Here is a 111,600-nt window from a genome sequence, read left to right on the forward strand (position 1 = left end):
GTCGCCCGTTCTGCTGGCTGCTGCATGTGGCGGCTTTTTTGTCTCACTCGTTAGACGTCAAATACTTGATACGGATCCGCATCACGCGCTAGCTTCGGGATACGGCGCCACGGAGTGACTCCGCTGCTGCCAACTCCCTCTGCCTCTGCGTGGGTTGAGGGTTCTGTGGGCCCTCCCTGCTCGTCGCTCGTCACGCCGGTTGCGAGCAGGGAGGTCTCCTGGGTGAGTGTCAGGAGGCGACGTGTTGAGCGATTCCGAACCCGCGGCCCCCGCCGCACACGCGTTCTGGTGCGAGCGGGTCACGTTTCGGACGATAGAGGCGGACGAGATCGCGGAGGTCCGTCGCACGTCCACCCTGAGGCCGTCGGACGCGATCCGGCAGATCCGGGTGGACGTTCGCTCGCTGGCGCCGGAGCTGCCGCCCCTGGAGCGGCACCGGGCTCTGAGCTGGGTCGACGGCGGGGGCTGTATCGGCGCCCTCGGGGCCCTGCACCGGGGTGAGCCCTGCGGATTCTCGCTCAGCCATCGCGGCACGTGGATCGAGTGGACCGTGCGTCCCCAGGCGGCTCTCCATACCGACGACAGGACTCGGCGCCCCGGGTGATCAGGGCTGCGCGACCCAGGGCCCTGCGGCGCTTACGACGCGGACGTGCGCGACCCGAAAGCGGGGCCGAACACCACGAGCAGCGCCAGGTCTTCGGTCACGTCGATGAACCGGTGCTCCTCACCGGCCGGTACGAAGACCACCGCCCCGGGGCCGACGTCGGCCGTCCGGTCAGGCGTCCTGATCTTGGCGCGGCCGGACGTGACGACGTAGATCTCGTCCTCCGTGTGAGGGCTCTGGGTGTCGAGCCCTCCGGCCGGGATGCAGTACGTGCCCACGGACAGGTCCGACGTCCGCAGCTGCTCGGCCCAGTCGTTGCCCGCCTCGCCGGGATGCTTCCACGTCCCGGCGCCCTCGATGATCTCCACGGTGCGAGCCTAGTGTTGCGATCGAGACCCCAACACCCTTAGTTCTGCAACGAGTTCATGACTCGTACACCGAGATCTCGTTGGCCCGAAACGGATGCCCTCGGGGGACGGGCGACCGCCACAATGCCTCCATGGACGCAGACAGGAACCCACTGCCCGGCCTGCCCGAATGGGACCGTTGCGGAGTCATGGGCATCGTGAACGTCACCCCGGACTCGTTCTCGGACGGCGGGCTCTGGCTGGACCCCGATCGAGCCTTGGCGCACGGTTTGGAGCTGATCGCCCAAGGCGCGGACGTGGTCGACGTCGGCGGCGAGTCGACACGTCCGGGTGCTGCGCGGATTACCCGCGAGGAGGAACTGCGTCGGGTGGTGCCGGTCGTCCGGGGCATTGCTGGAGGCGGTGCGCTGATCAGCGTGGACACCATGCGTGCTGACGTGGCAGAGGCTGCGGTGGATGCGGGGGCGCGCATTATCAACGACGTCAGCGGGGGGCGCGCAGACTCTCGTATGGTCAGCGTGGCCGCGGGAACGGGTGTCCCCTTTGTGGTGGTGCACTGGCGGGGGCAGTCCGCCCACATGGATGAACTGGCCGGCTACGGGGATGTCGTGGGCGAGGTCATCGAGGAAGTCGAGCGGCAGATGGACGCCGTGGTGGCCGGCGGGGTGGACCCCGGGCAGGTGATCGTCGACCCCGGACTGGGTTTCGCCAAGACCCGTGAAGACGACTGGGCCCTGCTGGCCAGGATCGATGCCTGGGCCCGGCTCGGACGTCCGGTACTGGTCGGCGCCTCCCGCAAGCGTTTCCTGGGCACGCTGCTGGCAGACCCGGTCACCGGCGAACCCCGGCCGCCGCGTGCACGCGATGCTGCCACGACAGCCGTATCGGCTCTGGCGGCCGCTCGGGGCGCCTGGGCCGTCCGGGTCCACGAGGTCTCCGCCACAGCCGACGCGGTTCGAGTCGAGGCCGCCCTGCGCAGGACGCGTGACCGGCTGACGAGCGCTGACGCCGCATCCCCGGCAGGGTAGGCCGGAGTTGATTGGGTTGTCCGGGCGCTGGAGGACATCCCGGCTGCTCAGCGCGCGTTGGCCCGGTTGCTCAGCCATCTCGTGTGTTGCTCGCCGGTGATGGCCCACAGAGTGTGGAGGCCGCTGGTTCCAAGATCGTCCAGCGGCACGCCGAACACCTCAGCGAGTGTCCGGGCGAACTCCTCGACGCTGGTCAGCGTGTACGTCTGCGTGGCGCCCGCGCGAGTGACGCGTCGCACGGTGCGGGCGCGCAGTGCGTGCTTGTAGCCGTCCTTGTGCAAGTGCACCATCAGCTGCCCACGCTCGCTGTTGGCTCGTGCGACGTACTGCGAGAACTCGCGGGCTGCGGTGCGGAAGTCGACGGAGGACAGCAGTGCGGCGGGATGATGATGCGCGCGCCACACTTCCTCATCCAGCCGTTCCAGCGCGTACTCGAACTCACCGAGACGATAGCGGCCCTCGCGTAGGGGAAGCGGTTCGAGGAACGGGTCGGCCAGTCCGACGTCCACCAGCCAGGTTTCGTCCTGGCTCCGGACGAGCAGCGCGTTGTGCCCGCCCCATCGCTCGTCGCCGTGAGTCTCGCGGTCCGCCGCTCCGTCGACGAGTGTCGCCTCGTATCCGATGCCGCGCAGCAGCAGGGCGAAGGCGGCGTTGGCCTCGAAGCACTGGCCGCCGCGGCGCCGGTGTCCGAACTTTCCGATCAGGTCGCCGGCTTCCAGGATGATCGGGCGACCCAGTTGGGTGTCGATGTTCTCGTAGGGAACCTGGCGCCGCCATGCCCGGTACAGCCCGCGCAGGGCGGGAGCGTCGGGCCGGGGTGGCCGGGGGCAGCCGATGCGCTTCAGGAGCGAGTCGATGTCCGGTGTCGTCATGAACTGCATGAATACCCAGCCGTATCGGTGGATATTACGTAGAGTGTGCCCGCCCTTGACATCTTCCTCGCAAGCGCAGAAATCCGGCCATCTGCCTTCCGTCCTCTCCTGGCTCCTTTTCGGCACCCGCGTGGCCGGCGGACACACCGGTCCTTCTTGATGGAGACTCCCGTGCGAGACGAATCCGTCGGCGGATGGCTTGACGATCTGGCTTCCGCGTCGTTCCCGCCGGGGGCCGGGGCAGCCGCGGCGATGAATATTGCGGTTGGCGCCGCCCTGATCTCCATGGTCTGCAACCACAGCCTGAGCCACCCGAAGTGCGCAGCCCACACAACCGACCTGACCGCTGTTCAGGAGACCGCTGAGAACCTACGAAGCACCGCTCTCGGCCTGGCCGCGGACGACGCCGTCGCCTTCAGCGCGGTACTCGACGCCCACCGGCTGCCCAGAGCCACCGCCACAGACACACGAGCACGTGCCACAGCCGTCCAGGAGGCGCTGACAGCCGCGACCGAAGTGCCGCTGCGCATGGCGAGAACCGCAGCCGAAGTGGTGCGTCTCGCCCGCAGGCTCATTGCCGTCGCCAAAGCGGATATGGTCCCGGACCTCGCCGTGGCCGCATCCTCCGCCCGTGCGGCCCTGGACACGGCGGCAGTGATCGCGGAGGCCAATCTGTCCGTGATCGCCGACACCGAACACCGCTCGGCCGCCCGGCTCCAGCTTGTCCACTCCCTCAGCGCCGTCACCGAGTCCGAAGCGATCACCGCCGAGATCCGCGCGAGGTACACCCGGCGGGAACCACCGGTGACTCCCGTATAGCGCGGTGACCAACAGGCCACCGCAGTAAACGAGCTGACGGATCAGTGCCGCTTCCTCGTCCGGTGGTTCGGCAATCAACACGTAAGGACCAGCACCTTGGCCGATACCTATGCCAACTACGCTGACCTCGCCGCGCACAACACCCTCGGTCAGGACTACCTCCTGTCGTCGAGGATCGTGGCAGGAGCCCGGGGCGCGAACATCGCCATCCACGGCGGCGCGATCGAGTACCCCACCACTCAGCTGGCCGATTACTGCGCCACCGCGCTCAACAGCTCCTTCTACTCGCTCCAGGGCGTGATAAGCAGCAGCAACTCGGCGCTGCACATCTCCAGCAACTGCTTCGACGAGCCGGGTGTCTCTCAGGTTCTGCGCACCGCCGAGTGGACTGTGTCCTGGCACGGCACCAGTGACAGAGCGATGACCACCTACCTTGGAGGCCTGGACACGGAACTCGGTACCGCGATCAAGGAGCGCCTGGCTGGCGCGGGCTTCGACGTCTCGCCTCCGCCACCGGAGATCGACGGCAAGAACCCGCTCAACATCGCCAACCGCAATCTCCGCGGCCTGGGCGTGCAACTGGAACTGAGCCGTGGCCTGCGTGAGAGCTTCTGCCTCGACACCGATTCGGCGCAGCCGTCGATCGCCGGCGCCTTCCGGTGCACCGACGTGTTCCACACCTATGCGTCAGCGGTGGTGGCAGCGATCGCCGAGACGTGGCCACGGAGCCGAACCGCCGGCGGGCGGAGCTCCGAGCCGGAGCGGGCGGGGCCGGGCATGACCGGACGCGTCTTATGACGACGGAACTGGCGAGATCGAGCTCCTCGGCAACGACGCCGAGTCCTTCGGCAAGCAGCGGTGGAGCATCGAACTCAACGGGTTGGAGCGTGCTCGATCCGGCCTCCAGAGCCCCTAGGTGTATCGAAAATGGATCTTGAGCTGTGGATGATCGCGGTTCATGGGGCGGGGAGATCTCACGGACGAGCAGTGGGCGGCGCGGGAGCCGTTGTTGCCGAAACGCACGAGAGCGGGGCCTCCGCCCGTCTGGCCCCGGCGGCAGTTGATCGACGGCATACGGTTCCGGGTCCGTACCGGTGTTCCGTGGCGGGACGTGCCTGTCGAGTACGGGCCATGGAGCCGGGTCTGCGACTTGTTCCGCCGATGGCAGCGGGAGGGGACCTGGCACCAGGTCCTTGCCCGGCTCCAGTCTTTGGCCGACGCGAAGGGTGCGGTCGTGTGGGACATGAGCGTTGACTCCACGATGTGCCGCGCTCATCAGCTTGCGGCCGGACCCGCAAGCAGGGTGACCTGAAAGGAGACACCGGGCGGTGTCTTCACCGAGACCGGAGATCACGGGCTGGGGCGCTCGCGCGGCGGGTTCACCAGCTAGTTGCACCTGGCTGTCGAGCGCTGACGCGAGCGACGACGAGTCCGGCGGATGTGTGCTGCCGCCGCCGACGGCCGGACACTGGCCGCCCCCGTGTGGGGTGGTGACGGTGCGGCCGGCCCGTTCGTGTTCGGGCGGGCCGGCCGCACCGGTGCGCCCCGGGCGGAGTCAGTCGACGGGGTGGAGGGGGACGTCGAGGTAGGACTCGGTGCCCTTGGGCGAGGTGATGTCGTAGGTGAACACCGGGGTGGTGGTGTTGGGCGTGGTGAAGAGGGGGTCGTGGGTGTCGATGACCAGCTGGAGCTGGTGGCCCTTGGTCACGACGTAGTCGGCGGGCTGGAGGGGGAAGGTCACGGTGGTGGCCTTGCCCGACTGCCCGGAGCTGAAGGTGTAGGGGGCGTGGGTGACGATGTGCGCCCTGCCGGTGGCCGGGTTGTGGTCGAGCAGGTAGGCGACGATCATGGCGTCCGCCTGCTGCGGATTCACCGTCACCCGCAGTTCCAGGTCACCTCGTACGCGCGCAGCCTGTTCCAGGGGAGCGGTGGCGAAGACCGTCGCGAGGCCGGGGTCGATGTCGGCCGTCTTGTAGACGTGGGGCTGGCCCAGGCGTTCGGCCAGGCCGGTCTGGACGAGCTTCGGGGCGACGACGATGTCGGTGCCCGCGCCGCTGGCCTTCACCGAACGGGTCCAGCCCGCCGCCGCGGCGCCCTCGACCAACTGTCCGTCGCTCTGCCCGGAGGCCGCGTCGGCGAGGTGGAACCGCTTCTTCGGCAGGGCGTAGTCGGCCCAGGAGGAGTGGCGGAGGTCGGAGAGGGGGTTGAACATGTACTCCGAGCGGACGTCGAACCGTGGAGCCGCCCCGTCGCCGGCGCTGCCGCCGAGGTGGTGGTCCATCCACCGGTAGGCCATGTCCGTGGGCTTGGCGGGAAGGCCGACCAGGCCAGGGAGCTCGGCGTTGCCGTGGTCGCCGACCTGGACGAGGAGCGTCTTGGGGCCGGTCAGACGGCTGTGGAATTCGATGACGGCGGGCACCGAGAAGATGGTCTCGTGCCAGGCGGTGGTCAGAAGGATGGGCGTAGCGGCGTCATTGAACGCCTTGAGGCAGTTCTTGGGCGACCGTGCCTCGGCGAACTTCCTGACCTCGTCGTCGATGGTGTTGGCGCGGATCTTCTGGATGACCTCGCGGAACTCCTTCGAGCACCGCTCCTCACCGAAGAGCTCCACGAGCGCCTCGAACGCCTTGAGGTGACGGGTACCGTTCTCGTACAGGGAGGCGAACAGGTCGGCCCAGGCGCTGGTGCCCGCGACGGCCTTGATCCGCCGGTCCTGCGCGGCCGCGAGCAGACTCGTACCGGCACCGTAGGAGGAGCCGAAGAAGCCGATCCGCTCTTCATCGACCCCGTCTTGCTGGACCAGCCAGTCGATCACCTCGGTGGCGTCGGCGACGTCCTGCGGACCGGCGACGTGGATCTCGCCCGTGGAGTCGGCCAGACCGCGCTGACTGTAGGCCAGGACGACATAGCCGCCCAGCGCCCAGCGGGCGATCATGCCGAGATAGGCCCGGTGCCCAATGCTGACCAGCGGGGCAGGCAGGACGACCGCGGGACAGGTCTGCCCGGGGGCGAGGTTTTTCGGGACGCTCAGCGACGCGTCCAGGACCGTCCCATCCGCCATCGTGAGGGAGACCTCCGAGTACTGGCCGATCTCCGCGTACACCTCGTACTCGTCGGCCAGACCCCACTGGTCCAGACGGCCGATCCGACGAGGCGACGGATCCAGCAGAGCCTCACGGACCGCATCCAGCTTCGCGAGATCGTCCGCGCCGAGCTCGAACGGCGTCTCCGGAGTTCCGTCAACAGACATGGCTGTACCCGCCTTTTGTGAAAGGGATGGCGACGAAGTGTCGGACACATGCTGACATCGCCAAGATCACTCCGTGGCATGCGTTTCACGCCGGCCACTCGAACGGATGAAGGGCACCGCGCAATCCGCCAGGCCAGAGCTTGACCGAGAACGGCCGCGCACAGCCGCCCGGCCCCTGCGGCCAGCCGCACTGAAACGTACCTACCGAGCTCGTGCACCCGCTCCAGCCCACAGGCGAAGGCATGCCTGGTCGTACGCGTCGGTAGTGACATAGCGACACCCGATGCGCACGATTCCCTTTTGACACACGGCTTAGGACCTCTTCGCCCGAACCGGTGCCATTGAGGCCGAATTCCTGTGGTGCGGTTGGAAGGCGGCACCGTCTGCCGACCCGGGTTCGGTAGTCGCCGAGTCCTTGAGTCATACCGGGTGGAGTGGCCACAAGCCGTACCGGCGGCTGCGGACGTCGTTCGCGAGGGTTGCCCGGACGGGGTGGCAGGCCGACCGGCCCGCCACCCCGTTTCGCGGTACTTGCTGATCAGACCTGGGTACCCGTCCGGCGGCGGCGGGCGGTGAACATCGCCGCTGCGCCGAGTGCCACGGCCGCGCCGCTCGCGAGGGCGAGCTGCGGGGTGGTGGAGGAAGAGCCCGTCGAGGCGAGGCTGCCGCCGGTGGTCACCGGGTTGCTCGACGCCGTGCCCTGGGCCGACGGGTTGGAGCCGCCCGAGGTGCCGGTGCCGGTCGTGCCCGTGCCGGTGGTGCCGGTCGTGCCCGTGGTGCCGGAGTCGGTCTTGCCGGGCTTCGGCTTCGCGGCCTTGAGGACCCCGAAGTCGTACATGTCGATGTCCGGGTTGCCCCCGCAGGAGCCGTTCTCGTTGGTGTAGTCGGCCGACACGAAGGCGGCGCCGTTGCCCGCCGGGGCCGACGCGTCGATGGTGAGGCGCAGCTTGATGTCGGCGTGGGCGCCGGCCTTCAGCGGGCCGATGCCGTTGATCAGGTGGTCGCCGCCGATGCTGTGCCACTTCGGGGAGGACGCCGTGGACCACTGCAGGTGCAGGAGCTTGTCGGTTTCCTTGAGTCCGCTCGTGTCGGTGGCGTGCGTGAAGGCGTGGGCGGAGACGTCGTCCATCGCCTTGTCCGTGCGGTTGCTCACCCGGAGCGAGAGGGCGGTGGTCGTACCGGCGGTGATCGAGTCCGGGACGCCGGTCAGGACGGCGGTGAGACCGGGCTCGGCCACGCAGTCCTGGTTCTCGTTCTCCTCCTCGCGGGCCTTGGCCAGCGCGTCGTCGGCGGCGGTCTTCGCGTCGAGGGCGTCCGCCAGGGCCTTCTGCACCAGGGAGTAGGCGCGGACAGCGGCGACCCGTGCGTCGTCGGAGGCGGTGTCGGCCTCCTTGGCCTTCGCGTCGGCGGCCGTCTTGTCGGCGGCGGCGGTCGCGGCGGTGGCCTCGGCCCCGGTGACGGCGGTCTCGGCCGCGGTGCGCTCCTCCTCCGTGGCCGTCTCGGGCAGCGCGTCGAGGGCGGCCTTCGCGTCGGTGACGGCCTGGTCGGCGGCGGTCTTCGCGGCGCCGGCCTCGTCCGCGGCGGTCTTGGCGGCCTTGGCTGCCAGGGCGAGCGGCGCCGTGTCGGAGAGTGCCTCCTCCAGCACTCCGTAGGCGGCGGTCTTCGCGGCGAGGGCCTTGTCGTAGGCCTCCTGCGCCTCGGCTGCGGCCTTTTCGAGCTCTTCCAGTGTCGGCTTGGCCTGCGTCTGCGCCGTCGGTGCGGAGTCCGCGAACGCGGGGGTGACGGAGAGCAGTACGGCGGGTGTGGTCACGGCGACGGCCACGGCAGTGGCGAGAATGCGGCGAATCTTCACATGAGCCCTTGGGTCCGGATCCGAAAAGGAAAGAAATAGGGGTGAACGGCTGCCACGGCGGCTGGATCACGCGGGCGGCTGTGAAGATGCTATGGCTGTCGCTGGAGGCGGTGACGTGTATTTTCCGGCGCTACGGACCGGGCCGGGGCCCCGGTCGCGGACAGACGTCACGAAAGGGCGCAGTTGCTCTCAGCTGGGTTCCTTTCGTTGTGACGAAAGGCACACGGTGTCGCCCCGGACCCTTGCTGAGCTGGGCGTTGCCTGCCCCGGCGGTGACTCCGCCCGCTCACCCCAGCGGCGTCTCCGGCGGCGGCTGCGGGGCTCCCGGCAGTCGGATCGTGGCCACCGTGCCGTTGCCGTCGTCCGCCGGGCGCAGGCCGATCTCGCCGCCCGACTGCTGGACCGTACGGGCGACGATCGACAGGCCGAGGCCCGAGCCGGGGAGCTGGCGGGCGGACGGGGAGCGCCAGAAGCGCTCGAAGACGTGCGGGAGTTCGTCGGCGGGGATGCCGGGGCCCCGGTCGCGGACCGTCAGTTCGCCCCGGTGCAGGACCACGTCGATCGTGCCGCGCGGCGGGCTGAACTTCACCGCGTTGTCCAGGACGTTGACGACCGCCCGCTCCAGGGCCGCCGGTTCAGCCCGTACGTACCAGGGGGCCAGCTCCGCCGTGACGGTCAGCTCGGGGCCGCGCAGCCGGGCGCGTTCCAGGGCGGTGCGGGTGATGTCGTGCAGGGCCACCACCTGGAGCGGGCCGGGCTGGGCGGCGTCCGGGCGGGCCAGTTCCTGGAGGTCTCCGATGAGCGAGGCCAGCTCGGTCATCTGGGCCTTCACCGAGGACATCAGCGCCTTGCGGTCGTCCGGCGGGATCGCCCGGCCCGTCTCGTCGCTGCGGGCGAGCAGCTCCACGTTGGTGCGAAGGGAGGTGAGGGGGGTGCGCAGCTCGTGTCCGGCGTCCGCGATCAGCTGGGCCTGCCGGTCCCGGGAGGTGGCGAGTGAAGCCGTCATCGAGTTGAAGGACCGGGAGAGCCGGGCGATCTCGTCCTCGCCCTCGACCGGGATGCGGACGGTGAGGTCCTCGGTGCGGGCGACGTGCTCGACGGCCTCGGTCAGCTCGTCGACCGGCCGCAGTCCGGAGCGGGCGATCCAGAGGCCTGCGGCGCCCGCGCCGATGACGCCGATGCCGGAGACGAGGAGGAGGACCCAGGCGAGGGTGGAGAGGGGCTTGTCGATCTCGCTCATGGGGCGGGCGACGGAGACGCCGAGGGTGAGGTCGGCGCCCGGCAGACCGGGCCCGCGCGACACCGTCACCGTCACCGCGTAGGTGAAGACGCGCATCTTCACCCCGCCGGCATCGGTCTCCGTGTGAAGCGCTCCGCTCCGCTCGCCGTTGACCACCGCGAGGTCGGCCCGGGTCACCGGGAGCTTCGACGAGTCGGGGGCGATGCAGACCGTGCCCTGGGCGTCGATGAGCTGGACGGTGAAGCCCGTGTAGGGCGGGGGCGGCAGCTTGGTGGCGCTGGTGCAGTACTTGTACAAATCGCCCAGATAGTCCTTGTCGACCTTGGCGGCGCGCAGCGTCGCGTCCGCCTGGTGCTCCAGCTGCGCCCGCGTCACGAACCAGCACGCCGCAGCCACAGCCGCCACCGCCACCGCGACCGCCACGGCGACCAGCAGCGCGAGCCGGGAGCGGAGCGGCAGGGCGCGGAAGCGGTGCAGGGGCCCCGTCACCCCTCGCCCCCGCCCGCCCGCAGCGCGTATCCGACACCCCGGACCGTGTGGACCAGGCGGGGCTCGCCGCCCGCCTCGGTCTTGCGGCGCAGGTACATCACGTACACGTCCAGGGAGTTGGAGCTCGGTTCGAAGTCGAATCCCCAGACCGCCTTGAGGATCTGTTCGCGGGTCAGCACCTGGCGCGGGTGCGCGAGGAACATCTCCAGCAGGGTGAACTCGGTGCGGGTCAGCTCCACGCGGCGGGTGCCACGGCTGACCTCGCGGGTGGCGAGGTCCATGCGGAGGTCCGCGAAGGCCAGCACGTTGTTGTCGGGGAGGTCGGCGCCGGAGGTGGCCGCGTACGAGCTGCGGCGGAGCAGGGCCCGGATGCGGGCGAACAGCTCGTCCAGCTCGAAGGGCTTGACCAGGTAGTCGTCGGCGCCCGCGTCGAGTCCGGTGACCCGGTCCCCGACGGTGTCGCGGGCGGTGAGCATCAGGATGGGCGTGGTGGTCCCGGTGGCCCGGATACGGCGGGCGGCGGTCAGCCCGTCCATCCGGGGCATCTGGACGTCGAGGACGATGAGGTCGGGGGCGTACGACTCGGCCTTGGTGAGGGCGTCGAGACCGTCGACGGCGACCTCGGTGCCGTACCCCTCGAACGCGAGGCTGCGCTGCAGGGCCTCGCGCACGGCGGGCTCGTCGTCGACGATCAGGATGCGCTGCGGATCGTCTTCGGCGGGGCTCATCGCTGCTTCGTCCTCTTCTCGTTCCGTACGGGGCGGGGCGCTGCCCTCCAGTTTCTCAGCCTCGCACGGCCCGGCTGCGGCGGCGCGGATCAGGAGCTGTCGCCGGCCCGCAGGGTGTGCAGATCGGCCTTGAGGGTGTTCACCGGGATGGCGAAGCCGAGGCCGACGCTGCCCGCGCTGGAACTGCCCGAGCCCTCGGCCGAACTCGCCGAGTACATCGCGGAGTTGAGGCCGATGATCTCACCGTTCATGTTGATCAGCGCGCCGCCGGAGTTGCCCGGGTTGAGCGAGGCGTCGGTCTGGAGCGCCTTGTACGTGGTGGTGGAGTCGCCGGTGTCGCCGTTGAACTGCTGACCGCCGAACTCGAACGGCCACTGCTGTCCGCCGCCCTGGCCTCCCTGCCCCTGCCCCTGGTCTTGTCCCTGTCCCTGGCTCTGCCCCTGGCCGCTGTCGCCCTCCTTGGCGACCGTGACGTCCCGGTCGAGCGCGGAGACGATGCCGCTGGTGACGGTGCCGGTCAGGCCCTCGGGCGAGCCGATCGCGACGACCTGGTCGCCGACGGCCACCTTGGACGAGTCACCGAGCGTCGCCGTCTTCAGCCCGCTCGCGCCCTGGAGCTTGATCAGGGCGAGGTCCTTGTCGGGGTCGGTCCCGACGACGTCTGCGGTGTACTTCTTGCCGGTGCTGAGCGTCACCTTGACCGACGAGGAACCCGCGACGACGTGGTTGTTGGTGACGATCTCGCCGTCGGACGTGATGATCACGCCGGAGCCGGTGGACTGGCCCGCGTTCGAGGTCGCGCTGATCTCGACGATCGTCGGTGACAGGGCGGCGGCCACGCCGGAGACGGTGCCCTTGCTGCTCTGCGAGACCGTGGTGCCCGGGATGACGCCGCCGCCGGTGCTGTTGGTGCCGTGGTCGGTGAGCTGCCCGATCAGGGTGGCGGTGCCGCCGCCGATGATCGCCGCCGCGAGGGCGACCGCCGCGAGGAGCGCGACCGGGCGGCGGGCCCTGCGCCGGGACGCGGACGGCTCGGGCGCCGGCTCCGGCTGCCCGGGGGCGGGCCACACGGGGTCACCGCTGCCCGGGCCCACCGGCTGCGCGGGCTGGTATGACGGCGGCGGCGGGTAGGCCGCGTCGCCGTTGCCGTACGAGGGGTACATCGGGTACTCGCCGCTCGGGCGCTGGCTCTCTGTCATGTCTAGAAGAGTGTCCAGCGAAGATGAGAGGAGCGTGAGTACGCCCTGAGAAGCCCGGCAGAACCTCGTATGCCCGATATAAAGGCCGGTTCGCCGACTACTGGACAGGGGCCTGGCTCGTCGGCTACTTGCCGGAGAGCCTGGTTCGTCGGCTACTTGCCGGAGCCGACGTGGTAGCCGATCGGGTCGACGAAGACGTCGGGGGACGTACCGCCGGAGGCGGGGACGGTGATCGTCAGGCCGTCGAGATTCGCGATCGCCGAGATCTTCTCGTTGGGCGGGGTGACGGAGAGCCTGGTGAAGGTCTTGCCGGATCCGTCGGTGGTCGGGATGTAGCGCAGCAGGAAGCGGGTCTCCTCGCCGGGCCCGATGGTGACGGTGGATGCCTTGGAGTCGGTGCGGGCGGCGTCCGGACCGGTGTCGCCGAGGCCGTCGGGACCCACGAGCTGGACGCCCGGGAAGCCATGCATGCTGCACTTGGCGGAACCGGTGTTCTTCAGGTTGACGACCACCTGGTTCTTGACCCCCGCCGAGCCGGCGCTGAATGCCAGGTCGTCGGTCCTGCACATGGAGCCCGAGGCCGACGTGCCGCCCTTGGCGGTGAGGTCGCTGCCCTTGCCGGAGCCGGTGGAGGAGGAGCCGGTGGAGGAAGAGCCGGTGGAGGAGGAGGCGGACTCGGCGGAACCCGGGGCCGCGCTCCGGCTGTCGCCGTCGGCCTCGGTGGAGCCGCTCGTGTCGGTGGAGCCGGTGTCCTGGCCGCCGGCGGAGCTGCTCGCCGAGCTGGACGCGCCTGTGTCGGCGGCGGCGCTCGATCCGTCGCTGCCGCCGCACGCGGTCAGCGAGAGGCCGGCGGCGGCGACGACGAGGGCGAGGGCGGACATCTTCTTGACGCGCATGGGGACTCCTCTGAAGCGGTGTGGGGGGTACGCCCGTTCTGGCTGAGCAGGCGTGTCGCTTCATAGGACATCTATCGTCGGGCGAGCCGTTGCGACGAGAGTTGGATCAAGACGCCGCTGTGACACACGGGTCGAAGCCCCGTTACGGAAAAGCGGAGGTAGGCGGACAGAGCGCGCCTGTCACCTGGCCTTCTTCAGCTGTGCCGGGCCGCCGGGGGCTCGCCGCAGCCGCAGGAACGCCGGACCACCAGCGCGGAGGGGAACTGCTTCAGCCGCTCCCGCCGCGAGCCCGAGACCCGCAGCGAGTCGTCGAGCACCAGGTCCACGGCCGCCCGTGCCATCGCCGGGCGGTCCGAGAAGACCGTGGTGAGCGGCGGATCGGTGAGCCCGGCCTCCTTCACGTCGTCGAAGCCCGCCACCGCCAGCTCGCCCGGCACGTCGATCCGCAGCTCGCGGGCGGCCCGCAGCACGCCGATGGCCTGGTCGTCCGTCGCGCAGAAGATCGCCGGGGGGCGGTCCGGGCCCGCGAGGAGCTCCAGCGCCACCAGGTAGGCGTCGTAACGGTTGTACGGGGCCTGGAAGAGCCGGCCCTCCGTCGTGCGGCCCGACTCGTGCATCGCCCGGCGCCAGCCCTCGACGTGGTCGGCCACCGGGTCACCGACCGCCGGGGTCGACTCGACGCCGCCGAGGCAGGCGACGTACTCGTTGCCGTGCTCCAGCAGGTGACGGGTGGCGAGCTGGGCGCCACCGACGTCGTCCGTGACGACGGCGACGTCGTCGATGGCCTCCGGCCGCTCGTGCAGCAGCACGACCCGGGCGTCCCACGCCTCTATCTCCGCCGCCGCGCGCTCGCTGGGCCCCTGGCTGACCAGGATCAGCCCGGAGACCCGCATGCCGAGGAAGGCCCGCAGGTAGTGGACCTCGCGCTCGTCGCGGTAGTCGGAGTTGCCGACGAGCACCATTTTCCCGCGCTCGGCGGCGGCCTGTTCGACCGCGTGCGCCATCTCCGCGAAGAACGGCTGCCGCGCGTCCGGCACGATCATCCCTATGAGATCGGTCCGCCGCGAGGCCATCGCCTGGGCGACCCGGTCGGGCCGGTAGCCCAGCTCCTTGATCGCGGCGAGTACCCGCTCGCGCGTGGCCGGGGCGACCGGCCTGGGTCCGTTGTTGATGACGTAGCTGACGACCGCGGTCGACGTCCCCGCCAGTCTCGCCACATCGTCCCGCGTCACCTTGGCCACGCGCGGCAGTCTACGCGGATATACCTACCTCTTGGCGGGCCGGACCGGGGCTTCTTCCCTCACCTCGACGACCTCCGGCTGCTCCGAACGGGTGAGGCTCTCGGAGGCCGCCTTCGCGGCCGCCGACTTGGCCTCCTCCGCGGCCCGTTCCACCTTCTCGGGTGCGACGAACCGGTAGCCCACGTTGCGGACGGTGCCGATCAGCGACTCGTGCTCGGGACCGAGCTTGGCGCGCAGCCGCCGGACGTGTACGTCGACCGTCCGGGTGCCGCCGAAGTAGTCGTAGCCCCAGACCTCCTGGAGCAGCTGGGCGCGGGTGAAGACCCGTCCCGGGTGCTGCGCCAGGTACTTGATCAGTTCGAACTCCTTGAAGGTCAGGTCCAGGACCCGGCCCTTGAGCTTGGCGCTGTACGTCGCCTCGTCGATCGACAGATCGCCGTTGCGGATCTCCATCGGGGAGTCGTCGGAGGTGATCTGCTGCCGGCCGGTGGCCAGCCGCAGTCGCGCCTCGACCTCGGCGGGTCCCGCCGTGTCCAGCAGCACGTCATCGATTCCCCAGTCCGCGGTGACGGCCGCGAGGCCGCCCTCCGTGACGACGAGGATCAGCGGACAGCCGGGTCCGGTGGACCGCAGCAGCTGACAGAGGGAGCGGACCTGAGGCAGGTCGCGCCGTCCGTCGATGAGGATGACGTCGGCACCTGGGGTGTCGACGAGAGCGGGGCCTTCGGCGGGCGCCACCCGCACGCTGTGGAGCAGGAGACCGAGGGCGGGAAGCACCTCCGTCGACGGTTGGAGGGCATTCGTCAGGAGCAGCAGTGAACTCATCGCCGCCCACCTGCCTGGGTCGTCGGTCGATGATCGTGCACGGTTGGCTCGCCCATTACGTCGGTCCTCCTCGTTCCCTGCGAGAGGGGCACTCCCGGGCCGGGCCCGGGGGAGTATGCGGCACTGCTTCGTACGCTTATTCGTGTTGTCCCGTACGACGTTTCGTCATACGGGTTTTACCGGTACGGCCCCGCGCCCAGGGCCGCTGAGCTTGTTGAAACGTCTCCGTAACAACGCGCGGAAAGCACAAAAGGACCCGGGGGCTGCTTTGCCCGGATCCTCTTCCCAGCAGAATAGCCCACATGAGTTCTGTGTCCGAGGGGCGATTTCGGAGTTCCTCTGTTCCCTTGATCACGCGCCGGCCGTCGCGGACCACGTTGCGCGCCGATGACGGCGTCCCGATCGAGGCGGTGTACGACCCGTGTACGGCGGATGACGGCGCACTCGCGGGCGCGGAGGACACCGGTACGGCGATCGTCGTCGCGCACGGTTTCACCGGTTCGGCGGACCGCCTTGCGGTGCGGCGCGCCGTGGAGGTGTTCTCCCAGCGTGCGGCCGTGATCACGTTCTCGTTCCGGGGGCACGGCGGATCCGGCGGGCGGTCCACGGTGGGCGACCGCGAGGTGCTGGATCTGGCCGCCGCGGTGGCCTGGGCGCGGTCGCTCGGGCACCGGCGCGTCGTTACGGTCGGGTTCTCCATGGGCGGCTCCGTGGTGCTCCGGCACGGGGCGCTGTATACGGCTCCCGCGGCCGAGCGAGAGGGCGTCCGGTCCGTTCCGGTGCGCAGGGGGCGCACGGAAGCGCGTTTGGGGGCGTACGCCGATGCGGTGGTGTCCGTGAGCGCCCCGGCGCGCTGGTACTACCGGGGTACGGCCCCGATGCGTCGCCTGCACTGGGTGGTGACCCGCCCCACGGGCCGGCTCGTCGGGCGGTACGGCTTCCGGACCCGGATCGCCCGCGACGACTGGGACCCGGTCCCGCTCTCCCCGGTCGCGGCGGTCCCGCTGATCGCCCCGGCCCCGTTGCTGATCGTGCACGGCGACCGGGACCCGTACTTCCCGCTCGACCACCCCCGGATGCTGGCGGACGCGGCGGACGGGGCCGCTGAGCTGTGGCTGGAGCGGGGGATGGGGCACGCGGAGAACGCGGCGGACGCGGCTCTCCTCGGCCGCATCGCCGACTGGGCTGCGGCCCAGTAACGGATCGTCCCGCGGTGCACGATGATGGACAGCCGAGTGTGACCCGACGCGAGACGAGAGGAGCCGCCGCCATGCCCGCGGGAACGATCCGTTACTGGGCAGCCGCCAAGGCCGCTGCCGGAACGGCGGAGGAGCCGTACACCGCCGCGACGCTCAAGGAGGCGCTCGACGCGGCACGCGGCCGGCACCCCGGTGAGCTGACCCGGGTGCTCCGGAGGTGCTCGTTCCTCATCGACGGGGACCCCGTCGGGACCCGGAGCCATGAGACCGTACGCCTTGCCGAGGGCGGCACGGTCGAGGTGCTCCCGCCGTTCGCAGGAGGGTGAACCGCAGAACATGAGCAGCAGCGATCAGCAGCATCCGTACCCGGACCAGCCGTACGGCCAGGAGCCGCAGCCTTACGGGAACCAGCCCTACGGCCAGGAACCGCAGCCGTACGGTCAGGAGCCGCAGGCGTACGGGAATCAGCCGTACGCGGACCAGTCGTACGCGGGCCAGGGCTACCAGGACCCCGCTTACGGGCAGCAGCAGCCCTACGGTGAACCGTCCTACGGGCAGCAGGCCCCCTACCCGGGCGAAGCGGCCCCGTACGCACCGCAGGCACCGCAGGCGCCGCAGGGCACGTACGAGCCGCCGCAGGCCGCACCACAGCCGCACCGGGCCGCACACCCGACCCACCAGTCCGTGCAGCAGCCGTACGAGCCGCAGCAGCCGCAGCAGCCCTACCGGGATGCGCAGGCCGGGGAGCCGGCGGTCGCGCAGACCTGGGAGGGCCAGACCTGGGACACCCAGTACCAGCCCACCCTCCGGCCGGCGCAGCAGCCCGTGCAGCCCGTGCAGCAGGCGCAGCCCGCACAGGGCGCCTCCGGCGCCTACCCGCTGCCGCCGGAGGTCCAGTCGGCGCCTGCGGCTCCCGAGCCGGTGGCCGCCTCCGTGGACGCCGCGCAGGACGACGGGTACAGCGCGCCCACCACGCTGGGCAACAGCCGCATCACGGACGCCCAGCGCGCCCGCGCCGAGGGTCGCTCCCCGATCATCGCGCCCGGGATGCAGCCGGCCGCGATCACCGCGGGGCTCGGGCTGCTGCTCGCGCTCGGTGCGGCCATCGGCTCGTACGCCCTGCTCGTCCCGCTGGTGCTGCTCCAGGCGGTGACCGCGGCCGGGTGGTTCCGGCTCAACGGCATGTGGCCGGCCCGGCAGGGCATCGCGCTCGCGTTCGCCGGCGGCCTCGTCGCCGATGTGGTGCTGCTGGCCGCGGGCCGGGAGAACGGTCCGGCCGCGATCCTCGGCACGCTCGGCGTCTGGGTGCTGCTCACGGTCGTCCTCCAGCTGCGCAGCCGGGCGGGCGCCGACGAGCGGATGCAGGGGCTGATGGCCACCGTCGCCTCTGCCGCGCTCGCGGTCCTGGCCGCCGGGCACCTCGCGGCGGTCCCGGACGCGGTGACGGTCGGCGGGGTCGCGGTGGCCCTCACGGTGCTCGCTCGGGCGCTTCCGCTGCCGGGACCGGCCTCCGTGGTGGCGGCGCTGGTCGTCGCGGCGGCGGCGGGCGGGGCGGCGGGAGCCGTCACGGACCTGGGGGCGAAGGGTGCGCTGCTCGGCCTCGCCGCCGGTGGCTGCGCGCTGATCGGGCTGCGGGTGGCCAGCTACGACTACCCGTCGCGCTTCGTGCACATGACCGCCGGAGTGGCGCTGCCGCTCACCGCGGCGGCGCCCGCCGTGTATCTGATCGGCCGTGCGATCGGGTAGACGGTCGCCCGCGACCCGTCACTCGTGACCGTCGCGCCTCATGCGTCACAGAGGTGCCGAAGCCCTCCACGGGGAACCGATGGGGGGCTTCCGCTCGTCGATCACCCGGAGCGTGACGTGCGGCCGAAGTAGGCTCACGGTCGCCGAGCGGTCCGAACGGACGCGGGCGGGGGAGGACAAGGCATGCGTGCACTGCGAATACTGCTGGTCATAGTGGTGGTTCTGGCCGGCGTGTTCATCGCCATCGACCGCGCGGCGGTGTATTTCGCCGAATCGCAGGTCGCGGAGCGGGTGCGGGTGCCCGGCGCGGAGATCGGCTCGACGGACGTCTCGATCAAGGGCTTTCCGTTCCTGACGCAGCTCGCCGGCTCCGAGCTCGACGAGGTCGACGTGAAGATCACCGGCCTGGAGACCAGCGCGAACGGCCACACGCTCCGGATCAGCGAGATGAACGCCGACCTGCACCAGGTGCGGCTGACCGACGGTTTCTCCGGTGCGGTCGCCGCACGGGCCACCGGGACGGCCGTGGTGTCGTACGCGGACCTCACCAAGGCGGCCAGCGCGGACGTCGCGGTCGCGTACGGCGGCAACGGCAAGGTGAAGGTGACCGGCACGGTCCAGGTCCCCGGTCTCGGCCAGGAGATCTCGCGCAGCGTCCTGTCCAGCGTCACCCTGGTCGACGGCCACACCGTGCGGGTGCACGCCGACAAGGTGCCGGGCGAGGGCATCCCCGGGCTTGAGGGCCTGGTGCGCAAGAAGACCGACTTCGACCGCGAGGTCGGCGGGCTGCCCAAGGGCCTGAAGCTGGAGAAGATCGAGCCGACCGCCGAGGGCCTGGAGATCTCGGTGACCGGCACAGAGGTCACGCTCGCCGGCTGACTCCTGCGGCGAGTCGCGGTGCCGTACGGGGCCTGCGCCACATACTGAGACGGCCGCGTCCGTTCCGCAGATGCCCGACGGGCGCGGCGCTCGCGGGAGCGGCCGCCGGGCAGCCGTGAACTTCCTCTCGTCTCACTCTGCGGACGATCGTGTCTCAATGGGTGACACGACGGTGACATGTCCGCCCGTACGTCCCTACGATCGGTCCCATGCAGTGCTCTATTAGCGGTCTCCCGCAGCGGGGACGGGCGGATCTCACGAAGCGGCGGGCAGTGGACCTGTGCCGCGTCGCCGCCATGCTCTGTCGCACTGTCTGAGCGGGAGCGTCGAATTCCCGCATTCCCGGCCTCCCGACGATGCGTCGGGGCCATCCTGATGCCTCTGTGCACGTGCCGAATTCCGCGCCCCCGTACATCCGCATCACGCACCAACTCGCATCATCTCGCCGCAGACTGCCCCGGAGGAGAACACAATGAGCCGCAGTGACGTCCTGGTAGACGCCGACTGGGTCGAGGCCCACATCGACGACCCGAAGGTTGCCATCGTCGAGGTCGACGAGGACACCGCCGCGTACGAGAAGAACCACATCAAGAACGCGATCCGGATCGACTGGACCAAGGACCTCCAGGACCCGGTCCGCCGTGACTTCATCGACCAGGCGGGCTTCGAGGAGCTGCTGTCCGGCAAGGGCATCGGCAACGACACCACGGTCGTCCTGTACGGCGGCAACAACAACTGGTTCGCGTCCTACGCGTTCTGGTACTTCAAGCTCTACGGCCACAGCGACGTCCGCCTGCTCGACGGCGGCCGCAAGAAGTGGGAGCTCGACTCCCGCGACCTGGTGGACGGCGACCAGATCCCGTCCCGCCCGGCCACCCAGTACAAGGCCAAGCCGCAGGACGAGTCGATCCGCGCCTACCGCGACGACGTCGTGAAGGCGATCGGCACCCAGAACCTGGTCGACGTGCGTTCGCCCGACGAGTTCAGCGGCAAGCTGCTCGCCCCGGCCCACCTCCCGCAGGAGCAGTCGCAGCGCCCCGGCCACGTGCCGAGCGCCCGCAACATCCCGTGGTCGAAGAACGCCAACGACGACGGCACCTTCAAGTCGGACGACGAGCTGAAGGCCCTCTACGAGGCCGAGCAGGTCGACCTGTCGAAGGACACCATCGCGTACTGCCGCATCGGTGAGCGCTCCGCGCTCACCTGGTTCGTGCTGCACCAGCTCCTCGGCCAGGAGAACGTCAAGAACTACGACGGCTCGTGGACCGAGTACGGCTCCCTGGTGGGCGTGCCGATCGAGCTCGGCGCCAACAAGTAACTCCGCACCATCCGGACGAGCACGACCCCCGACCAGAAGGACAGAACACCATGTGTGGAGCAAAGGCCGGCGGCCCCGACGCTTCGACGATCAAGCCCGGTGAGACCACCATCCAGGGCAGCGTGACCCGCGACGGCGAGCCCGTCACCGGCTACGTCCGCCTGCTGGACTCGACCGGCGAGTTCACCGCGGAGGTCCCGACCTCCGCGACCGGACAGTTCCGCTTCTACGCGGCCGAGGGCACCTGGACGCTGCGCGCGCTCGTCCCGGGCGGCAGCGCCGACCGCACGGTCGTGGCACAGACGGGCGGCCTCTCCGAGGTGGCCATCGCCGTCTAGCACCAGGCACGGAGACCGGCCGAAGGGCCGTACCCCAGGGGGTTGGACGCCCTACTGAACCGGGGTACGGCCCTTCGTGCCGTCCGGGTGACGGTGCCTGCTCCCCAGGACCGGCTGGGTGGGCGAATCAGGCCTACGCTGGACTTATGTACGCCCGACGCCGTCGCGCATATTTCCTGATGATGGGCGGATGTCTCGTCCTCTTCGTCTCGTCCTGGGCCTTCGTGCGGCTCTGGTCGATTCCCGCCGCCATCAGCATGTGCGTGATCGCCATGGTCATCCCGCCCGTCGCGGCGATCGTGGCCAACCGGAAGGGCCCGGAGGACCGCTGGTGGGACGACCCGCCCGAGGCCCCGGACCCCCGGCAGCGCACGGACAAGCAGCGGCCGGGCAAGGAGAACCCCGCCAACCCCGCCAACCCCGCCAACCCCGCCAACCCCGCCAGAACCGCCAAACCCGCCAACCCCACCGGCGATCCGGAGTCCGACGAGTGGTGGGACGAGCTGGACGGCAAGAAGCGCCGCCGGTGAGCGGTTCTACCGGCGACCGGCTCCGTCGGTAACCGGTTCCGTCAGTAGACGAGGGCCTGCACGCCGTCGGCCATGATCTCGCTGACGAAGACCTGGGCCCCGGCGATCCGTACCCCGTCCAGGACGTCCTGCTCGGTGATGTCGCGGCGGGCCGCGCACTGGGTGCAGAGCGTGATCAGGCCGCCCGACTGGATCGACTCGATCAGATCCGGCAGCGGTGCCGCGTGCGGCAGTTCGAACTCGGCGGCCCGCCCCGGCAGGGCGAACCAGGCGGATTCCCCGGTCAGCCAGAGCGAGACCTCCACGCCGCTGGCGACGGCGACCGCCGCCACCGTGAACGCCTGCGAGCAGCGCTCGGCGGAGTCGGCACCTGCGGTCACCTTGATCACGAGCTTCTTCGGCATATGCGGAACTGTAATCCTCGGGCGTACAACCTCGGCGGTGAGTGGCTGGTCAGTTGGTTGCGCGGATGACGGAATCCGCGCTTCAGGTCTCGTGGGGGGACCCCATTTTGAATCAGAACGACACCATTCCACGCCTTGAGGAAGGGCCCGTCGAGGGGGAGTCCGCACCGGATTCCGGTGCGGTGCGACGACGCCCGCGCGGGCGTACGGCCTTGATCGTCGCCGTCGCAGCGGTACTCGGGATCGCCGGCGGCACCGCGGTCGGCTACGGCGTACAGGCGGAGCGGGCGCCGACCCCGCTGGGCGCACTGTCGCAGCCGGCCCTGGCGTACCCGGCGAAGGCCCTGAAGGCGGACCGGCTGCCGGACCCGCTCCCGGCCGGGCAGGACCGCAGGGTCCGGACGGACGGGGATCTGCGCAAGCTGATCGTCCCGAGGCCGGCGGGCTGGAGCGAGGACAAGGACGTGACGTCCGTACAGGACGGCTGGGTGGAGGTGGAGGACTACGCGCTCGGCTTCGAGCGCGAGGACGTCATGTTCGGCCGCCTCCTGGAGTCCGGCGTCCGCCGGATCGCCGCCGCCGCTTGGAAGAAGGGCGAGTACGGCACGGCGGACATCGCTCTCGTGCAGTTCGCGTCCGGTACGGAGACGCCGGCCGCGGACCACGCGGAGGACCAGCGCCTGTACATGCCCGACAAGGATCACGGCGCGGGCAACAACGGCGACGCGATCAAGGGCAGCCTCAACGGCCGCTACTACGTGTACAAGGCCGACCTGAAGCCGGGCTACCTGCCGATCTACCAGGCCAGGGCGATCTTCGACCGGGGCGAGGTCATGGTCGACATCCACCTGTCCGACACCCGGCCGATCAGCAAGAAGGACATCCGGACGCTGGCCGAGCGACAGCTGGAGCGCCTGTGAGCGACGACGACACCACCACACCCGCCACCACACCCGCGACCACACCCGCACCGCTGCCCGAGCCCGAGCCCGCCTCCGCTCCCGCCTCCGGTCCCGCGCCCGCCCGGAAGCGCGGGAAGCGCCGCGCGATCCTGGCCACGGGCCTGGCCGTGCTGGTGCTCGGGGCCGTCTCCGGCGCGGCCGTGTACACGAAGACCACCGTCGACGACGCCGACCGCACGGTCACGACCGAGCTGTGGGCCGGGTCCTCGCACGGCACCTCCGGCAAGGATCCGGCGGGCGACGTCTCCCGGGGCCGGGCGTCCACCGAACTCAGCAAGCTGCTGATGCCGGTCCCCGACGGGTACCGGCTCGGCCCGGACGACGGGGTGCACGGCAACGACAGCGAGGTCAGCGGCCCTGAGGCCGCCGCCGAGATGAAGGCCGCCAACCGTGGCCTCGCCGGGAAGCAGCGGCGGGAGCTGGAGAAGCGGATCGACAAGCTCCACGTCCAGGGCGTCGCCGTCCGGACCTACACGTCGGACGGGAACGACCTGGTCCTCAGGACCGAGCTGGTGCGGATGAAGGACAAGAAGGCCGTCCGCGACCTCTACGACTTCCAGACGGGGCTCTTCGACGCCATCGGCGTCTTCCGGGACGGGCCCTCGGTCAACGGCCACAAGAAGAACGCCAAGTGCTTCCTGCAGCCCAAGGACAGCGAGCACAAGATCGAGAGCATGTACTGCATGGCGTACGACGGCGAGATGGTCCTCAGCTTCTCGGCCTCGGGTCCCAGGCCCGTCCGCAAGTCGTTCGTCGCCGGTCTGGTGAGGGACCAGCTGGACCACATCAAGTCCCCGGGGGAGTACGTATGACCGAGCAGACCGCCGCCGAAGCCGAAGCCGACACTGCTGCCGCCGAAGCCGAAGCTCCTGACGGCGGAGCTTCCGACGCCGCAGCAGCGGCTCCGCCCATGCCTCCCATGCCGCCACTGCCGCCCGTGCCGCCGCTGCCCCCGACGTTCCGGCCGCCGCGCCGGGTGCTGCGGGCCGTGGCCCGGTGGACCGTCGCCGCGCTGGTGCTCGGCGGACTGGGCGCGGGCTCGGCGTACGCCATCACCGCGAAGGAGCGCACCGACGTACCGGGGCTGGCCACCGAGAGCGACGGGCGCTGGGGGTTCCCCCGGCTGAGCCTGCCCGCGCTCCCGCCCGGCGCGCCCCGCCCGTTCACCGAGGGCAACACCGCGGAGGTCCACCACGCGGACCTGCGCAGGCTGCTGCTGCCCGCCCCGGCCGGAGCAACGGCGGACAAGAAGCTGACGGGCGGCTGGATCAGCACGGAACGGTTCGTCTCCGAGTACGAGAAGAGCTCCCGCGCCGATATCGTCGCCGAGCTGAAGGAGTCCCCTCTCCGGCACATCGCGGCGCGCGGCTGGACCATGCCGGACGGCACGTCGAGCCGGATCTATCTGCTCCAGTTCAACTCGGCGGGCTATGCCGAGGCGTTCCACGACGACCGCTACGGCGGCACCGCGACGGCGGGGGACCCGCCGGCCGGTGCGGCCCGGATGGAGCTGGACGAGAGCTGGTCGGGCGGCGGGAAGGTGGAGCACACCGCGTCCTACGTGGCCGTGGAGCCGAAGCCCTTCGGCGCCGCGCAGGTCAGGCAGGCGTATCTGGTCGCCGGTGACACCGTCGCGCTGGTCGTCCAGTCCCGCCGGGGCGCCGGGGGGACGTCGCGCGTTCCCTTCCACCAGACGGTGATCCTGCAGAACCAGCTGCTGGGCTGAGCCGCTCCGCGGCAAACCCCGAACCGACGGGCCGGGCCTCCACCCATTAGGCTGGGACCCGGCCCGTACTGCTGCCATACCGCTCGTTCAAGGAGCTCCCGTGCTTGAGGCATTCTTCACCACCCTGCTGGTCCTGGTCTGTGTCGGCACCCTCGCCTTCGCCGGTCTGACCGTGAAGAAGCTGTACCAGGGTCAGCGCTGACCTCTCCGTTCCACGCGCGTCCTGCCCGTTCCGCCCGCCTCACAGATCGTCTGAGCCGCTCATGATCGAGATTCCGTCCGACCTCCACCCGGACCTCGTCCCGCTGGCCTTCCTCCTGGGCAACTGGGCGGGCGCGGGCGTGTCCGACTTCCCCGGTGCCGAGAAGTGCAACTTCGGCCAGGAAGTGACCTTCAGCCACGACGGCCGGGACTTCCTGGAGTACTCCTCGCACAGCTGGGTGCTCGACGCCGAGGGCGAGAAGGTCCGGCCGCTGGAGTCCGAGTCCGGATACTGGCGCATCGACAAGGACCGCAAGGTCGAGGTCGTGATGGTCCGCGACCAGGGCGTCATCGAGATCTGGTACGGCGAGCTGGCCCACCAGAAGCCGCAGATCGACCTGGTCACCGACGCGGTGGCCCGGACCGCGGCCTCCGGCCCGTACAACGGCGGCAAGCGGCTCTACGGCTATGTGAAGAGCGACCTGATGTGGGTCGGCGAGAAGTCCACGCCAGAGGTGGAGCTGCGGCCGTACATGTCGGCGCACCTCAAGAAGGTCGTCACCCCCGAAGAGGTCGCCGCGATGGCGAAGAGCCTCGGGGACCTGCCGGACGACGGGATCGCGTTCTTCAAGTAGCCGGCCCGGCGTTCCGCCGTCCGTTCCGCCGTCCGTTCCGCTGGGGGCGGCACCCGTACGGACCTACACTGGGGCCTGTGGTGAGCACCGACTGGAAGACCGATCTTCGGCAGCGTGGCTACCGGCTGACGCCGCAGCGGCAGCTTGTCCTGGAAGCGGTGGACGCGCTGGAGCACGCGACGCCCGACGAGATCCTCTCCGAGGTCCGCCGGACGGCTTCCGGCGTGAACATCTCGACCGTCTACCGGACCCTGGAGCTCCTGGAGGAGCTCGGCCTGGTCAGCCACGCCCATCTGGGCCACGGGGCACCGACGTACCACCTGGCCGACCGCCACCACCACATCCACCTGGTCTGCCGGGACTGCGGAGACGTCATCGAGGCCGATGTCGGCGTCGTCGCGGAGTTCACCGAGAAGCTGCGCGGCACGTTCGGGTTCGAGACGGACATGAAGCACTTCGCGATCTTCGGCCGCTGCGCGGACTGCGCGGCGAAGGCGGCCGGGCGGTCCGGGGATCCGGCGCAGTCCGCGGATCCGGTCGAGCGGTCCGCGAATCCGGCCTGAGGGCCCGAGTCGTACGCTGGTCGCATGAAGAGCCCCCTGCTGTCCCTGCCCGGTGCCGTCCCCGCCGAGGGCTGCGACGAAGGTGTCGCCGCGCACTACGGTGATCTGTTCCGCGAGCAGCGCGCCCTCGCCGACGGCTCCGGCCTCGTCGATCTCTCGCACCGGGGCGTGGTCACCGTCACCGGGAGCGACCGGCTGGCCTGGCTGCACCTGCTGATCACCCAGCACGTCACCGACCTCGCGCCCGGCCAGGCCACCGATTCCCTGATCCTCACGGCGAACGGGCACATCGAGCACGCCATGTACCTCGTCGACGACGGCGAGACCGTGTGGATGCACGTCGAGCCGGGCACCCAGGGCGAGCTGATCGCTTATCTGGAGTCGATGAAGTTCTTCTACCGCGTCGAAGTCGCCGACCGTACGGAGGACTTCGCGGTCGTGTACCTGCCGGCCGGGTCCATCGCCCCGGCGCCGGAGGGCGGCGCCGTACGCGAGACGCCGTACGGCCGCGACCTGTTCCTGCCCCGTGCCGCTCTGGAGGCGTACGCGGCGGAGCACGGCCCGGCCGCCGGGGTGCTGGCCTACGAGGCGCTGCGCGTCGAGGGCCACCGCCCGCGCCTCGGTTTCGAGACCGACCACCGCACCATCCCGCACGAGCTGGGGCTGATCGGCAGCGCCGTCCACCTCCAGAAGGGCTGCTACCGGGGCCAGGAGACCGTGGCCCGGGTAGCGAACCTGGGCAAGCCGCCCCGCCGTCTGGTCTTCCTGCACCTGGACGGCAGCGAGGTGCTGCTCCCCGGGCACGGCACCCCGGTCCGGCTCGCCTCCGACGGCTCCGAGGGCCGTCAGCTCGGCTTCATCACCAGCTCCGCCCGCCACCACGAGCTGGGGCCGATCGCCCTGGCCCTGGTGAAGCGGAACGTGCCGGTGGACGCGGAACTGCTGGCGGGGGAGAACACGGCGGCGGCCCAGGAGACGGTCGTCGAGCCGTAGCGGGTCCCGCCCGGCTCAGACGTCGACGACGAGGGTGAACGGGCCGTGGTTCGTGAGCGAGACGCGCATGTCCGCCCCGAACCGGCCCGTCTCCACGTGCGCGCCCAGCGCCCGCAGCTGCGCCACGACCTCGTCGACCAGGGGCTCCGCGACCTCGCCGGGCGCGGCGGCGTTCCAGGTGGGCCGGCGGCCCTTGCGGGCGTCCCCGTAGAGAGTGAACTGCGAAATCACCAGAAGCGGCGCATTCACATCGGAGCAGGACTTCTCGCCCTCCAGGATGCGGACCGACCAGAGCTTCCGGGCGAGCTGCGCCGCCTTCTCCGTGGTGTCCCCGTGAGTGACCCCGACCAGCACACACAGGCCCTCGCCGATGATTTCACCGACCACCGCGGGGCCGCTGCCCTCGCCGTCGCCGTCGGCCACTGTGACGGTCGCACCGTCCACCCTCTGTATCACTGCACGCATACAGACCAACCTATCTTGGGCTGAACGGGTACAGAGCACCTCCACCGGCACCCTCGGAGTGGCACGATGCACGGAGGCGGTGCGCCGACGCACCGGTCGAGGGGATGGACAAGCATGAGCACCCATGGAACCGGGCAGTCCCCGGGTACCGTGCCGGTCACGCGTGCCGGCGTCAACAGCAGTGCGGGTACGAGCACGAGCACCATGCGCCCACCTGTGCAGCGGACCGGGCAGGCCTCCGACGACGGTCCGGCCGCGCCTCCGCCGGAGCTGGGCGCCCTGCGACTGCCGGAGCTGCGCACGCTGCGCCGCGACTCGCAGAGCGACGAGGCCGACCTGAGCTATGTGCGGCGGCTGGTCCAGGGGCGCGTGGACATCCTGCGGGCCGAGCTGGCCCGGCGGCGGGACCCCGAGTCGCCGGTGGTGGACCGGCTCTCGGAGATCCTCGCGGACGCCCCGTCGCTGCACCGCTCCTCGGCCCGGCACGTCACGCTGAGCACCCCGCGCAGCGACGAGTACCGGCAGCTGGCGGCGGAGACGCTCGCGGAGGTCGAGCTGTCCGACCTCGACGCCCGTACGGACGAAGAGCTGCACACCGCGATGGGCCGCCTGGTCCGCTACGAGCAGCAGGTGTCCCGGCGCCGCCACCGGCTCCAGCGCACCGCGGACGACTGCAGCGCGGAGATCGCCCGCAGGTACCGTGACGGGGAAGCACAAGTAGACGACCTGCTCGCCTGAGGCAACCCCTCCGGGGGCGGGTCCCGCCCGTCCCCGGAAGGCCGTCATGACCTCCAGCGCAGCCCCGTCCGACCGTTCCGACGTCATACCCGGGCCGGTACCCGCACCACCGGTGCTCGCCGAGATCGTGCGGTCCGGTTTCATCGAGGGCCACCATCGCGGATCCCTGGTCGTCCTGGCCGCCGACGGCAGCGTCGAGCTGACCCTGGGCGATCCGGCGGCGCCGGTCTTCCCGCGCTCCTCGAACAAGCCGATGCAGGCCGCGGCGGTGCTGCGGGCCGGGCTCGACCTGTCGGGGGAGCGGCTGGCGCTGGCCGCCGCGAGCCACTCGGGCGAGGGCTTCCACCTCGCTCTCGTACGCACGATGCTCACCGAGCACGGGCTGACGCCCGACGACCTCCAGACCCCGCCGGACCTGCCGCTGGACCCGGTCGAGGCGGAGGCGTACCTCGCCGCGGGCCATGTCCGGGAGCGGATCACCATGAACTGCTCGGGCAAGCACGCGGCGATGCTCGCGGTGTGCCTGCGCAACGGCTGGGACCCGGCCAGCTACCTCGACCCGGCGCACCCGCTCCAGCAGCTCGTGCTCCAGGTGGTCGAGGAGGCGGCGGGCGAACCGGTCGCCTCGGTCGGTACGGACGGCTGCGGGGCGCCGCTGATGGCGATCTCGCTGGTGGGCCTCGCGCGGGCGTTCCGTACGTTCGTCACGGCGGCACCGGGTACGGCGGAGCGCCGGGTGGCGGACGCGATGCGGGCGCACCCGGAGTACGTGGCGGGCACCCGCCGCCCCGACACCTGGCTGATGCGCGAGCTGCCCGGCACGCTGTCCAAGATGGGCGCGGAGGCGGTCCAAGCGGTGGCCCTCGCGGACGGCAGGGCGCTGGCCTTCAAGATCGACGACGGCTCGACCCGGGCACTGGGCCCGGTGCTGGCCCGCGCGCTCGGCCTGCTCGGGGTGGACGCCCCGGTGGTGTCGCGGATCGGCCGGGCACCGCTGCTGGGCGGCGCCGCGGAAGTGGGGGAGATCCGGGCGGCGTTCTGACCCACCCCGGGCCCGCCCCGTCCCGCACACCGGGAAATGCGGGCGACATCCGCAACGGCCGTGTCTAGCGTGGAGCGTATGAACAGCCTTGAGGCCCGTACCGTCACCGAGTCCGAGTTCGCCGACTGGCTGCGCGCCTTGAACACCGGATTCCTGCGCGCGCCGACCCCCTCGGACGAGGAGGTGGCCGGGAGGCTGCCCCATATGGATCTGGCCCGCGTCCAGGGGGCGTTCGACGCCGGGCGGTGCGTGGCGACGTTCCGTTCGTTCGCGCAGGAGCTGACGGTCGTCGGCGGCGCGACGGTGCCCACCGATGCGATCACCAACGTCACCGTGACGCCCACCCACCGCCGCCGCGGGCTGCTCACCCGGCTGATGGCGAAGGACCTGGCGGCGGCCAGGGAACGCGGCGACGTGGCCGCGACCCTGATCGCCGCCGAGTACCCGATCTACGGGCGGTACGGCTTCGGCCCCGCGGCCTGGACCACCGAGTGGGAGATCGACATACCCCGGGCGGGCCTCGACCCCCGGCTGTCCGGCACGTCGGCCGCGGACGGCGGCCGGATCGACCTGGTGGACGCGCCGGAGGTGCGCAAGCTGGGCCCGGCCCTCCACGACCGGCTGCGGGCCGGGCAGCACGGCGCGGTGAGCCGCAACGACCGCTGGTGGGACCTGGCGACGGGCGAGGTGGTCTTCCCGAACAACCCCTGGACCGAGCCGTTCTACGCCGTCCACCGTGACGCCGAAGGCACCGTGGACGGCCTCCTCGTCTACCGCGCCGACGACCACTGGGGCGATGCCAAGCAGCCGCAGAACCGGGCGACGGTGCGCAGCATGATCGCGACGACCCCGGCGGCGGAGCGGGCGCTGTGGCACTTCCTCTGCTCGGTCGACTGGGTCACCACGATCCGCACCGGCAACCGCGCCCCCGACGACCTCCTCCCGCTGCTCCTCCCGGACCCCCGCGCGGCCCGTGTGGTGACGCACGCGGACTTCCTCTGGGTGCGCCTCCTGGACGTCGTACGCGCGCTGGAGGCCCGTACCTACGCGGTCCCCGGCTCCCTGGTCCTGGACCTCCACGACGCCACCGGCCTCACCGCCGGCCGCTTCCACCTGGACGCCTCGCCGGACGGCGCCACGTGCACCCCGACGACGCGCACGGCGGATCTTGCGCTGGACGTGCGGGAGTTGGGGACGCTCTACCTGGGCGACGAGTCGGCCCTGCGGCTGGCGGCCCTGGACCGGATCGAGGAACTGACCCCGGGCGCGGCGGCGCTGGCGGACGTGGTCTTCCGGGCGGGACGGCGGGCCTGGTGCCCGGATGTGTTCTAGTGCCCGTCCTGGTTTCGTGGGTCACCGCGTCCGCGTCCTGAACAGCGCGCCCGACAGGGCCATCGCCGTCAGCAGGATGCCTGCGGCCCAGGTCAGCGCGATCCAGGGGGAGTTGCCCACCGGCTGGTCCAGCAGGAGGCCGCGGAGGGCTTCGATGGCCGGGGTGACCGGCTGGTGTTCGGCGAAGCCGTGGAGCCAGGTCGGCATCGAGTCGACCGGGACGAAGGCGCTGCTCGGGTAGGGCAGGAACAGCATCAGGAAGGTGAATCCGCCGGCCGCCTCCGGGGTTCTGGCGAGCAGGCCGATCGCGGCCGAGAGCCAGGACAGGGCGACGAGGTAGGCGATCAGGACGGCGAGGGCGAGGAGCCAGCCGGTGGCGGTGGCGGTGGGGCGGAAGCCGATCAGGAGGGCGATGCCCAGGACCAGGGCGGTGGAGACCAGGTTGCGGACCGTGCTCGCGGCGACGTGGCCGGCCAGGATCGCCGCACCGCTGATGTCGAGGGTGCGGAAGCGGTCGATGATGCCGCCCTTCATGTCCTCGCTGACGGCCACCGCGGTGGTGGCGGCGCCGAATCCGGCGCACAGCAGCAGCACGCCGGGGACGACGTAGGTGACGTACTCGGTGTGCGGGATCCCGGTGTCGATCGCGCCGCCGAAGAAGTAGACGAAGATCAGCATCAGCATGACCGGCAGCATCAGTGAGGTGACCAGGGCGTCTGTGTTGCGCCGGCTGATGCGCAGCGAACGGGCGGCCATCGTGCCGGCGCGGCTGAGTGAGGCCAGGGGCTCGTGTGGCGGGGCGGTGGTGGTGGTGACGGTTTCAGACATGGGTGGGCGGTGCCTCCTTCGGGTCCGTCGCGGTCTTCGGGCCCGTCTCCGGGGCCGTCGCGGATTTCATGTCCGTCTTCGGGTCCGTCGCGGTCAGGGCCAGGAAGACGTCGTCGAGCGTGGTGCTGTGCACGGTGAACCGCTCGACCTCCGTGCGGTCCGGGTCGATCTCGTCGAGCAGTGCCCGCACCTGGGCCGCCGAGCCGTCCGTGGGGAGCCCGAGGGTGAGGGTCGCGGGGGAGTGGTGCACGGCGCGGTGGGTGAGCCGGAGGTAGCTCGTGCGGTCGGCCATGACCAGGTCGAGGCGGTGTCCGCCGACGCGTGACTTCAGCGAGTCCGCCGTGCCCTCGGCGACCTTCCGGCCCCGGTCCAGGACGGCGATCCGGTCGGCCAGCCGGTCGGCCTCCTCCAGGTACTGGGTGGTGAGCAGCACCGTGGCGCCCTCGGCGGCGAGTTCGCGGACCACCTGCCAGAGCTCCTGGCGGCTGCGCGGGTCGAGGCCGGTCGTCGGCTCGTCCAGGAAGAAGACCTCCGGCTGCGGGCTGCCGACCAGGCCGGCTGCCAGGTCGAGCCTGCGCCGCATGCCGCCGGAGTACGTGCGGACGGTGCGGCGGGCCGCTGCGGTGAGGTCGAAGCGTTCGAGGAGCTCGGCGGCCCGGTGGCGCGCGTCCGCCCGGGAGCGGCCGGTGAGCCTGGCCATCATGCGCAGGTTCTCCTCGCCGGTCTGCGTCTCGTCGACGGCGGCGTTCTGCCCGGTGAGGCTGATCGCGCGGCGGACCCGGCCGCGCTCGGCCACGACGTCGTACCCGGCGACGCGGGCCGTGCCGCTGTCGGCGGTGGTGAGCGTGGCCAGGATGCGTACGGCGGTGGTCTTGCCCGCACCGTTCGGGCCGAGGAGCGCGAAGACGGTGGCGCGCTCGACGCGCAGGTCGATGCCGTCCAGGACGGGCGGTGCGCATGTTCCGTACGACTTCGTCAGGCCGTGGGCCTCGATCATGGCGGCCGGGGCTGGTGGTGTGCGTGTGGTTGGTGGCATGGGTGTGCCTCTCCGTGCACTCTCTGCGTATGACGTACGCGTTACTGTGTAAGGGTTACGCATAACTAGGATGGCCGTCAAGGGAAGGCGGTTTCAGGTGACGGAAGAGAACGGTTCGCCGGGCGGTACGGGCCTGCCGGCCAGCATCGAGGCCGCCTGGGGGCTGCGGGCGCGCCCGGTGAAGGGGCCCAAGCCGGGGCTGAGCCTGGAGCGCATCGTGGACGCGGCGGTGGCGGTGGCGGCGTCCGAGGGGCTCGGCGGGGTGTCCATGGGGCGGGTCGCCAAGGACCTGGGCGCCTCGACGATGTCCCTCTACCGGTACGTGGCCGCCAAGGACGAGCTCTACGTACTGATGCAGGAGGCGGCCATGGGCCCGCCGCCCCCGCTGCCCGCCCTTGAGGAAGGGGCCGGCTGGCGGGCGGCGCTCTCGCAGTGGGCCTGGGCTCAGCGCGGCGTCTACCACCGCAACCTCTGGATGCTCCGCATCCCCATCGCCGGACCGCCCGCGAGCCCGCACTCCGTCGCCTGGTGGGAGCTGGGCCTCCAGGCCCTCGAAGGCAGCGGTCTGGGGCCGGGCGACGCCGTCTCCGTCATCCTTCTGGTCAGCGGCTTCGTGCGGAACGAGGCGCTGCTGATGGGCGATCTGGACGCCGCCGTCGAGGCCCGCGGCGTACCGGCGCAGGAGGTCATGGAGGGCTACGCCCGCACGCTGACCCGGCTCGTCGACCCCGAACGCCACCCCGCGCTCTCCCGGCTGATGGCCACCGACGTGATGTGGGTCCCGGACGAGCCCGACTACGAATTCCGGTTCGGCATCGAACGGGTGCTGGACGGGATCGAGGCGCTGATCCGCCGGCGGGAGCGGGACGCGGCTGCGGAGGGGGTCTGCGACGGGGACCTGTAGGGGGCAGGCAGCGGGACCGGTGGGGGTGGACGTCAAGTCCGGTTGAGGTCAAGGGCGTACGCTGCATGGTCATGAGCGGAGAGAAGCCCAGGTCCGGCGCGGTGGCGGACGAGGACGCGCCCCGTGGGCCGAACGTGCCGAACGCGCCGATGAGCCTGCGCGAGCGGAAGAAGCAGCTGACGTACCAGGCCGTGTCCGACGCCGCGATCGCCATGTTCATGGAGCGCGGCTTCGACAAGGTCTCGGTGGCGGAGGTCGCGGCCGCCGCGGACATCTCCAAGCCGACGCTCTTCCGGTACTTCCCGTCCAAGGAGGACCTGGCCCTGCACCGGTTCGCCGATCACGAGGACGAGTCGGCCCGGGTGGTCGCCGCCCGCGCGGACGGCGAATCCCCGCTCGACGCGCTGCGGCGCCACTTCCTGGAGGGCCTGGAGCGACGCGATCCGGTCACCGGCCTGTGCGACGTGCCCGAGGTGCTGGCGTTCCACCGGCTGCTGTACGGGACTCCGTCCCTGGTGGCCAGGCTCTACGCGTACCAGGGCCGCTCGGAGGCGGCCCTCGCCCGCGCCCTGGGGGACGGCGGGCCGGACCGGCTGGCGGCGGGCCAGATCATCGCGGTCCTGCGCATCCTGGCCCTGGACAACTGGCGCCGGATCAGCGCGGGGCAGAGCGCGGACGAGGTGTACGCGGACGCGGTGGAGGCGGCGGAGCTGGGATTCGTACAGCTGCGGTCGGGGCTGGGACCGGGCATGCGTTAGCCGTTGTCCCCGGCGTGCTGGACCGCTTCGGCTATCTCCCGTACCCGGTCGAACGTGATTCCGTTGCGCTGCTCCACCGCCAGCGGATGGTCGGTGGGCTCCAGTTCGATGAGCGGGCGCCGGCCGATCTCGCGGGTGTGGGCGTTGGTCCTGAGGTTGGTCGTACGGGGGGAGTAGAGCCCCAACTCGGTGGTCAGCCAGCCGAAGTACGGCTTCTCGGACTCCCGGCCCGGGGTCTCCCACACGTCGAGGGCGCGGCCGAAGTTCTCCCGGCTCAGTGACACCCAGACGCCCCAGGAGAAAGGTTCCCGGCTGCCCGCCACGGGTATCTCGATCAGGCCCTTGATGAAGTAGTGCTCGTGTCTGACGATGCACTGGTCCGTCGAGAGCATGCTGTCGGGATCGCTCTCCAGGCTCGCGTCCCAGACGTCGGGTGCCATGGTCGAGTACCCCATCGGGAGTTCCGAGTGGTGTCCGCCGCAGCGGGAGCAGGTGTAGCCGGGGTCGGGTGCCATGGGCGGGATCCTATGGCCGGAAGGGGCATCGGAGCCTCCTCGCTGTCCGGTGCCCGCCGACGGCTATGCGGATCGGACCGCGTCGGCGGCCCCGGTTCGGTGAGCCGCCTCGTGCTCCGGCCGGCCGGAGCCGGAGTGGGTGGGAGCGCCGGGGTCGGTGGGAGCGCCGGGCCGCGTGCGCCCGAGGACCGTGAGCGCGACGACGAAGGCGGCCGTGAGGAGCCCGCCGCCGACCGCGAACGCCAGGTGGTAGCCGCCGGTCAGCGCCTCGGCCCGGCTGCTGCCCTCGGAGAGCAGTGTGTCGGTGCGGGAGGCCGCCAGGGTGGAGAGGACGGCGACGCCCGTCGCCATGCCGATCTGCTGGGTGGTGTTGAACAGCCCCGACACGAGCCCGGCGTCCTCCTCGCCCGCCCCCGACATGCCGAGCGCGGTGAGCGCCGGGAGGGCGAGGCCGAAGCCCGCGGCGAGGAACATCAGCGGAAGCAGGTCGGTGGCGTAGTGCCCGTGGGCGGGGAGCCGGGTGAGGAGGCCGAGCAGGGCGATCAGCAGGGCGAGCCCCAGGAGCAGGACGTTGCGCTCACCGAACCGCGCGCTCAGCCGGGCCGAGGCGCCGAGTGACACGGCTCCGATGACGGCGGCGGCGGGCAGCATGGCGAGACCGGTGGCGGCGGCGCCGTGGCCGAGCACCCGCTGGAGGTACAGCGCGACCAGGATCTGGAACGAGAACAGCGCGGCCACCATGAGCATCTGGACCAGATTGGCGCCCGAGACGCTCCGCGACCGCAGGACGCGCAGCGGCAGCAGCGGCGTCCTGGCCGTGGCCTGGCGGACGACGAACGCGGCGAGCAGCGCCAGGGCGAGTGCGCCGAGGCCGAGCGTGTGCGCCGACAGCCACCCGTACGTCCCGACCTCGACGACCGAGTAGATGCCCAGCATCACCCCGGAGGTGACGAGGGCGGCACCGATGACGTCGGCCCCGGCGCGGAGGCCGGGTCCGCGGTCTGCGGGCAGGACGCGCACCGCGACGAGGAGCGTCGCGACCCCGATCGGCAGGTTGATGAGGAAGATCCAGTGCCAGCCGACGGCGTCGGTGAGGACCCCGCCGAGCACCTGGCCGATCGACGCGCCCGCCGCTCCGGTGAAGCTGAACACCGCGATGGCCCTGGTGCGTTCACGGCTCTCGGTGAACAGCGTGACGAGGATGCCCAGGCCGACCGCGGAGGCCATGGCACTGCCCGCGCCCTGGAGGAAGCGGGCGGTGATCAGCAGCGCGGGGGAGCCGGCCGCGCCCGCCAGTACCGAGGAGGCGGTGAAGACGGCGGTGCCGGTCAGGAACATCCGCCTGCGGCCGATGAGGTCACCGAGCCGGCCGGCGAGCAGCAACAGGCCGCCGAAGGCGATCAGGTAGGCGTTCACGACCCAGCTGAGGCTCGCGGGTGAGAACCCGAGGTCGTTCTGGATGGCGGGCATGGCCACGGTCACGATCGAGCCGTCGAGCACGGTCATCAGCAGGCCCGTGGCGATCACGCCGAGGGCGAGCCCGCGCGAACGGGTGGTGGCCGGTGGGGTGGTGGGAGCGGTGGAAGCGGTGGCGGGCGTGTGGGCAGGCGAAGGCGCGGACATCGGACTCTCCTGTCGGTCGGGTCGACAAGAGAGACGCTAACAGATGGTTTTGTTGCAGACTATTTCTTTCGGTTCTGTTTTTCGTGGATACCGTGGGCTCCGTGGAACTCACGGAGTGGGGGTGGGTCGGGTTACTTCTGGCTCTGGCGGGCCCGGCGGGCCGTCGCGGGGGTCTCGGCCGGGGTGGCGAGGCGGTCGCCCGTCAGCTGCTCCAGGGCGCGCAGCAGCGTCTCCCGGTCGCCGCGGTCCAGTCCGGCCAGGGCGTCCCGGTGCACCCGGTCCACGATCTCCTGGCTCCGCCCGGCGAGCGCCGCGCCCTTCTCGGTGACGGCGATGATCCGCGCCCGGCGGTCCCGGCTGGAGGGCCGGCGCTCGGCGAGGCCCGCGCCCTCCAGGGCGTCCACCGTCACCACCATCGTGGTCTTGTCCATGTCGCCGATCTCGGCGAGCTGGATCTGTGTGCGCTCCTCCTCCAGGGCGTGGACCAGGACGCAGTGCATCCGCGCCGTGAGCCCGATCTCGGCGAGCGCCGCCGACATCTGGGTCCGCAACACGTGACTGGTGTGGTCCAGGAGGTACGAGAGGTCCGGTGCGGTGCGCGTGGGCGCCATGGCGGTCATGTCTGCCAGGGTAACAATTCGGTCTGTGGCGGATTGTCCGCAACCGGACTGTCCCTGCGGGGTCCGCTCTGCCCGGGGCAATTTCGCTGGCCGATCCGTTTCCGCCCCCGCAGAGTGTCCGTATGACGCCCACCGAAGCCGCCTTCCTGCCCGGTCTGGAGCTCTCCCGGATCCTTTACGAGGAGGCGGTACGGCCGGTCCTGGACGCCGCCTTCCCCGGACTGCCGTACGCCGCCGCGCGGATCGGTCCGGGCTCCGAGGTGCTCGGCTTCGACACGGCCCGCTCTGCCGACCACGACTGGGGCCCGCGGCTGGACCTCTTCCTCGCGGCGGACGACGTCGCGGCACACGGCGAAGCGATCGGGCGGCTCCTGGCGGACCGGCTGCCCAAGGAGATCCGCGGCTGGCCCACCCACTTCCGCCCCGCCGACGATCCGCTCGACCCGGTCGGGCACATGGCGGCGACCGACGGGCCGGTCAACCACCGCGTGGCCGTGCACGACCCCGGCGGCTGGCTGACCCGGGAGGCCGGCTTCGACGCGTCGGCCGCCGAACCGTCCGTACGGGACTGGCTCGCGATGCCCCAGCAGCGGCTCGCCGGGATCACCGGCGGCGCGGTGTTCCACGACGGCCCCGGACTCCTCACCGCCGCACGGCGGCGGCTGGCCCGGTACCCCGAACAGGTCTGGCGCTACCTGCTCGCCTGCCAGTGGCAGCGGATCTCCCAGGAGGAGGCCTTCGTCGGGCGCTGCGCAGAGGTCGGTGACGAACTCGGCTCCGCCGTGGTCGCGGCCAGGCAGGTGCGCGACCTCATGCGCCTCAGCCTGCTCCTGGAGCGGCGGTACGCGCCGTACAGCAAATGGCTCGGCAGCGCCTTCGCCCAACTGGCCGCGGCCGAAGCGCTATTGCCGGCCCTGCGCGGCGCACTGGCGGCGACCGGCCACCCGGAACGGGAACGGCACCTCTGCGACGCCTACCGGGCCGTCGCGGTCCGCCAGAACGAGAGCGGCCTCATCGACCCGGTGGACCCGTCCCCGCGCCCGTACCACGGCAGGCCGTTCCTCGTCCTGCACGCCGAACGCTTCGCCCGTCCGCTCGCCGCCTCGGTCACGGACCCGGAGCTGCGCGACCGGCCGCTGACCGGGTCCGTGGACCAATGGGCGGACAGCGCCGACCTGTTGACGGGGGCGGACGGGGACGCGCTCCGGGCGGCGGAGGCTGCTGCGGCCCGCGGGTGAAGGCGCGGCCCGTCGCCCCGGGCGGCAGGAAAGGTGTTCGCCCCCTCGCCCCGGGCGGCACGAAAAGGAGTGGCAGCCCGTGGCGTCGCGCACATAGCTTTGGCGCCTGTGACCCATGATCCCAAAGCGCCGCGCGACGGGTTGATACATGTGCTCCGCACCCGGTCAACTGCCTTCCCAGTGACGGACGGAGACCGATGACAGAGCGGGCTCCGGTGAAGCCGGGGGCCGTCGTCGAGGAGCGCCTGTTCTCCCGGACGTACGCGGCCGCGACCGTCAGTTTCGCCGCCGTGATGTTCCTGACCGGGTTCGCCGCGCTCGCCGTGGTGCCCACCCTCCCGGCGGCTGCCAGGGAGCTGGACGGGGTCCACCTCTACCCCCTGGTCGCGGGCTGTTTCGTCGCCGCGAGCCTGCTCGGCGGGGTGCTGGGCGGCGACTGGGCGGACCGGGCCGGGCCGGCGGGCCCGCTGGCGGCCGGTGTGGTGCTGGCGGTGGTCACCCTGGTGGTGTCGGCGTCCAGCACCACCATCTGGCAACTGGCGGCCGGGCGCTTCCTGGACGGGGTGGCGGCCGGGATGATCGCGGTGGCCATCAACACCGCCATCGCCCACGCCTACCCGGACCGGTTGCGGGCGCGCGCCCTGGCGTTGATGAGTACCTGCTGGATCATCCCGTCGCTGACCGGTCCGCCGCTGGCCGGGCTGGTGGCCGACCGGTGGTCCTGGCGGGTGGTGTTCTACGGCCTCGCCGTCCTGACCGTGATCCCGTCGCTGGCCGTGGTGTTCCTGCTGCGCAGCCGCTCCTTGCGGGCGGCGCCCACGGACCGGGTGCCCGAGGCGTCGGCGGACCGGGTGCCGCGCCCCGCGCTGCTGGTCGCCGCCGCGGTGAGCGTGGGCGCGGCGCTGGGGCAGTACGCCGTCTCGGGCTGGGATGTGCGCCACTTGCTGTTCGGGGTGGCGGGTATGGCGCTGCTGGTGGTCTTCACACCCCGGCTGCTGCCGCCGGGCACCTGGCGTGCCGCGCGCGGGCTGCCCGCCGCCGTGCTGCTGCGCGGTCTGACGTCGGGGGCGTACTTCACCCTGGAGGCCTTCGTGCCGCTGCTGCTGGACACCGCCCGGCATGTGCCGCCGGTGCTGACGGGGCTGGCGTTCACCGGCGCCGCCATCGCGTGGGCGGGCGCCTCCTGGCTGCAGGGACGGCTCCAGGGGCGGGTTTCCCGGCACCGCATGGTCTCCGCCGGTTCGCTGGTGATGGGCGCGGCGGTCGTGATCGCGGCGGTCGGGACGCTTCCCGGGACGCCCGCGCTCACCGCCGCCGGGGCCATGGTGTTCGCGGCCATCGGCATGGGCATGGTCGCCCCGTCCCTCACCCTGCTCTCGCTCAACCACAGCCCGCCGGGCCGGCAGGGGTACGCGAGCAGCGCGATGCAGACCAGCCAGAACCTGGGGCAGATGGCGGTCATGGGGGCGTCCTCCGCCCTGTTCAACCTCTTCCTGGGCATCGGCTCCGCCGACCTGGCCGGGTACGCCGCCGCCTTCGGCCTGCTGCTCGTACCGAGCACCCTGGCGGCGGCCCTCGCGGTCCGCGCCCGCGCCAACAGCGGCAACGGCAACGGCTGAGCCGGCCGGGCCCCCGCCCGTGGGCCCGGCCCCGACTCCGCGCCTCAGGCCCGGCCGAGGAGTTCCGCGATGTAGCTCTCGCTATTCGCTGACCCCGTTCGGGCGGGAACTCTCCGAGGCGCTGGCGCCGCTGTCCGACTGGGGACACCGCCGCCTGGACCGGCTGGCCGAATCCGCCCCGGCGTCCTGACCGGGCTCACCTCCTCCTTTCCCGAACCGCGCTTCCTGCCGAGCGGGTTGCCCTGCCGTCTCCCGTATCCAGGTTCGCCCCGGCGGGTTCGGCTGCCAAGTACCCACAAAAAGGTGGGTACGGGCGATGCTGGCGGGATGGAACTGTCGACTGTGTTCACGGAGTTGCTCGGTGTACGGCACCCGATCGTGCTGGCGCCGATGGGCGGATCGGCCGGGGGCGCGCTGGCGGCGGCCGTCTCACGCGGCGGCGGGCTCGGCATGCTGGGCGCCGGAATGGGCGACCCGGACTGGCTGGCCCGCGAACTGCCGCTCATGGCGGACGTGGCGGAGCCGTGGGGCGTCGGCTTCCTGAGCTGGGCGGCGGATATCGGCGCGGTCGAGCGGGTGCTGGAGCACGGGCCCCGGGCGGTGATGCTGTCGTTCGGTGATCCGGGTCCGTTCGCGGGACGCGTCCGTGCGGCGGGTGCGACGCTGATCATCCAGGTCACCGATGTCCAGGAGGCCCGGCAGGCCGTGGACCTGGGCGCCGACGTCATCGTGGCGCAGGGCACCGAGAGCGGTGGGCACGGTGCCCGGCACGGGAGGTCCACCCTGCCGTTCGTGCCGGTCGTGGTGGACCTGGCGGGGCCGGTACCCGTCCTGGCGGCCGGCGGGATCGCGGACGGCCGGGGCGTGGCCGCCGCCCTGGCCCTGGGCGCCGCGGGGGCGCTCATCGGCACCCGGTTCCAGGCCACGGCGGAGGCCCTTGCCGACCCCTCGGCCACCGAGGCGATCGTGCGGGGGAGCGGGCAGGACACGGAGCGCAGCCGCGTTCTCGACATCGCCCGGGGATCGCGGTGGCCGGCGCAGTACACGGCTCGCACCCTCGGCCACCCCTACCTCGACCGGTGGCGGGACCGGGAGGCGGAGCTCGCGGCGGACCCCGGGGCCAGGCAGCGCTATCGGGACGACGTGGCCGACGGCGTCGTGCCGCCCGTGCCGGTATGGGCGGGTGAGGGCGCCGACCTCATCACCGACGTGCCGCCCGCGGCCGGTCTCGTCGCCGCACTGGCGGCCCAGGCGGCCGACGCCCTGGAGCGGGCGGGGAGGCACCGCGCGCACGAGGGGCGGTGAGCGGTGAGCGGCCGGGCGGTGTCACTCACCGGCCTTCCGCACATGCGGTGTCCCGACCTTCCGCACCCGTGACGTCGCCGCGGTGACGGGCCGGCCGCTCCGGTCCAGAACGCGGAAGCGGGGCACGTCCCGCCCGCCGTCGTCGACCAGGACGGAGTGGTCCTCGCCGGGAGCGAAGGCGTGCCGCTCACCCCACTGCCTGAGCGCGACGACGACGGTGAACAGCTCCTGGCCGGACTCGGTCAGCCGGTAGGTGTGGCGCTTGGCCCCGGGCGGGGTGCTCGTGGCCAGGATGCCGTGCGCGGTGAGCTTCCGGAGCCGGTCGCTGAGGATGTTGCGGGCGACGCCGAGGCGGTTGCGGAAGTCGGTGAACGACGCCGCGCCGTCCATCGCGTCCCGGACGATGAGCAGGCTCCAGCGGTCGCCCACGAGATCGACCGTGCGCGCGACCGGGCACGCGGGATCGGTCCAGTCCTGCTCGGCCCAGCTCCGCTCGGTCCGTTCCTGCTCGGTCCAGCTCCGCTCGGTCCGTTCCTGCTCGGTCCAGCTCCGCTCCGTCCGTTCCTGCTCGGTCCAGCTCCGCTCCGTCCGTTCCTGCTCGGTCCGGTTCTGCTCCGTCCACTCCTGCTCGGTCGGTACCGCGTCCGTCATCGGGCCCCCTATGAGTTTCAGATTGAAACCATTGTGCCTCGCGCGGCGGTGTCCTACTCTCAAACGGTTGCAGATTGAAACCAATCGAGGGGTGGCGGGAATGCCGTCGACAATCACACGCGGTCAACGGTTCGTCCTGGCGGCGGTGTGCGCGGTGGCGGTGTCCACGATCTACGCCATCCAGCCGGTGCTGGAGTCCGCTGGCGGCGAACTCGGCCTGGCCGGACCGGAGCTGGGACGGCTGGTCGCGGCCGGCCAGCTCGGCTACTTCGCCGGGCTCGTCCTGCTGGTGCCCCTCGGGGACGTACTCGACCGGCGCACGCTGATCGTCGGGCATCTGATCCTCACCGGAACGGGAGCGGCGATCACGTCCCTCGCCCCCGGCGGGATGGCGGCCGGGGCAGGCCTGGCGCTCGCGGGCCTGTTCGCGGTGGTCGTGCAGATCACGGTCGCCTACGTCGCGGCCACCTCGCCCCCGGGGGAGCGCGGCCGCAACATCGGCACGGTCACCTCGGGGGTGGTGCTCGGGATCCTCGGCGTCCGGCTGCTGGCGGGCGTACTGGGGGACAGCCTCGGATGGCGTTCCGTCTACGCCGTACTCGCGGTGCTCTGCCTCGCTCTCGCGCTGTTCGCGCACCTGACCCTGCACCCCGACGTCCGGCCCGCGCGGGCCCGTTACCGGGATGTCCTGGCCACCGCGGGACGCCTCGTCGCCACCGACCGGCTCCTCCTCGGCCGCGGGCTGATCGCGTTCTTCCTGTTCGCGTCCTTCGGCACCCTGTGGAGCGGGCTGGCCCTGCCGCTGGGGGCCGCGCCGTGGCACTTCGGTACGACGGTCATCGGGCTGTTCGGCCTGGCCGGCCTCATCGGCGCGGTGGCCGCCGCACGCGCGGGCAGCTGGGCCGACGCGGGGCACGCCCACGCCGTCACCGGCTGGTCGCTGGCGCTGCTGGCGGTGTCCTGGACGCTCACCGCCTGGACGTCCCCGGGCCTGTGGCCGCTCATCACGGGCGTCGTACTCCTCGACTTCGCCGTCCAGGCGGTGCACGTGAGCAACCAGCACCTCCTCACGGCCGCGCACCCGGAACGCTCCAGCAGCGTCATCGGCGCCTACATGGCCTTCTACTCGCTCGGCTCCGCCCTCGGCGCCACCACCACGACATGGGCGTACGCCGCCGCCGGCTGGCGGGCCTCCTGCCTGCTGGGCGCCGCCTACGCCGTCGCCGCACTGGCCGTATGGGCGCTCGCCCGCCGCACGAGCGCGTCCCCCCGCCCTTCCGCTTCGGTAGGGCGCTTCGGTAAAGGGGTGGCTCGGTAAGGCGCTTCGTAAAGGGGTGGCTCGATCGCGTGTCGGAGAGCCAGAATCCTGTGATGCGACAGGCTCACGAGGACACCGAACTGCGGGCCCTGGTCCGCCGCTACGTCACGCCGGAGCGCCGCTACCTGAAGCTCGGCGGCGGTGTGCTGACCATGCCGGATCCCGCGTACGGCCGCTTCGCGCGAGCTCTCGGGGAGGACGCGGGACTCGTCACCCCACATGAGATCGGCACGCTCCTGGAAGGAGGATGGCGTGAGCGCAGGACCGCTGCCTGGCTCATCGCGGTCTCCCGCCGTACCGAGTTCCGTGAACGCCTCGGAGAACTCCTGCTGGAGAGCGAGGTCTGCTGCGTGGGGCCGGCGTACTGCGTGGCCCTCGCCCGCTTCGGCACACCGCGCGACGCCGAACTACTGGCCGCCTACCTCGACCGCTACCTTCGCCGCCCGGACCTCGGCTACGACCAGATCGTGGTCATGGGCGCCCTCGTGTTCATCGGCCTGGACCTCGGGGAGGACCACGCCGCCCGGTTCCTGGTCCCGGACGGCCTGTGGCACCAGTGGCTCCGCGACGCAACCCACGTGCAGCCCACCACGGACCCCGCCACCTGCCTGAGCCTGATCCGCAGGCTCTGCGCCTTCGCCGACGAATGCGCCGGACTGCGATGACTGCGGCCCCCACGGTCGCGCCGGAAGGCGGTGTCACCGGTCGAGCCGGTGGCACCGCCTTCCGCCTGCACTCCGCGCGGCGACCGTTGCGCCGTGGGAGCGTGTCGCCGCAGCCGCAGCCGCAGCCGCAGCCGCAGCCGCAGCCGAAGCAAAAGCAACAGCCCCAGCCGCGACCGCGGGTTGGTGTCAGCCGGTGGTGGTGTCCGCCTTGCGCCGGCGCATCCACCACGCCAGTGCTCCGCCTGCCACGACGGCGGCAGCTGCGATGGCGCTGATCAGGCCGACCGGGACATCCGACCCGGTGTGGGCGAGGTCGCCGTCAGGGTCCTTCGCCGGGGGCTGGGTCGGCTTGCCGGTGTCACCGGAGCCCGGGGTGGTGGGGTCCGGCGACGGCGTCGACGGGGCGTCCGTCGGCGTCGGCTTCCCTGTGTCCGTGGGGGACGGGGTGGGGTCGGGCTTGGCGCCGTCGGTCTTCGCGGACCCGCTCCCGCCGAGCAACGTCACGTCGGCGTCCCGCTCGGAGGTCTGCGCCCGCACACTGTCCTTGGTCGTCTGAGGAAGACGCCGGTGCTGGAGCTGGAACTCCGCGTGGGTGACGTTGCGCTTGGGGGCCTTGGAGAAGTCGACGCCGCCGACGAAGAAGGTGTAGACACGTCCGTCGCCGAGGGGCCACTCGTAGGTGAAGTCGCCCTCGGTGAAGGACTTCACCATCTCCTTCCATACGGTGCGGCTGTCCCAGTCGGCGTTCTCACCCCGCAGCGGCCACCGCTTGAGGTTGTTGCTGTTGATGATGGGCCGGAAGTCGGTGGGCTTCTTGGCGTCCTGCTGCCGGATCCACTCGGCGGCCACCCGGGACTTGTAGACGCGGCGCAGGTCGGCGTACTTCTTCTCGGTGTTGACCTGCTTCTCGACGTGCGGAACGAGGTACTGGCTGATCAGCTGGTGGCTGCGCTCCTTCTCCGCCTTGCTGAGCTTCTTCGAGCAGTCCTCGCCCTGCACGGGGGTGTCGAAGTCCATCGCCGCGTGGTTGAGCTTGAGCGGGGCGTCGAGGATGTAGATGCCGCCGTCCTGCTCACGGACCTTCGCCCGGCCGGGAACGATCCAGTTGCGGCCGGATCCCCAGCACGGCACCCCGTCGACCTTGGGGGCGGCGTTCATGAACTCCTTGCCGGGGGACTTCTTGGGGTCCATGGCGCGGGAGAAGTCCCGCTTCATCTCCATGTCGGCCTCAAGAAGGACGCGTCCGGCGTCGGTCCCCCCGAACCCCTTGTCCATGATCTTGTCCGGCTGATCCGGATTCAGGTTCACCCACTGCCGGTCGGGGGTGAGGGCCAGCCAGGTGAACAGGGCGTCCGAGGCCAGTTCGAGCTTGGCCTCCCCGCCCCAGCCGGGGTTGTTGTCCTCGTCGGGCATGAAGTCGGCCTTCATGCTGTAGTCCAGCCCTTTGCCCTTGACGGGGCTGCCGACGTACTGGAGCTCCAAGGTGGAGAAGTCGACGCCGCCGGGACCGCGTCCGAGGGCGCCGCGAGTGTTCATCTGGTTGTACTGGTTCTGGATCTGCCGCGCCTGCGCCGGGTTCCTCCCGGATTCGTAGGCCGTGGAGTTGATCGGGCCCTGGGTGCCGGTATTCGGTCGAGGATTGAACACCGGATAGGTCTTGGTGTACTTCGTCTGCGGCCACAGGCCCTTGGCCGTCGCCCGCCGCTCCGCGATCCGGATCGGGTTGTTGCCCGAGCCCCGTTCGGCGCGCAGCTTGGCGTTCTCCGCCGCGTACTCCCTGGTGGTCGCCCTGTTGGGCTTCTCCCCGGCGAACATGGTGAACTTCGACTTCGTGAAGTCGTACTTCGCGTCCCTGTGGCGAAGAATGATCTTGTCGTTCTTGAACTGGGTGGTCTTCCGCTTGCCGTCGGCCTTGAACTCGCCCAGATCGCCGGTGCGCTGGTTGTAGGCGTCGTAACGCCTGGACGCGATCTTGTTGCCGTTCTTGTCGAAGATCTCGACCTTCACTTCACACTGCCAGTCGGGGCCGACGAGGTTGAAGTCCTGGACGGCCTTCCGCTCGAAGACACCTCCCTTCTCCCGGGAGTGCTGGGCGCCGATCAGGTTCTGCGGCACCCACGACTTGAACGCCTTCGGAGACGGCTTGCCCTGGATGTAGCGGGCATAGCGGGACCAGATGGCGCGCTTCATGTCCTCGGGGTTCCGCGACGCGCGATAGGCGGAATCCCACTTCTTGACGTCCGCGTCGGTGTTCCCGACGCTGTTCAGGTCGGCGCGGGTCGGTGCGGGGACGTTCTCGAAGCCCTTGAACTCGAGGTTGAAGTAGTACTCCTCGTCCGCACCGCCCTTGACCCAGTGCTGCTGGCCCGTGGGGGCTCCGGAGTTGTCCGGGGTGCGGGGGAGCGTCTTGCCGAGGTGCATCTTGTCGCAGCGTCCGCCGGACGTGACCTTGGCGTAGTCGCCGGGCGCCGCGTTTGCGGTGCCGGTGACGCCGACGAGCATCATCCCGACCGCCGAGGTGACCGCGAGGCAGGAAGCCAGGCGTCGCCGGAGCCGGGTACGGATGGATAACTGTGGTCGCATACGTGTCCCTGGTCGTGGGGGCCATGGGACCTGGATGGTTCGGGCGGGCGGCTGGTCGGGCCCCCGTGTCAGCTTTCACCGACCGCCGTTCAACACACTAGGGGTTCCCAACGCCTGTGTTTCAAGGGGTTGTTGGGCGTTTCGGGCGCCAGTTCAACAGCCCGGCGACACTGGTTGGCACTACCGTCGACGGCATGACCGAACCTGACGAGACGTACGACCCGACTCGGCACCCGGACCTGCTCAGGTGGATAGAAGAGCGCCGGGACGCACACGAAGAGTGGGCCGAACAGACCCCCTTCGCAGACGCGTTGGACTTCGCCCCGTCCTCCTTGGAGGCCCTGGACGAGTTGGTCCGGCAGACCGCGAACAGCATGGAGGAGGTCACCGACCAGCGTATGGCGCCCTTCTTCCAGGGCGCGATCTGGTACGTGGGAGAGGTGTTCTGCCGTCACCGGAAGATGGTGTGGAAGTACATCCCCGACATCGTCAGCGGGGATCTGGAGCCGTTCTTCGGCGCGGCCGGGGAGACCTCCACGCTCGATCACCCCTGCGTCGGTGCCCCCGCCGACCCGGAGAGCTATCTGTACCCGCTGAACATGCTGCGCCGGATCCTCCTCACCGAGGACGAAGTCGGCAACCCGGTCGAGGAGACGCTGTCGTCGATCTTCGCCAACCCCTTCGACGAGGACGAGGACGAGGACGATGAGGACGACGACGAGGATGACGGCGAGAGGCTGGACGCAACCGGTAGTTGGGTATGACACCGGCCCCCTTGCCCGGCCGTCCAAGCAGACCGTCGGGTGCCCAGAAGGGCAGTTCGTCGGCTTCCGACGGCTCTGAGTACCCACGTACCCAGCGGCCGAGGAGGGTGACGCGGAGCGACTCCAGGCTTGCTGGAAGGGCTGGGCCGCACGGCCGTCGGTACCTGCAAAATCCTTCGTCCGTGCCGCCGCCCGGATGATGAGGTGGCACGGTGATGAACCACGAGGGGACCGCGACCGTCCGGCCGTCGACGCTGGCTTGGGTGGGTCGGCACCTGGAAGCCGGCGAACGGGTCGTCGGAGCCGAGGCGCTGCACGGCGGCATCACCGCCGAGATGCGGAGGCTGGTCATCGGCGCACGGGACGGACGCACCCGTGACCTGGCGCTGCGGAGCTACGTCGACCCGTTCTACCTGGAGAACGCCGAGGACGGGCTGATCGGGGAGGCCGGCGCTCTGACCTTGCTCGCGGGGACCGGTGTGCCGGCTCCTTCGCTGGTCGCGGTTGATCCGACCGCCGCGCAGTGCGCGTATCCGTCGCTCCTGATGACCCATCTGGCGGGCCGGACGGTCCTGGACGACAGGGGAGTGGAGGCGCGCGTGCGCCTGCTGGCCCGTCAACTCGTCGCGATCCACGCGGTGCGCCCCGCTGAGCGGCCCCGGGAATATACGACGTTGACGACCGCCGACACCGTCGTGGTTCCCAGGGGCGGCGACGCGGACGTATGGGCCGCGGCGATCGAAGTGATCCGCAGGCCCGCGCCACCCTATGAAGGGCGCTACCTGCACCGGGACTTCCAACCCGGCAACGTGCTGTTCGACGTGTCGCCTTCGAACCCGGAAGGCGCTCGGATCACCGGCGTCATCGACTGGGCAGGACCCTGCTGGGGCCCGGCCGATCTCGATGTGGCGCACTGCTCCGTCAATCTCGCGCTGCTGCACGGCCCGGCTTGGGGGCTGCGGTTCGCCGAGGCGTACGAGGAAGCCGGCGGCGTGCTGGCTGCGAGCGGGAGCGAGCGGCTGTACTGGCGGGTGCGGGACGCGCTGGCCGCCTCGGAGGAAGTGCGGTCGGTGTCGCAGCCGTGGCGGGAGGCCGGGAGAACAGAGCTGACGACGCGAGCGGTGGAAGACCGGCTGGATGCCTATGTCACGGCCCTGATGGACGCGCCGGGCTGACACGCGGGACAACGGGACAAAGGGGCAGTTGCCCGAGACCGAGCGAGACGTACTGTCCGTTCCCAGTAGAAGTGAGCAGACGGACTTGATCTGAGCAGGGGCCTGTCATTTTCGCTGAGACGGTCTAGGGCGAAGGAGTCCCGGCGAAGTTGCGGGCACGTCTCTGATCTTCTGCTTCTCTCTCAGGCGTCCCGTGCGTTCTGACAGGCGACGGCAATCGTGACCTGGCCATATTCAGTTTTTCTGGGAAGGCGGCGTCCTTCCCGCGCCCCATCGAAAAGACGGACGGGGGACGTGGCGCATCCTGCTCGCTAACTTGAGCACCACGCCCGACTGCTCGAAGGCCGTGCGTGCCAGCTGGCGACGGACTGGAGTGTTGGGAACCTCATGCCGAGTTCCGTTCGTCTTCTCTACCTGAGCGGCCGCGGCTTCCAAGCCGGGCCCGAGTTGCGACGGAGGCACGCGTTGCGCCAACCCGTAGGCCGGTACGTCTACTGGTCCCAGCGACTTGTCAGAGAAGTGATCGACGACAACGGGGTCCGGCTGGACCCTCGCATCAAGCCTGCCCTCAATCTGGGCCTGCCGGGCAACGGCGTCAACCTCGCCGGCCGGGACCGGGAGAACACCACCTTCGACATCGCCGAGAAGCTCAAGAGGAGGCTCCGTAAGTCCATCATCACGGACTTCAGTGCTTCGACGTCCGGACGGCTCATCCAGGGAGCGGGCCAGGCAGAGGTGGCGGAGTTCCAGCGGTGGGGGTACCCACAGCACCGTCTCCAGCATCGGACAGCCGTGATCCACACGCAGACTGTCACGCAGGAGGGGCATCGCGTTGATCTCTGCTTGTTCGGGAGCCTGAAAAACCTGCGAGGCTTCAACGTTCCGGAGGACGACTCTATCGGTGGATGGACCTCGTCAGCCGCTCCGATGATCGAGGAGTTCATCGCGCTCCGGGGTGCAGAGGTGAGTGCCCGGACGGGACGCGCGTATCCACTGGATGGCGAGGCGCTTGCTGTGGAGATCCTCAAGGTCGCGCTGGCACAGGGAATTTATGCCAACCCGGTAGATCATGCGGGGCGTCCCGAGAGTCGCGCGTACACCTTGTTGGGGTTCGACGCGACGGAGTACGTCGCCCTCATCTACAAGGACGTAACACTCACACCGAGGCGGTGGAACTTCCAAGTTGAGCCGGAGATGGCCGGAGTCCGCCGCATCCTCATCGGGGCCCCGCTCTGGATGCGCACGACACGCCAGGACACCATCCGGACCTACTACGGCGAGAACCGAGTGGTGATCCCACGCGTCTCGGGCACATCGAGCGCACCCGCGATTGCTCCCGCATCGAGAACGCCGGCGGGCCATGTCCTCCTTCAGCCCTCGCAGGACGAAGATCGTACGCAGGACTGAATCGTCTCTCGTTCCCATCCCCACCATGACGACGGCCACACTCATTCAAAGTGATTCGTCCTACTCGGAGTTCTCAGTGGTAGGCACCGACGGCGGTTAGGTACAGGCTGGCTGCCGCGCCCACGGTGCTCCCGCCGATCAGGAGAGCGGTGCCGGGGGTGGTGCCCTCGCGCCACGCGACGAACGCGGCCGCGCACCCGAGGTGGAGAGCGGCAGACAAGGCCAGGAGCAGGGCCAAGAGCTGCTGTTGAGTCATCGAAAGGATCCAGTTCTCGGACGGTGGCCTCGCCGGGCCGCGGGCTTGGCTGAGACCTTGCCCGTCCGACAGCGTGTCCGGCGAGGTTCTGCGACGGATCGATCACTTCGCGCCCAGTGCGCCTTTACCGGTTGTTACGCTCCCGGGTGTCCGATGTCAGCCGATCGGACACCCAGGACGCCGGTCGGACCCAGGTGTTCGGTGAGGAGCGGATGCATGGGTGACGTGTTAGCGGATCTCCGGCAGGTGGGGGAGTTCAAGCGCCGTGCGCTTCGCGACCGTCCGTCGAACCGAGAACTGGCGAGGCTGGCGGAAGTCGCCCCTGGTACGCCGGGCGCCTGGCTCGACGGTGCGAACCTGCCGCAGGACCTCGGGAAGCTGATTGTCGTCCTCGAGGCGATCTGTGCGGAAGCCGCCCGCATAGGCGTCTTGGGCAGCCGCGTCGACGACTCCGGGAAGACCGCTGCTGAGCTGCTGGATCCCGGGCGTTGGCGCGCCGCCTTTGCCGAGGAGCGCGAGCGTCGGGCTGAGGACACCCGGTCGGCGGTCGAGCGTCAGCAGGCGCGAGCGGCCTTGGTGGAGGACGAGCGCCGTGCCCGGCAGGCCGCGCTCGTGGACCGCCCGCGACCGGTCGGAGAGTGGACTGCTCAGCGGCTCGGTGTGCACCCTGCTATCCCAGGGCGCCCTGTCGGCGACGGCCTCCGCGACGGTGTCGACGGATCGGACTTCATCCTGCCTCGCTATGTGCTCCGCCCGCACGATGAGCGGCTGCGCGGCCTGCTGCGGGAGGCAGTGGCGACAGGGGCCCGGCCGAGCCTGATCGTGGTGGAGGGGGGCTCGTGCACAGGCAAGACTAGAACGGCCTTCGAGGGGTTGCGGGCGTCGGTACCGCCGAACGTCCTGCTGCTCTTCCCAGCGGACCCCGCCGGTCTGCTGGACGTTCTGGCCGCGGAGGCCCTCGAGCCGGGAAGCGTGCTGTGGCTCAACGAGGCCCAGGACTATCTCACCGGCCCGACAGGTGAGGCAGTTGCTGCGGCGCTTCTACGGCGGCTCGACGGCAAGGGACCTCTCGTGGTGGTCGCCACGTTGTGGCCGGAACATCTCAAGACCCTGCGGGACGCTGGCCACGGTCACAGCACCGGCGGCGGATTCCGTGACAGCGGTCCCGATCAGAACCGGCTATCTCGCGCGCTCCTCGCCCAGGCCACTTACGTCCATGTGCCCCGCACCTTTGCAGACGCCCTAGAGCTGGTCACGGAACTCGCCTGCCAGGACGGCTCGTTGGCGGCGGCCCTAGAGTCCGGCCACGCCGATCTGACCCAGACCCTAGCCGCCGCTCCGGATTTGGTCGACTTCTACGAGGTCCCCGTCGGCGAGGCGGGGACCCACTGCAGGGCCATCCTCAGCGCCGCGATGGATGCCCACCGTCTCGGCGTCAGCGGACCGTTGCCGCTCGCCTTCCTAGAGGCCGCAGTTCCCGGCTACCTAAATGACGACGAGAGGGCCGTCCATCCGGGGTGGTTCACCTGGGCGCTCGCCCACGCCCGTACCGTCGTCAAGCAGACCACTAGCCCGCTACAGGATGTCGCCCGCCCTGGCCGGATGGGCGTTGTGCCCGGCGTGGTGCGCCTCGCCGACTACCTGCAGCAGCACGGTGATCGGACCCGCCGAACCGTCTGCCCGCCAGCCTCTTTCTGGGATGCAGCGGCCAAGCACCTCGCGGATGCCACAGACCTCCACCGCCTCGCCTACGCTGCCCAAGAGCGGGCGAGGCTGCGCCACGCCGGCGTCCTGTTCGCAGCCAGTGCGGACGCCGGAGACCCGTCCGCCCTTTTCGCACTCGCAGTTCGGATGGACCGGGCCGAAGACAACGAGATGGCGCAGAGGCTCCTTGAAGCCGCCGCAGCCGCGGGCGACGGACAGGCGGCGGGCGACCTGGCTTGGCGGGCAACAGAGATGGGGGAGCCCGCGAAAGCGGACCGGATCCTGAGGGCCACCACTGATGCTGCGCGCCCGGACGCCTTGGCGAGGCTGGCACTCAGGCACGAGCTGTCCGGAGACCGAGTCCAAGCCAGGCGGCTTTATCTGGCCGCAGCTGAGCTGGGAAGCGAGTCCGCGCGAAGGTACTTGGACTGGGAGAGAAAAAGGGAAACGGAACGGAACGCGGAGCGGCAGGAGGTTTTGGATTCCTCGCCTTCCAAAGCCGAGGACAGAGTCCCGCTCGTCCTGGAGGAAGTCGACTCCTATGTGCTAAGCCACAACAGGCCGGATTCCGCTCCGGTGACCCGCTGGTTCCTGGAATATGGCAATCTGCACGAGCTGTTCGGGGATATGCACGAACGCCAAGGCAACCACGAGGAGGCTGAACGCCTGTATCGGGCAGCCGCCGGGTTGGGTAACTCCAGGGCTTTACGAAAACTGGCTGAGCAGGCGGCGGTTTTGGGGCACCGTGAGAAGACGGAGCGGCTGTACCTGGCGGCTACTGAACTTGAATGGGTGATGTCGGGAACGGTGAGTGTGGTGGTGCCCGGGGGCGCTCCGTGGACGGCTGCTGAGTCAAGATGAGCACATGAGCGAGGATGAAGCGGATCTGCTGGTGCTGCTGCGCGAGCTCGATGATCCGGAGTGGCTGGAGTGGCCGCAGCACTACGACCGCGGCGAGGCCGCAGCGCACTTCCGTGTCCTGGTAGCCCGGCTCGAGAGTGACTTCGCAGCTCGCTGCACGGCCGAGCGGGACACCCAGGACTCCAGCGAGTACGGACGCGTCGTCGTGCCCGGGGATGCAACCGTATGCGGTACTCGGATCGTCGTCTGTGTGAGCAAGTTCGGCTCGCTGGCTCTGGTCTGCGCCGACAACCCGGGCGCCTTCTTTGGAACGGCTGACGCCCAGGCCGAGGGCGAGCTGGATGCCGCGGACCTTGCCAAGGTCAACCGGGCGCTTGTCGAGCTTGGCTATGTCGTGGTTGCTGAGGAACTACTGGAGAGCGACTATGACGGGCCGAGCCGACTGCCCTGGCACGTTCAGCGGCCCAGTTGGTCGGATCGCTTCTTCGGTATCTTCTGATGATCACGCCGACAGGGTCAGGCCGGCGCCGGCCAGGCATCCGTCGATCACCTCCGGCCTGTACTGCAGCATCTTGAGCTTGCGCTTCACAGCGCGGGTGACCTGGCCAAGGTCGGCGGCGGCCAGGTTGCCGATGTCGCGTTTGACCAGGGACCAGATGCCCTCCTGCGGGTTGAGGTCCGGGGCGTAAGTCGGCAGCTGAAATACGGTGAGCCATGAGGCGTTGGCCTCGAAGAACTCCCTCAGTGGCGCAACCAGGTGCATGCGTAGGTTGTCCCACACCAGCACAATCGGGCCGCCGAGCTGTGTATGGGCGCGGATTACCAGGTCGCGGTAGTCCTTCCAGCCGAAGCCCTTGGGTTCGTTCTTGCGGCCCCGGTACTCACGGATCGCGTAGAACAAACGGGACCGCTCACCCGGCTTGTAGCAGGTCATCCCCGCCATGGATACTCGGCCCGAGCCCCGCCCGCGCACGCGGACGACCGGCGTGCTGCCCCTGCGGCCCCACGTCCTGGCACGCGGCGGTGTCATCGACTGGCCGGCCTCGTCCTCGAAGACCACCCAACCGCTGTTCGCCGCCGCGGTGCTCTTACCCGCGGCCACACCTCTCCTTTCCACAACTCCACCGCGTCGTCGTCACGCTCGATAGCGCGCCGGGTCGGCTGCTGCCAGGACCAGCCATAGCGCCGCAGCAGTCGCCACGTGCCCTCCACGGTGTACGAGACGTGGAACAGCCGGCCGATCACCGTCTTCACGCGGGCCAGCGTCCACCGCTGGTCGGCCCACCCGTGTGCCAGCGGACCGCAGTCCAACTCCCGCTCCAACCTGGCCATCTGCGCGTCAGATAGTCGGGGTCGGCCAGGTGATCCCTTGGAGGCCACTCCGGCGTGGCCGCCCTCGCGCCACTGGCGTCGCCAACGCTCCACCGACCGTTCCGAGACCCGCAGCATGGCAGCGATCTCCCGGTTCTTCCGGTCAGCCTCGAAGCACGTCACGGCCTGGCGCCGGACCCGCTCTCGCGCGTCTCTCTCGACGTCGGTCAAGCCGCCGCCCTGCGGATATCTCACCGAACGAGGACTACCGAGGCCACTTTCACGCTGTCTGGCGAACAGCCCGACATCACCCGATCAAGTTCAGTATCAACACCGGAGACGACCGGTGGCTCGACGTCCGTGACCTGGCCTCTTCCCGCAGGGAGCTGGTGGAGAGCTACGAGCGTTATGGCATTGAGGCCGACGGAACGCTGTCCGAGCCGTGGCCATGGCCCGTCCCGAGAGCAGTCGGTCCCACGGTCTCGATTGAACCCGAGGCTGAGACATGAGGTCGGTCTGGGTGACAGCAAGGACACGGGTGCCCTCCTGGCGGTGGTCGCGCCGGATCGCGTCGATCAGTCAAGTTTGAGAACCACCTCCAAACTCTCGGCGCGGTCATGTGTTGCATCGCTACCGTGGCTGTGTGGCCACGAAGAACATGCCCGCAGCAGGCCAACCACTCGCGCCGATCTATCCGTACAACGAACCGAGCCAGGCCGTCCTTCTGTACGACGGCCTGATCGGCGGGCTAGGAGCAACCGACGTTCCTGGCCGCGTCGAGTTGATCTGTTCAACCGGGTTCAACTTCGAGTGGAAGGTGGGAGATGGGGCATCTCCAGGCTTCGCGAACCGCGACGAGGTTGACCTGATTCTCCATCGTCCGATGGGCGACATGATCATGCCTGGGGTGCCGCGGAACATCGACGGAGGATGGTCGAACGGGGCCTCGTTCGGGAACCCCGGGGCCTCATTGAATCGACTCGTCGTTCATTGGTTCAACCTGCCCAACTGGCATGGTCCGATGGGGCTGGTGGCGAGGACGGCCGACGGAGAGCCGGAGTGGTCAGGCCGTTGGGAGCATCAAACGAGCGGCTGGAAGATCACGCTAGATGTACGCCCCGACCATCAGAGGGTTTGGCGCGATCTCCACCAGGCTGATGTGTACGTGATGACGCACGTAATGGAGGTGCGTCGTACCGATGGCTCGCTCTTTACGCCCGACGAGGTAGATCCCGTGCTGACAGCGATGCACGTTGGGATCTCGTTCGCGCTCGGCCGATGGGCTGCTCCCATGCTGTCAGTTGGCGAGGACAGCGGCGGTCGCGGGGCGTGGGAGCAGTGGGGTGCCTCCCACTGTGACCCGGCGCGCAGGAGTAGTGATGGTTGGTGGTACGACCAAGATCACCAATCGCTTGGCGACTTCTTGAGCCTTGTGATCGACGCCTTTGCGGACCCTGACCGACTCGTTACGCTGCGCTTTCAGATGATGTATGCCATCTCCGCCATGCGGAGCCGGGACTTTGTCGAGCCTCGAATCATCATGGGTACAGCTGGCCTGGAACACATCATGTGGGAACGTCTCGTCCTCAACGGCGTTTTGACCAAACAGCAATACAAGCAACGCCCGGCACATCAGTTGCTGCGCGAAGTGCTGCTGAGTGCCCAGATCCCCGTTGACATCAACCCTCAGCTCCTGCCGGCGGCCGCACAGTACGCTGCTGATGTAAAGATGATCGAGAACAAGGACATTGACGGTGCTGACGTCGTAACCTGGGTCAGGAATCGACTGGTGCATCCGCAAGAGGCGCAGGAGTCGGTTTACCGATTGGATGGCTTGACGAGAGATTCTTGGCTTCTCGCTCGCCATTACCTAGTGTTGTTGATCCTGAACTCACTAGGATACAACGGCAATTATAGAGACCTCACACGAATTCGGGGCTGGGTGGGCGACGTGGCTAACGTTCCCTGGGCATGATCGGCGGATCTGGGGGTTCTGCGTCAGGTCTCCCGTGCGGCGCAATCCACGGCGGGTGTTGGGCGCTCGGCGTCATTTGTGCAGGTCGTCTCGGACGCTCCCTCGGGATTCGCCCGATGTATACGGGAGTTTACTATTTCTGCTGGAGCTCATCCCGAAGGGCGTCGTGGTCGTCCGGCGTCATCACCAGCATCAGTGATCTTCCCAAAGGGTCGGTCCAGCGGAAGAGGGCGTCGTTGGAGAAGACGTGGGAGTGGAGCTTCTCGCGAAGGGTGGGGACGTTCAGCCGGTGCTCGGCCTCTGTGTAGACGGCGTTGATGGTGCGCCGGTGCTGGCTGAGGTTCGCCCATCGGCGAGGCGCCCGCAGTGTCCGCCAAGCAGGATCGGCCAGCATGCCCAGCAGCGTGACGAACTCTGGATAGGTCGCGATGTAGTCCCGCTCGTCGACGCGTCGCCTGATGATGTTCCCGTAGATGGCTTCCTTGGGAGGGAGCTGGGCGAGGCGGTCATTCCAGCGTGAGAGCAGATGAGGTTGGTTCTTGTTATGGAGCCAGGAGCGGACCAAGTGCTGCGCTTCTTTCGTCGCTGCTTCCAGGGTGTCGGGGAAACGGCGGGCGATCCGTCGGTGTCGGTGCTCAGCGGTAACGAGCTCTGGGAGGTGGCCGACGCGGTAGTGGCGGTTGCCGTCTACCCAGATGCCGTGTCGGCGGCAGAGCTGGAGATCGGGCGGGCGATGGGCGAGGACGGGGCTGGTGATCCCTCGGCGGTGCATGCAGTGTGAGCAGGCGACGTAGAGACGCCGACGGTAGCGGACTACCTCACCTGTGGTGCGCGCCTCAACCCGGGCGATCGCTGGTAGCAGCATCCGGAGGGTCTCGGGCGTAAGGCCCGTCAGGATGGCCAGCCGTGGCAGAACCATCGGAGTCCAGCGCCAAAGTGTGTCTGTTCGCTTGCCGACCTGCGCGTTTTTGAACGGTGTCAGAGTTTTCGCCAGTTGGCCCGCCGTTACTTGGTTGGCGGTGGCGAGGCGGTGCAGATACCAGCCGAAGACCTCGCCGTGGACCGGTGGCAGAGGAAGCGGAAGGAGCCGGACAGGGGCTTCCCAGGGCTCCATCGCTCAGGCAGCCCTCGGTGTGCGGGTGCGCTTGGCACGGCAGTGATCCGGCTGGGACTGCTGGACAGCGTGGTCGAGCTCGATCTCGTCGAGCATGCGCTTGGTGATCTTTTCTGCGCCGGTATCGATGGCGTCGACTGCGCCTTCTCGGACGAGCTGGGAAAGACTGCCGATCAGCCCGCCGGTGCGTTCGTGCAGGTAATCGGTCATGGCGACCAAGGTGCCGGGACGATGGGCGTGTAGCCGCAGGGAGTCTTCCATGGTCGCCACCAGGGCCTGCCAGTGTTCCTTGTCCGCGCGGTTCTTGTGGCCGAAGGGCCGGGAGGGGATGACCGTGTAGCGGCCGGCGATCTGCTGCCCGCGGGTGCCCTGGAACAGGCTGCTGGTCTCGACGTCGAGACCAGCAAGCACGAAGGTGGCCGCGATCCGTTCCGATAGGTACTTCAGTTGGTCGGATGCCTCGGCTCCGTTGCGGGTGGTCAGGTCGAGGTTGTGGATCTCGTCGACCAGGACGAGCGTGGTGCCGAGCTTGCCGAGCAGGTCACAGACGGCGTTGGTGATCTGGACCTGGCTCATGCGGTGCTCCAGCGGGACGCCGAGGAATCGGGCGAACTCGCCTGCGAGCATCTTCGGGGTTGCGGCCGGGGGAACGGTGACGAAGACGACCGGAAGTCCGCCGACAGCAGCGGGGTTGCGGCGCCGGGTGATCTGTTCGACGTTCTTTCCCAACTGGGTGATCGCCGTGGTCTTGCCGGTGCCGGCGGAACCGGACACGATTAGGCCGCGCCGGGCGGAGACCTGGTGCCGGTTGAGCACGATGCGCTTGCGGCCGGTGGTGACGACGCCGCGGATCGTGGGGGTGTTCACGATGACGGATCGTGTGTGGTAGTCGATTCGTGCTTCCTTGTATGACTCCAGTTCGTCCTCGTCCAGGACGGTGGCGGGCGGGAGCGACGGCGGGGGCTCCGGGTTCTCGTCGACGAACGCCCGCCAACCTTCCTTCGTGGTCAGCGACGCCTGCGGATTTGCGATGTCCTGTGGCGGGGCCTGGTTCACAGACGGCTCCCGTCAGTGAAGGCGTCGAAGACACCGAAGGGGATGACGTTCGACGGCTGCTCCAGGACGGTGGTCTCGTCCTCGGCGTTGTCCGGAGCAGGTGCCTGCGGCAGCGCGGCGAAGGGACGAGAGGGCTCCAGGGCAACGCGTGTGCGGGCGGCGATCCGGCGGTCCGGGCCGCTTTCCGCCCGGGTCAGCAACTGGTCTACCGCGGCCGCAACGGCGGCCTGATCGGTGTCGTCCCGGCCCCGCAGCGCGAGCAGGTCGCGGGCTCGGCGCCAGGTGAAGTCCGCGAACGGTGCGGAGACTAGGTGCGGTGTGTCCACGGGACAGTGATCCACTCACCGGTGCGTGCGTCGCGTACCCAGACCTGGGACAGGTCGTAGGGGTCGTAGTGGACTTCCCAGAGCCCACCTTTGGCGGTCACTCCCGAGGAGCGGCGTCGTAGCGGGTTCAGCCCGGGGCAGTTGTAGGTGCGGTGGTCGACGCGGATGCCGTAGTCGTTGACCGAACGCCAGAGTGCCGGCAGCAGCTCCAGGTAGTCGGTGCCGCTCAGCGGCATCGGCAGGTAGCCGGTGCGAGAGACCAGCAGGGCATATGCGTCGTTGGGAGACATGGGCTGGCCCGGTAGGAACGGGCTGCGCAGTCCTTCGTGTGGCCGTTGCTGCCAGCAGGCCACGATCCACTCCTGCAGCAGGTCGTCCAGTTCTGCGAGCGTCCAGACGGCCTCGACCTCAGCGCCCCGGCGGGTCGTGTTCGAACCGGTGTAACCAGGAATGTGCTGGCAGAACAGCGTGTTGATCGAGGAAAATGTCCGCTCGACGATTCCCTTGTCGGTCGGGGTCGCCGGGCGGGACGGCTGGACGGAAACGCCCAGCGACCGGCAGGCGGCAAGGAAGGTGTTGGAGACGAACACCTTCCCGTGATCGATGCCGATAGTCTCTGGCACGATCACCGGCTTCGCGGCTGCCTGCTCCAGGCGCGCGTCGATCTCCAAGAGCCTCCGGTAAGGGATCACTGTCGTCGACATCGCCAGCGCGTCCGACCAGCCGGGCCGTAGAGGCTCCGGGACCAGCATCTTGGCCAGCAGCAAGGCGGCGTCCACGGACTTGGTGCCTGCCGGTCGCAGCACCGCAGCGCAGATCGTCCTCGTTGCTACGTCGACGGCGATCGTGAGTTCCGGGCGTCCACTCACCCCGTCCTCCAGGACCACCAGCACGTCCAGCGGTGTCGTATCGATCTGCACCATCTCGCCGGGGCGGCAGGCCGAGGAAGGGGTAAACGCTCCCTGCGGGCGGCGAGCCGCTGACCTGCGGGACGTAGCCTCGCCGAAGGCATGCGTGCCCTCGCTCATCGCCTCGACGAGCCGGTAAAACGCCGACTTCGACGGCATCGCCACCGTTCCCCGGCCGTGGCGCTCAGCCAGCAGCGCCTCCACTCGCCGACGCAGTCGGCCGCGGGTGCCGGTGGACTCGTTCGTCGTCGCGGCCAAGATCTCCACGATGGCGGATACAACCCGGTCGTCGGCCCGCCCCGTCGGCGAGGACAACCGAGTCTTTCGGTGATCGACCAGCCCCCACAGCCCCTGCTCGCGGTAGCGCCTGCGCATCCGCTGAACGGTTCCCGTACTCGCCTGCCAGCCGATAGCACGCAGTTCCGCCACTTTGGCCGCCACCCGCTCCTCCAGCGTGTGGCTGGCCGGGTCGTATTCAGGACGTGGCGGGATTGCGGGATCCGCGTCCAGAGGCTTGCCGAACTCCACCTCGGTCACATGCCGTTCCCAGGCCACCGCCTTCTCCGCTTCCCGTGCCGGCACGATGTCCAACAGCGCGAACGGCGGCATACGCCCCTGATCGGCACCTTGGCCGATGAGTTCAAAGCCTTCCGAGGTCAGTAGATGCGACAACAACACCAGGCTCGCCGAACCGGCTTCGTCGAGGAGCCGCACCGTCGTCCCGGACAGGCCGATGACCGTCTGCAGCCGGTCATCCAGGTGCACCCGATCGCCGACCCTCAACGCCGCCCGTGGCCCTGGGCGCCCGTTCACAGGGCCTCCGGCCGAGACACCAGCGTGGCATCCGAAAGAGGCCGCGACAGGTCCGCTGTCAGCCGTCCCAGCCAGAGCAGATGGAACACCGTCGGCAACACCGCGATCGGATCACCGAGCAATGCAGCCTGTAACACCAGCGGCGACGGCACCGAAAACAGCGCCAACAACCGGGTCACGACTCCCTCATCCGCTCCGTGCCGTGGATGCCGATATCCCGCCAGCCAGCGGACGTTCGCCATCCGCACCGGATCCACCTCTCCGACAACCCGGTAGCCCCAACCCACTGCCTCGCACGCTGTCCGCGCCGCAGCGAACTTGGCTGCCGACCGTGCGTCGATCCGGTCCAGCGGTCGGCAGCCGACTACCAGCCCCCGTCCGTCCTCGAACCGAGCGAAGTAGTCCGGAGCGTGCGAGACCCGCTTGCCCCGCTCGTTCTCCCAGAACAGCCAGAACGGCTGCGATAGCAGCCCCATCACCTGCGGCGTGAAGTCGAGCAGCATCGCGTGATCCCGCTCCAGCCAGGACTCGAACCCCACGTGCCCACCGGTCGTCGCGGACCAGTACAAGCCCGGGAAGTGGCGCTGCCCGCGATACGACGGAAACCCCCGCACTGGCCGTCCCGCCTCGAACTCCACCGAGACTGCATCCGCCAACGGCCGCCGATGCTCACCCTCGTCATCCCGCCACCCGACCTCGAATCCGTCCAGTCTCGACGGCGTTGCGCCTTCCAGCACACACAGCCCCACGGCGGCCACTGTGCAGTTCCATAGGAACTGAGGGGACCGAACGGGATCAAACCCATCATCCGAGTGAACATCTGCAGCACGGCGGCCAGCTCAGCGCTGTGGCAGTGAGGCCGCCCGGCCTCGGGGGGATGAAACGTCAGCCGGTGACCTGGTCCCGATGAAGCTGGGAGGGTAGAGCCGCGACGACCCAATGCAAGATTCCATCTCCGCGTTCACGGAGGTCCTTGATCGTCTTCTCAACCTCGGCCTTGGTGATGGTGAGAAGCGCCTCAGGCTTACGCCTCTTGCTGACCAAAGCCATGGTCTCGATCACGGGTTCGGGGGCCGCCTCGGCAGTACGGGCGTCGCCATCCCCGGCAATCGCGATGAGGCCATGCACGAGGTTGTTCCGCGTGTTAAGCAGATCCTTCAGCCCTGACAGCAGCGCCAACCCTTCGGTTCGCTGGTCGCCGTTGATCTCCTTGTTCACCTTGAGCAGGACTGTGCAGGTGTCTATGAGATCGCCTGCGCTGAGGCCGGCTGCGACCAACTTCGCGTATCTGGAGTCCAGCAGCGCGACCATGAGCTGACGGAGGTGAAGTTCCACCAGAGCGCTGGCCTGTGCCGCCTGCCCGACAAGCGTGATCATGCCGTCGTATGCAGCGGCGCGGATCTTCTGCTGACGCTCGAACTCGTCGTGTCTCGCCTGTTCTTCTGCGTTCATGGCGGGAGCGTAACCAGGGCTCAAGGAACCGTGGGTGTTGGTCTTATCGCTCACTCGGCCCTCACCAATCACGGCCGTCCGGAGGGAGCTCGTCTGTCACGTCCTGTATGCGGTCCAGGGCAGATTCTGCGAGGTCGCGGTAGAACTCTTCCTCGACGCTTCCCTTGGCACATCCGTCGGCCAGATCAGTGGCCTTAGCGTGTTCCTCGACATCCTCAGGGTAGGGCTGGCCGGGCGTCCCGGAGCGCATTCCGCTGTTGCTGGCGTTATACAGAGCGACCCTCATTGTGTTCAGGCTGGTGTCTCCGTGGCGGTCCGCGGCGCGCAGGCAGCGGCGTACGAACCCGACGTCCCAGACGAGTGTCCGGGGGGCCTTGGAGAGCAGCGCCGCGGCGACCCTGATCTTCACGGGGTCGCTGTCGTCGAGATACTCGTCGATCACGTCAGTGACTTGACCGTTGTAGGGCCCAGCTACGAGCTCGAAGATGTTGACTCCCAGGTAGCGCCTGCGGGTGGACTCCGGGTCGGCGGCGATCCAGTCGCGAATCTGTCGCAGCAGGTGTGGGAAGTCATCGTGATTGCGGAACGGCGGGGTCACGTTCCAGCGGAAGGGCAGGGGGGAGTGCATGCCTGTCACTTGATGTAGTGGGCTTTCCACCCTGGCTTCGAGTAGTTCGATGACGGCGAGGGGCTCGGTGCGGGCGAGTTCTGCGAGGAACTGGCCGATCTCGTAGCCGTCGATGGACGGTGCCGCGACCAGGGCGGCGAGGAAGGCCCTCTGCTGGTCTTTGGGGAGATCCGACCAGGACAACTGACTGTACGGGGGACCAGCTACAGCCAGGGCGAACGCGTCGAAGTCCCCTCTCTCCACGGCGAGCGATGTGGTGAGCAGTTCGACAGCCAAGTCCTTGTGCTGCGCGGCGATGGCGTACACAGCCCCGAGAGCGGCCCTTCGTACGACGTTGTCCCCGTGAGCGACGAGTTCCCGGAGCAGGTCCCCCTCGCCATCCAGCAAGTCGCCGCGACCGCGCTGGTTACCAAAGGCGTGCGCCACTCCCTGGGTGAGTTCGGTGTTCCCCGAGCTCATGAGAACCCGGCCCCAGTGGACCGCGCGGTCGCCGGCGGCGTGCCCCAACGCAGTGAGAGCGACCGACGTCAGCGACGTCAGAGAACTCCCGGGCGAGGCCATGGCCTGTTTGCAGATGGCTTCGCCGACGGGCGGGCGGTGGGTGACCAGCGTCAAGATAAATGGCCGGGCCCGTCCGATGTCCGTGCCGAAGACTCTGTCGTTCTCACTGAGCAAGGCATCGACACGCGAGGCGATCGCATTATCTGCCCAGTCGGCGAGAGTGGCCACCACGTCTCTGAACAGCGAGTCTTGCGCAGCACGCCAATCCAAGGGGCGGGAGTGGGGCGCGGGGTCGGCCGGTCCACCGTGCAGTGCGCGGGCGAGTTCATTGTCGGGTGCGGTAGGGATCGCGCTCAGGAGGTTCTCGGCGGGGCGGCGAAGGCTGCCGGGGCCGTGCTGTGCGAGCCAGCGCAGCTCGGTGCGGACGGAGACCAAGATCGCAGGTGGCAGGGTGTGCTGAACGATGTACCTGTGCAATCGGTCGATGGTGCTCGCGAGGTGCGGTAGCCAGGGCTGGCGCATGGCGTCCGTCATGGTCAGCCCAAATCCGCCAAGTGGCAGGCTTAGGGCGTTGCCGATCAGGGAGCGGGCGGCCGAGGCGCGTTCGAGTTGCGGGTGTCCCAGCTCCTCGAACGCCAGGTCCAGCACGGCGTCGCGCACCTTCAGAACCTCCCTGGCGGGGGGAATCACGTAAGAGCGGAAGGTCAGGGTCCACGAGGCGGGTGTCCAAACCTCGTCGTGACCCTCTGTGGCCAGCAAGGGGGCGAGCACGCTCAGTGGCTGGTGGACGGAAGGAGTGGCAGGTGCGCGTGTCAGCCAGCGTTCGACCTGGCTGATGAGTACCTCCTGGTACTTGGTGGGGCCCCAGCGGGTGTAGTCGGCCCGTTCCGCGAGAATCCGCAGAGGGTGCGAGGGATGTTGAGGCACGCCGCGTTGGTCGTCGCGCCCCAGGGTCCAAAGAAGGGTGGCTGCCTGCGGCAGGAAGTCCAGATGATGGGCGATGCCTTGGAGGACAGGGGCCAGGGCATAGCGCACTTCTGTGTCAGTCCACGTGCGGCTGAATCCGAGCCCGACTTCTGCCGTGACGGGATTGCAGGGGTTGTCCACGGCCCACGAGACTAGGTCGAGGGCGCGTCGCGGTTGGAAGAAGGCGAGCTTCGCCACGACCTCCAGCAGGCTCACGCGCCCCCGTGCGTCCGCGCTGCGGAAGGCTCCCGTGATCTGCTCCCACAGGGGCTCGATCAGTCCGTCGGCGCCGGTGCCCTGTTGATGCTGTTGCCAATCCACACGGCCGGCGTTCACCACTAGGTTGGCCAGCGCGCTGCCCCGGCTGGCTTCCATGGCTCTGGCGAGGTAGCCCGTGGAGAGGCCTGTGCCTGAGTGCCGCGCTGCTTTCACGAGCAGGGCATCGCCCAACAGGTCCGGCACCAAGCGCACTGCGGTGCCGTGGCTCAGCGCCACCCCGGCATTCTCAAGGGTCGCCAAGTGCTGCGCGCAGAGATCGAAGGGCAAGCTGGTCAGGGCTTCAAGCGATGTGCGGACCTCCGGGTCCGTGAGGCGCACAGGCTGGAACGCAGCGAGAGCGGAAAGCAGTTCCTGGGGTACCTGGCCTGAGGCCGGATCGGCGGTCAGAGCATCGGCGAGCCGGTCCGTGAGCTCCAAGTGGAGTTGCTCGTCGCCTTCGAATCTCTGCGGATCCAGGGCGCCGTTATTGATTAGCGCCGCACCAGTGACGATCAGCAGCGGGCAATCCCGTGCCGCTGCGGCGAGCCTCGGTGCGTGGAGCTGTACCGTTTCGTCCAGAATCTCGCTGGCCAGGGAGATCGCGTCCTCGAACTCTAGGTCCCCAATCTCGACGACGGTGGTCTCGCTCACGTGCAGCCCCGCCCTGGCAAGCGCGCGGCGGGCATGAGCCATGCCGTAGGGGCGCATGGAGAGCAGCACGTTGGCAGAGGCGTTTACGCTAAGAACCCCGGAGACGACCTTTTCCAGAGGGAGAGTGTCGTCGTGTGCGTCGTCGACGATCACCAGCAGCTTGCCCGTGCTTGGCAGTTCCCTGAACGCGCCCGGACCGATGGTGGAATCAGGTCCGAGCACTCTTACTTCGACGGCAGGCTCTGCGTCACGCAGCGCTTCGCACAGGGCCGTCGCGATCTTCGTTTTCCCGACTCCGCCCCGGCCGACGAGGAGTGTGACGTGTCCTTGCTCGCTCCTGGCGAACGGTACAAGGCTGTCCATTGTCTGCGTGCGTCCGACGAGTTGCCAACGGTGCGTGTAGACGGAGCCCCTGTTTACCTGACGGAGGTAGTCGTCGGGTTTCATCCAGGGGTCCGGCTCCACGGTCCCGTGTACCAGCGTGTCGATGTACATGTAACCGGTATTGGCGATTCCGCCCTCGGCGGCAGTCGCTGGCCCTGTGTGCGACAGCTGTACAGGGGCCTGAGGAGTGTGGGCGGCTCCCGGAGCCGGTCCGCGATAGCCGGTTACGGCCGTGCCCTCGCTCGCGGCTTGGGCGTTGCCGGTGTCCGACACGGATACTGATGGCTCGGTCGCCTCGTCCCGAGCTTTGCCTGATGCTTTCGCCATCGGTGCGCGGGTCCTAGTTCGAGTAGTCGATGCCAGAGACGGAGTTCTCGCCGCTGGCTTCGCCAGTGCGCTCAGCTGTGGCCGCGCCACGCCCCCGGCCGCCCGGTCGTCTGATGCCGGTGACGCCGCCGCTAGTCGCCTTCCCAGTCCGGCTGGCCCTGTCCGTGGGGCCGGCCGGGGACGGGTGCTGGAACAGAGCCCAAACCAGGGCCACGATGCCGATGGCGGCTTGGATGGAGGCACCCACCAGCGCTCCCGTGTCGGGGCTGTTCAGCAGCCAGAACAGTGGAGTGGAAACGATCCCCACCACTGCTAGCACGATGACTGTGATCTTTCGGCCCAGCGTCATGCGGGTCCTCCCAGTGTGCTGCCAGGACGGCGACCCGCCCATTTGCATGATCTCGCCACGTGTTCGTCTGCCATAAGGAACGCGCTCTGTAGCCCCTGTGGTTCCTGGGCTCCTCGCACGGCGTCAGCATTGCTGACGCCGCACAGTGATGCGTGAACCTCCTTGAGTGCCAAGCCGTACCAGCCCAACCTTCCTGCACTTGCGACAGGTGGGCTGACCCGTGCAAGCGGGATCCGTTGCTAGATGAGCAGCACTGCAGTTTTGGTGGGACTTGATCACACTGTTGATCAGATCCAGAGGGACTGCTCATCTTTGCTGGGAACGGACACCTATCGTGCTCAGGCTCACACACCCGTACGAGTGGTTCGGAACACTTTTGCAAGCGGGTGCTTGCAAAAGTTAGCGCCGAGGGTCCACCATCGAGGCATGGCATCACTCAACGTCGGCAGTCTCGGCGAGTACCTGCGTGAGCAGCGGCGCACCGCGCAGCTGTCGCTGCGGCAGCTCGCGGATGCCGCCGGGGTGTCCAATCCCTATCTCAGCCAGATCGAGCGCGGGCTGCGCAAGCCCAGTGCCGAGGTGCTGCAGCAGGTCGCCAAGGCGCTGCGGATCTCCGCCGAGACGCTCTACGTCCGGGCGGGGATCCTGGACGAGCGGGAGCGGGACGAGCTGGAGACGCGGGCGGTGATTCTGGCCGATCCGTCGATCAACGAGCGGCAGAAGAGCGTGCTGCTGCAGATCTACGCCTCCTTCCGCAAGGAGAACGGGTTCGAGGACGAGCCCGGGGGTGAGGAGGGGAGTGCGTCCGGTGCGGATGCGCCCTTCAATGCCGACGGCAGTGCTGCCGATACAGCTTCAAAGCCTTCAAAACCCTCACACTGAGTCTGATGATCCGGGAGGACCACAGTCATGGCCATCACCGATGACCTGCGCAAGACCCTCACCGACCCGACCCCCCTCTACTTCGCCGCCGGTACGGCCGATCTCGCCGTGCAGCAGGCGCGCAAGGTTCCGGCGCTGATCGAGCAGCTGCGGGCCGAGGCGCCGGAGCGCATCGAGGCCGTGCGCAACACCGACCCCAAGGTCGTGCAGGAGAAGGTGACCGGGCAGGCCAAGGAGGCGCAGGCCAGCTTCCAGGCCAGGGTCACCGAGGTGATCGGGGCGTTCGACACCGATCTGAAGAAGCTGGGCGAGAGCGCCCAGGACCTGGCGCTGCGCAGCGTGGGTGTGGCCGCCGAGTACGCGGTCCGGGCCCGCGAGACGTACGAGAAGGTCGCCGAGCGCGGCGAGCAGACCGTGCGCACCTGGCGCGGTGAGACGGCCGAGGAGATCGTCGAGATCGCCGTTGTCGTCGAGCCGCGCAAGGAGTCCAAGCCGGTCGGCGAGCCGGTCGCCAAGCCCGCGCCCGCCGCCCCGGCGGCCAAGGACGGGACCAAGGCGGCGTCGAAGCCGGCCGCCAAGCCCGCGCCCGCCACCAGGGCCGTCAAGGCGGAGGCCAAGCCCGCGCCCGCCAAGAAGGCGCCCGCGCGCAAGCCCGCCGCCAAGAAGACCACACCGCCCACCGCCAAGTAGCGCGACCGGCGCGACGGCCGGCCGGAGTGCCGGAGGGGCGGCCGGGCACCTTTCGGGGTGTCCCGGCCGTTGTCCCGGTACCTTGGCCGCGAGGCGCTCATCCACGTATTAGGCGGTGCACATCATGTTGCTCGAAGGCTTCAACTCAATCCTCGGGCTGATCTACACGGCGATGCTCGTGCTCGCCGTCGTGGCCCTGATCATGGCCGCGGTGGTCCGCGAGGACGCCTACCGGGCGGCCGGGAAGCAGACCAAGCCCTTCTGGCTGATCATTCTCGGTGTCACGGTGGTGGTGAACCTCTGGGTGCCCATGCTCTTCGTGCAGCTCGCCGGGCTGGTCGCGACCATCGTGTACTTCGTGGACGTGCGGCCGGCGCTCAAGGCCGTCATGGGCGGCGGCAACCGCCGCGGCGGTTCGAGCAGCGACGGCCCGTACGGGCCCTACAACGGCGGGCGCTGAGCGCCTGCGGGTGACACCTGTCCGGGGCGGGGGCGCGGAATGCTCCCGCCCCGGCCGCCGTGGTACGGCTTGCGGCGCTCGGCGTCCTCGTGGCGGTCGAGCAGCAGGACCGCGACGTCGTCGGTCAGTTCGCCGCCGTTCAGCTCGCGGACGCGGGCGACCGCGGCCTCCAGCAGGGCATCGCCGGTGAGGCCCTCCGCCAGCTGACGGTTGATCATCGCGACCATCCCGTCCTGCCCGAGGCGCTGGGTGCCGGTGCCGATCCGGCCCTCGATCAGCCCGTCCGTGTACATCATCAGGCTCCAGGAGCCGCCCAGTTCCACCTGCCGGCGCGGCCACCGGGCGCGTGGCAGCAGGCCGAGTGCCGGGCCGCCGTCCTGGTACGGAAGCAGATGCGCCGCCCGGCCCTGGCGGGCGATCAGCGGTGCGGGGTGGCCCGCCAGGCAGAGGCCCGCCCGGCGGCCGTCGGGGGCGATGTCCACCGTGCAGAGCGTCGCGAAGATCTCCTCGCTCTCCCGTTCGTGCTCCAGGACCTGCTGGAGCGTGGAGAGCAGCTCGTCGCCGCAGAGACCGGCCAGGGTCAGTGCCCGCCAGGCGATGCGCAGCTCCACGCCGAGCGCCGCCTCGTCCGGGCCGTGCCCGCAGACGTCGCCGATCATCACGTGGACCGTGCCGTCGGGCGTGCGGACCGTGTCGTAGAAGTCCCCGCCGAGCAGCGCACGGCTGCGGCCGGGGCGGTAGCGGGCGGCGAAGTGCAGATCGGAGCCGTCGAGCAGCGGGGTGGGGAGCAGGCCGCGCTCCAGGCGGGCGTTCTCCTGGGCCCGCAGCCGGGACTCGGTGAGCTGGTGCTGCGCGACGTCGGCGCGTTTGCGCTCGACGGCGTAGCGGATGGCGCGGCTGAGCAGCCTGCCGTCGAGCTCGTCGCGGAAGAGGTAGTCCTGCGCCCCCACCCGTACCGCCTCCGCGGCCAGCTCGGCGTCCTCCTGGGCGGTGAGCGCGATGACGGCGTGCCGGGGCGCGATCCGCAGCACGTGCTTGAGGGTGGCCAGGTTGTCCGCGTCCTCGCCCTGCGCGGTGCGCGCCTCGCTGCCGGTCGACAGGGCCAGGTCCAGCAGGATGCAGTCCACGTCGTCGGTGAGGAGCCGGCCCGCCTCTGTCAGGTTGCGGGCGCTGCGGATACGGACCCGGGTGCCGGCCGTGGCGGGCAGTTCCGGGACGGTGAGCGTGCCCGCCGGGTCGTCCTCGATCACCAGGAGGGTGAGGTCGGCGCCATAGCTGGTCTCCGCAGCGGGAACGGAACGCTGCTGCGGTACGGGTACGGGCATCGAATCGGGTTTCCTTCCCTCCCCCCGAGGGCGCGGCGGAGCGACGATCGACGACCCGCCAGACGGGGACGATAGCGGTACGGGATGTGGGAACGGAATGGCGCCCGATGCGTGTCGGCCGTTCCGGGAACGGCCTTAAGCCGCGGAAGGCCGCAGATCCGGCGGGATGCGGCGGGGACACGGCGGTTTCCGGCGCATGACAAAGGTCACGTGGAGCGGCGGGCTCCGGGTGGCGCGGGTCACGGCTGCGGGGCGGGAGGCTGATTCCGGCCCGGCGGCGGCGACGGAATCCGTTCCGTTTCGGGGTTCCGGGGGCTTCCGGGGGGCTTCGGGAGGGCCTTAAGAGTGCCTTGAGGCTCTCTTAAGGTTGCCGGCGCGCGTACGGGCCGGGAACCGGTACGTACCCAGGTCAGGCTGCGGGGAGCCCGACCGGTGCCGTTCCCGGTCTGCGGCTGATACTTGTCCCGTCCTGCGGCTGTTACTTGTTCCGGCCCGCGGCTGTTACTTGTCCGGGCGTACGACTCCGAGGATCTCCATCGATCCCGCCCCCGTGATCGTGACGTCGCGGCCGGGGCGCGGGGCGTGCACGATCGCGCCGTCGCCGATGTACATCCCGACGTGCGTGGCGTCGCCGAAGTAGATGACCAGGTCGCCGGGGCGCATGTCCTTGACGGCGACGTGCGGCAGCTGACGCCACTGCTCCTGCGAGGTGCGCGGGATCGGGTGACCGGCCGCCGCCCACGCCTGCGACGTCAGCCCCGAGCAGTCGTACGACGCGGGGCCCACGGCGCCCCACTTGTACGGCTTGCCGATCTGTGAGGTCGCGAAGGCCACCGCCTTCTTGCCGCTCGCGCTCGCTCCCCGGTTGATCTCCTTGAGCGCGCCGGAACTCAGCCAGGCCGTCTGCGACTTGTACTCCGCCTGCTGTTCGAGCTGGAGGAGCCGGGCCCGCTCCTTCTTCTCCAGCTGGGACTCCAGCTTCTTCGCCGCCGCGATCTGTTCGTTGATCTTCTTCTTGGCCTTGGCCTGCTTGACGCGACTGGCTTCGAGCTTGGTCCAGTTGGTGCTCGCGTCCTGGGTGTACGTCTCCAGGTCCTCCTGGGTCCTGTTCAGTTCACCGAGAACGCCCTTGGCGGCCTGCTGGCCCTGGTGGGCCCGGCTGATCCCGTCCAGGAAGAGCTGCGGGTCGCCGCTGAGCATCAACTGGGCGCCGGGCGGCAGTCCGGCGTTGCGGTACTGCTCACGGGCCTGGGCGCCCGCCCTGCTCTTGAGCTCGGCGATCTTCGCCTGGCCCTCGACTATGGCCTGCGCCAGCTTGACGATCTCGCCCGACTGCTTCTTGGACCGCTCCTCCGCGAGGTTGTACGCGTCCGTCGCCGCCCCCGCCTTGCGGTAGAGGTCGTCGATTTTCGCGCGCACCTCTTCGAGGCTCTTCTTCCCGGAGGTCCCGGAGGTCCCGGAGGCCCCGGATGCCTCGGCGTCCCCGGACTTCGGCGGCTGCTCCGGCGCGGGGGGCGCGGGCGTGGCGAAGGCCTGGACCGGTGCGGCCAGTACGGCCAGCGCGCAGACCAGTGTGATCGCCGCGGCGGCACTGTGGCGTCGGTTCACGAGCTCCCCCTCCGGACAGATCCACCCGGATCTGATTTACCGTCAGTAACTTATGGCACCGACGAGATCGTGCCATGCCGTACCGAAAAGCAACAGAGGCTCACGCATCTCCGGTCCATTCCGGTCAAGTCCCCGGCGCCGCAGCCGTGCTCCCCCCACCGCTCCCCGTATCTGGGACGAACGGTGCCCGGCCGACGTTCCCGGCGGACGGGGAGTTCCCCCGATCCGGGCGGGACCCGCTACCGCCGCGCCTACTGTTCGGGCTTCAGCGCCGCCCAGTTCACCGTGACTTCGCCCTGCCGCCACCGCCGTACCCCGTCCGCCAGCGGCCAGTCCCCGGACAGTGCCCGTACCGCCGTGATCCAGCGCTGCCGGGCGCCCAGCGAGGCGTACGGCGCCGCAGCGGCCCAGGCCCGGTCGAAGTCGCGCAGGAACGCGTGGACGGGCTCGCCCGGCACATTGCGGTGGATGAGTGCCTTGGGCAGCCGTTCCGCGAGGTCGGAGGGCCGGTCGAGGGAGCCGAGCCGGGTCGCGAACGTCACCGTGCGCGGGCCCTCCGGACCGAGCGCCACCCACACGTGCCGGCGCCCGATCTCGTCGCAGGTGCCCTCCACCAGCAGCCCGCCCGGGGCGAGCCGGGCGCACAGGCGCTGCCAGACCGCGGCGACCTCGCCCTCGTCGTACTGGCGCAGCACGTTCGCCGCCCGGATCAGCACGGGCCGCTCGGGCAGCGGGATCTCGAAGCCGCCGTGCCTGAAGGTGAGCCCCTCGCGCTCGTACGGCTTCGCCGCGGCCACCCGCTCCGGGGAGATCTCGATGCCGACCACCGCGGTGCGCGGTTCTGCGCCGCGCAGCCGCTCCAGCAGCTCGACGGCGGTCCAGGGCGCGGCGCCGTACCCCAGGTCGACCGCGACGGGGGTCTCGGCGCGGCGCAGGGCGGGGCCGTGGGTGGCGGCGATCCAGCGGTCCATGCGGCGCAGCCGGTTCGGGTTGGTGGTCCCGCGGGTCGCGGTGCCGATGGGGCGCATGGCACAGAGCGTAACGAGCGGCGTGGAGCGGATGGCGCAGTGGAGTCGCGGCGACGCGCCGGACACGTACCGTAATGATTTGGCAAAGCGGAAATGAAAGGAGGGATTCCACTGTTCCAGCCCATCGAAGGGACCGTGTGCCCCTTCGGTGCCATGCCTTGTGCCATGCCTTGAACGAGTCGGTACAAGTGCCCTGAACGAGGAGGACCGGACGACGTGAGCCAGTACGTCTCTCGGCTCGGCAGCAGCCGCGTCGCACCGCGTCTCAGGTTCCCCGCCGGTTTCTCCGGCTCCTTCCCGGGCGGCCACCGCAAGCCCCGCCGGATCGCGATGCTCTCCGTGCACACCTCCCCGCTGCACCAGCCGGGGACGGGCGACGCGGGCGGCATGAACGTCTACATCGTGGAGCTGGCGAAGCGGCTCGCCGCGATCAACATCGAGGTCGAGATCTTCACCCGCTCCACCACCGGCGCGCTGCCGCCCGCGGTCGAGCTGTCGCCCGGTGTGCTGGTGCGCCATGTCGACGCGGGGCCGTACGAGGGGCTGGCCAAGGAGGAGCTGCCCGCCCAGCTCTGCGCCTTCACCCACGGCGTGATGCAGGCGTGGGCCGGTCAGCGCCCCGGCTACTACGACCTGGTGCACTCCCACTACTGGCTCTCCGGCCATGTCGGCTGGCTCGCCGCCCAGCGCTGGGGCGTCCCGCTCGTCCACGCCATGCACACCATGGCGAAGGTCAAGAACGCGTCGCTCGCCGAGGGCGACACCCCCGAGCCCGCCGCCCGGGTCATCGGTGAGACGCAGATCGTCAGCGCGGCCGACCGGCTGGTCGCGAACACCGCGGAGGAGGCGGACCAGCTCGTCCGCTTCTACGAGGCCGCCCCGGAGGCGGTCGCCGTCGTGCACCCCGGCGTGAACCTGGACCGCTTCCGCCCCGCCGACGGGCGCGCCGCGGCGCGGGCCCGGCTGGGGCTGCCGCAGGACGCCCTGGTCCCGCTCTTCGCGGGCCGCATCCAGCCGCTGAAGGCCCCTGACGTGCTGCTGCGCGCGATCGCGGTGCTGCTGGACCGCGACCCCTCGCTGCGCTCGCGCATCGTCGTACCGGTCGTCGGCGGCCCCAGCGGCAGCGGGCTCGCCAAGCCGGAGGGGCTCCAGAAGCTCGCGGCCCGGCTCGGCATCGCGGACGTCGTACGGTTCCAGCCGCCGGTTGGGCAGGATCAGCTCGCCGACTGGTTCCGGGCCGCGTCCGTGCTGGTCATGCCCTCGTACAGCGAGTCCTTCGGCCTGGTCGCCATCGAGGCCCAGGCGGCCGGCACCCCGGTGGTCGCGGCGGCCGTGGGCGGGCTGCCGGTGGCGGTGCGGGACGGGGTGAGCGGCTTCCTGATCCCGGGCCACGACCCGGCGGCGTACGCGGAGGCGCTGGCGCGCTTCGCGGACGCGCCGGAGCTGGTCACCCGGATGGGCGACGCGGCCGCGGAGCACGCCCAGCGGTTCGGCTGGGACACGGCTGCGGCGGCGACGGCGGACGTGTACACGGAGGCGATGCAGGACCACCGCCGACAGGTGCGCTCGCGCCAGGTGTGAGGCGTACGCGGCACTCGCGCCAGGTGTGTGGCGCCCAAGAGGGACCCCCGCTACGTGTGAGGCGCCCAAGCGGTACTCGCGCTACGTGTGAGGCGTACGCGTTCGAACCGCTCGGCTGATCCGACGTACGCTCGGACCATGGCTGATGCACCCGAGGAAGCGGCGGCGACGAACCAGGCCGGGCAGGTGGCGCAGGTCATCGAGGCGACGCTCGACGACGCCGGGCTCGACTGGGAGAGCCCCGCGCCCGGCAGCTACGTCGTACCGCTGCCCGGCACCCGCAAGCTGTCCACCACCTGCTCGCTGCTGGTCGGCACGCACTCCCTCTCCCTCAACGCCTTCGTCATCCGGCACCCCGACGAGAACGAGCCGGCCGTGCACCGGTGGCTGCTGGAGCACAACCTCCGCCTGTTCGGCGTGAGTTACGCCGTCGACTCCCTCGGGGACATCTACCTCGTCGGCAAGCTGCCGCTCTCGGTGGTCACCGCCGAGGAGCTGGACCGGCTGCTGGGCGTGGTCCTGGAGGCCGCCGACGGGGCCTTCAACTCCCTCCTGGAGCTGGGGTTCGCGAGCGCGATCCGCAAGGAGTACGAGTGGCGGGTGTCGCGCGGCGAATCCACCCGGAACCTGGACGCGTTCACGCATCTGACTCAGCGCCCGACCGGCTGACGCGCGTCAACTGAGCCAAGCCGCGCGTCAACTGACCCAAGCCACACCTCAATTCCCCGACGCGGGCCCCTTTCGTCGCGCCGGGGCACGTGGCATGCTCACCGCCGACGCAGACATGAACGTCGTTCACATTCATGAAAGGCGGATCGGGCTCATGGCGACCAGGGCGAACATGGGGAACATCAGCAGGCGTGGACTGCTCGGCAGCGCGGTGGCCGTCGCCGCGGCAGCGGCAACCGGAGCAGCCGGCAGCGGGACGGCGTTCGCGGCACCGGGCGACGGCGCCCCAGCCGGCACAGCAACCGCCGGCACAGCAACCGCCGGCACAGCAACCGCCGGCACCGCGAACGTCGGTACCGCGACCCGTGCGGGCGGCGGCAGACCGCAGAACACCCCGCTCTGGCGGGAGTTCGCCGCGGCGCCCCTCACCCACCCGCAGATCCCGTTCATCGGCCGGTCCGGCTACCGCGGCGGCTCAGACCTGCCGCGCCACCGCCCGTACACCGGCCACGCCTTCACCGCCAACGTCCTGCACTACGGCGCCAGGCCCGACAACTCCGCCGACGCCGCCCCCGCGATCAACCGCGCCATCGCCGCAGCCGGAGAGCACGGCGGTGGCACGGTGCTCATCCCCGAAGGCACGTACCGCATCGACGACATCATCCGCATCGGCCACAGCAACGTCGTCGTGCGCGGCGCGGGCAGCGGCCGTACCAAGCTGTACGCGACCCGCAGCCTCACCGAGCTGATCGGCGTCTACGGCAGCCGGTACGGCGGCGACAAGTCCAGCTGGTCCTGGGCGGGCGGCCTCATCTGGCTCTGCCCCCAGGACCGTTGGGCCTCCCTCACCGACGCGATCAAGGCGAAGGACTGGCCCTTCGAGGGCTGGACCGGCAACAAGCGCGACGAGTGGCGCACCCTGACCACCGTCGCCCCCGCCCGCCTCGGCGATCGTACGATCACCGTCGACGACACCCGGAAGCTGAAGCGCGGCGCACTGGTCCTGCTCCGTCTTGCCGACGACTCCGCGCACACCCTCCTGGAGCACATGGCGGGCGGCGGGCCCGGACCGGAGGCGTACTACTGGGACGACAAGACCAAGCTGACCTCGTACGTTCCCTACGAATGGCCCGTCCGCATCACCGCCGTGCACGGCCGCCGCGTCACCCTGGAACGTCCCCTCCCGCTCGACATCCGTCCCGAGTGGGACCCGCGCCTGACCACCCTGGCCACCCCGCTCACCGGCTCCGGCGTCGAGGGGCTGACGCTCGAAGCGGTCGAGACCCCGCAGTCGCAGCACCTGCTCGACAAGGGGTACAACGGCGTCGCGTTCCAGTGCGCGTACGACTGCTGGGCCGACGACATCACCGTCCGCCACGTCGACAACGGCTTCGGCCTCATCGGCGCCTCCGCCTGCACCCTGCGCCGCACGAGGGTCGCGGGGCGCGGTTCGCACCACCCGTACTACTGCCGCGAGGGCAGCCACGACAACCTGATCGAGGACTTCACCATCGAGCAGCGCACCGTCCCGGCACCCGCCGGGACCCAGCTGCACGGCATCAACGTCGAGGGGCTGTCCAGCTACAACGTCTGGTCGCGCGGCGTGATGGAGATGGGCACGTTCGACTCGCACCGGGGGATGCCGTTCGCGAACGTCCGCACCGACATCACCGTGAACAACAACGGGCAGCACGGCGGCGACGCGAGCGCCGGCCCCCTGTTCGGCGCCCGCTTCACCCACTGGAACATCAGGGTGACCAACGGCCGGGCCGGCCTGATGCGCATCGACGGCCTCGCCCCGTACAGCGCGAGCGTCGGGATCAGCGAGGTGACGGAGTTCGGCCAGATCGACGTCCCCGACTTCACCGGCGACCTGCACACCCGCCTGGAGGCGTACGGCACGCCGGAGGCCGTCCGCCCGCAGAACCTGCACGACGCCCAACGAGCCCTGGGCCGCTGACGGACGGAGGTCGGCGCTGCGGCGGCCTCTCGGTCAGGCCCGCAGCGCCGACTCCACCTGCGGCCTCTCGGTCAGGCCCGCAGCGCCGACTCCACCTCACCAAGGGCCGTTTCGAGCCGGGGTGCCACTTCCTTCCACGCCCAGGCCAACTGCTCCGCGTCCGCCTTCCGGGGCACCGTCTCCACCAGCATGATCAGGTAGAGGTACGAGCGGTAGAGCGCGAGGCGCAGCCGCAGCGAACCGTCGAACTCCACCGGCCCGCCCGGCGCCGACTCCCCGTATCCGTCCAGGAGATCCTTGTCCTCCTCGATGTCCGCGAAGAGGGCGAGCGAGACGAAGTCGGCGGCCGGGTCGCCCCAGAACATCCGCTCCCCGTCGATGATCCCGCCGACCCGCCGCGCCCCCGGCTCCCCGGACACCAGGATGTTGCCCTGCCACAGGTCGAAGTGGACCAGGGCGGGGCGCGTCACGTCGTCCAGTACGTACGAGGCGGCGGCGAGCAGCCCACGTATGCCGGGGACGGTACGCGGCAGCCTCGCCGCGTAGGTCAGCGCGTCGTCCAGCACGGCATCGGTCATCGTGGTGAACGCCTGCCGCCAGGTCGGCGCCAACGGGGCGAGCGCCGCGGAGGGGTAGCCGAATCCGCCGGGCGCCGGGGCGGTGTGCAGCCGGCCGACGAAGCGCCCGAGCTCCGCGCGCAACCGCTGCTCCTCGCCGTCGGCCATCGTGCCGGTCACCTCGTGCCAGGGCTGCCCGGGGCACGCGTTCATGATCACGTACGCGCCCCCGGGGGCGGTGGCGTCGAGCCCGCTGTGGACGAGGCGGGGGACCGGGGTGTCCTCGGTGAGGGCGGCTGCCGCGTTGTAGAAGGCGACCTCGTTGACCAGCAGGTCGCGTTCGTACTCCAGGTGCGCCCCGGCCTTCACGGGCGGCGGTGTCTTCACCACCCACTCCCGGCCGTCGGTGAGCCGGACCCGGGTGACGGCGTTGTACGTGCCGCCGGTGAGCGGTTCGCACGAGGCGATCAGCTCCGGCGGCACACCCACGGAACCGAGCACGGCGGACAGGGCGGAATCGATCGGCATCAGCGGACCCCCTTCGGGTGGTCACCCGGGTACGTGTCGCGGCCGGCCGGGGCGAAGACCCAGCTCAGAGCGTGCCCGGGGTGATCACGACGTAGTCACGATCAGGGGCAATGCCCGGTCTGACGGATTGCCAAACCACAGCGGGCTCATAGAGTTGGCGCACCCCCACGATCTCTTCCCGGCCGCGCCGAACCCGGCGGCGGCTGCCTTCGTGCGGGCGAAACGACTTGATACAGAAGGATGGGCCATGCGACCCACTGCCATACGCCGTACCGCTGTTGCCGCCACCGTGATGTCCCTGGCCCTGCTCACCGCGGCCTGCGGTTCGGACGCGGCGGACAAGGACGGCGGCGACAAGGGCAAGGCGGACGGGGCCTCCCCGGCCAAGCCCGCCGCCGCCAAGGCGCTGACCGCCGCCGAGCTGGAGAAGGTCTCGCTGGCCCAGGGTGACGTCAAGGGCCACAAGGTCTCCAAGGCCGGTCCCCAGGACGCCGTTTCCGCCGATGACGTCAGAGTGGACAAGGCCGCCTGCGAGGTCTTCGGCGACGCCCTGATGGGCGCCAAGTCCGGTTCCCCCGCCGCGTCCACCCAGCGCAAGGTGATCAGCGAGCCGAAGAAGGGCGCCGGCGAGGACAGTGCCGACCTCGACGAGGCGTTCAAGGCGGCCTTCGACATCACGACGACGCTCACCACGCTCTCCACCTACGAGGGCAAGGGCGCGGAGGAGTCCCTGGCCGGCCTGCGGACGGCGGCGACCGGGTGCGCGTCCGGCTTCACGCTGACGGCGGGCGGGACCAAGCAGAAGATCGTCAAGATCGAGGAGGAGCAGGTCAAGGGCGGCGACGACGCCGTCGGCTGGACGGTGACCATCTCGTCGGAGGGCGACAGCACGACGATGAAGCTGGTGCAGGTCCGCCAGGGCGCCACGGTGGCCTCGTTCGCCGCGCTCAACCTGGGCGCGGCCGCCTCCGGCGAAGGCTTCGAGATGCCGACCGCCGTGATCGACGCGCAGGCCGCCAAGCTGGCCTGACCGCCGGTCAGAGCCCCTTCCGGCCCCCGACCGTACTCGGTCAGGGCAGCGGGACGAGCCGCACCACGGTGACGGTCAGCACCGAACCGGAGACGTAATAGAGCACGATCGCCCCGGCGACGGTGGCCTCACGGCGATCGTGCTCCTCCTTGACGGCGGACGACCCGTGCCCGTACGGCTCACGCCCCAGGGAACGTGCCATCTGGTCCCGGAAGGTCTCGCCGTCCCGCATCTTGGCCAGGGTGTCATCGGCAGGTGGCGCATAGGAGATCCGGAAGCTCAAGCGACGTTCCGCCTCTCGGCCTCGTCCCGCGCCAGCCGGTCCAGAATCCGCTCGGCCTCCGGATCGGGCACGGCCTCCAGCATCCAGTGCCGCATCACGGCCTGGATCTCATGCACCCCGGCCCCGTTGATGGCACCGTCGAACTCCTCGCGTCTCGCCTCGGGCAGGGCGGCGCGGATGGCCGGGATGCTGTTGGGCACCTCGACCTCGGCACCCCCGACAAAGGTCTTCAGGGGCTCACCCATAGCCGCTCTCCCGATCTCCCCGCATGCGCCACAGGGTACGACGAGGGGCACGGGGCGTCACCTCCGCCCGCTGCACCAGCGCGACTTGGGGACGGGTAGCCCTCACGGTGCCCGTCGCGGCGGTCCGGCGTCCCGGCGGCCCGGAGTCTCACCCGGTGGCCCGGCGGCCCGGCGCACGAAAAAGCTCCCACCACGCGGACGAGCCGCGGATGGGAGCTTCTTCGGTACGGGAGCCGCTTCGGCTCCGCTGGTTACTTCTTCTTGCCCTGGTTCTTCACGGCCTCGATGGCGGCCTTCGCCGCGTCCGGGTCGAGGTAGGTGCCGCCCGGCTTCAACGGGCGGAAGTCCGCGTCCAGTTCGTAGGCGAGCGGGATGCCGGTCGGGATGTTCAGGCCCGCGATGTCGGCGTCGGAGACGCCGTCGAGGTGCTTGACCAGGGCGCGGAGGCTGTTGCCGTGGGCGGCGACCAGGACCGTGCGGCCGGCCAGCAGGTCCGGGACGATGCCGTCGTACCAGTACGGGAGCATGCGGACGACGACGTCCTTGAGGCACTCGGTGCGCGGGCGCAGCTCCGGCGGGATCGTCGCGTAGCGCGGGTCGCCGCTCTGCGAGTACTCGGCGCCGTCCACGAGCTCCGGGGGCGGGGTGTCGTAGGAGCGGCGCCAGAGCATGAACTGCTCCTCGCCGAACTCGGCGAGGGTCTGGGCCTTGTCCTTGCCCTGGAGGGCTCCGTAGTGGCGCTCATTCAGCCGCCAGGAGCGGTGCACGGGGATCCAGTGGCGGTCCGCGGCCTCCAGCGAGAGCTGGGCGGTGCGGATCGCGCGCTTCTGGAGCGAGGTGTGCACGACGTCGGGAAGCAGGCCGGCCTCCGTCAGCAGCTCACCGCCGCGGACCGCCTCCTTCTCGCCCTTCGGGGTCAGGTTGACGTCCACCCAACCGGTGAACTGATTTGTCGCGTTCCATTCACTCTCGCCGTGGCGGAGGAGGATCAGCTTGTACGGTGCGTCGGCCATGCGTCCGAGCCTAATCGAACCCGTGAGGGCCGCGCGCGCCCGGCCACAGGGCGGACAGCGGGACGGACGGGGGAGCCGGGGCGGCTTCGATTGACGGGAGGCGTCAATTGGGTGGCAGGGCGCAATCCGTGGTTCGTAATGTTCGGATCGTCGGCGGGCCTCTTACCGCCTCATCCGTTCACGTACGTCCCTGGGGGAACCCGCATGTCTGTCGCCGCGCTCAGGCGGGCCACCCGCGACACCGTCTCCGGGCTCCCCAGGGAGTTCTGGTGGCTGTGGACCAGCACCCTGGTCAACCGGCTCGGGGCGTTCGTCGCCACGTTCATGGCCCTGTACCTGACCCTGGACCGGGGCTACTCGGCCTCGTACGCCGGGCTGGTCGCCGCCCTGCACGGGCTCGGCGGGGTCGTCTCCTCGCTCGGGGCAGGGGTGATGGCCGACCGGTTCGGGCGGCGGCCCACGATGCTGGTCGCGCAGGTCTCCACGGCCGTCTCGGTGGCCGTGCTCGGCTTCATGGTCCATCCGGTGGCCATCGCCGGTGTCGCCTTCTTCGTCGGCATGTCGAGCAACGCCTCGCGGCCCGCCGTGCAGGCGATGATCGCCGACATCGTCCCGGCGAAGGACCGGGTCCGGGCCTTCTCGCTCAACTACTGGGCGATCAATCTTGGCTTCGCGGTCTCCTCCGCCGGTGCCGGGTTCATCGCGGAGTACAGCTATCTCGCCGGCTTCGTCGGCGAGGCCCTGATGACCCTGTTCTGCGCCGTCGTCGTCTTCATGAAGGTGCCGGAGTCCCGACCGGAGAAGGCCGCCGCGCGCACCGGGGCCGACGGCGCACCGGGCGGCCCGGAGAACGACGACGTACGGCTCGGCACCGTGCTGCGCGACGGGCGGTTCATGGGGGTCGTCGGGCTGTCCTTCGTCATCGCCCTGATCTTCCAGCAGGGGTACGTGGGACTGCCGGTGGCCATGGGGACGGACGGGTTCAGCAGCTCCGACTTCGGTACCGCCATCGCCGTCAACGGCGTGCTGATCGTGGTGCTCCAGATCCCGGTCACCCGCTTCATCCAGCACCGCGACCCGCGCAGGCTGCTCATCGTGTCGTCGCTGCTGGCGGGGTACGGATTCGGGCTGACCGCGTTCGCCGGTTCGGTCGCCGTGTACGCGCTGACGATCTGCGTGTGGACCGTCGCCGAGATCGTCAACGCGCCCGTGCAGAACGGCCTGGTCGTCCAGCTCTCCCCGGCCCACGGGCGGGGCCGCTACCAGGGCATGTACACGCTCTCCTGGGCCGCCGCCGCGCTGGTCGCCCCGCTGCTGTCCGGGGTGGTCATCGACCATTTCGGGGCCGGGTGGCTCTGGGGGATGTGCGCGGTACTGGGCACCGTCGCGGCCCTCGGGTACCGGCTGCTGATGCGGAACCTGCCGCAGGCAGACGTGATGGCCGGGTTCACGCTGCCCGGTCCGGACGCCGTGTCCGAGCCCGGCACCGGTCATGCGCCCACTGTGGAGCGGACCGCCTGACCCGGACGGCCGAACAGCGGTGGGCGCCCCGCTCCGGGGCGCCCACCGCTGTTCCGCGTCCGTCAGCCCGAGCAGCCGCCGCACTGGCACGGCGCTCCGGACTGGCATCCGCACCCGCAGCCCGAGCCGCATCCGCAGGCACCGAGGACGGCTCCCTGCGCGAGGTCGGCGGACGTCTCCTGCTGGGGTTCGGTCGTGGGGGAATCGGCCATGGTTCCTCCTCAAGGCGTACGACAGGGCCGTACGCCCGCACGGGGCCCACGACCGGGGCGTACGGACAAGTCGTGCCGCCCCACCCCATTGCATGCCCACCCGGGCAGGCGCATCAACGGCGCACACATGCAGGAACCCATGTGCGAGAAAACGCGCCGTCGTACGCCTGGCGCCCCTCCCGCGCGTGCACGAGAGAAGGCGCCGTCGTAGGCCCGTCCCGTTCCGCTTCCCGTTCCGCTTCCCGTTCCGCTACGCGCCGTCCACCGGCGCCGCCTGCTGGATCTCGTCCGCGTGCTCGCCCGTCACCAGGTAGACCACGCGCTTGGCGACCGAGACCGCGTGGTCGGCGAACCGTTCGTAGTAGCGGCCCAGCAGCGTCACGTCGACGGCCGTCTCGATGCCGTGCTTCCAGCGGTCGTCCATCAGGTGCTGGAACAGCGTGCGGTGCAGCAGGTCCATCTCGTCGTCGTCCTGCTCCAGCTGGAGCGCCAGGTCGACGTCCTTGGTGATGATCACCTCGGCGGCCTTGGCCATCAGGCGCTGCGCCAGCTGCCCCATCTCCAGGATGGTGGCGTGCAGGTCGTGCGGCACCGCCGTCTGCGGGAAGCGCAGCCGGGCCAGCTTGGCGACGTGCTGGGCGAGGTCGCCCGAGCGCTCCAGGTCGGCGCTCATCCGGAGCGAGGTGACCACGATCCGCAGGTCCGTGGCCACCGGCTGCTGGCGGGCCAGCAGCGCGATGGCCCTGGCCTCCAGGTCGTGCTGGAGGTCGTCGACCTTCTGGTCCGCGGCGATCACCGTCTCCGCGAGCTTGAGATCGGCATCGAGCATGGACGTCGTCGCCCGGCCGATCGCCGACCCGACGAGCCTGGCCATCTCGACCAGCCCCTCGCCGATCGAGTCGAGTTCCTCGTGGTACGCGTCACGCATGGGAAGTCCCTCTCCAGTCCTGAACCGAGGTCGGGGCCGGCTCTGAACCCCACGTTGCCACCGTGACGGCCGTACGCGTCGGGATCCGACCGGCCAAGTGAACCGGTGCTTGCTCCTCGGTGAACTCTGGGCGACGAGTGTTCGAGTAGGCACTCGGATGGCTGGGAGAGTGTCCGCCGGGCCGCATAACCTGGAGCCATGGACGTGAACGCGGCGGTCGCCGCAGCTGCAGCGATCGCCGGGCTGTGTACCGGTGTGATCGCGATGCTGGCGTTCCGCTGGAGCGAGCGCGACCAGAAGAAGCCGACGCGTACCTCCCTGCGGCCCGACAGCAATACCCCCCTGCCCCCCGGGGTCGACACGGTCCTGTCCGTGCTCAGCTCCTCCGCCGTCGTGCTCGACGAGAGCGACAGCGTCGTCAAGGCCAGCTCCGCCGCGTACGCGCTCGGGCTGGTCAGGGGCGGACGGCTCGCCGTAGAACCGATGCTGAACATGGCCAGGGACACCCGGCGCGACGGCGAGATACGCCAGGTCGAACTGGACCTCCCGCGGCGCGGCACCGGTCGGGGCGAGGCCCTCGCGGTCTCCGCCCGGGTCGCCCCGCTCGGCTCCCGGCTGGTGCTGCTGCTGGTCGAGGACCTCACGGAGGCCCGCCGCATCGAGGCGGTCCGGCGCGACTTCGTCGCCAACGTCAGCCACGAGCTCAAGACCCCGACCGGAGCGCTCTCCCTGCTCTCCGAGGCCGTCATGGACGCCTCCGACGACCCGGAGGCGGTGGAACGGTTCGCGGGCCGGATGCAGATCGAGGCGACCCGGCTCACCAACCTGGTCCAGGAGCTCATCGACCTCTCCCGGGTGCAGAACGACGACCCGCTGGAGGACGCCGAACCGGTCCGGGTGGACGAACTGGTGGCGGAGGCCATCGACCGCTGCCGGCAGCAGGCCGGCTCCAAGCAGATCACCATGGCCGCCGGCGGCACCGCCGAGCTCCGCATCTGGGGCAACCGGGGCCAGCTCGCCGCCGCTCTCGGCAACCTCGTCGAGAACGCCGTCAACTACAGTCCCGCCCGCACCCGCGTCGGCATCGCCGTCCGCCGGGTGGCCATGTCCGGCGGGGACGAGATCGAGATAGCCGTGACCGACCAGGGCTTCGGCATCTCGGAGAAGGACCGCGAGCGGGTCTTCGAACGCTTCTACCGCGTCGACCCGGCCCGCTCACGGGCCACCGGTGGCACCGGCCTCGGCCTCGCCATCGTCAAGCACGTGGCCGCCTCGCACGGCGGGGAGGTCACCGTCTGGAGCTCGGAGGGACAGGGCTCCACCTTCACCCTGCGGCTGCCCGAAGCGGGCGCCGTCAGGGAACGGGACCGCACATCAGGCGGACCGCTCATCGTCAACGGCGACGAGGGGCCCCACCCGGCCGCCGCCCCCGACACTCTTGATTCATTTCCTGCCCCGGAGGCTCTTCCGTGACCCGAGTGCTTGTCGTCGAGGATGAGGAATCCTTCAGCGACGTCCTGTCCTACATGCTCCGCAAGGAAGGCTTCGAGGTCGCCATCGCGGCCACGGGTCCCGACGGCCTGGACGAGTTCGAGCGCAACGGCGCCGACCTCGTACTGCTCGACCTGATGCTGCCCGGACTGCCCGGCACCGAGGTCTGCCGGCAGCTGCGCAGCAAGTCCAACGTCCCCGTGATCATGGTCACGGCCAAGGACAGCGAGATCGACAAGGTCGTCGGCCTGGAAATAGGAGCCGACGACTATGTGACCAAGCCCTTCTCCTCGCGTGAGCTCGTCGCCCGTATCCGCGCGGTGCTGCGCCGCCGCGGGGAGCCGGAGGAGGTCACTCCGGCCGCGCTTGAGGCCGGCCCGGTCCGGATGGACGTGGACCGCCACGTCGTCACCGTCTCCGGCGGCAAGGTCGACCTCCCGCTCAAGGAGTTCGACCTGCTGGAGATGCTGCTGCGCAACGCCGGGCGGGTGCTGACCCGGATGCAGCTGATCGACCGGGTCTGGGGCGCCGACTACGTGGGCGACACCAAGACGCTCGACGTCCACGTCAAGCGGCTGCGCGCCAAGATCGAGCCCGACCCGGGCGCGCCGAGGTTCCTGGTGACGGTGCGGGGCCTCGGGTACAAGTTCGAGCCGTAAACCGGCCCGCTGCCCGCTGAGGGCGATGGATACATACGGCTGAGGCGCCTCCCGGAGCGGGAGGCGCCTCAGCCGTTGTGCGCGCTTGCGTGCGCTTGGGTGTGCGGTGTGCTCGCGTGTCAGGTGTTCGGCTGGGCCGAGTCGGACGCCGCGTCGGTCGGGGTGGTCGTGTCGCCCGAGGAGGCTGCCCCTGAGGGGGTGCCGGACGTGGAGCCCGGGGTCTCCGCCGTGGCGGAGCCGGAGGGCGTCACGTCGCCCGAGGGGGACGCCGTGGCGTTCGCGTTCGGCAGTTCCGGCAGCGCGCTCGGGCCGAAGCCCTCGAAGTAGCTGGTGGCCGGGACGACGGTGGCGCCCAGCGGGATGTCGCCGGACTCGCTGAACTTGAAGACCAGGTTCTGCACGTTGCCGTTCTGCGTGGCCTCGCTGCCGTTCTCGATCACGGCGGCCGCGTTGTCCTTGCCGCCGATCACCACCCGGCCGCCGGCCGGTACGACGACCGGACCCGTGCCCTTGGCGGCGTGCAGCTGCACGGAGGCGCTGGTGCCGGTCAGCGCGATGGCGTTGAGCGTCTCCGGCTTGGTGCCGTTGTTGAACAGCGTGGCGATCACGACGGCCGGGCCCTTGGCGCCGCGTTCCGGCTGGGTGACGACATTGACGTTCTGGATCTTGATGGTGCCGACCGAGGTGGCGGCGTTGTCAGGCCTGACTTCGAGCGTCTGCGCGTCCTTGCCCGCACCACATGCGGAGAGCGCGGCGATCGAGAACGCGATGGCGGTGGCGGCGAGAGCGCCGTGTCGAAGGCTACGGCTCACGGCGGGGGCAACTCCTTGAACGAGCGGACTTACGGACGGGGTCGGGCGAGTCGTGTCGAAGTCGCCCCGAGCGGTGTGACAGCGGTCAGGTTACCGAGCCGTCGTCCCCGCCCCGCACCCGACCCGCCCCCCGAAGGCCCCGGGGATCGCGGGCCGGTCCGGGGGCGATGATTCGCAAGCCGTTCACATAACGCGCTTGATCAATTCCGCCGGACGTTCGTCCGGCGCTTCCCGCGCGAGTTCCACCTGCCTTGACGTGCCCCGGCGCATTCATTGCGGATAATCCGCGCGACATCCACCCGGCGGCCGAACGTTGATCAATTTCATTGGGCATCGGCACTTACCGCCGTACGGGTGATCGATCCTCGAACGGAGTACGGAAAGTTCACCATCCTGAACCCGGCAAACCGGGACGTTAGGTCCCTTCCGAGCAAGTTCCGACGGGTGTAACGTCCGCGTTTCTCCTCCCCCGTACAGCGCCTCCGACCTGCGAATACCCTCCCCGATGTGTCTTCCGCAGCACGTACGTGTTGCAGTTGTCAAGCCCCGAGATATGCCCTGACCTGCGAAAACGCCATTCAGGAGAAGCAGTTCTCGTGTTACTCTTGATAGCCACGGAAGGGGTACCTGTCACATGACGTTCAAGGTTGGCGACACCGTGGTCTATCCCCATCACGGGGCCGCGCTGATCGAGGCTATCGAAACTCGCCAGATCAAAGGCGTGGACAAGACCTACTTGGTGCTCAAGGTCGCTCAGGGCGACTTGACGGTGCGTGTACCGGCGGACAATGCGGAGTTCGTGGGTGTGCGTGACGTAGTCGGTCAGGAAGGGCTGGACCGGGTCTTCGAGGTGCTGCGCGCGCCGTATGCCGAAGAGCCGACGAACTGGTCCCGACGCTACAAGGCAAATCTCGAAAAGCTCGCCTCCGGCGATGTCATCAAGGTCGCGGAAGTGGTCCGTGACCTGTGGCGTCGTGAGCGTGAGCGCGGACTCTCCGCAGGTGAGAAGCGCATGCTCGCCAAGGCTCGCCAGATCCTGGTGAGTGAGCTCGCTCTCGCGGAGAACACCAACGAGGACAAGGCCGAGGCTCTGCTCGACGAGGTCCTCGCGTCCTGAAGTGCTCGTGTCTGATGCCCGAACCGGATCGCACCGGGCCGGGACGTCCGAGACGTAAATAATGTGCCGCGGTGCCCGCTGACCAGCCGTTCGAACGGCCTGTCGTCGGGCACTGCGGCATGTCCGGGCATGGCTTCCCTACGCGTCCGACTGCGGATTTCGGACGCGCGGATTCCGGCCACATTCCGGATTCCGGGCACAGGGACGCCGAAGGGCTGGGCCCAGGTGTCCCGGATGTTGTTCTCGATGCGCCGACGCGTTGGCCTCGAAGGCGATCCCCCGGTACTTTGCTCGCGATCTTGTGAAGTCGACGTGTCAGGCCGATCCCGAGCGGCCGGTGCGGTCCTCGTCTCGCCCGGGGTCACGGAAAGGGTCCCGGTCGAGTCATGGCGTAGCACCTGGCTCGATTGAGCCCATACCCACGTCGGCCGTGGAGACAAACATGCCGATGCTTCGGAGTGCAACCGATGTCTGATCAATCACTTCCCCGCCGCACCGCCGCCGTGATTCCCGCGGCCGGCCGCGGTGTACGGCTCGGCCCCGGCGCCCCCAAGGCGCTCCGCGCGCTGGGCGGAACGCCCATGCTCGTCCACGCGGTACGGGCCATGGCGGCCTCCCGTCAGGTCTCCCTGGTCGTGGTCGTCGCACCGCCGGACGGCGCCCCCGAGGTCCGGATCCTGCTCGACGAGCACGCGCTGCCCGAGCGCACCGAATTCCTCGTCGTGCCCGGTGGCGAGACCCGGCAGGAGTCGGTGAGGCTGGGCCTGGACGCGCTGCCCGCCGATGTCTCCGCCGTCCTCGTGCACGACGCGGCCCGCCCGCTGGTGCCCGTCGACACGGTCGACGCGGTGGTCGAGGCGGTACGGGCCGGGGCGCTCGCCGTCGTCCCGGCGCTGCCGCTGGCGGACACCGTCAAGGAGGTCGAGCCGGGCGCGCCGGGGGAGCCGGAACCGGTGCTCTCCACCCCGGTGCGGTCCAGGCTGCGCGCGGTGCAGACCCCGCAGGGCTTCGACCGCGACACACTGGTGCGGGCCCATGAGCGGGTCGCCGTCAGCGGCGAGGGCGCGACCGACGACGCGGGACTGGTCGAGCAGCTCGGGGCGCCCGTCGTGGTCGTACCCGGACACGAGGAGGCGTTCAAGGTGACCCGTCCGCTGGATCTGGTCCTGGCCGAAGCGGTTCTCGCACGCAGGAGGGCGAACGATGGCTTCTGAGGAGCAGCGGGCTTCTGAGGTCTCAGGGGCGCGCAACGCGCCCGTGATCCCGCTCGTCGGGATCGGGACGGACATCCACGCCTTCGAGGAGGGCCGCGAGCTGTGGTGCGCGGGTCTCCTGTGGGAGGGCGAGGGCCCCGGGCTCGCCGGGCACTCCGACGCGGACGTCGTCGCGCACGCCGCGTGCAACGCGCTGTTCTCGGCCGCCGGTCTCGGCGACCTCGGGCAGCACTTCGGCACCGGGCGCCCCGAGTGGTCCGGTGCTGCGGGGGTCACGCTGCTGACCGAGGCGGCCCGGATCGTGCGGTCCGAGGGGTTCGAGATCGGCAACGTCGCCGTCCAGGTCGTCGGCGTACGGCCGAAGATCGGCAAGCGGCGCGACGAGGCGCAGCGCGTGCTGTCCGCCGCCGTGGGCGCGCCGGTCTCGCTCTCCGCCGCCACCTCCGACGGGCTCGGCTTCACCGGACGCGCGGAGGGCATCGCCGGAATCGCCACCGCGCTGGTCTACCGGCCGGTCTGACCTGCCCGGGAGCCGACCGGTCTGACCTGCCCGGGAGCCGGCCGGGCGGGCCCGGCGGACCGTCGGGCCCGTGGCCTTGTTGCACATCAGTCGCACGTACTCTGGTACGGCAATGAGGTGACGCGAGGGACGGGAGAGGCTCCGGGATGAGTACGACGACAGTGGCTGCGGTACGGGCCGATGCCGACGGATACGTCCTGCGCACCGCCACCCCCGGGGACGTCGACGGTGCGCGGGCCGTGATGCTCGACACCGTCTACCGCGACCTGAGGTCCGGCTACGTACCCCGCTGGCACGCCGACATCATCGACCCCGAGTCCAGCTATCTGCGGCCCGAGCGCTGCACCCTGCTGGTGGCCGAGCGCGACGGCGAGATCGTCGCGACGGGCGCCGTGCGCGACCGGGGACCGCAGGCGCCGCCCAATCCGCAGTGGGTCGCGGACCGCTTCCCGTCCGGCACCACCGCCCAGCTGTGCCGGATCTACGTGACGCCGGAGCACCGCAGGCACGGGCTGGCGGGGCGGCTGGTGCGCGAGCTCTGCGACTTCGTCGCGCGGGCCGGCGGGTACGAGGCGGTCTACCTGCACACCGACCCGTCCGTGCCGGGCGCCGAGCCTTTCTGGCGGTCGCTGGCGCGGGAGGTGTGCGACGAGCGCACGCTGCCCGGCCGGGGCCAGAGCGTCGTCCACTTCGAGCTGCCGGTGCCCGCCGCAGGCTGAGCCGCGGCTGTCTCCATCTGCACTATTTCAAATGACAATCGTTTTTATATAAGGTCGTTGCCATGCCCCCGTCCCGACTCCGTCGCACCGCGCTGCCGCTGACCGCGGCCGCCCTTCTCGTCCCGCTCGCCGCCGCCTGCTCCGGCGGCGCGAACGACACCGGGAGCGCGTCGGGCGGCGGGCAACGCCTCCGGGTCGTCATGGCCTTCCCGCCCGCCCAGGCGATGTCCCCCTACGGCGACGACGCCGTCACCCTCAGCCGCCTCGCGGTCGTCGAAGGCCTCACCGCCCTCGACCGGGAAGGCGCCGCGAAGCCCGCGCTCGCCGCCTCCTGGAAGCGCGAGAGCCCGAAGGCGTGGACGTTCACGCTGCGCGAGGCGACCTTCCAGGACGGCGCGAAGGTCGACGCGGCCGCCGTCGCCCACTCCCTGAACGCCGCTCAGAAGGCCTCGCCCAAGCCCCGCGTCCTGTCGGACACCGGCATCACCGCGACGGCCGAGGGTGCCGGCACCGTACGGGTCGTCACCACAGCGGCCGACCCGCTGCTGCCCCAGCGCCTCGCCAACCCCTCCCTCACCGTCCTGTCCGCCGCCGCCTACCGCGACGGCAAGGTGAACCCGGCCGGGCACGCCACCGGGCCCTTCACCCTCGCCTCGGTCAAGGGCGCCGTCAGCGCCACCCTGGAGCGCAACGAGCACTACTGGGGCGCCAAGGCCGAGGCCCCCGGTGCCGACGTGACCTTCGTGGCCGACGGCACCGCCCGCGCCAACGCCCTGCGCACCAAGGCCGTCGACGTCGCCGAGTACGTACCGATCTCGCAGGCCTCCCTCCTCGGCGACGGGCTCGTCCACGAGTTCCCCTCCGCCCGCACCAACGGCCTCTCCCTCAACACCGAACACGGCGTCTTCAGCGATCCCGCGATGCGCGCCGCCGCCCGCGAGGCGATCGACTCCGAAGCCCTCGTCAAGGCCGTCTACGAAGGCCGCGCCGACAGTGCTCAGGGCCTCCTCGGACCCGGCGTGCCGTGGGCCGCCGCCGCCCGCCAGGACCCGGCCGGCCGGGCGAAGGCCGCAGGCAAGGCACAGGTCGCGAAGGCGCCGCAGATCGTCCTCGCCACGTACACCAACCGGCCCGAACTCCCCGAGGTCGCCACCGTCGTCCAGCAGCAGCTCCAGAAGCGCGGCTTCTCCGTCAAGCAGGTCGTCCGCGACTACGCCCAGCTGGAGGCCGACGCCCTCGCCGGCAAGTACGACGCCTTCATCCAGGCCCGCAACACCCTCCTGGACACCGCCGACCCTGTCTCCTACCTCGCCTCCGACTTCACCTGCGACGGCAGTTTCAACATCTCGCAGCTCTGCGACAAGCGCGTCGACACCGACGTGGACAAGGCTGCCGCACTCGCCGGAACCGACGCCCGCCACCGCGCCGCGATGACCGCGGAGGCCGACGTCCTCTCCACCGACGCACTCGTCCCGCTGCTCCACGAACGCTTCGTGCAGGGGTACGACGACAGCCGCGTCCACGGGGTCGCGCTCGACCCAATGGAGCGCACCCTCATCACCGCGGACACCCGCGTCGGATGACCGGATGAAGTACCTCGCCGGACGGCTCACCGCACTCCTCGCGGTCCTCGCCGTCATCGGCCTGCTGCCCCGGCTGACCCGCGCGGACCCGGCCCTGACGATCCTGCGCGCCCGCTACGCCGACCGGCCGCCGACCCCGGAGACCCTCGACGCCATCCGGGCCGAGACCGGCCTCGACGGCGGCCCCCTCCACATTCTCGGCGGCTGGCTCGGCGGACTCCTCCGCGGCGACCTCGGCACCTCCTGGGTCTCCGGGCAGCCCGTCGCCCCCGACGCGATGTCCGCCCTGGGCGTCTCGCTCACCCTGATGGGCGGCGCCCTCGCCGTCGCCCTGGTCCTCGCCGCGGCCCTCGCCGCCGGGACCCTGCGGCGCGGGGCGGCACGCCGCACCGTCACCACCCGCGCGGGCGTCGGCGCGGCCGTCCTCGCCGCCTTCCCCGAGTTCCTGATCGCCGCCGTGCTCGCCGCCGTCGTCGCGGTCCGGCTCGGCTGGCTCCCCGCGCTCGGCTGGGGGAGCCCCGAGCAGGCGGTGCTGCCCGCCCTCGCCATGGGCATCCCGGCGGGCGCGCTGCTCGGCCGGCTGCTGGACGACGCGCTGCCCGCCGCGTTCGCCGAACCCTGGGCGCGCGCCGCCACCGCCGGCGGACTGCCCGCGCGCCGCATCGCCCGGCACGCCCTGCGCCGCACCCTGCCCGGACTGCTGCCCCAGCTCGGCCTGATCGTCGTCGGGCTCACCGGCGGGGCCGTCGCCGTCGAGACCCTGTTCGCGATCCCCGGCCTCGGCGGCAGCGCCCTGGCCGCCGCACTCGCCCAGGACCTCCCGGTCCTCCAGGCCTGCGTCCTGATGCTGCTGCTCCTCGGCGTCGCGGCCGGACTCGCCGCCCGCCTCGCCTCCCGCACCCTGCTCGGCCCCGCCCTGCACGACGGCGCACTGCCCGCGCTCGTCCCGCCCGCCGCCCGCGCACGCCGGTCACTGATCACCGGCGCACTCCTGCTCACCGCGCTCTTCGCCGCCGTCACCGTCGCCGGGCTGCTGCGCGACCCGCTCCACATCGACGCCGCCGCCCGCCTCGCCGGACCGTCCACCGCCCACCCCTTCGGCACCGACTCCCTCGGCCGCGACATCCTCGCCCGGCTCGGACACGGCGCCGCCCGCACCGTCCTCACCGCCGTCGCGGTGTCCGCGGCGACCCTGCTCCTCGGCCTTGTCCTCGGAGCCGTCCGCGCCGGAGCGCTCACCGAGACCGCCAACGCGCTGCCCGCGATCCTCACCGGGCTCGTCGTCGCAGGCGTCGCCGGACCCGGCCCCTGGAGCGCCGCCGCAGCCGTCACCGCCGTCGCCTGGGCACCACTGGCCGCACACACCAGCGCGCTGTACGCCCAGGAACGCGCCGCCCCGCACATCGGCGCCGCCCGCGCGCTCGGCGCCGGACGCGCGCACCTGCTGCGCCGCCACGTCCTGCCCGGCGTACTGCCGCCCGTCGTCCGCCACGCCGTCCTGCGCGTCCCCGCCATCGCGCTGGCCCTCGCCTCCCTCGGCTTCCTCGGCCTCGGCACCGCGCCCCCGTCGCCCGAATGGGGCCGGATGCTCTCCGAGAACCTCCCCTACGCCGAACGCGCCCCCTGGGCCGTACTCGCCCCCGCCGCCGCCCTCGCCGCCCTCGGCGCGACCGCAGTACTCGCGGCCGCCGCCGTCCGCGGCGTGCGACACCGCAAGGGCGCCGCGTGAGCACCACCGCCCCTGCGGCCACCGCCCCGGACCGCTACCTCCGCCTCCTCACCACCACCCAGTTCGCGTTCAACATCGGCTTCTACGCGGTCCTGCCCTACCTCGCCACCCACCTCGGCACCGGACTCGGCATGGCGGGCTGGCTGGTCGGCCTCGTCCTCGGGCTGCGCACCTTCAGCCAGCAGGGCCTCTTCGTCATCGGCGGCGCCCTCACCGACCGCTACGGACCCCGCCCCGTCGTCCTCGCCGGCTGCGCCCTGCGCATCGCCGGATTCGGCTGGCTCGCCTTCGCCGGATCCACCGCGACCGTCATCGGCGCCGTCCTGCTGACCGGGCTGGCCGCCGCGCTGTTCTCACCCGCCGTCGAGTCCGAGACCGCCCGCGAGGCCGTCCGCCACGAGCGGGCGACCGGCACCCCGCGTGCCCAGGTACTCGCCCGGTTCTCCGCCGCCGGACAGGCCGGGGCCTTCCTCGGACCGCTCCTCGGCTCGGCCCTCCTGCTCCTGGGCGGCGGGTTCCGCGAAGCCGCCCTCGCCGGGGTCGCCGTCTTCGTCGCGGTCCTCGCCGGGCACGCCCGGCTGATGCCGCGCCGCGCGCCCGTGGCCCGGACGGACCGGAACCGGGGCTCCGTGCGCGAGGTGTTCGGCAACCGGCCGTTCCTGCTGCTCTGCCTCGCGTACAGCAGCTACCTCGTCGCGTACAACCAGCTCTACCTCTCGCTCCCCGAAGAGGTGCGGCGCGCCACCGGATCGCAGGCCGCCCTCGGCGCGCTGTTCGCGCTCTCCTCGCTGCTCGTCGTCTGCGCCCAGCTGCCGGTGACCCGCTGGGCCGCCCGCCGCCTCGCACCCCGTACCGCTCTCGTCGCCGGGCTCGTCACCGTCGCCGCCGGATTCGCCGCCGTGCCGTCGGCCCCGGGCGGGCCCGCCGGACTGCTGCCCGCGGCCGCGTTCGTCGTCCTGCTCACCCTCGGGCAGATGCTCCTGGTGCCGGCCGCCCGGGGCCTCGTACCGGATCTCGTCGACGACCGGCACCTCGGACTCGCCACCGGAGCGCTGTCCTCCGTCTCCGGCGTGGCCGTACTCGCGGGCAGCGCCGCCACCGGGGCGCTGCTCGGTGCCCCCGCGCCCGTCCGGTGGGCGGTGCTCGCCGCCGTCCCGCTGGTGGGCGCCGCCCTCGCGCTGACCCTTCCGGCGGGCGCGGAGGGGGAGGGGAAGGAGGTCGGGCAGCCGGTGCCGGGCCAGGGGGCACAGCCGGTCCAACCCGGGCCGTAACAAGTGTCATCGCAATCCTCCGAGAGGTCGCGGGGCACTGGTGCGCGCCGACTACCCTTGAGGCGTGACTATTCGCCTGTATGACACCAGCGCCCGGCAGATCCGTGACTTCGTCCCGCTCACAGCGGGCTGTGTCTCGATCTACCTCTGTGGCGCCACTGTCCAGGCCGCCCCGCACATCGGGCACATCAGGTCCGGGCTGAACTTCGACATCATGCGCCGCTGGTTCGAGCACCGCGGCTACGACGTGACGTTCGTCCGGAACGTCACCGACATCGACGACAAGATCATCACGAAGTCGGCCGAACAGGGCCGCCCGTGGTGGGCCATCGGTTACGAGAACGAGCGCGCGTTCAACGCCGGTTACGACGCGCTCGGCTGCCTGCCGCCCACCTACGAGCCGCGCGCCACCGGCCACATCCCCGAGATGATCGAGATGATGCGCGGCCTCATCGAGCGCGGTCACGCCTACGCCGCCGACGGCAACGTCTACTTCGACGTGCGCTCGTTCCCCGGCTACCTGTCCCTCTCCAACCAGGACCTGGACGATCTGCGCCAGCCCTCCGGTGACAACGAGACCGGCAAGCGCGACAAGCGCGACTTCGCCATGTGGAAGGCGTCCAAGCCCGGCGAGCCCAGCTGGGAGACGCCCTGGGGCCGCGGCCGTCCCGGCTGGCACCTCGAATGCTCCGCCATGGCGCACAAGTACCTCGGCACCGCCTTCGACATCCACGGCGGCGGCATCGACCTGATCTTCCCGCACCACGAGAACGAGATCGCCCAGGCCAAGGGCTTCGGCGACGCGTTCGCGAAGTACTGGGTGCACAACGGCTGGGTCACCATGTCCGGCGAGAAGATGTCGAAGTCGCTCGGCAACTCCGTACTCGTCAGCGAGATGGTCAAGACCTGGCGCCCCATCGTGCTGCGCTACTACCTCGGCACCCCGCACTACCGGTCGATGATCGAGTACAGCGAGGACGCCCTGCGCGAGGCCGAGTCCGCGTTCGCCCGCATCGAGGGCTTCGTCCAGCGCGTCACCGAGAAGGCCGGCGAGACCGTCGAGCCCGCCGCCGAGGTGCCGCCCGCCTTCGCGGAGGCGATGGACGACGACCTGGGCGTCCCGCAGGCCCTCGCGATCGTCCACACCACGGTCCGGCAGGGCAACAGCGCGCTCGCCGCCGACGACAAGGAGGCCGCCGTCTCCCGTCTCGCGGAGGTCCGTGCGATGCTCGGGGTACTGGGCCTCGACCCGCTCGACGAGCACTGGGGCTCAGAGAGCGACCGGGGCGACGATCTGCACGGCGTCGTCGACACCCTCGTGCGGCTCGTCCTCGACCAGCGGCAGTCGGCGCGCGAGCGCAAGGACTGGACGTCGGCCGACGCCATCCGCGACCAGCTCAACCAGTCCGGGCTCGTCATCGAGGACAGCCCGGCCGGACCACGGTGGACACTCGGCCCGCGCCAGTAGTCCTCCCGGTGCCGCCCGGCCCGCCGGGCGGCACACTCTCACTTATACGCACGCACGTCTGAAGCAACGAAACAGGTAGGTCATGGCCGGGAACAGCCAGCGCAGGAACCGCCGCACGTCCAACAAGAAGGGCATGCAGGTCGGCAGCGGCGGTAACCGACGCCGTGCTCTCGAAGGCCGGGGCCCGACGCCGCCCGCGGAGGACCGCAAGAAGCACAAGAAGAACCGCATCGCGACCGCCAAGGCCAAGCAGGCCGCCAACCGCCGCCCCGCCCCCCGGCGCGGCGGCGTCAAGGGCACCTCCGAGATGGTCGTCGGCCGCAACCCGGTCTTCGAGGCGCTGCGCGACGGCGTCCCCGCCACCACCCTGTACGTCCAGCAGTACATCGACAACGACGAGCGGGTCCGCGAGGCCCTCCAGCTCGCCGGCGAGCGCGGCAACATCAACCTGATGGAGGCCCCGCGCCCCGAGCTCGACCGGATGACGAACGGCCTGAACCACCAGGGCCTCGTCCTCCAGGTCCCGCCGTACGAGTACGCGGACCCGCAGGACCTCACCGCCGCCGCGTACGACAACGGCGAGGACCCGCTGATCGTCGCCCTCGACGGCGTCACCGACCCGCGCAACCTCGGCGCGATCGTCCGCTCCGTCTCCGCGTTCGGCGGCCACGGCGTGGTCGTGCCCGAGCGCCGCGCCGCCGGAATGACCGCCGGAGCCTGGAAGTCCTCCGCCGGCACCGCCGCCCGCACCCCGGTCTCCCGCGTCACCAACCTGACCCGCGCCCTTGAGGCGTACAAGAAGGAAGGCATCGCGATCGTCGGCCTGGCCGCCGACGGCGAGCACACCGTCGAGGACCTGGAGGCGCTCGGCGGCCCCGTGGTCGTCGTCATCGGCAGCGAGGGCAAGGGCCTCGGCCGGCTCGTCGGCGAGACCTGCGACTACCGGGTCCGCATCTCGATGCCCGGCGGCGCCGAGTCCCTGAACGCCGGCGTCGCGGCCGGCATCGTGATGTACGAGGTCGCGCGCCGCCGCGCCTGATCCGCGCCGGGCCCGGTCCTGCGTGGACGGGGCCCGCGCGGGTCCGTACCCGGCTCAGGGCCGCGAACCGGGCCTGCGGGACCACCCGCACGGGCGGCGGCCGACGGGGGACACGCTCCGCCGTCCGCCGTCTTCGCGCGGCCGTGCGCGGGGGCGCACCGGAGCGCGCGTACGCCCCACCGTGCCCCGCCACCACCGGTTGACGGGCCTCGGACACTTCGACGCCGTCAAGGCAGTGTCCTAAACACACATCACTCGGTTAGATGAGTGTGGACACCAGAACGCCTCGGTTCGACGAGCAACCCGCCCTGAGCATGACCAAGGTGGACTGCGACCCTGCGCAGGTCATCGTCAACCACGCCAGCTTCCGGGTACAGCTCGCACCCGGCCAGCGCGCACGGCTGCGCGGTGTGACCCCCGCCGCCGCGCCCAGGATCCCCGCCATGAGCGGCTCCGGAGCGGGGCGCGGCCGACGCGCCCCCGTCGTGTGGAGCGGCAGGTCCGCCCCCGGCGACCCCGGCGCCACCGGACTGCTCCAGGCCGTACGGAACTCCACCGCGGGCCGGCCGGGCGGCACGGGCCGCCCCGACACCGCGTACGACCCCTACGAGCCGTACGCCTCGTACGAACCAGCCGGTACCCAGGTCATCCCGCGCCTCGAAGAGACCCAGCCCACCCCGCTGATCGGCGGCCCCCGGAGCGGCGGGCCGCTGCTGCCGCCGATGCGGCAGGCCGTCGGCGCGTTCGACCCGGTCGAGACCGGCCCGGGGTCGTACGCCGCGGACGACTACCGGACCGACGACTACCGGACCGACGTGTACGGCCCGGACGGGCCCCGCCGGGGCCGGGACGGCGATGCCTTCGACGACCTCGACGACGTCACCGACGACCGCGACCGCGAGCGGGGCGGCGACTCCGTCCGGCACGCGTACTACCCCGGCCGCCGGATGAACCTCGGCGTCGTCCTGCTGCCGATGCGGGTCTTCCTCGGCTTCATCTCGATCTACGCCGGCATGGGCAAACTCTGCGACCCCGTCTACTTCGACGGCGGCGACCGCGGCTCCATGGTCAAGTGGCTGACCTCGCTGCACCCCTGGGCCCTCGCCGAGCCGCTCCGCGAGTTCGCGCTCTCCCACCCCGTCGGCGCCGGACTCAGCATCGCCTTCCTCCAGGTCGTCGTCGGAGTCCTCACCGTCCTGGGCCTCTGGCAGCGCGTCGCCGCCTCGGTCGGCGCCCTGCTGTCCGCCGCCCTCCTGGTCACCGTCAGCTGGCGCACCGTCCCGGTCTACGACGCGCCGGACATCATCTACCTCGCCGCCTGGAGCCCGCTGATCATCGCGGGCGCCCCCGTCTACTCCGTCGACGGACGCCTGGCGGGAGAAGCGTGGCGCAGGCTCGGCCCCCGCTCCGAGATCTGGGACCTCCGCCGCCGCGTACTGCGCCGGGGCGCGGCCGTCGCCACGGTGGTCGTCGGCCTCACGCTGCTCATCGGCTCCATCCTCGGCGGGGCGGTCCGCTCGTCCGGGGTCGTCACCGTTCCCGGGCCCAACGGGGTCCCGACCAACCAGCTCCCCGGCTCCCCGCTCCCCGAGGAGTCCCGCAGCGGCGCCAAGGCCTCGCACACCCCGGCCGGCAGTCAGCCCGCCCCGACCCGGAGCACCGCCCCCCGGACCCCGTCAGCGAAGAGCTCCGCGCCCGCCGCGGGCACGGTGCGGGAGTCGGGCCAGGCAACAGCGGGTACGGGCCGGCCCAGCCAGACCCAGGGCACCGGCCAGCAGCCCCCGCAGCAGACCACTCCCCAGCAGCCCCCGAGCACCAGCGCCGGCCCCAGCTCCGCCGGCCCGACCGGAGGCGCCGGCGGCACCAGCGCGGGCGGCCCGGACCAGGCCCCCGGCGCGGACGGCGCCCCGGACGCCTCGTCCGGCGGAAGCGGCAGCGGGGGAGGCGGCAAGAACCCCCTCGGCGGCCTCCTGGGCTGAGCCCGAGCCCGGCCCGTACCGGGACGTACGTACGGGACACAGCGAGGGGCGGGCACCGGATCGTTTCCGGTGCCCGCCCCTCGCTGTGTCCTGTGTCCCGCGTCCCGCCGTGTCGCCGTGTCGCAGGCGAGGGCGCTCCTACTGGCCGTCCAGCTCCTTGGCCGCTTCCGTGAGGTCCTTGGCGGTGTCGATGGCCCGCCAGTACGCCCCGTGCGGCAGCGGATAGCCGGCCAGCCGGCGCTCCCGCGCGAGCCGGGGAAACGTCGTCCGCTCATGGTCACCACGGTCCGGCAGCATCGCCGTGAACGCGGGGGAGAACACGTACACCCCCGCGTTGATCAGATACGGCGACGGGGGCGACTCGATGAAGTCGGTGATGTGCCCGAACGCGTCCGTCTCCACCGCACCCCAAGGAATCCGGGGTCGGGCCAGCGCCAGCGTCGCGGTCGCATCGCGCTCCGCGTGGAACGCGGCCATCTCACGCAGCGAGAAGCGCGTCCAGATATCACCGTTGGTCGCGTACCAGGGCTGCTCCGGATCGGGCAGCCGGGCCGCCGCGTACTTCAGCCCGCCGCCACGGCCCAGCGGTTCGGACTCCACGACCGTCGTGACGCGCAGCGGCAGCACCGCCGCGTCCAGCCACTCCTGCAGTACCTCGGCCAGGTGCCCGCAGGACACCACGGCATCGGTCACGCCCTCCGCGGCCAGCCAGGAAAGCTGATGGCCGATGATCGGGGTCCCGGTACCAGGGATCTCGACCATCGGCTTGGGGCGGTCATCGGTGTACGGGCGCAGCCGTGACCCCTGGCCACCAGCCAGGATCACGGCCTGCGTCGGAAACGTATGCATGCCAGGCACGATATGCCGTGCCCGCGCGGGACCTGTCAGCTGAACTGCGCGACCCCCGAGGCGAAGGACGTGTCGCAGACGGGACGCGAGAAGCGGTGCGCCCGCGTCGGGCCGTACTGCTCGACCGCTGCCCTGCCCAGCGCCTTCGCGATCGACATGCAGTGCCTCGCGAGCGACGGGCGCCCCTCGACGGCACGCTGGAGATCCGTCAACGCGACGGCGGGGTCCTTCTCCTGGAGTTCCAGCAGGAGCTTGTCGCGCAGGATGTCCTGCGTGCTGCGCGGCTTGGCGCGCTTGGAGACGGTCTGCGCCGAGGCGGTGAGCATCTGGGAGTCGGAGTTGTGAGATGCCCACGGCACGGCGGTGACCGCGAGGGTCCCGGACAGGACCATGACGACAGGCAGTACGAGAGCGAGAGTTCGGCCGATGCGGCGCGCGGTGTGGGTCACGCAGTGAGCGTAGCGGGCAGTGATGAATTGGCGACATTACGTCACTCTCGCGGGGGATGGTTCGAGAGTGCTTTTCGAATTCCGTGTTGACGAACCGGAGCGAAATGCCCGTTGTGCCGGGGAATTTGAGGTGCCTCGGCCCAAACCCCGGAGACGCGCGTCGGCCCCGCACGGAGTCCGTGCGGGGCCGACGTCGTACGGCGGGCGGTGCGAAATCAGTCGGTGAGGCGCTCACCGGTCGAGGTCGCGAAGACGTGCAGCTCGTCCGGGCGCGGCACGACGTGCAGCTTGGTGCCCTTCTCCGGGACGGCGCGGCCGCCGACGCGGACGACGAGGTCCTTGTGCTCGCCGCCGACCTGGGCCGCACCGTAGACGAAGCCGTCGGCGCCGAGCTCCTCGACGACGTTGACCGAGACGGCCAGGCCGGCCGGGGCGTCGGCGGAGTCCTTGGTGAGGGACTTCGCGGCGGCGCCGCCGTGCTCGACGATGTCGAAGTGCTCGGGACGGATACCGACCGTCACGGTGGTGTCACCGCGGTCGGCGGCGGCGGTGAGCGCCTCGCGGGAGACCGGGACGACGCTGTTGCCGAACTTCACGCCACCGTCGGTGATCGGGACCTCGACCAGGTTCATGGCCGGGGAGCCGATGAAGCCGGCCACGAAGAGGTTCGACGGCTTGTCGTACATGTTGCGCGGCGAGTCGACCTGCTGGAGCAGACCGTCCTTGAGGACCGCGACACGGTCACCCATGGTGAGGGCCTCGACCTGGTCGTGGGTGACGTACACGGTCGTGATGCCCAGGCGGCGCTGGAGCGAGGCGATCTGCGTACGGGTGGAGACACGGAGCTTGGCGTCGAGGTTCGACAGCGGCTCGTCCATGAGGAAGACCTGCGGCTCACGGACGATGGCACGGCCCATCGCGACACGCTGGCGCTGACCACCGGAGAGCGCCTTCGGCTTGCGGTCGAGGTAGTCGGTGAGGTCCAGCATCTTGGCGGCCTCTTCGACCTTCGCCCGGATCTCGGTCTTGTTGATACCGGCGATCTTCAGCGCGAAGCCCATGTTGTCCGCGACGGACATGTGCGGGTACAGCGCGTAGTTCTGGAACACCATCGCGATGTCCCGGTCCTTCGGCGGCAGGTGCGTGACGTCGCGGTCACCGATGCGGATCGCGCCGCCGTTGACGTCCTCAAGACCCGCGAGCATGCGCAGGGAGGTCGACTTGCCACAACCGGAGGGACCGACGAGGACGAGGAACTCGCCGTCCTCGATGTCGATCTCGAGCTGGTCAACCGCGGGCTTCGTGGAGCCGGGGTATACGCGGGACGCCTTGTCGAACGTGACACTGGCCATGCTGAATCTTCTCCTCCACCGGCAGGAACGTGCCGGACGATCCGTTGTAAGGGAGTGGTCTGGTCCACTTGAGTGAACCTTCAGCGACGCTACCTGGCCATTTCGAATCTGTCAGTAGTTCTTGGGCCACGAATATCTCCCTGCCAGAGCCCCGCACTTTTGACCGCATGCCACCAGTAGCACTTCCTGCTTCGGCACCCCCGCCGTACCGACGTACCCCTGAAGGGCACCCCTGGCCGGTCTTACTCGGGCTCCACAGGCTTGACGACCGACGGCCCGTCGGTCCGTACCGCAGTCCTTCACCTGTCTCACGCGGCCAGCGGCACGTCTGCCGGCTCTGATGCCTTGATCACTGAAGGCGGGACCCGTCCCGGCGGGAGCGCGGAGGCCACCAGCCAGTACAGCCGCATGCCCTCAGCGCGGAGGTTCCGTGCTGCATTCACGTCCCGGTCGTGTGCCGCACCGCACTCCGTGCACGTCCACTCCCGCACGGACACGTCGAGTGACGGCCCCTTTGCGTGGCAGCCGGAACACCGGCGCGTCGACGGGAAGAATCGGTCCACGATCACCAGCGTCCGCCCGTACCAGGCGCACTTGTAGCGCAGCTGACGGAGTAGCTCGCCCCAGGCGGCGTCGATGATCGACCGGAGCTCCCTTTCGTACTTCTTCAGCAGCCGCGGATGATCCACGTGTTCCGGGTCCTCGGCCCACCGGAAGCCGGTCCTTACGTAAGTCGCCGAATCTCGTGACCGGTGCTTCCTCTTCCGCTGCGGACGCTTGGTCAACTGCTTGAAGAATCGGGTGAACGCTCCGTCCAGGTGTCGCAACGGCTGCTGAAGCACTGTCGATGACACTTCACGCAGCCAGGACGTCTCCGACGCCTGCCGCCACCCCGTCAGCGCCCGACACGACTCGGCGAACCCCACCGAAACGCGATGCCGTTCCCAGGCGCCCGTCCGCAGCGCCAGCCCCTCGTTGTAGATCCAGCCCCCGGCACGGGGCTGATCACGCTGGCGAAGCAGACGGTGCCGTTGAACGTGCGATGGTTCTCCTTGGCTGGGGTGGGTGGAACTTCCTGGATCGGCGGGTGGGGCGCTGTGTAGAGTGAGGACTCGCGCGCGTGCTTGTTCCATCGCGTGCGATGCCGCCTTAGCTCAGTTGGCTAGAGCAATTGATTTGTAATCAATAGGTCGTCGGTTCGAATCCGACAGGCGGCTCAACTCCCAGGTTGGCAACGAGCTGACCTGGGATTTTTTGTGTCGAACCGGTCTGGATCTTCAGCTGGAAGCTGGGCGTCTGTCGGAGATGCGAAGGTTCGCGACAGTGAACCTTCGGTCATCCTTGTGGCTCGCACGGCTCGGATGTTCTCCGGTCGGTCGTCCACGAAGAGGTACCGCTCCGGTGCGACGCCCGCTCGCGCAGCCCCGATGCCGTATATCTCCCGGGCCGGCCCGACGACCCGGCCGGTAGTTCTCCGCACCGCGCTCGTGGACTTCCTGGGGGGACACGCGGAGGCAGCCTTTCGGTCGCCCCTGCCTACGGGGTCAGCCTGAAGGTCCGGCACACGTCCGGGTCCCCGAGCCTGGCGAAGAGCACGGTGTGTCCGTCCTCCTTGCCTACGAGGAGTTCGGTGACGGTCGCGCGCCGGGCGCTTGGGTCGGGGCCGCTGAAGGCGAGTCCGACCTTGCCGTCCTCTCCCGGCCGGTTCAGCAGCTTCCAGACCCCGCCGCCGTCGAACGCGGGGACGACGTCCTCCGTCAGGATCTCGGGGCCGTCCTCCGTGGGCCAGCCCTTCACGGAGAACGTGACCGACGTGCCGCCGACGGCGGTGAGGTCGAGGCGTGCCCCGTGGGGGCCGGAGTAGCTCCCGTACAGATCGGCCTGGCTGACCTCCGCCGACGGCGCCGGTCCGCACCCGGCCGCGTCGCTGACGCCGGAACATCCGGCCAGCAGCGAGCCGGTCACGGCTGCGAGGACCAGAGTCAGGGTGAGGGGCGGGGCGGCCGGCCTCGTCCGGCGGGCTGTGCGCGGGGGGCTCACCGGTGTGCGGCCGGCGGTCGGGCGGCGGCCTGGTGGCGTTCGCGGTGGCGGGCCACCGCGTCGTTGTTGGCGCAGCGCACCGAGCAGTAGGTGCGGCGGCCGTTGCGGGAGGTGTCGACGAATGCCAGGCCGCAGTCGCGGCGGGCGCAGCGGCCCAGCCGGTCGGCGTCGGCCGAGCAGACGACGTAGGCGAGTCCGGCTGCGGTGATGGCCCGGATGTGGGTGGCGGCGTCTGCGCCGGTGGCGCTGTAGTGCAGGTGGGGGTGGCCGTCGTGCAGGGAGATCCTGGGGCTGCTGGAGGCGTCGGCGAGCAGGGTGTTGACCGCCTGGCACCGCTCTTCGAGATCCTGCCGCCCGAAGCACGCGGCCAGGCGCCGGCTCCACGCCCAGATCGTCTCGGCCTGCGCGGCGGTGAGCGTGCGGTGCACCACGCCGTGTGTGGCGAGGAGTGGTTCCAGGTGCTCCGGGCGTGGCGGTGCGGTCAGGTTGACCAGGTCCGCGGCCAGCCGGGCGGCCTCGCCGCCGTAATGGTCGAAGTGCATGGGGCCATTACATCACTGGGCGGGTTCGGTTCGGCAAGAATGCGGGAGCCTGTTCGATGTAATGGTTGAAGTGGTTTAGGGCATGACATCATGTTGGGGGCATGACTTCCGCATCCACGGTCACGCCGCCGGGCGACCGCTGTCCCGTCTGCCACGAGCCGACTCCGGCGGAGACGCGGTGGTGGACGCTGAGGTCGCGTCACCGCACGTCTGAGGGTGAGGTCGAATACTGCGTCGGTGGCTGCGGCTGTCTCGTCGTCCTGGTCGACGGCGAGATGGTCAAGCGCCTGCGACGCGCGGTCCGGCCGGAGGGCCCGGGGCTGTGAGCGCGCTCCGGGGCTTCGGAGCCTACGAATCCGAGCGCGGGCCCAGCGCGCTGTGCTTCGCCGCGGCTGCGGGGAGATCGTTCCCTCCTGGCGTCGCGGTGTGCAACTCCCGGAAGCCGGACCAGAGTTCGGTGGCGGGCTCGCCAAGGATGATCGCGCTGATGATCAGTTCCATCATCAGGCAGTCGTACGCGTCGTCCGTCCGTCGGTACCGCGCCGGATCCGACTCCACCACCGCGGAGACGATCCTCCTGCCCCCACCCGCCACGGGAGCGAATGACACCTCGTAGATGCCGCGACCCGTCCAACTCCGGTGCAGGAAGAGGACGTCGCCCTCGACGAAGGCGTTCCACTTCTGGTCCATGTCCCGGGCCCGGTATCCGCGCCGGATCCGTTCCCAGTCCTCTTCGGTCCAGACGCGGTCCGGCAACGTGGACACCGGTCCTGGCGTGCTGATCGGTTGGAGGCGGCGGCGGAACGACTCGCGGGTGGTCGGGGCATCGGCAGTCATGGCGTGATCCTAGAGCTGTGCCACGCGGACGTGGCAGCGGAACGGGTGCCGCCGGGGCCGGATACCCGGGGCCGGATACCCGGCGCCGGGGTGCGGTCGTGGGTGTGTGAGGGTGGCTGCGGCCGAGTCACTTACGTACATGGGGGTTGTCGTGAGCCAGGTGCTCTATGGCGAGCGGTCCTGGAATCCGCTGGCGCAGACCGTGGAGTTGACCGAGGAAGGGCTGCGCAGGGGCGGCCGGACCACGCCGGTGGGCGAGCTGAACCTCGGCGCCATGGCGGAGGCGTACGGGCGTGGGTGCTGGCTGGGCGGCGGAGGGGTCGAGCGCGCGCTCGACCGGCTTCCGGAGGACCCCGGGGTCGTCCCGCTGACCCGCGTCACCGGCACCACGATTCCGGTGAAGGCGCGCCGGGCGGCCGAATTCGCCCGCGCGCTGGGGGAGTTGGCGGTACGGCTGTGCGGCGGGCCGGAGCAGGTGGCCGCGCTCTCCGCACGGGCCGGGGCCGAGGGCGTACCGCTGTGGATCGCGCGGAGGTACGCGGACGGGCCTGCCGGGCCGGTCGCCGTCGCCGTGGACCGGCGGCTGGTGCGCGTCGACGTGTGGGGGCCGCACGCCCCCGCCGTACGCATTCGCGCGCCCCGCGGCTTCCAGGGCGAGGCCCCCGATCCGTCCAGGGGCCTGTGCCTGACGGTCGGCGACGCCGTGGCGGAGCTCGTCCTCAGGAAGAAGCTGCGCAAGTCCAAGAGTGTGGTCGAGGTGCGGCTCGCCGGGGCGCACTGGGTGCTGCGCCGGGAGAACGCGACGAGCTCGTGGCTGCTGCGCGGTGATCAGCGTGTCGCCCTGCTGACGCGGCCCCCGCGCAGGCCGGCCCGCACGCCGGACACGGTCCTGCGGCCGCTGGCCCCGGTGCGCCACGAGAGCGCGGACCCGCTCGACGCGGTCATGGCGCATCTCTTCGCCGCCGCCTTCGGGATAGGCGACACGACCGGGACCGCACGGTTCCGGTCGGAGCGGCAGGCGGGGAGCGGGGGCGAGCCGGTCGCCACCGACGGGGCGTGGGACCGCCCCTGGTTCAGCAACCTCGGCAACGGCGGCGACGACAACGAGCCCGGCGGCGGCGACGGCTGGGGCGCGGACGGCGGTGACGGCGGGGACTCCGGTGGCGGCGACGGTGGTGACGGTGGGGGCGGCGACGGTGGCGGGGGCGACTGAGGGGTCGCGGCGCATCCGGTGGGCGGTGTGGTCAATGACCGGACGGGCACCTACCCATCTCGTGGGCATGCGTCTTGCGGCCCCGGTGGGCAGCGGTGCGAGCAAATGGCCAAATTGCGCTACTAACTGACGAGTAATCAGCCCGAGGGATTCCCCTGCGTGTCCGCTGCGTCATGGGCATAAACCTTTGTCATATTTCAGCCGTATTCCCCCTGTTTGTCTCGTTCTATTCATCAGGGAAGGCAGAAATATGGGCAGGTTCAGGTACGGAACCAAGGGGTCGGCCCTCGCGCTGGCCGCTCTGGGTTCGCTCGTGGCCGTCGGAGGCACGGCTCATGCCGAGGCGGGCCAGGACAACATCACCATGCTGAAGCAGGAGAAGAGCCAGTGGTGCTGGGTCGCCTCCGGGCTCACCATCGCCAAGTTCCAGGGCTTCGGCTCCACGCAGACGGACTTCTGCGACCGCGCTCAGCCCTACTACGGGTGCAACAACCAGCCCGCCACGCTCGACGACATGGCCAGGGGCTGGAACAGCCTCGGTATGACCCATCCGGGTTCGGGTCTGAACAGTGCGGCCACGTTCGACCAGGTGTACACGGACGTCAAAGCGGCCCGGCCGCTCGCCGTCCGCATCGGGTGGACCTCCGGTGGCGGCCACATGAACGTGGTCTACGGCTTCGACACGTCGAACAAGACGATCGCCGTGGCCGACCCGTGGCCGGACACCACGACCTACACGTGGTGGAAGTACGACGACTACGTGAGCAACAGCTCGTCCAAGTGGACCCACTCCCGTATCGGTATCTCCCGCTAAGGCTGACGACATGCGCAACACCAGCGGCACCTCACTGTCCAGCAGCCGGGCGGCCCGTTCCGCCCGCCCGCTCGTCCTCGTCGCAGCAGCCGCGTCCGCACTGCTGTCCGCCATCGGCCCGGCACACGCGGCCCCGGCCAAGGACCCCCTCCCGGCCGACATCCCCGACTACCGGGCCGCACTCGACGCGGTGCACTCCGCCGACGTCCGCGACACCGTCTGCCGCTTCCTGCGTACTCCGGTGCCCACCGACGGCGGCTCCGAGCCGGTGCAGACGATCCCCGAGACGGCCGAGCCCTGCCAGGGCCTGCCGGAGTTCACGATCAAGGACCCCGTGGCGCGGAACGAGATCACCCCGGAGTTCGCCGCGGGCACCGCTCAGCCGCTGCCCACCGAAGCGGTCAAGCTGACGCAGCTGGTCTCCTCGCTGAGCGCCACTGTCAACGGCCGCACCGCCACCGTCATGCTGGCGCCCACCCAGGGCGGCGGCTGGCACCTGGCGGCCGTACGCGACGGCGACAGCGACGCCACGTACGCGTCCAAGGCCACCCTGGGCACGCTGGTCTTCACCGAGCCGCAGATCCGCGGCTGGTACCAGCTCAAGCTCTCCACCGTCGAGCCTCTCAACGACCAGGCACGCCAGGGGCTGGGCGGCCGGGACTCGGCCTCGCTCAGCGACTACCAGAAGCTGGTGAAGTCCCGCTACGCCGACAAGCTGCCGGGCTCGGAGTACGACACCAAGGGCTACTCCAGCGGCTACAGCCTCCCGAGCACGCGGAGCGACAGCCCCTCCTCCACCCTGCTCGTCGCCGGTGGTTCAGGCACCGCACTCGCCCTCGCGGGCGGCGCCGCCGTCATGCGTCGGAAGCGGCGTACGAACGGCGCCTGATCCCTGCGCCGTTGGCTATCGCGCCGGATGCGGACGCGCATCCGGCCGGGAGGCGCCGTTATGCCGGGGGGCGCTTGCCGACCAGCTCCTGGTAGAGCGCGCGGCGCTCGTCCGCGTTGTCGTCCGTCCCGGCCAGGTCCCGGTCCCACTGCTGCTTGATGTCCTCCAGGAAGCCCTGCCAGCCGCCGCTCGAATCCGCGCCCATCTCCTGCAGGTCGACATAGCGTTCGTTCTTGCTGAGGCCGCCGGAACCGATCTTGTCCTTCTTGTGGCCGTGCAGGATGGACTCGGGGTTCGAGGTGGCCTCGGTGGAACGGAAGTCGTGTTCGTAGCCGACGGGGCTCGCGGCGTGTGGCGCGATGGTCTCGACGCCGATCTGGAGGGATCCGTCCTTCTCCATGGTCGGGCGGTGGTAGACCAGCAGGACGTGGCCGTACGAGCCGTTCGGCAGGACCATCGCGCCGTTCCAGTCCTTGGAGCCGAGTCCGCCGCCGGAGATGTCCTGGCCCCACAGCTTCGGCCGGGCGGCACCGACGGCGAGCTTGTTCGTGAGGGACGCCACGACGCCGCCCCTCTCCTTGAACTCTCCTTGCTTTCCACCCTTGTTGGGGCCGATGTCAGTGCGGTGGGTGGCGAAGCCCCGCTCGGACACGTGCTCCGCGGTATCCCCCTCGGTGGCGTCCGTGGTCGCGCCCAGGAAGTGCGGCAGCCAGTAGGCGGGATCGCCCTTCGCGCTCAGCGCGGGGATGCGCACGTTGACGCGGCCGCCGTGGGACAGCGCACGGATGACGTCCTGCTCGTGGTCCTCCACGTGCCGGCCCTTCTCCGGGTCGTAGAGCTGAAGCCCGTGACGCAGGATGAGCAGGATCTTGGTGAGCATTTCACGGCCCTGAGCGTCCTTCTCGACGTAGTCGGGCGCCTTCTTCTTCCCGTCCTTGCCCACCGGGGCGCCCTCCGCCGGGACGGAACCGTCGTGCATGCGCTCGGGGGCTATGCCCTCCGGGTGGAGCGTGTCGACGGCGGTGTCGCGGATCTGCTGGTTGCGCTCCGTTTCCAGGTTCTCCCGCTTCCGCGGGTCGGTGCCGGGTGTCTGCGTGAGCATGAACCGGCCGAGCGTGTAGGCCGGGTCCGTCGGTGCGCGGACGGCGGAGACGTCCGCCACGATGTCGGGACGCTTCCCGATGGCCAGCGTCGCGGTGAGTACCCGCTTGCCGGGGTCCAGTTTCAACCAGTTGTCGAACGGCCCCTCGGCGTACGTCGCGGCCTCTTCGTAGCTGCCGATTCCCACGTCCTTAAGCCACTTCGCGTTGACCGTCGACAGCTGCCTGATGTCATCCAGCTCCTCGTCGCTGAACGCCTCACCCCGCATCACCCGCCGTTCCAGGGTCTTCCGCAGCCGGGAGGGCCCCTCGACCATCCACTGCTCGGGCCACCAGGTGCCGGGTGCGAAGACGTTCGCCTTGGAACTCGTCTGGGTCGTGTGCTGCTCGATCGACTGGCTGAGCCGGGAGATGATCTCCTTGCCCTTCGGGTCCGCCTCCTGCGCCGGTCCGGCTGCCTCGGCGCCCTCCTGCTCGGTGGGTCCCGCGCGCTGAACCGTGGTGGCGCCGCCGACGGAGCGCTGCACGGCCTCACCGTGCCGACGCCCCTCTTCCTCGTGCCCGCGGCGCATCATCTCCAGCACCACCTGGTTGCCGCTGCTGGCCTGCACCCCCATCAACCCGGTGGGTGCGGCCGTGCGTGCGGTCTTCTCCTGGCCGGCCGGCGCGACGGGACGCTTCCTGTCATGGGATTTCATGGACGCCCCTCAGCCGAGACCGGTTGCCCCTGAACCGGGACCAGTGCAGTGCCACGCTAGGGCGTCGCGTGCTTCGGACGGGGGGCCCACGTAATGGTCTGCCCGGAGAGGCAGTTCGGCTGCCCCTGCGGTCCGTCGGGAGTTCGGGGGCCGAACCGGTCCGGTGCGTTCAGCCCCGTCCCGCCAGCCGGTCCGCGATCTTCGCGATCGGGTCGGTGCCGGTGCGCGGCGAGGTGAGTTCGCGGCGGTCGGCGGCGCGGTAGGCGGCGTACATGCTGTGGACGCCGAGCCAGCGCAGGGGTTCCGGTTCCCAGCGGCGGACCTTGTGGTTGGCCCAGGGCAGGGCGGTCAGTTCGGTGGGGCCGCCCTGCCCGGAGTCCTGCTGGATCAGGTCGCGCAGGGTGCGGGCGGCGAGGTTGGTGGTGGCGACGCCGGAGCCGACGTAGCCGCCCGCCCAGCCCAGGCCGGTGGAGCGGTCCAGGGTGACGGTGGCGCACCAGTCGCGCGGGACGCCGAGCACTCCGGACCAGGCGTGCGCGATGCGGGTCCCCGCGGTGGTGGGGAAGAGGCGGACGAGCAGGTCGCGCAGGGCCTCGATGGTGGCGGGCTGGGTGCGTCCGTCGTTGTCGGTGGCCGAGCCGTAGCGGTACGGGACGCCCCGGCCGCCCAGGGCGATGCGGTCGTCGGCGGTGCGCTGGGCGTACAGGTAGGCGTGGGCCATGTCGCCGAGGGTTTCGCGGCCGTTCCAGCCGATGGTCTCCCAGAGGGATTCGGGCAGCGGCTCGGTGACGATCATGGAGGAGTTCATCGGGAGCCAGGTGCGCTTCTCGCCCTTGATGCCCGACGTGAAGCCCTCGGTGCAGCGCAGGATGTACGGGGCGCGGACCGTGCCGTAGGGGGTGACGGCGTGTTTGGGCTTGATCTCGGTGACGGGGGTCGACTCGTGGATCGTGACGCCGAGGGCCTCCACGACGTCCGCGAGGCCCTTGACCAGTTTGGCGGGGTGCAGGCGGGCGCCGTGCGGGGTCCAGCTGGAGCCGATGGCTCCGGTGACGCGGACGCGCTCTGCGGTCTCGCGGGCGCCGTGCAGGGTGCGGTCGGTCTCGCCGAAGGCGATCTCCACGGAGTGGAAGTCCTTCAGCCGGGCGAGCTGCGCCGGGGTGCAGGCCACTTCGAGGACGCCGCCCCGGTGGATGTCCGCGTCGATCTTCTCCTCGTCCGCGACGCGGATGACCTCGGCGACGGTGTCGTTCATCGACTTCTGCAGCCGGACGGCCGCTTCGTGGCCGTGCAGCTTCGCGTAGCGGTCGCGGCCGGCGACGCCGTTGTAGAGCCAGCCGCCGTTGCGGCCGGAGGCGCCGTAGCCGCAGAACTTGGCTTCCAGGACGGTGATGTTGAGGAAGGGGACGGCCTTCTTGAGGTAGTACGCCGTCCAGAGGCCGGTGTATCCGCCGCCGATGATGCAGATGTCGGCGGCGGCGTCGCCGGGCAGGGGTTCGCGGGGGAGGGGGGTGCCCTGGTCCGCGTACCAGAAGGATATGCCGCCGTTGGCTGTACTGACGGTGCTCATGTGGCCCCTGCTGTCCGTGTGACTGGCGCCGGTGGTGTGGCCGGCTGTGGAGTGCGGTGTTCTGCGTGGCTGGACGTTGATGTTCTGCGTGGCTGGACGTTACTGGGCGGGGGCCCGTTTCGTCTCGTGGTGGCGGCGGGTCAGCGGGTAGCAGGCGAGGCCGATGAGCGCGGCGGTGAAGTGGCCGACGTCGGTGAAGGTGGCGCCGGTGACGAGCGGGACGCCGTAGATGACGAGGACGGCGAAGAGATACACGTACCGCCAGGGGCGCGGGATGTAGTAGGTGAGGACGGTGACGACGCCGGCGAGGGCGTAACTGACCCCGACGTCCAGGGTGTTCGCGGCGGTCCCGGGCGCGTGGCCGTGCCGGATGGCCCAGGCCAGGACACCTTCGCTGACGAGGGTGGCGAGGACGTGGGCGGCGGCGACGACGGTGAGCCAGCGCAGCGTGCCCAGGCGGCGCTCCGCGGGGGCGTGGAAGACCGTGTAGAGCACGGCGTAGGGGAGCCATTCGCCGCCGTCGATCCAGAACGCGCTGCTGATCAGGACGCGTACGGGGTTCTGGGAGAGCTCGTGGATGTTGGTGGAGCGCTGGCGGAGGAAGTCCTCCTCGAAGGCCGGTGACATCTGGTGGACGATGACGGTGGTGACGAAGAGGGCCAGCAGCCAGACGTAGGTGCCGGGGGCGCTGCGGATCCATGAGCCGGCGCCGCGGAGCCACGTGACGGGGGCGGGGCGGGGCCGCGTGGGCGGGGCGGGGTGGCTCGAGGGCATATCCGATTGACGCACGCTCCTAGGATCGGGGCCGTGATTGACATTCCGGATGCGCTGATCGCCACTCAGTCCAAGTACAACGGTGCGGCCGGGCGGGCGTTCCTCGCCGCGTTGCCGGGGATGGCGGCGGAGTTCCTGGAGCGGTGGGGGCTGCGCCGGGACGGCGAGGCGTTGTACGGGGTGTGCGCGCTGGTGCTGCCGGTGGTGCGGGTGGCGGACGGGCGCCCGGCGGCGCTGAAGTTGCAGGCGGTGGACGCGGAGACGGCGGGGGAGCCGCTCGCGCTGCGGGTGTGGGGTGCGGCGTCGGCGGGTGCGGCGTCGGCGTGTGCGGTGGAGCTGCTGGACCACGACGCGGCGACGGGGACGATGCTGCTGGAGCGGCTGGACGGGCGCCGTTCCCTGTCGGGGGCGGCGGATGCACGGGAGGCGGTGCGGATCATCGCGGAGCTGCTGGCGGGGCTGACGGCGGTGCGGGCTCCGGCGGGGAGCGGTCTGCGGGGGCTTGTCGAGGCGGCGGCGCGGATGCTGGCGGCGGCGCCGGGGGCGGTGGGGCTGCTGGCGGACGAGGAGGAGCGGCGGCTGCTGGCGGACTGCGCGGCGGCGGTCCGGGAGGTGGCGGGGGAGCCGGGGGACCGGTTGCTGCACTGGGATCTGCACTTCGGCAACGTGCTGGCCGGGCGGGGCGGTCCGGCGGGGCAGGGGGCGCGGTGGGTGGCGATCGACCCGAAGCCGCTGGCCGGTGATCCGGGGTTCGAGCTGTTTCCGGCGCTGGTCAACCGGTTCGACGCGGAGGCGGTGGGGTGGCGGTTCGATCTGATGACGGAGGTGCTCGGTCTCGACCGGGGGCGGGCCCGTGCGTGGACGCTGGGGCGGGTGCTGCAGAACGCGTGCTGGGGCGCGGAGGACGGTGCGCGGCGGCTGGTGCCGGAGCAGGCCGAGATCGCGCGGCGGCTGCTGGGCCGGTAGCGGCGGGCGGCGCGGCACTGCTTACGCTGCCCCCATGATTCGTACCGCTACCGCC

Annotated in this window: 109 protein-coding genes, 1 tRNA gene and 3 pseudogenes (1 of these 113 cut by a window edge); 64 read left to right on the forward strand and 49 right to left on the reverse strand. The window is 70.4% G+C overall.

Annotation, left to right across the window (positions count from 1 at the left end; all coding sequences use genetic code 11):
- The first annotated feature begins 244 nt into the window (after nt 1–244).
- Entirely contained in the window at nt 245–604 is a 360-nt protein-coding gene (locus OG892_RS21755; RefSeq protein ID WP_371630024.1) for a hypothetical protein, read from the forward strand.
- A 32-nt stretch (nt 605–636) separates the two neighbouring features.
- Here OG892_RS21755 and OG892_RS21760 read toward each other — a convergent pair whose 3' ends face one another.
- Complete coding sequence (locus tag OG892_RS21760) at nt 637–972, reverse strand: cupin domain-containing protein (protein WP_073733084.1); 336 nt, start codon at nt 970–972, stop codon at nt 637–639.
- A gap of 131 nt (nt 973–1,103) precedes the next feature.
- Here OG892_RS21760 and folP point away from each other — a divergent pair, with 131 nt between their 5' ends.
- Complete coding sequence (folP, locus tag OG892_RS21765; protein ID WP_242436508.1) at nt 1,104–2,000, forward strand: dihydropteroate synthase; 897 nt, start codon at nt 1,104–1,106, stop codon at nt 1,998–2,000.
- A 47-nt stretch (nt 2,001–2,047) separates the two neighbouring features.
- Here the strand turns inward: folP and OG892_RS21770 are convergent, their stop codons facing one another.
- On the reverse strand, nt 2,048–2,872 hold the full coding sequence (locus OG892_RS21770; protein ID WP_073733197.1) for an arylamine N-acetyltransferase: 825 nt from the start codon (nt 2,870–2,872) through the stop codon (nt 2,048–2,050).
- A gap of 159 nt (nt 2,873–3,031) precedes the next feature.
- Between OG892_RS21770 and OG892_RS21775 the strand changes: the two genes are divergently transcribed.
- The 3 genes from OG892_RS21775 (at nt 3,032) to OG892_RS21785 (ending at nt 5,003) form a co-directional block, all read left to right on the forward strand.
- Nucleotides 3,032–3,691, forward strand: coding sequence for a cyclodeaminase/cyclohydrolase family protein (locus OG892_RS21775; protein ID WP_371630025.1), 660 nt, complete (start codon nt 3,032–3,034; stop codon nt 3,689–3,691).
- Between the two features lie 96 nt (nt 3,692–3,787).
- The gene (locus OG892_RS21780) at nt 3,788–4,489 is read left to right on the forward strand and encodes a poly-gamma-glutamate hydrolase family protein (protein ID WP_371630026.1); all 702 of its coding nucleotides are present in this window, start codon (nt 3,788–3,790) and stop codon (nt 4,487–4,489) included.
- A gap of 160 nt (nt 4,490–4,649) precedes the next feature.
- Entirely contained in the window at nt 4,650–5,003 is a 354-nt protein-coding gene (locus OG892_RS21785; RefSeq protein ID WP_371630027.1) for a transposase, read from the forward strand.
- 243 nt (nt 5,004–5,246) lie between these two features.
- Here the strand turns inward: OG892_RS21785 and OG892_RS21790 are convergent, their stop codons facing one another.
- The 8 genes from OG892_RS21790 to OG892_RS21825 all read right to left on the reverse strand — a co-directional run bounded on the left by OG892_RS21790 (nt 5,247) and on the right by OG892_RS21825 (nt 15,411).
- Nucleotides 5,247–6,941: a CocE/NonD family hydrolase gene (locus OG892_RS21790; protein ID WP_371630028.1), complete on the reverse strand. Its 1,695-nt coding sequence runs from the start codon at nt 6,939–6,941 to the stop codon at nt 5,247–5,249.
- Between the two features lie 538 nt (nt 6,942–7,479).
- Nucleotides 7,480–8,793, reverse strand: coding sequence for a peptidase (locus tag OG892_RS21795; RefSeq protein WP_371630029.1), 1,314 nt, complete (start codon nt 8,791–8,793; stop codon nt 7,480–7,482).
- Nucleotides 8,794–9,079: 286 nt separating this feature from the next.
- A complete protein-coding gene (locus OG892_RS21800) occupies nt 9,080–10,522 on the reverse strand; it encodes a sensor histidine kinase (RefSeq protein ID WP_371630030.1) in 1,443 nt (480 codons plus the stop codon).
- Complete coding sequence (locus OG892_RS21805; RefSeq protein WP_327338189.1) at nt 10,519–11,250, reverse strand: response regulator transcription factor; 732 nt, start codon at nt 11,248–11,250, stop codon at nt 10,519–10,521. Before OG892_RS21805 ends, OG892_RS21800 begins: the two co-directional genes overlap by 4 nt.
- 89 nt (nt 11,251–11,339) lie before the next feature.
- Nucleotides 11,340–12,449 carry a S1C family serine protease gene (locus tag OG892_RS21810; RefSeq protein WP_073733077.1) on the reverse strand — a complete coding sequence of 370 codons (1,110 nt, stop codon included), beginning with the start codon at nt 12,447–12,449 and terminating at the stop codon, nt 11,340–11,342.
- Between the two features lie 152 nt (nt 12,450–12,601).
- A complete protein-coding gene (locus tag OG892_RS21815) occupies nt 12,602–13,345 on the reverse strand; it encodes a DUF4232 domain-containing protein (protein WP_371630031.1) in 744 nt (247 codons plus the stop codon).
- A gap of 194 nt (nt 13,346–13,539) precedes the next feature.
- Nucleotides 13,540–14,586: a LacI family DNA-binding transcriptional regulator gene (locus OG892_RS21820; protein WP_328866088.1), complete on the reverse strand. Its 1,047-nt coding sequence runs from the start codon at nt 14,584–14,586 to the stop codon at nt 13,540–13,542.
- A gap of 24 nt (nt 14,587–14,610) precedes the next feature.
- Nucleotides 14,611–15,411, reverse strand: coding sequence for a response regulator transcription factor (locus OG892_RS21825; protein WP_328866087.1), 801 nt, complete (start codon nt 15,409–15,411; stop codon nt 14,611–14,613).
- A gap of 302 nt (nt 15,412–15,713) precedes the next feature.
- Here OG892_RS21825 and OG892_RS21830 point away from each other — a divergent pair, with 302 nt between their 5' ends.
- From OG892_RS21830 to OG892_RS21865, 8 genes are all read left to right on the forward strand, one after another.
- Nucleotides 15,714–16,610 carry an alpha/beta hydrolase family protein gene (locus OG892_RS21830; protein WP_371630032.1) on the forward strand — a complete coding sequence of 299 codons (897 nt, stop codon included), beginning with the start codon at nt 15,714–15,716 and terminating at the stop codon, nt 16,608–16,610.
- Nucleotides 16,611–16,681: 71 nt separating this feature from the next.
- On the forward strand, nt 16,682–16,936 hold the full coding sequence (locus tag OG892_RS21835) for a MoaD/ThiS family protein (RefSeq protein WP_073733072.1): 255 nt from the start codon (nt 16,682–16,684) through the stop codon (nt 16,934–16,936).
- Between the two features lie 10 nt (nt 16,937–16,946).
- The gene (locus OG892_RS21840; RefSeq protein ID WP_371630033.1) at nt 16,947–18,356 is read left to right on the forward strand and encodes a hypothetical protein; all 1,410 of its coding nucleotides are present in this window, start codon (nt 16,947–16,949) and stop codon (nt 18,354–18,356) included.
- A gap of 183 nt (nt 18,357–18,539) precedes the next feature.
- Entirely contained in the window at nt 18,540–19,235 is a 696-nt protein-coding gene (locus OG892_RS21845) for a DUF2993 domain-containing protein (RefSeq protein WP_073733071.1), read from the forward strand.
- A gap of 209 nt (nt 19,236–19,444) precedes the next feature.
- Nucleotides 19,445–19,552, forward strand: a complete 108-nt coding sequence (locus OG892_RS21850; RefSeq protein WP_353962123.1) for a putative leader peptide — start codon at nt 19,445–19,447, stop codon at nt 19,550–19,552.
- A 155-nt stretch (nt 19,553–19,707) separates the two neighbouring features.
- Nucleotides 19,708–20,553, forward strand: a complete 846-nt coding sequence (locus OG892_RS21855) for a sulfurtransferase (RefSeq protein WP_073733070.1) — start codon at nt 19,708–19,710, stop codon at nt 20,551–20,553.
- A gap of 50 nt (nt 20,554–20,603) precedes the next feature.
- Nucleotides 20,604–20,891 carry a DUF1416 domain-containing protein gene (locus OG892_RS21860; RefSeq protein WP_018490348.1) on the forward strand — a complete coding sequence of 96 codons (288 nt, stop codon included), beginning with the start codon at nt 20,604–20,606 and terminating at the stop codon, nt 20,889–20,891.
- Nucleotides 20,892–21,037: 146 nt separating this feature from the next.
- On the forward strand, nt 21,038–21,421 hold the full coding sequence (locus OG892_RS21865) for a DUF3099 domain-containing protein (protein ID WP_371630034.1): 384 nt from the start codon (nt 21,038–21,040) through the stop codon (nt 21,419–21,421).
- 41 nt (nt 21,422–21,462) lie between these two features.
- Here OG892_RS21865 and OG892_RS21870 read toward each other — a convergent pair whose 3' ends face one another.
- Nucleotides 21,463–21,825: a DsrE family protein gene (locus tag OG892_RS21870; protein ID WP_328866083.1), complete on the reverse strand. Its 363-nt coding sequence runs from the start codon at nt 21,823–21,825 to the stop codon at nt 21,463–21,465.
- Between the two features lie 107 nt (nt 21,826–21,932).
- On the opposite strand from OG892_RS21870, the gene OG892_RS21875 reads away from it, so the two are divergent.
- The 6 genes from OG892_RS21875 (at nt 21,933) to OG892_RS21900 (ending at nt 26,905) form a co-directional block, all read left to right on the forward strand.
- A complete protein-coding gene (locus OG892_RS21875) occupies nt 21,933–22,745 on the forward strand; it encodes a hypothetical protein (protein WP_371630035.1) in 813 nt (270 codons plus the stop codon).
- The gene (locus OG892_RS21880) at nt 22,742–23,599 is read left to right on the forward strand and encodes a hypothetical protein (protein ID WP_371630036.1); all 858 of its coding nucleotides are present in this window, start codon (nt 22,742–22,744) and stop codon (nt 23,597–23,599) included. The genes OG892_RS21875 and OG892_RS21880 overlap by 4 nt, the downstream gene beginning before the upstream one ends.
- Nucleotides 23,596–24,513: a hypothetical protein gene (locus tag OG892_RS21885; RefSeq protein WP_371630037.1), complete on the forward strand. Its 918-nt coding sequence runs from the start codon at nt 23,596–23,598 to the stop codon at nt 24,511–24,513. The genes OG892_RS21880 and OG892_RS21885 overlap by 4 nt, the downstream gene beginning before the upstream one ends.
- A 263-nt stretch (nt 24,514–24,776) precedes the next feature.
- Nucleotides 24,777–25,349: an FABP family protein gene (locus tag OG892_RS21890; RefSeq protein ID WP_073733065.1), complete on the forward strand. Its 573-nt coding sequence runs from the start codon at nt 24,777–24,779 to the stop codon at nt 25,347–25,349.
- A gap of 77 nt (nt 25,350–25,426) precedes the next feature.
- Nucleotides 25,427–25,912, forward strand: coding sequence for a Fur family transcriptional regulator (locus OG892_RS21895; protein WP_073733064.1), 486 nt, complete (start codon nt 25,427–25,429; stop codon nt 25,910–25,912).
- Nucleotides 25,913–25,936: 24 nt separating this feature from the next.
- Nucleotides 25,937–26,905, forward strand: coding sequence for a folate-binding protein YgfZ (locus OG892_RS21900; RefSeq protein WP_073733063.1), 969 nt, complete (start codon nt 25,937–25,939; stop codon nt 26,903–26,905).
- A gap of 15 nt (nt 26,906–26,920) precedes the next feature.
- Here the strand turns inward: OG892_RS21900 and dtd are convergent, their stop codons facing one another.
- Nucleotides 26,921–27,370: a D-aminoacyl-tRNA deacylase gene (gene dtd, locus OG892_RS21905; RefSeq protein WP_371630038.1), complete on the reverse strand. Its 450-nt coding sequence runs from the start codon at nt 27,368–27,370 to the stop codon at nt 26,921–26,923.
- 114 nt (nt 27,371–27,484) lie between these two features.
- Between dtd and OG892_RS21910 the strand changes: the two genes are divergently transcribed.
- From OG892_RS21910 to OG892_RS21920, 3 genes are all read left to right on the forward strand, one after another.
- Nucleotides 27,485–28,108, forward strand: coding sequence for an ABC transporter substrate-binding protein (locus tag OG892_RS21910; RefSeq protein WP_199884285.1), 624 nt, complete (start codon nt 27,485–27,487; stop codon nt 28,106–28,108).
- Between the two features lie 46 nt (nt 28,109–28,154).
- Nucleotides 28,155–29,150, forward strand: a complete 996-nt coding sequence (locus tag OG892_RS21915; protein ID WP_371630039.1) for an asparaginase — start codon at nt 28,155–28,157, stop codon at nt 29,148–29,150.
- Between the two features lie 78 nt (nt 29,151–29,228).
- Complete coding sequence (locus OG892_RS21920; RefSeq protein WP_328866078.1) at nt 29,229–30,482, forward strand: GNAT family N-acetyltransferase; 1,254 nt, start codon at nt 29,229–29,231, stop codon at nt 30,480–30,482.
- 21 nt (nt 30,483–30,503) lie between these two features.
- Here the strand turns inward: OG892_RS21920 and OG892_RS21925 are convergent, their stop codons facing one another.
- Both OG892_RS21925 and OG892_RS21930 read right to left on the reverse strand, forming a co-directional pair.
- Complete coding sequence (locus tag OG892_RS21925) at nt 30,504–31,238, reverse strand: ABC transporter permease (protein WP_079193184.1); 735 nt, start codon at nt 31,236–31,238, stop codon at nt 30,504–30,506.
- 64 nt (nt 31,239–31,302) lie between these two features.
- A complete protein-coding gene (locus tag OG892_RS21930; RefSeq protein WP_079193164.1) occupies nt 31,303–32,346 on the reverse strand; it encodes an ATP-binding cassette domain-containing protein in 1,044 nt (347 codons plus the stop codon).
- A gap of 97 nt (nt 32,347–32,443) precedes the next feature.
- On the opposite strand from OG892_RS21930, the gene OG892_RS21935 reads away from it, so the two are divergent.
- Nucleotides 32,444–33,250, forward strand: coding sequence for a TetR/AcrR family transcriptional regulator (locus OG892_RS21935; RefSeq protein ID WP_371630040.1), 807 nt, complete (start codon nt 32,444–32,446; stop codon nt 33,248–33,250).
- Nucleotides 33,251–33,315: 65 nt separating this feature from the next.
- Nucleotides 33,316–34,008: a TetR/AcrR family transcriptional regulator gene (locus OG892_RS21940; RefSeq protein ID WP_371630041.1), complete on the forward strand. Its 693-nt coding sequence runs from the start codon at nt 33,316–33,318 to the stop codon at nt 34,006–34,008.
- Here OG892_RS21940 and OG892_RS21945 read toward each other — a convergent pair.
- From OG892_RS21945 to OG892_RS21955, 3 genes are all read right to left on the reverse strand, one after another.
- A complete protein-coding gene (locus OG892_RS21945; RefSeq protein ID WP_073733055.1) occupies nt 34,005–34,523 on the reverse strand; it encodes a DUF2199 domain-containing protein in 519 nt (172 codons plus the stop codon). The two genes, OG892_RS21940 and OG892_RS21945, sit on opposite strands and share 4 nt — an antisense overlap.
- A gap of 63 nt (nt 34,524–34,586) precedes the next feature.
- The gene (locus OG892_RS21950) at nt 34,587–36,146 is read right to left on the reverse strand and encodes an MFS transporter (protein WP_371630042.1); all 1,560 of its coding nucleotides are present in this window, start codon (nt 36,144–36,146) and stop codon (nt 34,587–34,589) included.
- A gap of 131 nt (nt 36,147–36,277) precedes the next feature.
- A complete protein-coding gene (locus OG892_RS21955; RefSeq protein ID WP_073733054.1) occupies nt 36,278–36,766 on the reverse strand; it encodes a MarR family winged helix-turn-helix transcriptional regulator in 489 nt (162 codons plus the stop codon).
- Nucleotides 36,767–36,888: 122 nt separating this feature from the next.
- Between OG892_RS21955 and OG892_RS21960 the strand changes: the two genes are divergently transcribed.
- The 4 genes and pseudogenes from OG892_RS21960 to OG892_RS21975 all read left to right on the forward strand — a co-directional run bounded on the left by OG892_RS21960 (nt 36,889) and on the right by OG892_RS21975 (nt 40,928).
- Nucleotides 36,889–38,004 (forward strand): DUF4037 domain-containing protein, encoded by a 1,116-nt coding sequence (locus OG892_RS21960; protein ID WP_371630043.1) that lies wholly within the window; start codon nt 36,889–36,891, stop codon nt 38,002–38,004.
- 197 nt (nt 38,005–38,201) lie between these two features.
- Nucleotides 38,202–39,623, forward strand: coding sequence for an MFS transporter (locus tag OG892_RS21965; protein ID WP_371630044.1), 1,422 nt, complete (start codon nt 38,202–38,204; stop codon nt 39,621–39,623).
- 82 nt (nt 39,624–39,705) lie between these two features.
- A pseudogene (locus OG892_RS21970) lies at nt 39,706–39,813 on the forward strand (transcriptional regulator); the annotation flags it as partial.
- Nucleotides 39,814–39,950: 137 nt separating this feature from the next.
- Nucleotides 39,951–40,928 (forward strand): nitronate monooxygenase, encoded by a 978-nt coding sequence (locus tag OG892_RS21975; protein ID WP_371630045.1) that lies wholly within the window; start codon nt 39,951–39,953, stop codon nt 40,926–40,928.
- A 21-nt stretch (nt 40,929–40,949) separates the two neighbouring features.
- Here OG892_RS21975 and OG892_RS21980 read toward each other — a convergent pair whose 3' ends face one another.
- On the reverse strand, nt 40,950–41,579 hold the full coding sequence (locus tag OG892_RS21980; RefSeq protein ID WP_371630046.1) for a winged helix-turn-helix transcriptional regulator: 630 nt from the start codon (nt 41,577–41,579) through the stop codon (nt 40,950–40,952).
- Between the two features lie 100 nt (nt 41,580–41,679).
- Here OG892_RS21980 and OG892_RS21985 point away from each other — a divergent pair, with 100 nt between their 5' ends.
- The gene (locus OG892_RS21985; RefSeq protein WP_371630047.1) at nt 41,680–42,897 is read left to right on the forward strand and encodes an MFS transporter; all 1,218 of its coding nucleotides are present in this window, start codon (nt 41,680–41,682) and stop codon (nt 42,895–42,897) included.
- 53 nt (nt 42,898–42,950) lie between these two features.
- Nucleotides 42,951–43,562: a DUF6000 family protein gene (locus OG892_RS21990; RefSeq protein ID WP_371630048.1), complete on the forward strand. Its 612-nt coding sequence runs from the start codon at nt 42,951–42,953 to the stop codon at nt 43,560–43,562.
- Between the two features lie 186 nt (nt 43,563–43,748).
- Here OG892_RS21990 and OG892_RS21995 read toward each other — a convergent pair whose 3' ends face one another.
- Entirely contained in the window at nt 43,749–46,145 is a 2,397-nt protein-coding gene (locus OG892_RS21995) for a hypothetical protein (RefSeq protein WP_371630049.1), read from the reverse strand.
- 194 nt (nt 46,146–46,339) lie between these two features.
- Between OG892_RS21995 and OG892_RS22000 the strand changes: the two genes are divergently transcribed.
- The 3 genes from OG892_RS22000 to OG892_RS22010 all read left to right on the forward strand — a co-directional run bounded on the left by OG892_RS22000 (nt 46,340) and on the right by OG892_RS22010 (nt 49,491).
- Nucleotides 46,340–46,909, forward strand: a complete 570-nt coding sequence (locus tag OG892_RS22000) for a hypothetical protein (RefSeq protein WP_371630050.1) — start codon at nt 46,340–46,342, stop codon at nt 46,907–46,909.
- Between the two features lie 215 nt (nt 46,910–47,124).
- Nucleotides 47,125–48,084 (forward strand): phosphotransferase family protein, encoded by a 960-nt coding sequence (locus tag OG892_RS22005; RefSeq protein ID WP_371630051.1) that lies wholly within the window; start codon nt 47,125–47,127, stop codon nt 48,082–48,084.
- Nucleotides 48,085–48,603: 519 nt separating this feature from the next.
- The gene (locus tag OG892_RS22010; RefSeq protein ID WP_371630052.1) at nt 48,604–49,491 is read left to right on the forward strand and encodes a hypothetical protein; all 888 of its coding nucleotides are present in this window, start codon (nt 48,604–48,606) and stop codon (nt 49,489–49,491) included.
- A 73-nt stretch (nt 49,492–49,564) separates the two neighbouring features.
- On the opposite strand, the gene OG892_RS22015 is transcribed toward OG892_RS22010, so the two are convergent.
- Nucleotides 49,565–49,747, reverse strand: a complete 183-nt coding sequence (locus tag OG892_RS22015; protein ID WP_351420488.1) for a hypothetical protein — start codon at nt 49,745–49,747, stop codon at nt 49,565–49,567.
- Between the two features lie 216 nt (nt 49,748–49,963).
- On the opposite strand from OG892_RS22015, the gene OG892_RS22020 reads away from it, so the two are divergent.
- Nucleotides 49,964–52,312, forward strand: a complete 2,349-nt coding sequence (locus OG892_RS22020; RefSeq protein ID WP_371630053.1) for a sel1 repeat family protein — start codon at nt 49,964–49,966, stop codon at nt 52,310–52,312.
- 4 nt (nt 52,313–52,316) lie between these two features.
- Nucleotides 52,317–52,811 carry a hypothetical protein gene (locus OG892_RS22025; RefSeq protein WP_285566650.1) on the forward strand — a complete coding sequence of 165 codons (495 nt, stop codon included), beginning with the start codon at nt 52,317–52,319 and terminating at the stop codon, nt 52,809–52,811.
- A gap of 3 nt (nt 52,812–52,814) precedes the next feature.
- On the opposite strand, the gene OG892_RS22030 is transcribed toward OG892_RS22025, so the two are convergent.
- Both OG892_RS22030 and OG892_RS22035 read right to left on the reverse strand, forming a co-directional pair.
- Nucleotides 52,815–53,414, reverse strand: coding sequence for a transposase (locus OG892_RS22030; protein ID WP_371630054.1), 600 nt, complete (start codon nt 53,412–53,414; stop codon nt 52,815–52,817).
- Nucleotides 53,339–53,878, reverse strand: coding sequence for a winged helix-turn-helix domain-containing protein (locus tag OG892_RS22035; protein ID WP_371630055.1), 540 nt, complete (start codon nt 53,876–53,878; stop codon nt 53,339–53,341). The genes OG892_RS22030 and OG892_RS22035 overlap by 76 nt, the downstream gene beginning before the upstream one ends.
- A gap of 388 nt (nt 53,879–54,266) precedes the next feature.
- On the opposite strand from OG892_RS22035, the gene OG892_RS22040 reads away from it, so the two are divergent.
- On the forward strand, nt 54,267–55,598 hold the full coding sequence (locus OG892_RS22040; protein ID WP_371630056.1) for a hypothetical protein: 1,332 nt from the start codon (nt 54,267–54,269) through the stop codon (nt 55,596–55,598).
- A 133-nt stretch (nt 55,599–55,731) separates the two neighbouring features.
- Here OG892_RS22040 and OG892_RS22045 read toward each other — a convergent pair whose 3' ends face one another.
- Nucleotides 55,732–56,163: a hypothetical protein gene (locus tag OG892_RS22045; protein WP_371631766.1), complete on the reverse strand. Its 432-nt coding sequence runs from the start codon at nt 56,161–56,163 to the stop codon at nt 55,732–55,734.
- On the opposite strand from OG892_RS22045, the gene OG892_RS22050 reads away from it, so the two are divergent.
- Nucleotides 56,164–56,379 carry a hypothetical protein gene (locus tag OG892_RS22050; protein ID WP_371631767.1) on the forward strand — a complete coding sequence of 72 codons (216 nt, stop codon included), beginning with the start codon at nt 56,164–56,166 and terminating at the stop codon, nt 56,377–56,379.
- Here the strand turns inward: OG892_RS22050 and OG892_RS22055 are convergent.
- The 7 genes and pseudogenes from OG892_RS22055 to OG892_RS22085 all read right to left on the reverse strand — a co-directional run.
- Nucleotides 56,353–56,712: pseudogene (locus OG892_RS22055) on the reverse strand (hypothetical protein); the annotation flags it as partial. The gene OG892_RS22050 and the pseudogene OG892_RS22055 overlap by 27 nt on opposite strands.
- A gap of 3 nt (nt 56,713–56,715) precedes the next feature.
- Nucleotides 56,716–57,768, reverse strand: coding sequence for an AAA family ATPase (locus OG892_RS22060; RefSeq protein WP_371630057.1), 1,053 nt, complete (start codon nt 57,766–57,768; stop codon nt 56,716–56,718).
- Complete coding sequence (locus OG892_RS22065) at nt 57,765–58,094, reverse strand: hypothetical protein (RefSeq protein ID WP_371630058.1); 330 nt, start codon at nt 58,092–58,094, stop codon at nt 57,765–57,767. Before OG892_RS22065 ends, OG892_RS22060 begins: the two co-directional genes overlap by 4 nt.
- Nucleotides 58,076–59,767 (reverse strand): Mu transposase C-terminal domain-containing protein, encoded by a 1,692-nt coding sequence (locus tag OG892_RS22070; protein ID WP_371630059.1) that lies wholly within the window; start codon nt 59,765–59,767, stop codon nt 58,076–58,078. Before OG892_RS22070 ends, OG892_RS22065 begins: the two co-directional genes overlap by 19 nt.
- 44 nt (nt 59,768–59,811) lie before the next feature.
- On the reverse strand, nt 59,812–60,525 hold the full coding sequence (locus tag OG892_RS22075) for a TnsA-like heteromeric transposase endonuclease subunit (RefSeq protein WP_371631668.1): 714 nt from the start codon (nt 60,523–60,525) through the stop codon (nt 59,812–59,814).
- 175 nt (nt 60,526–60,700) lie between these two features.
- On the reverse strand, nt 60,701–61,267 hold the full coding sequence (locus OG892_RS22080; protein ID WP_371630060.1) for a hypothetical protein: 567 nt from the start codon (nt 61,265–61,267) through the stop codon (nt 60,701–60,703).
- 61 nt (nt 61,268–61,328) lie between these two features.
- On the reverse strand, nt 61,329–64,766 hold the full coding sequence (locus tag OG892_RS22085; RefSeq protein WP_371630061.1) for a hypothetical protein: 3,438 nt from the start codon (nt 64,764–64,766) through the stop codon (nt 61,329–61,331).
- 991 nt (nt 64,767–65,757) lie between these two features.
- Between OG892_RS22085 and OG892_RS22090 the strand changes: the two genes are divergently transcribed.
- The 3 genes from OG892_RS22090 to OG892_RS22100 all read left to right on the forward strand — a co-directional run bounded on the left by OG892_RS22090 (nt 65,758) and on the right by OG892_RS22100 (nt 67,363).
- Nucleotides 65,758–66,213, forward strand: a complete 456-nt coding sequence (locus OG892_RS22090; protein WP_073733043.1) for a helix-turn-helix domain-containing protein — start codon at nt 65,758–65,760, stop codon at nt 66,211–66,213.
- Between the two features lie 27 nt (nt 66,214–66,240).
- Entirely contained in the window at nt 66,241–66,903 is a 663-nt protein-coding gene (locus OG892_RS22095; RefSeq protein WP_371630062.1) for a hypothetical protein, read from the forward strand.
- A 124-nt stretch (nt 66,904–67,027) separates the two neighbouring features.
- Nucleotides 67,028–67,363 (forward strand): DUF2516 family protein, encoded by a 336-nt coding sequence (locus OG892_RS22100; RefSeq protein ID WP_073733192.1) that lies wholly within the window; start codon nt 67,028–67,030, stop codon nt 67,361–67,363.
- On the opposite strand, the gene OG892_RS22105 is transcribed toward OG892_RS22100, so the two are convergent.
- The 3 genes from OG892_RS22105 to OG892_RS22115 all read right to left on the reverse strand — a co-directional run bounded on the left by OG892_RS22105 (nt 67,345) and on the right by OG892_RS22115 (nt 71,324).
- Entirely contained in the window at nt 67,345–68,688 is a 1,344-nt protein-coding gene (locus OG892_RS22105) for a fused response regulator/phosphatase (RefSeq protein WP_328866055.1), read from the reverse strand. The two genes, OG892_RS22100 and OG892_RS22105, sit on opposite strands and share 19 nt — an antisense overlap.
- Before the next feature lie 501 nt (nt 68,689–69,189).
- Nucleotides 69,190–70,296: an NlpC/P60 family protein gene (locus OG892_RS22110; RefSeq protein ID WP_371630063.1), complete on the reverse strand. Its 1,107-nt coding sequence runs from the start codon at nt 70,294–70,296 to the stop codon at nt 69,190–69,192.
- A 251-nt stretch (nt 70,297–70,547) separates the two neighbouring features.
- The gene (locus OG892_RS22115) at nt 70,548–71,324 is read right to left on the reverse strand and encodes a trans-aconitate 2-methyltransferase (RefSeq protein WP_073733039.1); all 777 of its coding nucleotides are present in this window, start codon (nt 71,322–71,324) and stop codon (nt 70,548–70,550) included.
- Nucleotides 71,325–71,540: 216 nt separating this feature from the next.
- On the opposite strand from OG892_RS22115, the gene mshA reads away from it, so the two are divergent.
- From mshA to OG892_RS22130, 3 genes are all read left to right on the forward strand, one after another.
- Entirely contained in the window at nt 71,541–72,905 is a 1,365-nt protein-coding gene (gene mshA / locus OG892_RS22120; protein ID WP_328866054.1) for a D-inositol-3-phosphate glycosyltransferase, read from the forward strand.
- A gap of 138 nt (nt 72,906–73,043) precedes the next feature.
- A complete protein-coding gene (locus OG892_RS22125; RefSeq protein ID WP_073733037.1) occupies nt 73,044–73,574 on the forward strand; it encodes a YbjN domain-containing protein in 531 nt (176 codons plus the stop codon).
- Between the two features lie 154 nt (nt 73,575–73,728).
- The gene (locus OG892_RS22130) at nt 73,729–75,534 is read left to right on the forward strand and encodes a glycosyl hydrolase family 28-related protein (RefSeq protein ID WP_371630064.1); all 1,806 of its coding nucleotides are present in this window, start codon (nt 73,729–73,731) and stop codon (nt 75,532–75,534) included.
- A 71-nt stretch (nt 75,535–75,605) separates the two neighbouring features.
- Here OG892_RS22130 and OG892_RS22135 read toward each other — a convergent pair whose 3' ends face one another.
- Nucleotides 75,606–76,619 carry a phosphotransferase family protein gene (locus OG892_RS22135; protein WP_371630065.1) on the reverse strand — a complete coding sequence of 338 codons (1,014 nt, stop codon included), beginning with the start codon at nt 76,617–76,619 and terminating at the stop codon, nt 75,606–75,608.
- A gap of 247 nt (nt 76,620–76,866) precedes the next feature.
- On the opposite strand from OG892_RS22135, the gene OG892_RS22140 reads away from it, so the two are divergent.
- Entirely contained in the window at nt 76,867–77,649 is a 783-nt protein-coding gene (locus tag OG892_RS22140) for a hypothetical protein (protein ID WP_371630066.1), read from the forward strand.
- 40 nt (nt 77,650–77,689) lie between these two features.
- Here OG892_RS22140 and OG892_RS22145 read toward each other — a convergent pair whose 3' ends face one another.
- The 3 genes from OG892_RS22145 to OG892_RS22155 all read right to left on the reverse strand — a co-directional run bounded on the left by OG892_RS22145 (nt 77,690) and on the right by OG892_RS22155 (nt 79,190).
- A complete protein-coding gene (locus tag OG892_RS22145) occupies nt 77,690–77,932 on the reverse strand; it encodes a hypothetical protein (protein WP_073733033.1) in 243 nt (80 codons plus the stop codon).
- A complete protein-coding gene (locus OG892_RS22150; protein ID WP_073733032.1) occupies nt 77,929–78,177 on the reverse strand; it encodes a hypothetical protein in 249 nt (82 codons plus the stop codon). The genes OG892_RS22145 and OG892_RS22150 overlap by 4 nt, the downstream gene beginning before the upstream one ends.
- Before the next feature lie 251 nt (nt 78,178–78,428).
- Nucleotides 78,429–79,190 carry a phosphoglyceromutase gene (locus tag OG892_RS22155; protein WP_371630067.1) on the reverse strand — a complete coding sequence of 254 codons (762 nt, stop codon included), beginning with the start codon at nt 79,188–79,190 and terminating at the stop codon, nt 78,429–78,431.
- 204 nt (nt 79,191–79,394) lie between these two features.
- On the opposite strand from OG892_RS22155, the gene OG892_RS22160 reads away from it, so the two are divergent.
- A complete protein-coding gene (locus OG892_RS22160) occupies nt 79,395–80,711 on the forward strand; it encodes an MDR family MFS transporter (protein WP_371630068.1) in 1,317 nt (438 codons plus the stop codon).
- Nucleotides 80,712–81,173: 462 nt separating this feature from the next.
- Here OG892_RS22160 and phoU read toward each other — a convergent pair whose 3' ends face one another.
- On the reverse strand, nt 81,174–81,851 hold the full coding sequence (gene phoU / locus OG892_RS22165) for a phosphate signaling complex protein PhoU (protein ID WP_073733029.1): 678 nt from the start codon (nt 81,849–81,851) through the stop codon (nt 81,174–81,176).
- Between the two features lie 198 nt (nt 81,852–82,049).
- On the opposite strand from phoU, the gene OG892_RS22170 reads away from it, so the two are divergent.
- Both OG892_RS22170 and OG892_RS22175 read left to right on the forward strand, forming a co-directional pair.
- Nucleotides 82,050–83,324: a cell wall metabolism sensor histidine kinase WalK gene (locus OG892_RS22170; protein ID WP_073733028.1), complete on the forward strand. Its 1,275-nt coding sequence runs from the start codon at nt 82,050–82,052 to the stop codon at nt 83,322–83,324.
- A complete protein-coding gene (locus OG892_RS22175) occupies nt 83,321–84,001 on the forward strand; it encodes a response regulator transcription factor (RefSeq protein WP_073733027.1) in 681 nt (226 codons plus the stop codon). Before OG892_RS22170 ends, OG892_RS22175 begins: the two co-directional genes overlap by 4 nt.
- 119 nt (nt 84,002–84,120) lie before the next feature.
- On the opposite strand, the gene OG892_RS22180 is transcribed toward OG892_RS22175, so the two are convergent.
- A complete protein-coding gene (locus OG892_RS22180) occupies nt 84,121–84,813 on the reverse strand; it encodes a DUF461 domain-containing protein (protein WP_371630069.1) in 693 nt (230 codons plus the stop codon).
- Nucleotides 84,814–85,447: 634 nt separating this feature from the next.
- On the opposite strand from OG892_RS22180, the gene OG892_RS22185 reads away from it, so the two are divergent.
- The 10 genes and pseudogenes from OG892_RS22185 (at nt 85,448) to OG892_RS22230 (ending at nt 97,452) form a co-directional block, all read left to right on the forward strand.
- The gene (locus tag OG892_RS22185) at nt 85,448–85,930 is read left to right on the forward strand and encodes a CarD family transcriptional regulator (RefSeq protein WP_006380568.1); all 483 of its coding nucleotides are present in this window, start codon (nt 85,448–85,450) and stop codon (nt 85,928–85,930) included.
- A gap of 467 nt (nt 85,931–86,397) precedes the next feature.
- Nucleotides 86,398–87,144, forward strand: coding sequence for a 2-C-methyl-D-erythritol 4-phosphate cytidylyltransferase (ispD, locus tag OG892_RS22190; RefSeq protein ID WP_327338235.1), 747 nt, complete (start codon nt 86,398–86,400; stop codon nt 87,142–87,144).
- Nucleotides 87,134–87,664, forward strand: a complete 531-nt coding sequence (gene ispF, locus OG892_RS22195; RefSeq protein ID WP_073733023.1) for a 2-C-methyl-D-erythritol 2,4-cyclodiphosphate synthase — start codon at nt 87,134–87,136, stop codon at nt 87,662–87,664. Before ispD ends, ispF begins: the two co-directional genes overlap by 11 nt.
- A 146-nt stretch (nt 87,665–87,810) precedes the next feature.
- Nucleotides 87,811–88,383, forward strand: a complete 573-nt coding sequence (locus OG892_RS22200; protein WP_073733022.1) for a GNAT family N-acetyltransferase — start codon at nt 87,811–87,813, stop codon at nt 88,381–88,383.
- A gap of 62 nt (nt 88,384–88,445) precedes the next feature.
- On the forward strand, nt 88,446–89,966 hold the full coding sequence (locus OG892_RS22205; RefSeq protein WP_371630070.1) for an ABC transporter substrate-binding protein: 1,521 nt from the start codon (nt 88,446–88,448) through the stop codon (nt 89,964–89,966).
- A gap of 4 nt (nt 89,967–89,970) precedes the next feature.
- On the forward strand, nt 89,971–91,695 hold the full coding sequence (locus tag OG892_RS22210; RefSeq protein WP_371630071.1) for an ABC transporter permease subunit: 1,725 nt from the start codon (nt 89,971–89,973) through the stop codon (nt 91,693–91,695).
- Nucleotides 91,692–92,926 (forward strand): annotated as a pseudogene (locus OG892_RS22215) (MFS transporter); the annotation flags it as partial. The gene OG892_RS22210 and the pseudogene OG892_RS22215, both read left to right, overlap by 4 nt.
- A gap of 104 nt (nt 92,927–93,030) precedes the next feature.
- Entirely contained in the window at nt 93,031–94,434 is a 1,404-nt protein-coding gene (gene cysS / locus OG892_RS22220) for a cysteine--tRNA ligase (protein ID WP_073733018.1), read from the forward strand.
- An 82-nt stretch (nt 94,435–94,516) separates the two neighbouring features.
- Nucleotides 94,517–95,473, forward strand: coding sequence for a 23S rRNA (guanosine(2251)-2'-O)-methyltransferase RlmB (gene rlmB / locus OG892_RS22225; protein WP_024489701.1), 957 nt, complete (start codon nt 94,517–94,519; stop codon nt 95,471–95,473).
- A 263-nt stretch (nt 95,474–95,736) separates the two neighbouring features.
- The gene (locus tag OG892_RS22230) at nt 95,737–97,452 is read left to right on the forward strand and encodes a DoxX family membrane protein (RefSeq protein ID WP_371630072.1); all 1,716 of its coding nucleotides are present in this window, start codon (nt 95,737–95,739) and stop codon (nt 97,450–97,452) included.
- A 138-nt stretch (nt 97,453–97,590) separates the two neighbouring features.
- On the opposite strand, the gene OG892_RS22235 is transcribed toward OG892_RS22230, so the two are convergent.
- The 4 genes from OG892_RS22235 to OG892_RS22250 form a co-directional block, all read right to left on the reverse strand.
- Complete coding sequence (locus OG892_RS22235; protein ID WP_024492121.1) at nt 97,591–98,301, reverse strand: nucleotidyltransferase family protein; 711 nt, start codon at nt 98,299–98,301, stop codon at nt 97,591–97,593.
- Nucleotides 98,302–98,336: 35 nt separating this feature from the next.
- Nucleotides 98,337–98,750 (reverse strand): hypothetical protein, encoded by a 414-nt coding sequence (locus OG892_RS22240; protein WP_073733016.1) that lies wholly within the window; start codon nt 98,748–98,750, stop codon nt 98,337–98,339.
- Nucleotides 98,751–98,965: 215 nt separating this feature from the next.
- Complete coding sequence (locus tag OG892_RS22245) at nt 98,966–100,102, reverse strand: ABC transporter ATP-binding protein (RefSeq protein WP_073733015.1); 1,137 nt, start codon at nt 100,100–100,102, stop codon at nt 98,966–98,968.
- A 308-nt stretch (nt 100,103–100,410) separates the two neighbouring features.
- The gene (locus OG892_RS22250; protein WP_371630073.1) at nt 100,411–101,028 is read right to left on the reverse strand and encodes a zinc ribbon domain-containing protein; all 618 of its coding nucleotides are present in this window, start codon (nt 101,026–101,028) and stop codon (nt 100,411–100,413) included.
- Between the two features lie 217 nt (nt 101,029–101,245).
- Between OG892_RS22250 and OG892_RS22255 the strand changes: the two genes are divergently transcribed.
- Nucleotides 101,246–101,319 (forward strand) — tRNA-Thr (locus OG892_RS22255).
- Nucleotides 101,320–101,638: 319 nt separating this feature from the next.
- On the opposite strand, the gene OG892_RS22260 is transcribed toward OG892_RS22255, so the two are convergent.
- Nucleotides 101,639–102,067, reverse strand: coding sequence for a hypothetical protein (locus tag OG892_RS22260; protein WP_371630074.1), 429 nt, complete (start codon nt 102,065–102,067; stop codon nt 101,639–101,641).
- 71 nt (nt 102,068–102,138) lie between these two features.
- Nucleotides 102,139–102,684 carry a CGNR zinc finger domain-containing protein gene (locus OG892_RS22265; protein WP_073733013.1) on the reverse strand — a complete coding sequence of 182 codons (546 nt, stop codon included), beginning with the start codon at nt 102,682–102,684 and terminating at the stop codon, nt 102,139–102,141.
- Between the two features lie 101 nt (nt 102,685–102,785).
- Between OG892_RS22265 and OG892_RS22270 the strand changes: the two genes are divergently transcribed.
- Entirely contained in the window at nt 102,786–103,010 is a 225-nt protein-coding gene (locus tag OG892_RS22270; protein WP_371630075.1) for a hypothetical protein, read from the forward strand.
- 22 nt (nt 103,011–103,032) lie between these two features.
- Here OG892_RS22270 and OG892_RS22275 read toward each other — a convergent pair whose 3' ends face one another.
- On the reverse strand, nt 103,033–103,521 hold the full coding sequence (locus tag OG892_RS22275; protein ID WP_371630076.1) for a hypothetical protein: 489 nt from the start codon (nt 103,519–103,521) through the stop codon (nt 103,033–103,035).
- Nucleotides 103,522–103,672: 151 nt separating this feature from the next.
- On the opposite strand from OG892_RS22275, the gene OG892_RS22280 reads away from it, so the two are divergent.
- The 3 genes from OG892_RS22280 to OG892_RS22290 all read left to right on the forward strand — a co-directional run bounded on the left by OG892_RS22280 (nt 103,673) and on the right by OG892_RS22290 (nt 106,437).
- Complete coding sequence (locus tag OG892_RS22280) at nt 103,673–104,734, forward strand: hypothetical protein (RefSeq protein ID WP_371630077.1); 1,062 nt, start codon at nt 103,673–103,675, stop codon at nt 104,732–104,734.
- Between the two features lie 250 nt (nt 104,735–104,984).
- The gene (locus tag OG892_RS22285) at nt 104,985–105,548 is read left to right on the forward strand and encodes a papain-like cysteine protease family protein (RefSeq protein ID WP_328865997.1); all 564 of its coding nucleotides are present in this window, start codon (nt 104,985–104,987) and stop codon (nt 105,546–105,548) included.
- Between the two features lie 10 nt (nt 105,549–105,558).
- Complete coding sequence (locus tag OG892_RS22290) at nt 105,559–106,437, forward strand: hypothetical protein (RefSeq protein ID WP_371630078.1); 879 nt, start codon at nt 105,559–105,561, stop codon at nt 106,435–106,437.
- Nucleotides 106,438–106,495: 58 nt separating this feature from the next.
- Here OG892_RS22290 and OG892_RS22295 read toward each other — a convergent pair whose 3' ends face one another.
- The 3 genes from OG892_RS22295 to OG892_RS22305 form a co-directional block, all read right to left on the reverse strand.
- Nucleotides 106,496–108,235: a PE-PGRS family protein gene (locus OG892_RS22295; protein ID WP_371630079.1), complete on the reverse strand. Its 1,740-nt coding sequence runs from the start codon at nt 108,233–108,235 to the stop codon at nt 106,496–106,498.
- 169 nt (nt 108,236–108,404) lie between these two features.
- Entirely contained in the window at nt 108,405–109,805 is a 1,401-nt protein-coding gene (locus OG892_RS22300) for an NAD(P)/FAD-dependent oxidoreductase (RefSeq protein ID WP_371630080.1), read from the reverse strand.
- Nucleotides 109,806–109,904: 99 nt separating this feature from the next.
- A complete protein-coding gene (locus tag OG892_RS22305) occupies nt 109,905–110,579 on the reverse strand; it encodes a rhomboid-like protein (protein ID WP_371631669.1) in 675 nt (224 codons plus the stop codon).
- Nucleotides 110,580–110,612: 33 nt separating this feature from the next.
- Between OG892_RS22305 and OG892_RS22310 the strand changes: the two genes are divergently transcribed.
- Nucleotides 110,613–111,545, forward strand: a complete 933-nt coding sequence (locus OG892_RS22310; RefSeq protein WP_371630081.1) for an aminoglycoside phosphotransferase family protein — start codon at nt 110,613–110,615, stop codon at nt 111,543–111,545.
- Between the two features lie 34 nt (nt 111,546–111,579).
- Nucleotides 111,580–111,600, forward strand: partial view of an N-acetyltransferase family protein gene (locus OG892_RS22315; RefSeq protein WP_371630082.1) — the start only. Its footprint extends 456 nt past the window's final position; the window shows 21 of its 477 coding nt (coding positions 1–21); its start codon is at nt 111,580–111,582; its stop codon lies off the right edge, out of view.

The sequence above is a fragment of the Streptomyces sp. NBC_00341 genome, from assembly GCF_041435055.1.
Taxonomy (GTDB): Bacteria; Actinomycetota; Actinomycetes; order Streptomycetales; family Streptomycetaceae; genus Streptomyces.

Excerpts from the sequence above, each read along its gene's own strand:
- folP (WP_242436508.1), top strand. The coding sequence starts at position 1,104 with ATGGACGCAGACAGGAACCCACTGCCCGGCCTGCCCGAATGGGACCGT.
- OG892_RS21770 (WP_073733197.1), bottom strand. The coding sequence starts at position 2,872 with ATGACGACACCGGACATCGACTCGCTCCTGAAGCGCATCGGCTGCCCC.
- OG892_RS21775 (WP_371630025.1), top strand. The coding sequence starts at position 3,032 with ATGGAGACTCCCGTGCGAGACGAATCCGTCGGCGGATGGCTTGACGAT.
- OG892_RS21785 (WP_371630027.1), top strand. The coding sequence starts at position 4,650 with ATGGGGCGGGGAGATCTCACGGACGAGCAGTGGGCGGCGCGGGAGCCG.
- OG892_RS21790 (WP_371630028.1), bottom strand. The coding sequence starts at position 6,941 with ATGTCTGTTGACGGAACTCCGGAGACGCCGTTCGAGCTCGGCGCGGAC.
- OG892_RS21805 (WP_327338189.1), bottom strand. The coding sequence starts at position 11,250 with ATGAGCCCCGCCGAAGACGATCCGCAGCGCATCCTGATCGTCGACGAC.
- OG892_RS21810 (WP_073733077.1), bottom strand. The coding sequence starts at position 12,449 with ATGACAGAGAGCCAGCGCCCGAGCGGCGAGTACCCGATGTACCCCTCG.
- OG892_RS21815 (WP_371630031.1), bottom strand. The coding sequence starts at position 13,345 with ATGCGCGTCAAGAAGATGTCCGCCCTCGCCCTCGTCGTCGCCGCCGCC.
- OG892_RS21825 (WP_328866087.1), bottom strand. The coding sequence starts at position 15,411 with ATGAGTTCACTGCTGCTCCTGACGAATGCCCTCCAACCGTCGACGGAG.
- OG892_RS21830 (WP_371630032.1), top strand. The coding sequence starts at position 15,714 with ATGAGTTCTGTGTCCGAGGGGCGATTTCGGAGTTCCTCTGTTCCCTTG.
- OG892_RS21835 (WP_073733072.1), top strand. The coding sequence starts at position 16,682 with ATGCCCGCGGGAACGATCCGTTACTGGGCAGCCGCCAAGGCCGCTGCC.
- OG892_RS21840 (WP_371630033.1), top strand. The coding sequence starts at position 16,947 with ATGAGCAGCAGCGATCAGCAGCATCCGTACCCGGACCAGCCGTACGGC.
- OG892_RS21845 (WP_073733071.1), top strand. The coding sequence starts at position 18,540 with ATGCGTGCACTGCGAATACTGCTGGTCATAGTGGTGGTTCTGGCCGGC.
- OG892_RS21850 (WP_353962123.1), top strand. The coding sequence starts at position 19,445 with ATGCAGTGCTCTATTAGCGGTCTCCCGCAGCGGGGACGGGCGGATCTC.
- OG892_RS21855 (WP_073733070.1), top strand. The coding sequence starts at position 19,708 with ATGAGCCGCAGTGACGTCCTGGTAGACGCCGACTGGGTCGAGGCCCAC.
- OG892_RS21860 (WP_018490348.1), top strand. The coding sequence starts at position 20,604 with ATGTGTGGAGCAAAGGCCGGCGGCCCCGACGCTTCGACGATCAAGCCC.
- OG892_RS21865 (WP_371630034.1), top strand. The coding sequence starts at position 21,038 with ATGTACGCCCGACGCCGTCGCGCATATTTCCTGATGATGGGCGGATGT.
- OG892_RS21870 (WP_328866083.1), bottom strand. The coding sequence starts at position 21,825 with ATGCCGAAGAAGCTCGTGATCAAGGTGACCGCAGGTGCCGACTCCGCC.
- OG892_RS21885 (WP_371630037.1), top strand. The coding sequence starts at position 23,596 with ATGACCGAGCAGACCGCCGCCGAAGCCGAAGCCGACACTGCTGCCGCC.
- OG892_RS21890 (WP_073733065.1), top strand. The coding sequence starts at position 24,777 with ATGATCGAGATTCCGTCCGACCTCCACCCGGACCTCGTCCCGCTGGCC.
- OG892_RS21900 (WP_073733063.1), top strand. The coding sequence starts at position 25,937 with ATGAAGAGCCCCCTGCTGTCCCTGCCCGGTGCCGTCCCCGCCGAGGGC.
- dtd (WP_371630038.1), bottom strand. The coding sequence starts at position 27,370 with ATGCGTGCAGTGATACAGAGGGTGGACGGTGCGACCGTCACAGTGGCC.
- OG892_RS21910 (WP_199884285.1), top strand. The coding sequence starts at position 27,485 with ATGAGCACCCATGGAACCGGGCAGTCCCCGGGTACCGTGCCGGTCACG.
- OG892_RS21915 (WP_371630039.1), top strand. The coding sequence starts at position 28,155 with ATGACCTCCAGCGCAGCCCCGTCCGACCGTTCCGACGTCATACCCGGG.
- OG892_RS21920 (WP_328866078.1), top strand. The coding sequence starts at position 29,229 with ATGAACAGCCTTGAGGCCCGTACCGTCACCGAGTCCGAGTTCGCCGAC.
- OG892_RS21925 (WP_079193184.1), bottom strand. The coding sequence starts at position 31,238 with ATGGCCGCCCGTTCGCTGCGCATCAGCCGGCGCAACACAGACGCCCTG.
- OG892_RS21930 (WP_079193164.1), bottom strand. The coding sequence starts at position 32,346 with ATGCCACCAACCACACGCACACCACCAGCCCCGGCCGCCATGATCGAG.
- OG892_RS21940 (WP_371630041.1), top strand. The coding sequence starts at position 33,316 with ATGGTCATGAGCGGAGAGAAGCCCAGGTCCGGCGCGGTGGCGGACGAG.
- OG892_RS21945 (WP_073733055.1), bottom strand. The coding sequence starts at position 34,523 with ATGGCACCCGACCCCGGCTACACCTGCTCCCGCTGCGGCGGACACCAC.
- OG892_RS21950 (WP_371630042.1), bottom strand. The coding sequence starts at position 36,146 with ATGTCCGCGCCTTCGCCTGCCCACACGCCCGCCACCGCTTCCACCGCT.
- OG892_RS21955 (WP_073733054.1), bottom strand. The coding sequence starts at position 36,766 with ATGACCGCCATGGCGCCCACGCGCACCGCACCGGACCTCTCGTACCTC.
- OG892_RS21960 (WP_371630043.1), top strand. The coding sequence starts at position 36,889 with ATGACGCCCACCGAAGCCGCCTTCCTGCCCGGTCTGGAGCTCTCCCGG.
- OG892_RS21965 (WP_371630044.1), top strand. The coding sequence starts at position 38,202 with ATGACAGAGCGGGCTCCGGTGAAGCCGGGGGCCGTCGTCGAGGAGCGC.
- OG892_RS21975 (WP_371630045.1), top strand. The coding sequence starts at position 39,951 with ATGGAACTGTCGACTGTGTTCACGGAGTTGCTCGGTGTACGGCACCCG.
- OG892_RS21980 (WP_371630046.1), bottom strand. The coding sequence starts at position 41,579 with ATGACGGACGCGGTACCGACCGAGCAGGAGTGGACGGAGCAGAACCGG.
- OG892_RS21985 (WP_371630047.1), top strand. The coding sequence starts at position 41,680 with ATGCCGTCGACAATCACACGCGGTCAACGGTTCGTCCTGGCGGCGGTG.
- OG892_RS21990 (WP_371630048.1), top strand. The coding sequence starts at position 42,951 with ATGCGACAGGCTCACGAGGACACCGAACTGCGGGCCCTGGTCCGCCGC.
- OG892_RS21995 (WP_371630049.1), bottom strand. The coding sequence starts at position 46,145 with ATGCGACCACAGTTATCCATCCGTACCCGGCTCCGGCGACGCCTGGCT.
- OG892_RS22000 (WP_371630050.1), top strand. The coding sequence starts at position 46,340 with ATGACCGAACCTGACGAGACGTACGACCCGACTCGGCACCCGGACCTG.
- OG892_RS22005 (WP_371630051.1), top strand. The coding sequence starts at position 47,125 with ATGAACCACGAGGGGACCGCGACCGTCCGGCCGTCGACGCTGGCTTGG.
- OG892_RS22015 (WP_351420488.1), bottom strand. The coding sequence starts at position 49,747 with ATGACTCAACAGCAGCTCTTGGCCCTGCTCCTGGCCTTGTCTGCCGCT.
- OG892_RS22020 (WP_371630053.1), top strand. The coding sequence starts at position 49,964 with ATGGGTGACGTGTTAGCGGATCTCCGGCAGGTGGGGGAGTTCAAGCGC.
- OG892_RS22025 (WP_285566650.1), top strand. The coding sequence starts at position 52,317 with ATGAGCGAGGATGAAGCGGATCTGCTGGTGCTGCTGCGCGAGCTCGAT.
- OG892_RS22080 (WP_371630060.1), bottom strand. The coding sequence starts at position 61,267 with ATGAACGCAGAAGAACAGGCGAGACACGACGAGTTCGAGCGTCAGCAG.
- OG892_RS22085 (WP_371630061.1), bottom strand. The coding sequence starts at position 64,766 with ATGTACATCGACACGCTGGTACACGGGACCGTGGAGCCGGACCCCTGG.
- OG892_RS22090 (WP_073733043.1), top strand. The coding sequence starts at position 65,758 with ATGGCATCACTCAACGTCGGCAGTCTCGGCGAGTACCTGCGTGAGCAG.
- OG892_RS22095 (WP_371630062.1), top strand. The coding sequence starts at position 66,241 with ATGGCCATCACCGATGACCTGCGCAAGACCCTCACCGACCCGACCCCC.
- OG892_RS22100 (WP_073733192.1), top strand. The coding sequence starts at position 67,028 with ATGTTGCTCGAAGGCTTCAACTCAATCCTCGGGCTGATCTACACGGCG.
- OG892_RS22105 (WP_328866055.1), bottom strand. The coding sequence starts at position 68,688 with ATGCCCGTACCCGTACCGCAGCAGCGTTCCGTTCCCGCTGCGGAGACC.
- OG892_RS22115 (WP_073733039.1), bottom strand. The coding sequence starts at position 71,324 with ATGCGCCCCATCGGCACCGCGACCCGCGGGACCACCAACCCGAACCGG.
- OG892_RS22125 (WP_073733037.1), top strand. The coding sequence starts at position 73,044 with ATGGCTGATGCACCCGAGGAAGCGGCGGCGACGAACCAGGCCGGGCAG.
- OG892_RS22130 (WP_371630064.1), top strand. The coding sequence starts at position 73,729 with ATGGCGACCAGGGCGAACATGGGGAACATCAGCAGGCGTGGACTGCTC.
- OG892_RS22135 (WP_371630065.1), bottom strand. The coding sequence starts at position 76,619 with ATGCCGATCGATTCCGCCCTGTCCGCCGTGCTCGGTTCCGTGGGTGTG.
- OG892_RS22140 (WP_371630066.1), top strand. The coding sequence starts at position 76,867 with ATGCGACCCACTGCCATACGCCGTACCGCTGTTGCCGCCACCGTGATG.
- OG892_RS22150 (WP_073733032.1), bottom strand. The coding sequence starts at position 78,177 with ATGGGTGAGCCCCTGAAGACCTTTGTCGGGGGTGCCGAGGTCGAGGTG.
- OG892_RS22155 (WP_371630067.1), bottom strand. The coding sequence starts at position 79,190 with ATGGCCGACGCACCGTACAAGCTGATCCTCCTCCGCCACGGCGAGAGT.
- OG892_RS22160 (WP_371630068.1), top strand. The coding sequence starts at position 79,395 with ATGTCTGTCGCCGCGCTCAGGCGGGCCACCCGCGACACCGTCTCCGGG.
- phoU (WP_073733029.1), bottom strand. The coding sequence starts at position 81,851 with ATGCGTGACGCGTACCACGAGGAACTCGACTCGATCGGCGAGGGGCTG.
- OG892_RS22170 (WP_073733028.1), top strand. The coding sequence starts at position 82,050 with ATGGACGTGAACGCGGCGGTCGCCGCAGCTGCAGCGATCGCCGGGCTG.
- OG892_RS22185 (WP_006380568.1), top strand. The coding sequence starts at position 85,448 with ATGACGTTCAAGGTTGGCGACACCGTGGTCTATCCCCATCACGGGGCC.
- ispD (WP_327338235.1), top strand. The coding sequence starts at position 86,398 with ATGTCTGATCAATCACTTCCCCGCCGCACCGCCGCCGTGATTCCCGCG.
- ispF (WP_073733023.1), top strand. The coding sequence starts at position 87,134 with ATGGCTTCTGAGGAGCAGCGGGCTTCTGAGGTCTCAGGGGCGCGCAAC.
- OG892_RS22200 (WP_073733022.1), top strand. The coding sequence starts at position 87,811 with ATGAGTACGACGACAGTGGCTGCGGTACGGGCCGATGCCGACGGATAC.
- OG892_RS22205 (WP_371630070.1), top strand. The coding sequence starts at position 88,446 with ATGCCCCCGTCCCGACTCCGTCGCACCGCGCTGCCGCTGACCGCGGCC.
- OG892_RS22210 (WP_371630071.1), top strand. The coding sequence starts at position 89,971 with ATGAAGTACCTCGCCGGACGGCTCACCGCACTCCTCGCGGTCCTCGCC.
- rlmB (WP_024489701.1), top strand. The coding sequence starts at position 94,517 with ATGGCCGGGAACAGCCAGCGCAGGAACCGCCGCACGTCCAACAAGAAG.
- OG892_RS22230 (WP_371630072.1), top strand. The coding sequence starts at position 95,737 with ATGAGTGTGGACACCAGAACGCCTCGGTTCGACGAGCAACCCGCCCTG.
- OG892_RS22235 (WP_024492121.1), bottom strand. The coding sequence starts at position 98,301 with ATGCATACGTTTCCGACGCAGGCCGTGATCCTGGCTGGTGGCCAGGGG.
- OG892_RS22245 (WP_073733015.1), bottom strand. The coding sequence starts at position 100,102 with ATGGCCAGTGTCACGTTCGACAAGGCGTCCCGCGTATACCCCGGCTCC.
- OG892_RS22265 (WP_073733013.1), bottom strand. The coding sequence starts at position 102,684 with ATGCACTTCGACCATTACGGCGGCGAGGCCGCCCGGCTGGCCGCGGAC.
- OG892_RS22270 (WP_371630075.1), top strand. The coding sequence starts at position 102,786 with ATGACTTCCGCATCCACGGTCACGCCGCCGGGCGACCGCTGTCCCGTC.
- OG892_RS22275 (WP_371630076.1), bottom strand. The coding sequence starts at position 103,521 with ATGACTGCCGATGCCCCGACCACCCGCGAGTCGTTCCGCCGCCGCCTC.
- OG892_RS22285 (WP_328865997.1), top strand. The coding sequence starts at position 104,985 with ATGGGCAGGTTCAGGTACGGAACCAAGGGGTCGGCCCTCGCGCTGGCC.
- OG892_RS22290 (WP_371630078.1), top strand. The coding sequence starts at position 105,559 with ATGCGCAACACCAGCGGCACCTCACTGTCCAGCAGCCGGGCGGCCCGT.
- OG892_RS22295 (WP_371630079.1), bottom strand. The coding sequence starts at position 108,235 with ATGAAATCCCATGACAGGAAGCGTCCCGTCGCGCCGGCCGGCCAGGAG.
- OG892_RS22300 (WP_371630080.1), bottom strand. The coding sequence starts at position 109,805 with ATGAGCACCGTCAGTACAGCCAACGGCGGCATATCCTTCTGGTACGCG.
- OG892_RS22305 (WP_371631669.1), bottom strand. The coding sequence starts at position 110,579 with ATGCCCTCGAGCCACCCCGCCCCGCCCACGCGGCCCCGCCCCGCCCCC.